The sequence below is a fragment of the Micromonospora humida genome, from assembly GCF_016901255.1.
GTDB classification, from domain to species: Bacteria; Actinomycetota; Actinomycetes; order Mycobacteriales; family Micromonosporaceae; genus Micromonospora; species Micromonospora wenchangensis.
Genome location: NZ_JAFEUC010000013.1, coordinates 1 through 113,392, shown reverse-complemented (window position 1 = coordinate 113,392; position 113,392 = coordinate 1). Strand labels below are relative to the sequence as shown.

Below are 113,392 nucleotides of genomic sequence, written 5' to 3'. Positions count from 1 at the left end.
CTGTTCTCGGTGACCGCCGGGGTGGCGTTGCTGGTCGTGGTCTTCACCGTGCTGGTCCACCGGCCGCTGCCGATCGGCGCGGCGCTCGTCGGCTTCCACCTGGCGGTCATCCCGCTCTACACCGTCGTGCGCCCCGACCCGTCGCTGCCCTACTGGGCGACGGTGGCCTGGACGGTGATGTTCGTCGGGATCGTGGTGGCGTGGGCGCTGTTCGTCCGGGCCCGCCGGCAGTTGGTGCTGTCGCTGCGGGACCGGGCCCACCGGGCCGAGTCCGAGCAGCAGCTCCGCGTCGAACAGGCCCGCCAGTTGGAGCGCACCCGGATCGCCCGGGAGATGCACGACGTGCTGGCGCACCGGATCTCGCTGCTCAGCCTGCACGCCGGGGCGTTGGAGTTCCGCCCGGACGCCCCGCCGCAGGAGGTGGCGCGGGCGGCCGGGGTGATCCGGGGCAGCGCCCACGCCGCCCTGCAGGATCTGCGCGAGGTGATCGGGGTGCTGCGGGCCGACACCGCCGACGGCGACGCCGCACCGGAACGCCCCCAGCCCACCCTCGCCGACGTGCCGGCGCTGATCGCCGAGTCCCGGGCCGCCGGGGTCCGGGTCACCCTGGTCGACGAGGTCGCCGACCCGACGCGGGTGCCGACGGCGGTGGGCCGCAGCGCGTACCGGATCGTGCAGGAGGGGCTGACCAACGCGCGCAAGCACGCCCCCGACACGACGGTCGGCGTCCGGCTGGCCGGCGGCCCGGGGCGGGAGCTGGCGGTGGAGATCCGCAACCCCTGGCCGGTGGGCACCTCCGCGCCGGCCCTGCCGGGCGCCGGCACCGGGCTGGTCGGCATCGCCGAGCGGGTCACCCTGGCCGGCGGTCGGCTGACCCACGGCCGGGACGGGGCGACCGGCGACTTCCGGTTGGCGGCCCGGCTGCCGTGGCCGGCATGAGCCGCCCGGCCGTCCGGTGGCGAGGGGGTGCCCGGTGACGACCGACGGCGACGCCGCCCCGGTGCGGGTGTTGATCGTCGACGACGACGCGCTGGTCCGCGCCGGGCTGTCGATGATCCTCGGGGGTGTGCCGCAGGTGCGGGTGGTGGGCGAGGCCGCCGACGGCGACGAGGTGCCCGCCGCCGTCGCCCGGTGCGCGCCCGACGTGGTGCTGATGGACATCCGGATGCCCCGGGTCGACGGGCTGGCCGCCACCGAGGCGTTACGGGCGCTGCCGGACCCGCCGGAGGTGTTGGTGCTGACCACCTTCGACGCCGACGAGCAGGTGCTGCGGGCGTTGCGGGCCGGGGCGGGCGGTTTCCTGCTCAAGGACACCCCGCCCGCCGAGATCGTCCGGGCGGTGCTGCGGGTGGCCGCCGGTGAGGCCACCCTGTCGCCGACGGTGACCAGGCAGTTGATCAGCCATCTGACCGTGGGGCCCACGCCGGGTCCGGACCAGCGTCGGGACCGGGCGCTGCGACTGCTGGCCGGGCTCACCGAGCGGGAGCACGAGGTCGCGGTGGCGCTCGGTCACGGCCGGACCAATGCGGAGATCTCGGCGGAGCTGTTCATGAGCGTGGCGACGGTGAAGGCGTACGTGTCCCGGCTGCTGACCAAGCTGGCGCTGAACAACCGGGTCCAGGTGGCGCTGCTGGTCCACGACGCGGGCCTGGTCTGACGATCTAAAGCACCCAGACTTGATACCCTCATTTTTGGTGGTATCAGATCTGAGTGCATCGGAGTGGGGTATGCACGGCTTCGTGGGGCGGGACCGGGAACTCGCCCTGCTCGACGGCATGCTGGCCAAGGTCAGCCGGGGAGGGCGGGCTGGTCGCCCCGGGCGGGCACTGCTGATGCGGGGGCGGCGTCGGGTCGGCAAGTCCCGCCTGGTCGAGGAGTTTGTCGACCGGGCCGGGGTGCCGCACCTGTTCTTCACCGCGTCCGCCCAGCCCACCGTGGCTGCCGATCTTGCGCTTTTCGTCGAGGCGGTGGTCGGGTCCAGCCTGCCCGGCGCGCACCTGTTCGCCGCTCAGCGTCCGGGCACCTGGGACGCCGCGCTCACCCTGCTGGTCGCCGCGTTGCCGACGGACCGGCCGGCCGTGGTGGTGCTCGACGAGTTGCCCTATCTGATCGCCACGGACCCCGGGCTGGAGGGCACCCTGCAGAAGGTGTTCGACCGGGAGCTGTCCCGGCTACCGGTGTTGGTGATCGGCATCGGCTCCGACCTGGCCATGATGGAGGCGTTGAACGACTACGGACGGCCGTTCCACCAGCGGGCGACGGAGTTGGTGGTGCCGCCGCTGAGTCCCGCCGACGTCCGGGAGATGCTCGGGGCGGCACCGGCCGACGCCTTCGACGCCTATCTCGTCTCCGGTGGCCTGCCGCTGATCCTCGACGAGTGGCCCAGCGGGGCCAGCCTCGCCGACTACCTCGCCGACGCGGTGACCGACCCGACCTCCGCCCTGCTGGTCAGTGCGGAACGGGCGCTGGCGGCCGAGTTCCCCACCCAGTCGCAGGCCGGACTGGTGCTGCGGGCCATCGGCTCCGGGGAGCGGACATTCTCGCTGATCGCACGGGCCGCCGGTGACCTGCCCCAGGCCTCGCTCAGCCGTGCGCTGCGACTGCTTGTCGACAAGCGCATGGTCGAGGTGACCACCCCGCTGTCCACCCGCCCCTCGCGGGAGACCCGTTACACCGTCGCCGACCCGTACCTGCGCTTCTGGCTTACCTTTCTCGGCCCGTACCTGCCCGAGATCGAGCGTGGGCGGGGCGATCTCACCCTGGCCCGGCTGCGTACTTCCTGGACGTCCTGGCGGGGGCGGGCGATCGAGCCGGTGGTACGGGAGTCGCTGCGCCGGCTGCCCGCCGGCCACCTGCCGGAGGACACCGGCGTGGTGGGCGGCTACTGGACCCGGACCAACGACCCGGAGATCGACCTGGTCGGGGCGGACCGTGGACCGGTCGCCCGGCGGATCACCGTCGTCGGCTCGGTGAAGTGGCTGGAGAACCGGCCCTTCGACGGGCACGACCTGGGACGGCTCACCCTGCACCGGTCCCGGCTGCCCGGTGCCGACGAACAGGTGCCGCTGCTGGCGGTAACCCGGGCCGGCGCGGTGGTGGACGGGGCGCGGGTGTTGACGCCGGAGGATCTGCTCACCGCGTGGGGGGATTGAACCGCCGCCGGTCACCGCCCGTACCACTGCGCGAGGATGCGTTGTGGCGATTCAGCCGCAGTCGCTGCCGAGTTGCGGGAGGCCTGCCGTGCGAGTTGGTGAGCAGTCGACGGACCCCATCGATCAGGTTCTGGGCGAGGTGCCGGTGCCCGCCTCGTTGACACCCGAGGACGTCCGGCTCGCGGTGCGAGCGGTCGTGGTGCACGCCGCCGAGGAGTGGCCCAACGGCCCGCTGTGCCGCAACGACGGGGCGTCGTACCCGTGCCGGCTGCACCGTTGGGGGCGGCGGGTGCTGGAGAACCACGGGTTGAACGAGCGTCAGATCGACGCGCTGATCCGGCACGGCAACCCGTTCGTGCACGTGCCCTTCCCGTTCACCTACACCACACCCCGGCCCGGCGCGGCCCCGGCGCGGACCGCCCCGGCGGCCGGCTACCCGGCCCGTGGCCAGGTCGGTCGGCCCGGTGTGCCCGCGGCGCGGCCCGCTGCGGCGGGGATGCGGCCGGGCGTGCGCTCCGGCGTCCCCGGCCGGCCGGTGACGCCCCCGGCTGCCGCGCCGCGCTGGCCCCGGGCGAGCTGAGCGCCCGGCCCCGGTGCCCCGACGCCGGCCCGGCCCTGGTGATCCCGTGGGGCCGGGCCGGCGTCGGCCGTCGCGTCGGTCAGCGGCTGACGCCGCAGTCCGGGGCCGCCCAGCTGGTGCGGTTCGTCAGGTTGTCCCGGTTGTTCTCCCGTCGGGAGTCCACGTGGACGTGGTCGTCGTGCCCCGGGTAGCCGGGGCCGTAGATGCCGCTGAACCCGTGGTCGCGGGAGGCGCGGGAGATCTCGCAGAGCGACCTGCTCTGCGAGGTCACGTCGGCGGCGTTGCCGTAGAGGTGCTGGCTGTTCGACGCCCCACCGACCTGCTTGTTGCAGCTTTCGTCGCGGAAGCCGCTGGTGACGTAGAGCGGCTTGTCACCCAGGCCACGCCGCAGCGCCTCCAGTTTCCACATGGTGTGTACCGCGTTGGCCTTGGTCTCGGTGGCGGAGAGCGGACCGCCGCTCCAGCCGCCCTTGCCGCAGCCGCCGTCCAGCTCCCGGTAGCTGAAGTGCGCCGGCGTGCAGTCGTTGTCCTGCAACTGGTAGAGCTTGCTGAAGGTCTGCTTGCCGGCGATGCCGTCGCTGCGCAGCCCGTACGCGGTCTGGAAGCGCTTGACCGCGGCGGCGGTCTCGGGACCGAAGTCGCCGTCGATCCGGACGATTGCCCCTCGGGCCGCCCAGCCGGCGACCCGGATCTGCAACTGGCGGACGTCGTCTCCGGAGCGCCCCTGGTAGAGGTCGCGTTTCCAGGTGTAGCAGCCGTCGGCGTGGGCCGCTGGCGCGGCGGCCACCGTGGCGATCGCGGCTCCCGGCAGAGCCAGGGCGAACGCGACGAGTGCCCGCTTCAGAGTTTTCTGGCGCACAGAAGTCCTCCCGATTGGAAGTGAATGGGGTGGTGAACAGGGCATCGCGCGGGACGTCCTGCAACTTCCACCCTGACAGCTACCTGGCCGATTCGCGGCAATAAAGGGGAATCGTCCTCGTAGTCGGTGATAGCTGGGTATCGCCTGTGAATGGGGGTGAATGGCAATTCGGGCACAAGGCGTCAGCAGGTGACGGGAGGGACGGGAATTCCGACACCGGTGAAGTGCCCCGAAACGGATCAGTGGGGCACCGAGGGTGACGTCGGTCCGCCACCCGGACCCGGTAACGTCGACCCGGCGGGGATGGGGAGGTGACGCGGTGGCGCGGGGCGGAGTCTTCTGTGTCGAGGGGCAGTGGCACCGCGACCTCAACGAGCGCGGGTCCGTGCTGCCCACCCTCGACCTGCTCGAACGGCTCGGCCGCATCCGCTACATCCACAAGGACGCCGCCACCCGCGACGAGCTGTTCTACTTCCTCGACCGGTGGCTGCTCAAGCAGTACGCCGACCACCGGGTCGGCTTCTTCGCCATGCACGGTGAGCCCAGCCGGCTCTGCCTCACCGACTGGGACTCCGTCGAGCTGTCCGACGTCGCCGAGCGGATGGCGGGCCGGGGCGAGGGCCGGCGGCTCTACTTCGGCAGCTGCTCCGTGCTGCGCGCCTCCGACGCCACCCTGCGGGACTTCCTCGACGTCACCGGCGCGGCCCTGATCTGCGGCTTCACCCGTGAGGTCGACTGGGTCGAGTCGGCCGCCTTCGAGACGGTGCTGCTCGACGTGCTCGCCAACGGCCAGCGGCACAACGCCGCCGAGCTGCGGATGGGTTCGGCGCACTGGGCGCCGCTCGCGGCGTACCTCGGCTTCCGGGTGATCTACGCCAACGGCCGCGCCTGGCGGCCCGCCGCCCGGCCCCGGGTCCCCGCCCAGTCGGGCCGGGTCGGCGGCCGGTCCGGCTGACGCCCGCCGGGCCTGGTAGAACCGGGGGATGGCACGCAGCGTCGCAACCAACACCCGGGTCGACCGGGACGCCCTGCTCGACTTCGTCCGGCCCCGGCACCGGGTCCTGCTGATGACCACCCGCGCCGACGGCCGGCCGCAGTCCTCCCCGGTCGCCTGCGGCGTGGACTCCGCCGGTCGCCTGGTGATCTCCACCTACCCGGAACGGGCCAAGGCCGCCAACATCCGCCGTGACCCCCGGGTCTCCGCCTGCGTGCTCTCCGACGACTGGGACGGCCCGTGGGTGCAGGTCGACGGCGTGGCCGAGGTGCTCGACCTGCCCGAGGCGCTGGACCCGCTGGTGGAGTACTTCCGCAGCATCGCCGGCGAGCACCCGGACTGGGACGAGTACCGGGCGGCCATGGTGGCGCAGGGCAAGTCGCTGATCCGGATCACCGTCGAGGGCTGGGGCCCGATCGCCACCGGCGGCTTCCCGCCCCGCCTCGCCGACTGATTTTCCGGTACGGCCGGTCGCCGCCGTACCGGCCGCCACCGGCCGGCTCAGTACGCCGCCGTGAAGCGCATGTTCTCGAAGCGGGGCCCCTCGATCTCGTCCACGATCGCCACCGCCAGGTCCTCGTAGCTGAGCACCGAGCGGCCCTGCCCGTCGGTGACCGGGTGTTCGGTACCGGTGCGGTAGCGGCCGGTCCGCTCGCCGGGGTGGAACTCCACCGGCGGCGGCGAGACGTAGGTCCAGGTCATCCCGTCGGCCGAGGAGCGGTAGAGGGCCAGGGCGTCGGCCTGCCCGAGCGCCGCCTCCCGGTATTCGTCGGGGAAGTCCGGCTCGTCGAGGAACGGGGTGTCCCGCGCGGTCAGCAGGGTCGCCCCGCCGCCGACGTGGATCACCCGGGGCGGATCGGGCAGGTCCCGCAGGACGGTGACCAGGTTCTCCGCCGCCGTACGCCACAGCGCCCGTTCACCGCCGCCGACCGCCACCACGACCACGTCGGCCTCCGGGGCCAACTCGGCGACGCTACGCGCCGAGGTCACGTCTCCGGTCACCACGCGTACCCCGGCCGGCAGCCAGGTGACCGCCTCCGGACGGCGGACCGCCGCGGTGACCCGGTGTCCCCGGCCGGCCGCCTCGGCGACGATCCGTGAGCCTGCGGTGCCCCCGGCGCCGTACACCACCACGTTGCCCATGCCGTCCAGGCTAGGCAGCGGGTCGCCGTCGCGGTGGTGTAACGGACGATCCGGCCGGTACGGGGGCGCGTGGCGGACATCCACTACGGTCGGTCTGATTCTGATCCATCGACCACGGGGGAAACATCATGGCCGTCCTTTCCGTACCACGCCGGTTGCTCGCCTGGAGCGCTCCGGCGGCCCTCGCCCTCGCCGCGACCGTGCCGGCCGCGCCCGCCCTGGCCGCCCCGGCCGACCGGCACCCGACGCCGGCGGTCGTCGGCTCGGTCGACCGGGACCTCGACGGCGACGGCGTGCCGGACCTGGTCACCGTCGGCGGCACCGCCGGCCTCGGCTCCGGCGTCTGGTCCGCGACCGGCCTGACGTCGCGCCGCACCGGCGTCGGCACCGGCCGGGTGCACACGCCGGCCGACAACATCGGGTTGCTCGGCAACGGCGTCGGCGGCACCAACGCGCCCGCCGAGTTCGACGGGGCGCAGGTGGTCACGGGGCGTTTCTTCGGCGGCGACCGGCAGGACTTCCTCGCCTACTACCCCGGCGGCCCCGCTGCCGGGAACGCCAGCATCATCCGGGGCGCCGGTGACGGCACCATGCTCGACCCGAACCTCAGCGGCAACCAGATGTCCGTCTTCAGCGATCAGCTCGTCGACGACAACGGCAACCCGCCGCTCCAGGTGGCCAACGCCTACGGGGCCGACGGCGTCAACCCGGAGTACCCGGATCTGATCTCGGTCACCGGCGACGCCACCAACGGCCACCGGCTGGTCTACCACCCCAACCTCGGCATGCCCGGCGGCTATCTCTTCCGGGTGGCGCTCGCCGACGCCACGCCGACCGGGGGAACGGACTGGCAGAACTGGACCGTCGCCAGCACCGAGACCGCCACCGGGGTGGCGATGTACCTGCGCAACGCGGCCACCGGCGACCTCTTCCTCTGGACCGGGGTCACCCTGGTCGACAACGGTGACGGCACCGGCTCGCTGACCCACACCCAGTACCACGTCGCCAGCAACTGGAACACCGCCACGACGATCACCACGATCTCGGTCGCCGACCTCGACGCCGACGGCGTCCCCGACCTGTGGACCGTGCGTCCGGACGGCACCGTCCGGGCGTACCTCGTCTCCGGCCTGTCGGCCGGTGGCCCGGCGACCGTGCGGGCCACCCGAGTCCAGCACCTGCTCTGAGCCGCGACCGGGCCGTCACCCCGGTGGTGGCGGCCCGCCGGCTCAGCCGACCAGGGCGGCGTAGACGAGCTGGCGGAGCTGGGAGCGCAGCGGGTAGGTGCTCGACGGCATCAACTGGGTGAACAGCAGGGCGGTGATCTCCTCGGCCGGGTCGACCCAGAACGCGGTGCTGGCCAGCCCGCCCCAGTAGTACTCGCCGACGCTGCTCGGCACCTTGGCCGGCACCGGGTCCTGCACCACGGCGAAGCCCAGGCCGAAACCGATGCCGTCCAGCACCGTCTCGGCGAACCCCTGCGGCTGCAGCGACGCCAGGTCGCCACCGCCGGGCAGGTGGTTGCGGGTCATGTAGCGCACCGTTCGGGGCCCGAGCAGGCGTACGCCGTCCAGCTCGCCGCCGCGCAGCAGCAGTTGGGTGAACCGGTGGTAGTCGGCGGCGGTGGAGACCAGTCCGCCCCCGCCGGAGAAGCACCGCGGGCGGGTCAGCGCGGCGGCACCGAGCTGGTCGGCGCGGACCGTCCGGCCGGTGCCCGGGTGCGGCATGTACAGGGCGGCGAGCCGCTTGGCGTCGGCCGGGTCGACCCAGAACCGGGTGTCGGTCATGCCCAGCGGGGTGAGGATCCGATCGGTGAGGAAGTCGGCCAGGCTCTGCCCGGAGACCACCTCGATCAGCCGACCCAGCACGTCGGTGGAGACCCCGTAGTTCCAGCCGGTGCCCGGCTGGAACAGCAGCGGCAGCTTCGCCATCCCGACGCTCGCCCCGGCCAGGTCGAGCCCCGGCGGGACGTCGAGGTCGTAGCCGGCGGCCCGGTAGAGCGCGTCGACCACCGAGGTCTGCGCGAACCCGTAGGTCAGCCCGGCGGTGTGGGTGAGCAGGTGCCACACCCGGATCGGCTCGACCGCCGGCACCGTGTACGGCTTGAGCGCCGACCCCTTGTCGAAGACCCGGACGTCGGCGAACTCGGGCAGCCAGCGGCTGATCGGGTCGGTCAGCTCGAACCGGCCCTCCTCCCACAGCATCATCGCCGCGACCGAGGTGATCGGCTTGGTCATCGAGTAGATCCGCCAGATGGTGTCCGGCTCGACCGGGGTGCCGGCCTCCACGTCGCGCATCCCGTAGACCGAGGAGTGCGCGACCTCGCCGCGACGGGTGACGACGATCTGCCAACCGGCCAGCCGCCCGTCGTCGACGTACCTGCCGAAGTGTTCGTCGATGCGGGCGAGCCGGGCCGGGTCGAAGCCGGTACGGGCCGGGTCGGTGCTGGGTGCCACGCTCACCCGCCGAAACTACTAGCCGGTATGCGCCGGACGAAAGGTGCGGTGGTGGTGTCGGTGCTCGCACCTAGGGTGGGGCCGTGCCGCAGACCATCGAGGACGAGACGTTCCGCCACACCGACTGGTACGCCGAGGAGCTGACCGACAGGCACTTCGTGCGCTGCGTCTTCACCGACGTCGACCTGACCGAGGCGGTCAGCCGGGGCGCCTCGTTCACCGGGTGCGACTTCGGCGGGGTGTCGTTCAACGCCTCCCGGCACACCGACTCGGCCTTCGTCCGCTGCGGGTTCCGCCGGTGCAACCTGTTCGAGGCCGAGTTCACCGGCTGCAAGCTGGTCGGCAGCACGTTCGAGGGGTGCGCGCTGCGCCCGCTGCGGGTCTCGGGCGGGGACTGGTCGTTCGTCGGGTTGCCCGGTGCCGACCTGCGCGGCGCGCGGTTCAGCGACGTACGGATGCGGGAGGCCGACCTGTCCGGGGCGGACCTCACCGGCGCGACCCTCGCCCGGGTGGACCTTTCGGCCGCCCAGCTACGCGGGGCGCGGCTCACCCGGGCCGACCTGCGGGGCAGTGACCTGACCGCGCTCGACCCGACGGCGGTCGAGCGGGTCGGCGCGGTGATCGACCCGCAGCAGGCGATGGTGCTGGCGCAGGCGTTGGGTTTCGAGATCCGCTGACCGGAACGCCCTCTGTCGATCTCCCCACCATTTCGGCCCTGAGCTGCGGTTTTCCAACAAGTAGGAAACTTTCCATCGGGATCACTTGGTAACAAACTGGAAACGCCCTCCCGCTGGCATATGGCGCATCACGGCCTTGAAATGAAAACGTGAGAACGCTCACGCCGCGACCGAACCCCCTCCCCGACCGGTCGCGGGCGTCGGGCTGGGGAGTGGGACACGCGTGAACGACCAAGAGACCTGGCGGATCGGGCCGGGCCCGACGACGCGCAGCGCGCAGCGGCGGGAGGCCCGTCGTCGGCAACGCCGCCGCTGGGCGATCGGTTCGGTGGCCACCCTGGCCTGCCTCGCGGTGCTGGTGACCTATCTGGGCCCGGACCCGGACCCGTCGGAGCCCGACCTGGTGCTGCCGGCCGGCGCCCCGACCCCGGCCGGTTATCCGACCGGGGCGGCGGGGGTGGGTGTGTCGGCCGAGGCCGGGGTCGTCGAACCCGGCCTGCAGCCCCGGGAACGCACCCCGCCGCCGAGCGTGCCGCCGACACCGCCGGCCACCCCGGTGGCGTCCTCGTCGCCGGCCGCACCGACGCTGAGCGTCTCCCGGGCCGACGTGCCGGCCGAGGTGGACCTGACCGCGCTGGGCACCCGGGACTGGGTGCACTGGGGGCTCAACCGGCCGGAGACCGTGATCCGCAAGGGCGGCGGCACCGGCGAGATCCGGGACGAGGGCGGCCGGGGCGCCCGCGACCGCTACGACACCAACCCCGAGCTGTTCGGATGGCGTGACGGGGCACCGGTGCCGGTCGTCCCCGCCACCGCCACCGGGGTGTTCGTCTGCGGTGCGGGCAACGGGTTCGCGCTGTCCGTGGCCGGCGACGGCGAACCGCGTACGGTGCACCTCTTCGCCGGCATCTGGATGGCCCAGGGGCGGCTGGACGTGCGGCTGTCCACCGGCGGGTCGACCCGCACGCTGCGGCTGGAGGACCCGCACACCACGCACACCGCCCAGTTCGTGATCAAGTTCCGGGTGCCGAGGGGCGAGAAGCTGCTGATCCGCTGGACCGTCGAGGGCACCTTCCGCAACAGCTGCGGCAACGTGAACCTCCAGGCGGCGGCGGTGCGCTGAGTCGTTCACCCGGTTCCGGGCCTCGGGTCGGGTTAGCGTGTCCGGGTCGATGCCCACGAGTCACCGGAGATGCCGATGCCGACCGACGAACAGGTGCTGGACAGCCCCGAGGGCTGGGTCGCCGACCACATCCGCCGGTACGTCGCCACCGGCGGCGCGGAGGGCCACGAGTGGCAGCCGGGCGTGTTCACCCTGCTGCTGACCACCCGGGGCCGGCGCAGCGGCAAACTGCGCCGCACCGCCCTGATCTACGGCCGGGACGGCGACGACTACCTGGTCGTCGCCTCCCAGGGCGGTGCGCCCCAGCACCCCTCCTGGTACCTCAACCTGCTCGCCGACCCCGGGGCCCGGGTGCAGGTGGGCCCGGAGACGTTCGAGGTGCGGGCGCGCACCGCCGAGCCGGCCGAGCGGGCCCGGATGTGGCCGACGATGACCGCCATCTGGCCCGCCTACGAGGAGTACCAGAGCAAGACCGAGCGGGAGATCCCGGTGGTGGTGCTGCAGCGGCGCTGAGCCGGGCCGGGCCGGCTCAGCAGACGATCGGCTTGACCCAGGAACACTCCCGACCCTCGGGCACCCGGGGGGCCTCCGGGGCCACCGGCGGGGTGGCCCGAGCCGACCCGCCGTCACTGTCGCGGTAGCTGGCCAGCGCGATGGCGATCTGGTCCTCCAGCCCCTTGACCGACGAGGTCAGGTGGTTGTTGAACACCACCGAGAAGGCGAGCAGCCGGCCGTCGGCGTCGGTGGCGTAGCCGGAGAGGCCGGACACCCCGGTCAGGCTGCCGGTCTTGGCGTGCACGTTGTCCGCCGCCGGGGTGTCGCGCATCCGGCTGCGCAGGGTGCCACCGACGAGGCGGTCCGGGTTGCCGGCGATCGGCAGGGCCGCGTACCAGGTGTCGAACCAGGGTTCCCGGCGGACGGCGGTGAGCAGCGCGACGAACTCGCCGGCCGGGATCAGGTTGCGCCGGGACAGCCCCGAGCCGTCGAGCTGGCGCAGGACGCCGGTGTCCACCCCGGTGTCGGCGACGTACTCGCTGATCGCGGCCAGCCCGACCGGCCAGCTTCCCGACCCGGAGACGACCCGGCCGATCTCCTTGGTCAGCACCTCGGCGTGCCCGTTGTTGGACAGCTTGAGGAAGGGCACCAGCAGCTCGGCCAGGGTCATCGAGTCGTGCCGGGCCACCGGGGTGGCGTCGGCCGGGGTGGCCCGGCCGGGCACCGTGCGCCCGAGCACCCGTACCCCGTGGCGGCGCAGCGCGTCCCGGAAGACGTCGGCGGCGTAGCCGGTGGGCTCCCCGACGGTCATCCAGTCGCTGACCGCCGCCGCGCCGGCCGCGATCCGGCCGGTGACCACGATGGTGTTGCCGCCGTGCGTCCGCTCGAACGACAGCGTCGTCTCGCCGTCGGCCACCGTCTCGGCCCGGTTGTCGATCCGCAGGTAGCCGTTGGGCGGGGTCATGGTGACCACCGGCGGTGCCCCGGCCTTCCCCGCCGGGGCGGCCCGCACGATCACCGTGCCCGCGTCGTAGTCGGTGTCCGGGGCGAGGGTCAGCGCGGAGACCTGCGCCGCGTAGTAGTACGACTCGTCGTCCCAGGCCCACTCCGGGCCGAGCCGGGTGGCGTCGTAGCGGGTGTCGTCGGCGACCAGGTTGCCGGTCACCATCCGTACCCCGCTTCCGGCGACCTGGGCGGCCAGCGCGTCGTAGTCGGCGGCCAGCATCGTCGGGTCGCCGCCGCCGCGCAGGTAGAGGTTGCCGGAGACCAGGCCGGCCCGGCGGCGGCCGTCGGTGAGCACGTCGGTGCCGAACCGGTGCCCGGGGCCGAGCAGCGCCAGGGCCGCCGTCGAGGTCAACAGCTTGGTGTTGGAGGCGGGCACCAGGCGACGGTCGCCGTTGCGGTCGTACAGGGTCCGGCCGGTGGCGGTGTCCACCACGACCACCCCGGCCTGCGCCCCGGCGAGCCGGGGGTCGGCGAGGACGGCGTCGATGGTGGCGTGCAGCCGGGTGGCCGCCGGGGTGGGTGACTCGGCGGTCGCCGGCAGCGCGTCGGCGGCGGCCACGGTGGCGACCAGCGCCACCAGCGCGAGCGTCCGGGGGAAGAGACGACGATGCATGCGCCGACGCTGCCACGAAGGTTTCCGTCGGGCAAGCCTCGGTGCCGTAGATTTTCTTCCACGGCCGGTGGCCCCGGTCGGGGGCGGCCCGGCGCCGGTCGGGTCAGGTCGGGTCCGGCGCGGCCGGGTCGGGCGCGTCGGGTTCGGCGCGGAAGTGCCGGCTCGGCTTCACCAGCAGCGGTGCGGCCAGCGCGGCCAGCGCCCCGCCGAGCAGCGGGAAGACGATGAACACCCACAGTTGGCGCAGCGCCGCGCCCCCCTCGAACACGGCCGGGCCGAACGACCGGGCCGGGTTGATCGAGGTGCCGTCCAGGGTGATCCCCACCAGGAGCACCGCCACCAACGCCAGGCCGATCGCCAGGCCGGCAAAGCCGGCGTGCTCGACCCGGCTCGTCACCACCAGCACCACCAGCACGAACAGGAACGTCAGGACGACCTCCAGCACCGCCGTACCGCCCTGGTTGATGTGCACCCCGTAACCGTTGGTGCCCAACACCCCGGTCTGGTCCGCCACGCCACCCCAGCGGACCAGCCCCCAGATGGCGAAGCCGGCCACGGTGGCCCCCACGAACTGCGCCAGCCAGTACGCCACCGCGCCGACCACGGAGATCTTGCCGGAGAGCAGCACCCCCAACGTCACCGCCGGATTGAGGTGCGCGCCGGAGAGCGGGCCGATCGCGTACACCAGCCCCACCAGGACGAACCCGAAGGCCAGCGCCACGACCACCACGCCGCCCTGGAGTTGGGCGAACACGGCGGTGCCCACCCCGACGAAGACCAGCAGCAGGGTACCGATCAGTTCGGCGGCGTACCGTCGGGCAGCGTCCATGGGCTCAGGGTAGAAAGCCGCGGGGCCGTGAGGAGCGGAAACGGGGATCTCCGACAGACCCCGCTCTATTTGACGAACCCCTGGTCAGGGGGCACGGTGGGGGAGAGGGCCGCGCGGCGGCACCCCGGAACCGCCAGGCGGGCACCGGCCCGCCGCAGGGGGCGCGCATCTGACGTCGCGCCACGTTCCGCCCGACAACTCCCGAGGAGTCCCATCATGCTCACCATGACCGACAACGCCGTGCTCGTGATCCGTGACCTCGCGGCCCAGCAGGACGTCGCCCAGGACGGTGGGCTGCGGATCGCCGCCGACACCGAGGCCGGCGCGCTCACCATCGAGCTGGTCCCGGTGCCGGCGCAGGGCGACCAGGTGGTCGACACGGAGGGGGCGCGCATCTTCCTCGACGCCGATGCCGCCGAACTGCTCAACGACAGCTCGGTGGACGCCTCCGTCGACGACGAGGGCGTGGTGCAGTTCGGGTTCACCGAGCAGGAGTGACCCGGTCAGCGACCCCGCCGGTGCTCACCGCCCCGGTGCGGGCGGGTGAACCCGGTGCGGTCCTCGACGGGCGTCGGCGGGCCGCGACGCCCGTCGGCCGGGCCGGTCAGCGCCGCCAGCACGTGCGCCAGGTGGTGCGACGTGCTCCACGCCGTCCAGTTCGCCGGTGAGCCCGCGCCGGTGACCCGGCGGGCCCGACGTAGCAGCTCGTGGTCGCCCCAGGAGAGGCCCGCCCCGCCAACCGGCCAGTGCGGGGCGGTGACCAGGGTGCGGCACAGGTCGGCGAACCGTTCGTCGCCCCGGCCGCCCCGCCGCGACCAGCGGTAGATCCACCAGCCGTCCTCGGTGGTGTACCGCACCGTGGGCAGCCGGTCGCCCGGCTCCACGCCGCCCGACTCCACCCCGCCCGGCGGCGCGGGCGACACCCCGTAGTCGCCGTACCCGACGCCCAGGTCGGCCAGCCGACGCCAGAACAGCCAGTCCCAGCGGTCCACCCGGACCGGTTCGTCGGTGGGCAGCCGGGACAGCGACGGCGGCATCCCGCCGGCCGCCACGGTCACCGTGCGCCAGGCGTGCCGTCGGGCCCAGTCCACCACCCGGCGTACCCGGGGCTCGGCGACGCGCAGGTCCGCCGGGCAGCAGACGTCGGCGGCGTCGACCAGCAGGTCGCACTGCTCCGGGACCAGTCCGGTGCGCCGCCACACCCGCTCCACCGCCGCCGTCGTGGCGTGCGGGCCGGTGCGGTCCCGGCCGGACCGCAGCCGGACCACCGCCCCCCGGGCGTACGCCCGGCACGCCGCGCCGTGTGCGGCCAGCCGCCCGTCGCCACACGTCAACCCGATCACCGGCTGCACGGGTACGCCCCAGCGGGCCAGCTCGCCGCCCGGCCCGTCGGGCAGCGCGCACACGTCGACGGCGGGCACCAGCCCGGCGGGCAGCCGGCGCAGCACCTGGGGCAGGCCGGTGTCGGCCGGGGACACGTCGAGGACCGGGACGACCAGGGGAGCGTGGGCGCTGTCCAGATGACCCAGCGCCTCCAGCTCACCGCGTCTGCTGGTGAGGATGGGGCGGTAGACCGGCTCCGCCACCCGACCCCCGGGGGCGGGCACCATACCTCAATCTACCGGGCCGGACGCCCCCGCCACAGGGGTTACGGCGGTCGCGTCACCGACCACCCGGTCCCGTCGACGGTCACGGCCCCGGTCACGTCCACCTTGGACATTGACAGTGGTCGGTGCCGGTGGTGGCATGGGTGGGCGGTACGCCGGGCGTGGAAGGGCATCCGAAGACCCATGTCCCCGCTTTATGCTGCCCGGAAGGCGTACCCCCTCATGACAACCTCGCGTCACCGTGCCGGCCTGCTCGCGGCGCTGACCGCCGCCGCCGTACTGCTGCTGGTCGTCCCGCTGCCCGCCGGGGCGCTCGCGGTACCCGAGCCGACCACCCCGGTCACCGGCAACGCCACCCACTTCGACGCCCTCGGCGCACCGTACGGCGGCTGCGGCCTGCCCCAGGCGGAGCTGGACGCGCCGGACTTCGTCGCGCTCAACGCCTACGACCTGCCCGGCGACTACTCGTCGTACCCGATGCGGCCGATCCCGGCCAGCCAGGCGGCGAAGATCGGGCTGTGGAACAACGGCCTCAACTGTGGCCGGTTCGTCCGGGTCACCGTCGGCGACTACTGCACCGGCGTCAACGACGGCGCGCCCGGCCAGCCGTTCTGCCGCAACGGCTCGTGGACCGCCGACGCGTACAGCGGGGCGACCCTGACCATGGTGGTGGCGGACAGTTGCGGCGACGGTAACGCCTGGTGCCGGGACGACCCCTACCACCTGGACCTCTCCACCGCCTCGCTCAACCGCTTCGTGCGCAACGGCACGCCGGTGGGGGACATGAACCCCACCCACTGGAACAACCGGCACGTCTCCTGGTCGTTCGTGCCCGCCCCGGACTACACGGGCGACATCCGGATCGGCTTCATGAAGGGCGCCCAGCGGTACTGGCCGGCGATCGCCGTCTCGCACCTGGCCAACGGCATCCATGGGGTGGAGTACCTGGCCGGTGGGGTGTGGACGGCCGCCACGATGAACAGTGACATGGGACAGTCGTACGTGATCGGGGCGACCGCCGCCGGGGGCACCGACTTCCAGATCCGGGTCCGCGACGCGGCCGGCGCGTTGATCAACAACGGTCGCGTCTACCGGTTCGCCCTGCCCGCCTCCTGCGGCGGGACGTGCTCGGCGGCGTACACCCGGGTCGACTACACCACCTCCGACGGGCCGACCCCGACCCCGACCGGCACCCCCACGGCCACCCCCACCGTGACGCCGCCGGTCACCCCCACCGCGACCCCCACCGGCACCCCGGCCCCGGTGACCGGTTGCTCGGCCGCCTACCGGGTGACCGGCTCGTGGTCGGGCGGCTTCCAGGCGGAGGTCACCGTGCGCAACCTCGGTGTCAGCGCCATCACCGGCTGGAGCACCGCGTTGACCTTCGCCGGAACCCAGCAGGTCGCCTCGTCGTGGAGCGCCACGGTCAGCCAGTCCGGCCGGCAGGTCACCGCGACCAACGCTGCCTACAACGGCAGCCTGATCCCCGGCGCGACCACCAGTTGGGGCATGGTCGTCACCGGCGACAACCAGCCCCCGACGGTGGCCACCTGCGCCGTGCGGTGAACCACCGGTTGGCCGGTCCGCCCGTGGCGGCGGGCCGGTCAACCGGCCCCGGGGCACCGCAACCCGGGCGCTGCGTCCGGGCGCGGCCACCCGCGCGCTACGTCCCGGGCGCGGTGAGCCGCACCCCGACCCCGCGTACGGTGTGCAGGTAGCGGGGTTGCTGGGCGCTCTCCCCGAGCTTGCGGCGCAGCCAGGACAGGTGCACGTCGACGGTCTTGTCCGCGCCGCCGTAGGGGATCTGCCAGACCTCGGTGAGCAGTTCCCGTTTGGTCACCACCGTGCCGGGGCGGGCGGCGAGGTGGTGCAGCAGGTCGAACTCGCGCGGGGTCAGCTCCACCGGCGTGTCGTCCAGGGTGACCTGGCGGGCGCGCGGATCGATGCGTAGCCCGCCGACCACCAGCACCGGCTCGCCGTCGGGCCGCTCGGCCCCGCCCCGGCGCAGCACCGCCCGGACCCGGGCGTCGAGCTGGGCGGCGGTGAACGGCTTGACCAGGTAGTCGTCCGCCCCGGCGTCGAGCAGCCGGACGATCTCCCGTTCGTCGTCCCGGGCGGTGGCCACGATCACCGGCACGGCGCTGACCGCACGCAGCATCCGCAGCAGCTCGCCGCCGTCGAGGTCGGGCAGGCCGAGGTCGAGCACGACGAGGTCGGGGCGGTCGTCGAGGGTGTGCCGCAGCCCTTCCATCGCGGTCGACGCGGCGGCCACCGCGTGCCCCCGGTCGCGCAGCGCCCGGACCAGCGGGGCGCGGATGGTCAGGTCGTCCTCGACGAGCAGCAGGCGGGCCACCCCAGCAGGCTAGCCCCGGGGCGTCGGCCCCGGCCGTCGTCCGGGCGGGAGCGGTGGGTCCGGGAGCGGCCGGTCGGGCCGGTGCCGCCATCTCTGTCAGTGGGCGACGACCCGTGTCGGGCACGTTTCCGCAGCTCACGGTGGTTGGGTGTCAGGTAACGGACAGTCGGGCGTGTGGTCGCAAAAGGTGTAACCGACATATTTTCGAAGTACGGATCCGCTCGGTCGGCGCGGATCACCATCCCTCATCGCTCCCGGCCCGAGCAGGTGGCCGGCAGGCAGGAGCACCACGATGTCCAGCACCGGTTCCCGGCGTCGTCCGGTCAGCCAGCCCGTCCCCTGCCGCACCGACCTGGCCCTGGCCGATGCCCAACTGGCCGGCGACCGGCGGGTGGGGTTGCCCGCCTCGGCCCGGATGCTCTACGCCGTGGTGCACGCCAACGGCACCCTGGCCCGGGGGCTCGGCGCGGCGTCGGCCACCCGGCTCGCCCCCGGCATGTACCAGGTCGTCTTCGACCAGGACGTGAGCACCGCCGGCTACGTGGGCACGATCGGGTTGGCGGGCAGCGCCGGGCTCGCGCCGCCCGGTGGGATCAGCGTGGTCGGTCGGACGGGAATCCCGAACGGGGTGTTCGTCAGGACGTTCGCCACCGACGGCAGTGTCACGGACCGTCCGTTCCACCTGGCGGTCCTGGCCTGAGGTCGGCGGATACGGGCGCACGGCGCCGTACGGCACACCGGCCGTCCGTCGCCGCGCTCCGACCGTCTCCCACCACCGCAGCCATTCCGGCGGTACGCCAGCGGGGACCTGGTGCGACCGGTGCGGTCCCCCGCTCCGGTCCGGGGTGCTCGTTGCCCGATCTGACGGCAGGCAAACCTGCCCGGGGCCGGGAATTGCTTCATCTGCACGACCCGGCGTGATCCGTTGCCGTTGCGGGTATGAGCGGAACATGGAGCATTTCACGATCGCGACGGTCGCCGAGAAGAGCCCGGACTTCCGCCGGGTGCTGTGGACCGGCGAGAAGACCCAGTTGGTGATCATGACCATTCCGCCGGGCGGGGAGATCGGTGCGGAGGTCCACGACGGGATCGACCAGATCCTGACCTTCGTCAGCGGCACCGGGGAGGCCCGGGTCGGCGGGGAGACCCGGGAGGTCGCCCAGGGCGACCTGGTGGTGGTACCGGCCGGGACGAAGCACAACTTCGTCAACACCGGGCCCAACCCACTGGTGCTCTACACGGTCTACGGCCCGCCGGAGCACGCCGACCAGGTGGTGCACCACACCAAGGAGGAAGCCGACGCGGCGGAGGCCGCCGGCGAGGACGAACCGCCGACGTCCTGACCCCCGGCTGTTGACCCGCAGCCGCCGCCGGCCGGCGTCCAGCGCACCGGGACGCCGGCCGGCGGCGGTCAGCCCACGGGTACGGCGGAGACGTCCACCGTCTCCGGGTACTTCAGCCCCGACCCCGTGTTCAGCACCACCACCCGCTCGTCGGGGCGGATCCAGCCCCCGGCCCGCAGGTGCCGGGCGGCGGTCAGGCAGGCCGCCCCCTCCGGGCAGAGCAGCAGCCCCTCCCGGGCGGCGAACTCCCGCAGGTCGGTGAGGATCTCCGCGTCGTCGACGGCGACCGCCGTCCCGCCGCTCTCCCGCAGCGCGGTCAGGATCAGCTCGTCGCCGAGCGGGGCCGGCACGGTGATCCCGAACGCCACGGTGTGCGCGTCGGCCCAGGGGCGGGCCCGCTCCTCACCGGCGGCGAACGCCCGGACGATCGGCGCGCAGCCGGTCGACTGCACCGCCACCAGCCGGGGCAGCCGGTCGCTCACCCAGCCGAGTTCCCGCAGCTCGTGCAGGGCCTTGTGGATGCCGATCAGGCCCACCCCGCCACCGGTGGGATAGATGATCACGTCGGGCACCTGCCAGCCGAGCTGCTCGACGATCTCGTACCCCATCGTCTTCTTGCCCTCCAGCCGGTAGGGCTCGCGCAGCGTCCCGGCGTCGAAGACCGCCCCGTCCGCCTCGGCCACCAGCTCGGCCACCCGTCGTCCGGCGTCGCTGATCAACCCGTCCACCAGGAGCAGGTCGGCACCGGCGGCCACGCACTCGCGGCGGCAGATGGTCGGGGCGTCCAGCGGCATCACGATGGTCGCCGCCATCCCGGCCCGCGCCGCGTACGTCGCCCAGGCCGCTCCGGCGTTGCCGTTGGTGGGCATGGCGAACCGTCGTACGTCCAGTTCGCGGGCCCGGCTCACGCCGACGGCGGCACCCCGGGCCTTGAACGACCCGGTCGGGGTGAGCCCCTCGTCCTTGACGATCAGGTCGGCCACGCCGATCTCGTGGCCGTACGCCGGCGCGCGCCACAGCGGCGTCCAGCCCTCACCCAACGTGGTGACGTGCCGCTCGTCGGCCACCGGCAGCAGTTCCCGGTAGCGCCACAGGTCGGCCGGGCGCAGCCCGAACCGCTCGGGCGTCACGGCGGCGGCCACCGCCGCCAGGTCGTAGCGGGCCAGCAGCGGTGACCCGCAGTCACACAGGTTGGTGAGCCGGTGGGCGTCGTGCTCCCGGCCGCAGCGGGGACACTCCAGGTGGGTCAGGTACACGATGCTCCTCGCCGTCGGCCCGGTCGGTGCTCGGCACATCGGCATTCTCCGGCAATCGGCCCGGGTTCGCCGCTCGCCCGGCATGCTCGCGCCGATCATGGGTAGAACCGTCGACATGGATCTCGACCAACCCACCGTCCTGCTCCCCGGTGACGTCCGGATGCCGCTGCTCGGGTTCGGCACCTGGCAGGCGACCGGCCGGGCCGGCTACGACGCCGTGCTGGCCGCGTTGGACGCCGGCTACCGGCACATCGACACCGCCACCATGTACGGCAATGAGGAGGAGGTGGGCCGGGCGGTGCGGGAGAGCGGGCTGCGCCGCGAGGACGTCTTCATCACCACCAAGCTGCCGCCGGACCGGGTCGGCCGGGAACGGGAGACGATCGAGGCGAGCCTGCGGGCGCTGGGCACCGACCACGTCGACCTCTGGTTGATCCACTGGCCGCCGTCGTCGCCCGCGGACAGCATCCCGGTCTGGCGCGAGCTGCTGGCCGCCCGGGACGCGGACCTCACCCGGGCGGTGGGGGTGAGCAACTACGCCACCGCACAGCTCGACGAGTTGATCCAGGCGACCGAGGAGAACCCGGCGGTCAACCAGATCCGGTGGAGCCCGTCGCTGTACGACCGGCAGCGGCACGCCGAGCACCGGGACCGGGGGATCGTGCTGGAGGGCTACAGCCCGTTCAAGGCCAGCGACCTGGCCGATCCGGTGCTGACCCGGATCGCCGCCGCGCACGACGTCTCCCCGGCGCAGGTGGTGCTGCGCTGGCACGTCGACCACGAGATCGTGGTGATCCCCAAGTCGGTGACCCCGGAACGCATCCGCGCCAACGTCGACATCTGGAACTTCTCGCTGACCGCCGAGGAGATGCGCGACATCGACGCCCTGGGTGGCTGAGCCCGAAAAGGTGCGGGGGGCGTGACCCTGTGGGTCACGCCCCCCGCGTGGTGGTGGGTGGTGTGGGGTTCAGGCGCGGGCGCAGGCGGTGCCGTTGAGCGAGAAGCTGGTCGGCGCCGAGTACGTCCCGTTCAGCGAGCCCTGGTAGCCGAAGGTGGCGGTGCCACCGGGGGAGATGCTGCCGTTGTGCGCGGCGTTGCGTGCGGTCACCGTCGACCCGCTCTGGCTGACGGTGGCGTTCCAGGAGCTGGTGACCTGCTGCCCGCTGGGCAGGTTGTAGGTCAGCGTCCAGCCGTTGATGGCGCTTGCGCCCCGGTTGGTGATGGTCACGTCGGCGGTGAAGCCGTTGTTCCACGAGTTGGAGGTGTACTTCACCGCGCAGCCGCCGCCGGTGGGCGGGGGCGTGGTCGGCGGGGCGGTGGTCGGCGGCGGGTTGCCGCCGGTGTTGACGGTCTGGGAGAAGTTGGTGACGGCCAGCCCGGCACCGCCCTGCCAGGGCTCGAAACCAGCCTGGATGCTGGTCAGGTACCAGTCGTTGGTGATCGCTCCCCGGTTGCGGGTGTCGGCGATGAAGTCCAGCACGTTGAAGCTCATGCTCTGGATCGCCGACGGGGCGACGTACGAGATGACGTTGTTGCCGCCGTTGTTGCCGCGCCACACCTCCCAGCTGCGGCCCGCGATGTTCGTGTTACCCACCGGCGAGCCGATCGGCTGGATGCTGCCCTGCCGGTTGAACCAGATCATGATCTCCATGGCGTTGACGCCGTCCCGCTTGGGCGACGGGTCGAGCCAGATGTCGTAGGCGGCGTCGTAGATCGCCCCGCCGACGTAGTTGAAGGAGATGCTGCCCGGCGCGCTGCTGATCGACTTCACCTGGGCCGGCAGGTTGGTGCCCGGCGAGCAGTTGGTGTAGTGGCAGCCGACGAAGATCGACGGGTACGACACCGGGGCCCCGTTGGTCGGCGCGGAACCCTGCTGGCTGGTGATGCTGAAGCCGCTGCCGGTGACGTTGATGCACTGCTGGGCGGTGGTGCCCCAGCGGTTGTTCTGGACCACGTACCGGCCGCCGATGACGGTGGAGCCGTACTGCTCACAGATCTGGGTGTCGGCGGAGGCGGTGCCGCCGACGGCGACGGCCACGATCGTGCCGACGGCCAGGAGGCCGGCGGCGGCGAGGGCCCGCAATGGACGCTTCATGATGCTCCTTGGCTGCGGCGCGGGGGCGCCGGAGGTGTGTCGGACATGACCGGGAGCGCTCCCACGGTCCCGAACACATTTACATACTTGAAACTGCTATGCAACTGAACCGGTTAAGTGAGCGGCCGATCTCGTCCCCGTACGTGAACCGCGTTCTACAGGTTGGGCGAGAGCAGTGTGCGCGCCGTCCGAACCTGCGCCGCCGCCTCCCGCAACACCGCCGCCAACCGCGTCCGTACCTCCGGACCCAGCCGGTCCACCGGCGCGGCCACCGAGATCGCGTCCACCGCCGGCTCCCGCAGCGGTACGGCCACCGCCACCGCCGCCAGCCCCGGACCGCACTCCTCCCACTCCTCGGCCCAGCCCCGCCGCCGCACCGCGGCCAACTCGGCGCGCAGCGCCTCCGGCGTGGTGACCGTCCGCCCGGTCACCGCCGGCAGCGGCCACTGCAACAGCCGGTCCACCTCCTCGTCGGACCGCGCGGCGAGCAGCGCCTTGCCGGCCGCGGTGGCGTGCGCGGGCAGCCGCCGACCCACCGCACAGACCGGCCGGACGACGTGCGCCGAGTCCCGCCGGGCCAGCAGCACCACCGCGCCCCGGTCGAGCCGGTAGAGCTGCACCGTCTCGCCGGAGAACTCGGCCAGCCGGTCCAGGGTCACCTCGTGCAGGGCGGCGACGTCCGCGCCGGCCAGGAACGTCGCGCCGACCTCCAGCGCCCGCAACCCCACCGAGAACCGGGTGCCGGTCGGATCGGCGGCCACCCACTCGCGGTCCAGCAGGGTCCGCAGGATGGCGTGCAGGCTGCTCTTGGGAATGCCCAGCGCCCGGCTCAGCTCCACCGGTGAGCGGGGGCCGTCCGGGGTGGCGAGCGCCTCCAGCACGTCCAGTGCCCGACCCGCCGACTTGACCGAGCGGTATGACTCTTCCGTTGTCACGCCGTCACTGTAGTGAGACGAACGACATCCGGCCGATGGGTATTCTTCGATCGAACCCCGTTCAGTGGGCTGGACAACTTTCTGTCCGGTTCGGAGCGTGCCGGACGGGGGGATCATCGGCTCTGGTGTGCGCCGATCGCGCGGAGTAGTGTCTTGCCTTCACCGCGTACCGATCCCCTCCGGAGGCGTACACCACCATGCGTGGCTCCCCCCTGCGCATCCTCGTCGTCGGCGCGGGCATCGCCGGTCTGGCCGTCGCCCGGGCCCTGCGGTTGGCCGGCTTCCGGCCGGACGTCACCGAGAAACTCCCCCCGAACGAACTGGCCGACACCGGCCTCTACCTGCCCGGCAACGCCGCCCGCGCGCTGCGCCGGCTCGACCTCGACGGCCCGGTCCGCCCGCTCGGGCAGGTGATCCACCGCCAACGGTTCCTCGACGCCGCCGGCGACCCGCTCTGCGAGGTGGACCTCGACACGCTCTGGGCCGAGGTGGGGGAGTGCCGGGCGCTGCCCCGCCGCGACCTCTACCAGGTGCTGCTCAGCGGTGCCGGGGGCGCCGTGCGGCACGGCGCCGAGGTGAGCACCGTCGAGCTGCTGCCCGCCGGGGTCGCGGTCACCTTCACCGACGGCACCGGCGGCGAGTACGACCTGGTGATCGGCGCCGACGGCCCCCGCTCGGCGGTCCGCTCCCTGGCCGCGCTCGGCGGCCCGCCCCGCCCCGCCGGTCAGGTGGTCTACCGGGGCGTGGTGCGCGACGGCCCGGACGTGCCCGACTGGACGGCGCTGCTCGGCCGGCGGGCCGGCTTCCTCGTGGTGCCGCTCGGCGCCGGCCGGCTCTACTGCTACGCCGACGAGGCCGGCACCGTCGCCCCGGCCGACCCGGTCGCCCGGCTGCACGAACTCTTCGGCGGCTACGGCGGGCCGGTCCCGGCGGTGCTGGCCGCCTGGCGCGACGTGCAGGTCGGGCTCACCGACGAGGTCGAGCTGGGCCGCTGGCACCGGGGCCGGGTGCTGCTGGTCGGCGATGCCGCGCACGCCACCGCGCCCACCCTGTCCCAGGGGATCGCGATGGCGCTGGAGGACGCGGTGGTCCTCGCCGAGTCGCTGCGCGCCGCCGGCAGCGTCGAGGCGGCCCTGGTCGCGTACGAGAGCCGCCGTCGTCCGCGTACCCGATGGGTGCGGGACCGGACCCGCGACCGCAACCGCACCCGGGACGTGCCGCCGGCGCTGCGCGACCCGTTGCTGCGCGGGCGGGGCGGGCGGATCTTCGGCGAGCACTACCGGCTCCTGGTCGACCCGCTGTAGGTGCGTCGGGTGACCGGACATGGTGCCAGAGCACCCCGAGCGGTGCTGCCACCTGCCGGGGACTAACATCCTTTCGGATGACGGCCCGCAGTTGACGAGGCGTGCCGAGCGGGACAACCGAGAACCGGAGGCCATTCGTGACCACCGTCGCACCCAAGCCGGTCGTGACCCGGCCATGGCCGGTCCGAGAGCCGGTCAAGGGGTCGGCCATCGCGCGGCTGCTGCGCACCACGGACGCGAAGCAGATCGGGATCATGTACATGGTCACCGCGTTCGTGTTCTTCATGATCGGTGGCCTGATGGCCCTGATCATGCGAGCCGAGCTGGCGCGGCCGGGCATGCAGTTCCTGTCGCCGGAGCAGTACAACCAGCTGTTCACCATGCACGGCACGATCATGCTGCTGTTCTTCGCGACGCCGATCGTGTTCGCGTTCGCGAACTACGTCGTGCCGCTGCAGATCGGCGCCCCCGACGTCTCGTTCCCCCGGCTGAACGCCTTCGCCTACTGGCTGTACCTGTTCGGCGGCACGATGGCGACCGCCGGCTTCCTCAGCCCGGGTGGCGCGGCCGACTTCGGCTGGACCGCCTACACCCCGCTGAGCAGCATCGAGCACTCGCCCGGCGTCGGCGCGAACATGTGGGTCGTCGGCCTGGCCATCTCCGGTCTGGGCACCATCCTCGGCGCGGTCAACCTGATCACCACGATCCTGACCCTGCGCGCCCCCGGCATGACCATGTTCCGGATGCCGATCTTCACGTGGAACATGCTGGTCACCAGCCTGCTGGCGATCCTGGTCTTCCCGCTGCTGGCCGCCGCGCTCTTCGCGCTGGCCGCGGACCGGCTGCTCGGCGCGCACGTCTACGACCCGGCCACCGGCGGCCCGATGCTGTGGCAGCACCTCTTCTGGTTCTTCGGCCACCCCGAGGTGTACATCATCGCGCTGCCGTTCTTCGGCATCATCACCGAGATCATCCCGGTCTTCTCCCGCAAGCCGATCTTCGGCTACAAGGGCCTCGTCGCCGCCACCATCGCCATCGCCGCCCTGTCGATGAGCGTCTGGGCGCACCACATGTTCGCCACCGGCCAGGTGCTGCTGCCGTTCTTCAGCTTCCTCAGCTACCTGATCGCCGTGCCGACCGGCATGAAGTTCTTCAACTGGATCGGCACCATGTGGCGGGGCCAGATCACCTTCGAGACGCCGATGCTGTTCGCCATCGGCTTCCTGGTGACCTTCCTCTTCGGTGGTCTGACCGGGGTGCTGCTGGCCAGCCCGCCGCTCGACTTCCACCTGCACGACAACTACTTCGTCGTGGCGCACTTCCACTACGTGCTCTTCGGCACCATCGTGTTCGCCGTCTTCGGCGGCATCTACTTCTGGTTCCCGAAGATGTTCGGCCGGATGCTCGACGAGCGCCTGGGCAAGATTCACTTCTGGCTCACGATGATCGGCTTCCACACCACCTTCCTGGTGCAGCACTGGCTCGGCGCCGAGGGCATGCCCCGCCGGTACGCCGACTACCTGCCCGGCGACGGCTTCACCACGCTCAACATGATCTCCACGATCGGCGCGTTCATCACCGGTATCTCGACCCTGCCGTTCATCTGGAACTGCTGGAAGTCGTACAAGACCGGGCCGGTCGTCGAGGTGGACGACCCGTGGGGCCACGGCAACTCGCTGGAGTGGGCGACCAGCTCCCCGCCGCCGCTGCGGAACTTCGACCGGATGCCCCGGATCCGCTCCGAGCGCCCGGCGTTCGACGCGAAGTTCCCCGAGCTGGCCGCCGGGCAGAGCCTCGCCGGCCCGCCGGAGGGTGGTGCCAAGCCGCTGACCAGCGAGGTCAACGGCGGCGCCAGCTACCAGGAGGACACCGCAGGGAACCTCGACCGGCGCTGACGCCCGGCACGAACCACCGAAGGGCACCGCACCCCACCGGGGCGCGGTGCCCTTCGCCGTTCCTCGCGATGACGGGGGCAGGGGAGCCCGGTGGAGCGCACGTTCCGGTCCCGCCTCCCACTGGTGCGGACCCGCCGGGGTGGCCCACCCCCGGTCGAGCGGTATGCCTCAGAGTCATAGATATGACTCTGAGGCATACCGCTCAACGGTGAAGGTATGTGCCCGGGTGGCGGCGGACCTCCGGGTGTGCCCGCTACGCATGCACCCCCATGACGGGCCGGGGCGCGTGACGCCCGCAACGCACCCATGGCCACTCGCACCACCGGCCACCGCGCACCCACGGCAGCCGGGTGCCGCCGGTACCGCACGTCACCGGCCACCCGGGCGGTGCCGGTCGTGACGCGGCTACGGGCCGGTCGGCGGGCGGTGGCTCAGGCGGCCGGTGCCGGCGCGGACAGGGTGGATGCCGGGGCGACGGGCGGGCGGCGGTGACGCAGCTCGGTCGGCAGGACCACCAGGGTCACCAGCAGCCCCACCGCCCCGGTGACCACGAAGCCCCAGAGCGGCACCGAGGCGTCGATCACCGCGCCGGCCAGCGGAGCGCCGAGCGCGATGCCGACCGTGGTGGCGGAGCCGTGCAGGCCCATCGCCTCACCGCGGACCCCGGCGGGGGCGAGCCGGCTGACCGCGTCGGCGGTGGCGGCGATGGTGGGGGCACAGAGCGCGCCGGCCGGCAGCAGGGTCAGGCAGAGCAGCCACCAGTGGCCGCCACCCAACCCGACCGGGATGGTGCAGAGGCTGAGCAGGGCGGCCAGGGCCAGCGGGGAGAAGGAGCGGCGGACCGCACCGTACGCGAAGCCGCCGACCAGCGAGGCGATCGCCCAGGCGGTGAGCACCGCGCCCGTCCAGCCGACCTCGCCGCCGGCCCGCAGCACCGCCACCACCGCCACGTCGGTGCCGCCGAGCACCAGGGTCGCGGCGGTGCTCACCGCGAACACCGCGAGCAGGCGGCTGGTCAGCCACTGCCGCCGGGGCACCCGGGGCTGCGGACCGACCGGCTCGTCCACGCTACGGATGGGCGGATCGAGCAGCCAGAGCACGATGCCCGCGCCGACGATGCCCGCGCCCACCGCCCAGAGCGTGACCCGGGGCGAGACGGCGGTGGCCAGCGCCACGGCCAGCGCCGGCCCGATCATGAAGGACAGCTCCATCGACATCGAGTCCAGCGCGTACGCGGGGCGGCGGCGCTGGGCCGGCACCAGCGCGGCGATCGACTGCCGGACCACCGAGAAGACCGGCAGCGCGAACAGCCCGGCCACGAACGCGGCGGGCAGCAGCAGCGGCAGGCTCAACGTCGGGGCGCTCGCCCAGAAGGCCGCCTCGACGACGGTGGTCACCGCGACCACCGGACGCAGACCACGCCTGTCGACCAACCGGCCCAGCAGGGGCGAACCGATGGCCGTGCCGGCGACCGACGCGGCACCGACCAGGCCGGCGGCACCGTAACCCCGGCCCAGCTCCAGCACCACGTAGAAGGTGAGCGTCACCCCCGTCGCGGTGAGCGGGATGCGGGCCAGCACCGCCACCAGCAGCAGGGCCCGCAGGCCGGGCTGGGCCAGGGCCTGCCGGTAAGGCGTCAACGTCATGATGCTCCGTACCTCCGGCGGTCATCCTGGACCGGGGGTACGACATCGGCAAGCGATTACCGGCTCATGCGGCGCTGATCACCGGCTCCCCGCGCAGGGTCACCCCGGCGCCGTCCATCGCCCGCAGTGCCACGTCCAGCGTCGCCGGCGCGACCGCCGCCGTCAGGTCGAGCAGCACGGTGGTGGCGAAGCCCTCCCGGGCGGCGTCCAGGGCGGTGGCCCGCACGCAGTGGTCGGTGGCGATGCCGACCACGTCGACCCGGTCCACGTCGTGCCGGCGCAGCCAGTCGGCCAGGCACTCGCCGTCGTCGGCGTGCCCCTCGAACCCGGAGTACGCGGCGGCGTGCTCGCCCTTGTGGAAGACCGCCTCGACCCGGTCGGTCACCAGGTCGGGGTGGAACTCGCTGCCCGGGGTGCCGACCACGCAGTGCCGGGGCCACGACTCGACGTAGTCCGGCGGGTCGCCGAAGTGCGCCCCCGGGTCGACGTGGTAGTCCTTGGTGGCGACCACGTGGTCCCACCGCCGCGGTTCCCCGGCCAGCAGGCCCGAGATGCCGGCGGCGACGCCCGCGCCCCCGGTGACGGCCAGGGAACCGCCCTCACAGAAGTCGTTCTGCACGTCCACGATGATCAGCGCGTTGGCCATCGGTGCCCTTCCTCTCCGCTCGCCACCGGTGATCCACCCGCGGCACGACCCAGTCTGCCCCGGCGGCTCAACCGGCCGGCACGACCGTGACCGGGATCGCCGGATCACCTGCGGAGAGCTTCAACCCCTCCCACGGGATCGAGATCAGGCACTGGCGCAGGTGCTCGCGGGACTGCTCGATGCCCGGCAGGTCGACCGGTTCGCCGTCGACCACGTACGAGTGCTGCAGCAGCCGGTCGTTGGCCTGCCGGTCCGGTACCCCCTGCGAGACGACGACCTCCTCGGTGGCGGTGCCGGTGGGCTTGTGCCGGCGTACCGCGACCTTCCGGCCCCCGATGGTGCCCTTGTTCTCGGAACGCTTGACCACCGGCCGCCCGTCCACCTCGACCAGCTTGTAGACCAGGCTGGCGGTGGGGGCGCCGGAGCCGGTGACCACGGCGGTGCCCGCGCCGTACATGTCGACCGGTTCGGCGGCGAGCGCGGCGATGGCGTACTCGTCGAGATCCCCCGAGACGATGATCTTCGTCTCGGTGGCGTCGAGTGAGTCGAGCAGCTCCCGGGACTGCTGGGCGATGACCGCGAGGTCACCGGAGTCGATCCGGACGGCCCGTAGCTGTGGCCCGGCCACCTCGATGGCGGTCCGGATGCCCTGGCTGATGTCGTACGTGTCGACCAGCAGCGTGGTGTCCCGACCCAGCGTGGCGACCTGCGAGGCGAACGCCGTCCGCTCGTCGTCGTGCAGCAGGGTGAACGCGTGCGCGGCGGTCCCGGCGGTGGGGATGCCGTAGCGCTGGCCGGCGGCGAGGTTGGAGGTGAACCGGAACCCGGCCAGGTACGCCGCCCGCGCGGCGGCCACCGCCGCCTCCTCGTGGGCCCGCCGGGAACCCATCTCGATCAGGGCCCGGCCCCGGGCCGCGGTCACCATCCGGGCCGCCGCCGCGGCCACCGCGCAGTCGTGGTTGAGCACCGACAGCACCAGCGTCTCCAGCACCACGCACTCGGCGAAGCCGCCGGAGACGGTGAGGATCGGTGAGCCGGGGAAGAACAGCTCGCCCTCGGCGTACCCGTCGATGTCGCCGGTGAACCGGTAGTCTGCCAGCCAGCGGGCGGCCGGCTCGTCGACCACCCCGGTGCGGAGCAGGAACTCGACCTCCTCCGGGGCGAACCGGAACTCCCTGACCATGTCGATCAGGCGGCCGGTCCCCGCGACCACCCCGTACCGGCGTCCGGTGGGCAGGCGTCGGCTGAACACCTCGAAGGTGCACCGGCGGTCGGCGGTGCCGTCGCGCAGGGCGGCACTGACCATGGTCAGCTCGTAGTGGTCGGTCAGCAGCGCGGGGCGAAGGTGGCTCACCGGCCCAGCCTAGAGTTCAGCCGGCCGGAGCGTCGCCGTGGCCCGGGATCGCCCGCAGTGCCGCCCCCAACTCGGCCCGGCCGGTGATGCCGAGCTTGCTGTAGACCCGCTGGAGGTGGTTCTCCACCGTCCGGGGCGACAGGAACAGCCGGCCCGCGATGGCCCGGCTGGTCACCCCGGCGGCGGCGAGCGCGGCGACCTCCAGCTCCCGGTCGCTGAGTGTGGGCCGCAACGCGGTAAGCGCCGGGGTACGGATCTGGTCGCAGCGGGTGAGCAGGGCGGCGAGCCGTTCGTGTGCGGCGGCGGCCGACGTCGAGCGTTCCCGTCGCCATCCGTGCAGCGCCGTCGCCGTGGCGTCGACCGCCCAGACCGTCAGGTCCAGCTTCGTGAGGCCGTCCGCCACCTCCAGCAGGGCCTCCCCGTCCCGGGCGGCGGCGGCCCGCGCGTACCGGGCGAGCAACGGGGTCAGCGCCCCGTCGACGGTCTCGGAGAGTTCGGTCAACCGCTGCGCCACCGTACGCCGGCTGCCGTCGGTGCAGGTCGGCCCGACCGGGGCGGTGGCCCGGCCGAGCCGTACCAGGTCGTACAGCGCCAGCACCTCGTGGCCGGCGAACCCGTCGGCGCGCAACCGGTCGACCAGCGTGCCGAGGTGCCGCACCGCCCCGGCCAGGTCACCCCCGGCGGCCAGCACCGCGGCCCGCGCCTGCTCCAGCCACGGTTGGAGCACCGCCATGCCGGGGGCCTGGGTCCGGTCGGCCTCCGCCATCGCCTCCACGGCGGTGGCCGGGTCGCCGCGCAGCACCGCCGCCTGCGCCCGCTCGGCGTGCGCCAGCCCCGCGAAGACCCGGCTGGTGGCGAGCACCGCGCACGCGCCGAGGCTGGCCTTGAGCGCGTCGTCGCCACGACCGCGCAGCCGCGCCGCGTACGCCTGGAGGATGGACAGGTAGCCGGTGCCGAGCCGGAAGTCCCCGGCACCGGCCTGGTCGGCGAACTCGTCGGCCACGATGGCGTCGATGCCGGCCAGGTCCCCGGAGAGCGCCAGCCGGGTGCCCCGGGCCAGTTCCATGGCCAGTTGCAGGTACGGCATGTCGGCCCGCCAGTTCGCCGCCTCCGCCTGCACCCGGTCGATCGCCGCGGCGCTGGCCCGGAACCGGCCGCGCACCGCGTCGGCGTGGGCGATGGTGCACCGGGCCAGCTCGCGGGCGGCGACGCTGGCCGCCGGCCGGTCCAGCACCGACCGGCCGAGCCGCAGAGCGGTGTCGACCTCCAGGCCGTGTAGCCGCATGATCGCCTCGAAGGCGCGCACCCGGGCCTGGTGCCCGGGGTCGGTCAGGGCGTGCCCGGCCGCCGCGAGGGTGTCCACGGTGGACCGGTCGCTGAGCCCCCAGTAGCTGACCATCCCCCGTACAGTGAGCCAGCGACTGCGTCGGTGTTCGCAGACGATGTCGTCGGCCACCGCGTCGAGCACCCCGATCGCCTCGGCCGGCCGGTCGCCGAACATCAGGATGGTGGCGAGCAGTTCGGCGGCGTCGTAGCCGCCTTCGGCGACGAGCGCGCCCCGGGCCAGCCGGGTGGCCAACGGCACGTCGTACCGGGTGAACGCCTGGACGGCCGCGTGCAGCAGCAGGGCCGGGTCCTGGGCGGTGCCGGAGTCGAGCCGCCACACCGCCACCCGGAGCAGGTCGCTGCGGCGGCGGGCACCGGCCGACTCCACCCGCTCGGCGAGCTGGGCCTTCAGGCGGCGGGTCCGGCTGACCGGGCAGCGACGGCGGATCACCTCGCCGTACAGCGGGTGGGCGAGCCGGACGTCGATCCGCCGGTCGTCGGGTACGACGGTGATCAGCCCGCGTTCCTCGGCGACCTCCACGGCGGCCGGATCGGCGGCCCGGTCGAGCAGGCGCAGGCCGAGCGGCTCGCCGAAGGCGACCAGCTCCACCACCGCCCGGACCTCCGGGTCCAACCGGCCGATCCGGGTGTCGATCAGGTCGGTGAGGCTGGGGGCCAGCTCCAGCCGGCCGGTCCACCGCCACACCCCGTAGGGGCGGACCAGCTCACCTCCGGTGGTGGCGGCCAGCACCAGCTCCCTCAGCAGCAGCGGGTTGCCGGCGGAGAGCCGGGACAGCCGCTCGGCGGAGCTGGCGTCGACCGGGCCGTCCAGCAGGGCGGCGAGCAGGCCGGTGGTCTCACCCGGGCCGAGCGGGGCCAGCTCGGCGTGCGCGACCAGGTCGTCGGTCCACAGTGCACGGATCGGCAGCGGGATCTGCTCGCCGCTGCGCAGGGTGCCCAGCACGGTGGTGTTCTCGGCGCGGGCGAGCAGGTGGACCAGCGCCGCCGAGGGCGGGTCGAGCAGATGGGCGTCGTCGATGGCGAGCACGATGCGTCGCCCCGCCGCCTGCTCCTGGAGCACGTCGACGCCCCAGCGCAGCACCCCGGCGGGGGAGAGCCCGGGTGGCTGCTCGGCCGGCAGCACCGGGGCGAGCCCGCCGAACGGCAGCGCCGCGGTGGCCGTGCTGGCCGCGACGAACGACAGTGCGTACCGCTCGGGAGGCAGTGCGGCCACGGCCTCGCGGAGCAACCGGCTCTTGCCGACGCCCGCGCTGCCGCTGAAGAAGAGCCCGTGCCCCCGACCCTCGTGCACCGCTGCCAACAGACGGTTGAGTTCATCCGTTCGGCCGACGAAACTCCACCGACTCATCCGAGCAGCATATCGATGTAAATCGGTCCGGAGACACCCGGTGACGCTGCGAAGTTGAGTAATGTCGCAGTTACTGCTGAGTACCCGAGATGTTCCGGTGAAGCCGGCTGCTGCCCGTAACCTTCCCGCAGCCCATCGTCACCTATCGGACGTCCTACCGCGGGTACAGCCAGTTGCCCGTGTCGAGCGGAGGCCGAATGAAGCCCGGTCCACTCCCCGGGGTCGACATGACCGACGACCCGTCCGACCATCCCGACGCCGTCGGGCTGCCGGCCCGGGGCCCGTTCCCGGCCGACCCGCCGGCCGTCGAGGTGGATCCCGACGAGCCGCTCGCCGTGGTGGCCGCCGGACCCGCCGGGGCGGCCCGCCGCGAGGTGCTCGCCGCGCTGCTCGGGGTCCCCGCCGGGATGCTCGTCACCCCGGCGGGCAGCCACCTGCTGGTCCGGCACGCCCGGGTGGCGACCCGGGCGGCGTACGTGCCCGGCTACCGGCAGCCGCACTCCTACGGCGCGGACCAGGCCGCCGCCGGCCCGGCGCTGGCCCGCGCGCCACGCCGGGTCGAGCTGAGCCTGCCGGAACAGCTGCTGCGGCACTTCGCCGTGCTCGACACCCCGGACACCGACACCCTCGGCGTGGCCGGCGGCCGGGTTCTGCTCGACGCGGTCGTCCGGTCCGGCGCGCTGCTGTTCGTGATCGGTGCCGACCAGACCTTCACCGCCGCCGACCTGCACCTGCTCACCGAGGTCGCGCGTACCCGGGTACGGGTCTTCTTCGTGGTGACCCCCGGCGCGGGCGGTTGGGCGGCGGCGGAGCCGGCCGCGACCGACGACACCGGGGTGGCGCTCCCGTCCCCGCCCGACGGGCCGCCGGCCGGCGACCCGGTCGACCCGGTGGCGGTGACCGTCGCGGCGCACCGCGCCACCCTGCTGGCCGCGGTGCCGGGGCTGGCCGAGGCCGACTGGTATCCCGTGCACCGGGCCGAACATCCGGCCCTGCGCCGGGCGCTGGTCGGCTGGTCGGCCATCGAAGGGCTGCGCCGGGCGAGTTCCCGGCCGCCCGTGCCGCCCGGGGCGCACGGGCGGGTGCCGGTGGCCCCCGATGCGCCGGGCGACGACTGGGCCGACGGGTTGGAGCGGCAGAGCCGGCTCCGCGCCCGCGGCATCCGTCAGCAGCTCGCGCTCGAACTGGCCAACATCCACCTGCGGACCGTCCAGGAGATCGTCTTCGGGGTGGGCTGCGCGGGCCTGCCGCAACTGCTCGACCGGGAGCTGGAGGCGCTCTCCCTGCTCGCGACCGAGCAGCAGGACCGGGCGGTGCGGGAGATCCTCGACGGCGCCACCGTCCGGATCTTCGGCGCGCCGCTGGCCGAGGGGGTACGCCAGCGCATCGGCGCGGCCGTCCGGTGGGGGCTGGCCGACCATCCGTCCGGTCAGGAACTGGACCGGGTGCTCCTGGTCACCGGCACCGCCGGGGTGGCGACGCTGCCCGGGGCCGGTGCCCTGGACGCCCTGCTCGGTCATCCCGGCGCGCCCCGGACCGAGGTGCTGCCCCGGATCGGGGTCGCCCTGTCCGGTGGGTGCTGGCAGCACTGGCGCAGCCCCGGCAACGACGACCCGAACGCGGCCCGCTCCTGGGCGCAACGGGCGTTGCGCGAGGTCGAGCTGGAGTTGTCCCGCGAGGTGTCCCGGCGGTTCGAGGCGTTCCGGCTCGCGCTCGACGCGGTCCTCACCGACGCCCTCGACCACGGCATCCTGCTCGCCTGAACCGAGTCTCCCGGTGCCTGTCCCCGCCGTGTCCGCAGTCCGCCCGGTTTGCGCAGCTCGGGAGGGTGATCGGGGCTGCCCCGGCGTTCCGGTTCATCGGATCGCCACTTCCGGTGGCACGATGGGGGGCATGGCCGCTCCACAGGTTGCCCCGGTCGAGACGCCGGACACCGACGAGGTGCCGGTCGAGGACCGGCAGTGGGTGACGATCGTCTGGGACGACCCGGTCAACCTCATGACGTACGTGACCTGGGTCTTCCAGAAGTTGTTCGGGTACAGCCGGGAGAAGGCCGAGAAGCTGATGCTGGACGTGCACCACAAGGGCCGGGCGGTGGTCTCCAGCGGCGCCCGGGAGCGGATGGAGCACGACGCGTCGCAGTTGCACGCCTACGGTCTCTGGGCGACGGTGGACCGTTCGTGAGCGCGAGGAGTGAGCCGGGTTTGCGAGCCCCGCAGTCGCGAACCACGGCGGGTCTGGTGAGCGCGAGGAGCGAGCCGGGTCCGCGGTTCCGGCGCTGGCGATGGAGGTTGACGGGGTGAGCATGTTCCGCCGCCAGGGCGGCTGTTACGTGGCGACCTTCGCCGTCGACGAGGTCCGGGTGCTGCGCAAGGTCGCCACCGAGGTGGTCGGCCTGCTCACCGACGGGTTCGACCACACCGACCCGGTCGTCGGGCGGCTCTTCCCCGACGCCTACCCGGACGATCCGGCCGGCACGGCGGAGTTCCGCCGGTACACCGAGGGCGACCTGAAGACCGCCAAGATCGACCAGGCGGGCGCGGTGCTGGCCGCGCTGCCCGAGTCGGCCGGTGGCGAGGTGCGGCTGGACGCCGAGGCGGCCGAGGCGTGGCTGCGGGCGCTCAACGACGCCCGGCTGGCGATGGGCGTCCGGCTGGAGATCAAGGACGGTACCGACCTGGGCGAGGAGCTCGACGACGCGGTCGCCGACGATCCCACGTCGTCAAGGGTGTTCCAACTGTCGGTCTACGCCTATCTGGGTTATCTGCAGGAATCTCTGCTCAACGCCATGATCGACTGAACTGTGACGGTCACCGCCTCGCCGGGCGCGGCGGGTGGGCGCTAGGCTGGGCGACGTGCTGAGCATCGACCGGTCGATCGTCGACGCGATCGTCGCCCACGCGCGCCGGGACCACCCCGACGAGGCGTGTGGGGTGGTCGCCGGACCCGTCGGCGGTGACACCCCGACCCGGCACATCCCGATGGACAACGCGGCCCGCTCGATGACCTTCTACGAGTTCGACTCGATGGAGCATCTGCGGGTGTGGCGGGAGATGGACGACCGCGACGAGGAACCCGTCGTCATCTACCACTCGCACACCGCCACCGAGGCGTACCCGTCCCGCACGGACGTCGCCTTCGCGGGTGAGCCGGGCGCGCACTACCTGCTGGTCTCGACCCGCGAACCGGACACCGAGGAGATTCGTTCCTTCCGGATCGTCGACGGCGTGGTGACCGAGGAGCCGGTGCGGATCGTGGACGCCGGGGTGGATCCGCACGCGGTCCAGTCCTACATGTTCGGGCAGAGCCCGGCGACGGTCGACTACGAGTGTTCCGGCAGCTGACTCCCAGCTCCGCTCACCCTGTTCCGTCCGGCACCGAGGCACACCCGACCAAGGAGTACGTCATGGCCATCGAGGTTCGCATCCCCACCATCCTGCGCAGCTACACCGGCGGCGAGAAGGTCGTCGAGGGCGCCGGGGACACCCTGGGCGACCTGCTCACCGACCTGGACACCCGGCACGCCGGCCTGAAGGCCCGGCTGGTCACCGACGCCGGTGCGCTGCACCGCTTCGTCAACGTCTACGTCAACGACGAGGACGTCCGTTTCCTGGGCGCGCTGGACGCCAAGCTCAACGACGGCGACAGCGTCACCGTCCTGCCGGCCGTCGCCGGTGGGGCGTTCGGCTTCGCCGCCGCGGCGGCGATCAGCCAGCACCGTGCGGCCACCGCGGCGGTGGCGGCACGGCGCGCGGCCGTCGCCCCCCGCTGAGGGCGGGCGTCATGGCGCGGTACGACAGCCTGCTCGACGCCTGCGGCGGCACCCCCCTGGTGGGGTTGCCCCGGCTCTCGCCGACGGTGCCCGACGGGGCGCCGCCGGTGCGGCTGTGGGCCAAGCTGGAGGACCGGAACCCGACCGGCAGCATCAAGGACCGCGCGGCCCTGTTCATGGTCCGTGCGGCGGAGCAGTCCGGCCGGCTCCGGCCCGGGGACACCATCCTGGAGCCGACCAGCGGCAACACCGGTATCTCGCTGGCCATGGTGGCCAAGTTGCGCGGCTACCGGCTGGTCTGCGTGATGCCGGAGAACGTCTCCACCGAGCGGGTCCAACTGCTCCGGATGTACGGCGCGGAGATCATCTTCTCGCCGGCGGCGGGCGGCTCCAACCAGGCGGTCGCCACCGCCAAGCAGATCGCGGTCGACCACCCGGACTGGGTGATGCTCTACCAGTACGGCAACGAGGCCAACGCCCGCGCCCACTACGAGACCACCGGCCCGGAACTGCTGCACGACCTGCCCACCATCACGCACTTCGTGGCGGGCCTGGGCACCACCGGCACCCTGATGGGCACCGGGCGGTTCCTGCGGGAGAAGGTCGAGGGCATCCAGGTGGTGGCCGCCGAGCCGCGCTACGGCGAACTCGTCTACGGCCTGCGCAACATCGACGAGGGTTACGTCCCCGAGTTGTACGACGCGTCGGTGCTCACCCGGCGCTTCTCCGTCGGCACCCGGGACGCGGTGCTGCGTACCCGGCAGCTGGTGGAGGTGGAGGGGATCTTCGCCGGTTTCTCCACCGGGGCGATCCTGCACGCCGCCCTGTCGGTGGCGCACGAGGCGGTCCGGGACGGCCGGCGGGCCGACGTCGCCTTCGTGGTCTGCGACGGTGGCTGGAAGTACCTCTCCACCGGGGCGTACGGCGGCACCCTCGCCGACGCCGAGAGCGCCCTGGAGGGGCAGCTCTGGGCCTGACCCGTCGTGGGGCCGGTCGGCGCAGGCGTCGGCCGGCCCCCGCGGGTGTCACGTTGATGACAACTTCCAGAAGATGATTCTTGCCCTGCGGTCGCTGCGCGTAGGCTGCCCACCGTGGCGTACGCGTCGGTAGAGATCATAATCGGTGCTGACTCCGGCGTGTCGACTACGTACCGTAATTGTGGGGCGACCGGATGCGGCTGACCGTGCTGGGCTGTGCGGGAAGCTTCCCCGGCCCCGAATCCCCCTGCTCCGCGTACCTCGTCGAGGCGCAGGGTTTCCGGCTGCTCGTCGACTTCGGGCCGGGCTCGCTGTCCACCCTCCAGCGGTACGCCGGCCTGCACGCCCCGGACGCCATCCTCCTGACCCACCTGCACTGCGACCACATCCTCGACGCCGCGTCGTACGTCGTGGTCCGCCGGTACGCCCCGGACGGCCCCTACCCGCCGCTGCCGGTCTACGCGCCGCCGGGCGCCCCGGACCGGCTCGCCACCGCCTACGGCCAGGACGACAGCACCGTGGAGGACGTCTACCAGTTCTACGGCCTCCAGCCGGGCACCTTCCCGATCGGCCCGTTCACCGTCACCGTCGACCGGGTCAACCATCCCATCGAGACGTACGGGGTGCGGCTGGAGCACGAGGGCCGGGTGCTCTGCTACTCCTCGGACACCGCACCCTGTGACGCGCTGCTGCGGCTCGCCCAGGACGCCGACGTCTTCCTCTGCGAGGCCAGCTACCTCGACGGGGTGGACAACCCGCCGGATCTGCACCTCACCGGCCGGGAGGCGGGCGAGACGGCCACCAAGGCGGGGGTGGGTCGGCTGCTGCTGACCCATCTGGTGGTGGCCTGGGGCAGCGAGTCGCACACCATCGCCTCGGCGGCCGGGGCGTTCACCGGGCCGCTGGAAGTGGTGCGGGCCGGCGCCAGCTACGACGTCTGAGCCCACCCGGGCATGCGCCGATCATGCGACCGCATAGGGTGCAGGGATGGCGCGACCTGACGGGCGGCGGCCCGACCAACTCCGACCGGTGACGTTGACCCGGGGCTGGAGCACCCACCCGGAGGGCTCGGTGCTCGTCGAGTTCGGCGGCACCCGGGTGCTCTGCACGGCGAGCGTCACCGAGGGCGTGCCCCGCTGGCGCAAGGGCTCCGGGCTCGGCTGGGTGACCGCCGAGTACGCGATGCTGCCCCGGGCCACCAACACCCGCTCCGACCGGGAGAGCGTGCGCGGCAAGATCGGTGGGCGGACCCACGAGATCTCCCGGCTGATCGGCCGCAGCCTGCGCGCCTGCGTCGACCTCAAGGCGCTCGGCGAGAACTCGATCGTGCTCGACTGCGACGTGCTCCAGGCCGACGGCGGCACCCGTACCGCCTCCATCACCGGCGCGTACGTGGCCCTCTACGACGCGGTGAGCTGGCTTGCCGGCCGCAAGTCGTTGGCCGGTAAGCCGGAGAAGGTGATGCACCGGTCGGTGGCCGCGGTCAGCGTCGGGATCGTCGCGGGCGAGCCGCTGCTCGACCTCTGCTACGTCGAGGACGTGGCGGCCGAGGTCGACATGAACGTCGTCTGCACCGGCGAGGGCGACTTCGTCGAGGTGCAGGGCACGGGCGAGGACGGCGTCTTCTCCCGGGCGCAGCTCGACGCGTTGCTGGACGTCGCGTCGTTGGGTTGTCTGGAACTGGCCGAGGCGCAGCGGAAGGCTCTCGCATCATGAACAAGGTCCTGCTCGCCACCCGCAACCGCAAGAAGCTGGTGGAGTTGCAGCGCATCCTCGACGGCGCGCTCGGCGCGCACCGGATCGCCCTGCTCGGCCTCGACGACGTCGAGGAGTACCCGGAGCTGCCCGAGACCGGCCTCACCTTCGGCGAGAACGCCCTGATCAAGGCGCGGGAGGGTTGCCGGCGTACCGGCCTGCCCACCATCGCCGACGACTCCGGCATCGCCGTCGACGCGCTCAACGGCATGCCCGGGGTGTTCAGCGCCCGCTGGGCCGGCCGGCACGGCGACGACCGGGCCAACCTGCAACTGGTGCTGGACCAGATCGCCGACCTGCCCGACGAGCACCGGGGGGCGTCGTTCGTCTGCACCGTGGCGCTGGTGCTGCCCGGCGGCAAGGAGCACCTGGTCGACGGCCGCCAGCCCGGCCGGCTGCTGCGTGCCCCGCGCGGCGAGGGCGGCTTCGGGTACGACCCGATCTTCGTGGGTGACGGCCAGGAGCGGACCAACGCGGAGTTGACCCCGCAGGAGAAGGACGCGATCAGCCACCGGGGCAAGGCGTTGCGCGAGCTGGCGAAGCTCGCCGCCAAGGTGCTCCCGGCCAGCTGAGCCAGCCGTCGACCGATCCGTCGCCCTGCAGGCGGGTGCGACGACGCCCGGCCGTCGACCGGCTCGTCGTCGCCGCTCCTTGTTCGCCGACTTCCGGCCGTCGAGTAAGGAGCGGCGCCGTGGCTTGTCACCGAAAGTAGTCTCGGTTAGGCCCCCACCCTTCCATCCGACATCCTTTGCTCTGCTGCTTTCCAGGCGACAGACACACCGAGTGTTCGCCAGGATTGCTGCGCTTGGAACTTACATATAGGTTTTCGCTGTTCAAGCGACTGTCGCGTCCGTGGCAGCAGAGCAAAGGATCTGCACCGGGGTGGTGGCTCTCGGGGGTTTGCTTACGCTCGGTAACCTGTCGCGACGGGTCGGCCTTGACTACTGAACGCTACGGCGACGCTGGCGTCACCGTCACCGTCAGCTCAGCGGCCCGATCTGCCGTTCGATGGCGGCCCGCAGGTCCGGGCCGGCCAGCACCGACCGGGCCGCCGCCAGCACCGGGGCGAGGAAGACGTCCGGGCCGGGCGCACCGGCCGCCGGGCCGAGGGCGTCCAGCGCGGCCCGCCCGGCCGGTGACGGCTCCAGCGGCGCGCGCAGTTGCAGCCCCCGTACGGCCGCCAGCAGCTCCACCGCGAGCAGGCTGGTCAGATTGTCCAGCACGGTACGCAGCTTCTTGGCCCCCGCCCAGCCCATCGAGACGTGGTCCTCCTGCATGCCGCTGGTGGGCAGCGAGTCGACCGAGGCGGGCGCGGCCAGCCGGCGGTTCTCCGCGACGATCCCGGCGGCCGTGTACTGGGCGATCATCAGCCCGGAGTTCACCCCGGCGTCCGGGGACAGGAACGCCGGCAGGTCCCGGTTGCGGGTCACGTCGAGCAGCCGGTCCACCCGCCGTTCGGCGATTGCCCCCACCTCGGCGGCGGCGATGGCCAGGTAGTCGGCGGCGAAGCCGAGCGGAGCGCCGTGGAAGTTGCCCGTCGACTCGACCCGCCCGTCCGGCAGCACCACCGGGTTGTCCACCACCGAGACCAGCTCCCGGCCGGCCACCGTCGCGACGAAGTCGAGGGTGTCCCGGGCCGCCCCGGCCACCTGCGGGGCGCACCGCATCGAGTACGCGTCCTGCACGGCGTGCGCCAGGTCGTCGCGGTGCGAGTCCATCACCCGGGAGTCCTGCAGCAGCCGGTGGATGTTCGCCGCCGACGCGGCCTGCCCCGGGTGCGGCCGGATGGCGTGCAGCTCCGGCAGGAACGGCCGTTCCGAGCCGAGCATCGCCTCGATGGCCAGCGCGGCGGTCACGTCGGCCATGGCGAACAGGTGCCGGGCGTCCGCGATGGCCAGCAGCAGCATGCCGAGCATGCCGTCGGTGCCGTTGATCAGCGCCAGCCCCTCCTTGGCGGCCAACGCGATCGGAGTCAACCCGACCGCCCGCAGCGCCTCGGCGGCGTCGACCTGTTCGCCGGCCGGACCGGCCACCCACCCCTCGCCGAGCAGCACCAGCGCGCAGTGCGCCAGCGGCGCCAGGTCACCGGACGCGCCGAGCGACCCGTGCTCCGGCACCCACGGGGTGACGTCGGCGTTGAGCAGGTCGACGAGCGCCTGCGCGACCAGCGGCCGGACCCCGGAGCGGCCCAGCGCCAGCGAACGGACCCGCAGCAGCATCATCGCCCGGACCACCTCGCGGGGCATCGGCGCACCGATCCCGGCGGCGTGCGAGCGGATCAGCGCATGCTGCAACTCGGCCCGGCGCTGCGGGGCGACGAATGTGTTCGCCAGCGCCCCGAAGCCGGTGGACACGCCGTACACCGGGCGGCCGGCGGCCTCGATGCCGTCCACGATGCGGCGGCTGGCGGCCATCGCGTCGACGGCCGCCGGGGCGAGGACGACCCGGGCGTCGCCGCGCGCCACGGCGAGCACGTCGGCGGGGGTGATTCCGGTGGGCTGGACGGTCACAGTCGACATTGCGGCACTCCGTTGTGCAGAACCTGGCGGATCAGGGGAACACCCGGCCGGTAGGCCAGGTGCAGGTGGGACGGGGCGTCGAGGATCATCAGGTCGGCCCGCGTCCCGGGGCGCAGCACCCCGACGTCGGTGCGGCGCAACGCCCGTGCGCCGCCCGCCGTCGCGGCCCACACCGCCTCCGCCGGGGTCATCCGCATCTCGCGGACGGCCAGCGCGACGCAGAACGGCATCGACGAGGTGTACGACGACCCGGGGTTGCAGTCCGTGGCCAGCGCCACGGTCACCCCCGCGTCGAGCAGCCGCCGGGCGTCCGGGTACGGCGACCGGGTGGAGAACTCCGCCCCCGGCAGCAGGGTCGCCACGGTGGGATCGTCGGTGGTGGCCGAACCGGCCAGCGCGTCGACGTCGGCGTCGGACAGGTGGGTGCAGTGGTCGACGCTGGCCGCGCCCAGCTCCACCCCCAGCCGCACCCCCGGCCCCGGGCCGAGCTGGTTGGCGTGCAACCGCAGCCCCAGTCCGGCGGCCTGCCCGACGGTGAGGATGGCCCGCGCGTGGTCGGCGTCGAACGCGCCCCGCTCGCAGAACACGTCCACCCAGCGGGCGTACGGCGTGGCGGCGGTGAGCATCGGCCCGCAGACCAGGCCCACGTAGTCGTCGGGCCGTCCCGCGTACTCGGCGGGGACGACGTGCGCGCCGAGGAAGGTGGTCTCGGCGGTCACCTCGGCGGCGATCCGCAACGAGCGGGCCTCGTCGGCGACGGTCAGGCCGTACCCGCTCTTGATCTCCATGGTGGTGGTGCCCTGCCGCATCGCCTCGTCGCGCAGCCGGCGCACGGTGTCCCGCAGGTCGTCGTCGGAGGCCGCGCGGGTCGCGCCGACAGTGGTCCGGATGCCACCCCCGGTGTACGGCTCACCGGCCATCCGGGCCGCGAACTCGGCCGCCCGGTCCCCGGCGAACACCAGGTGCGCGTGGCTGTCCACGAACCCGGGCAGCACCGCACCGCCCCCGGCGTCGATCCGCCGGTCGGCGGCCGGCGCGTAGCGGGCCGGCCCGATCCAGACGACCCGACCCGCCTCCACCAGCAGGGCGACATCGCGCCGCAGGCCCAACGGCCCGCCGCCGGGGGTGGGCACGTTGGTGACCAGCTCGCCGATGTCGTCGACCAGCAGACTGCTCACGACACACCCCCCGCCGCCGACCGCCGCGTGGCGACCGCCGCCGGCCCGGTACGGCTAGTCACCGGTCACCGCCGCGACCGCCGCCCGCAGCTCCGCCGGTACGTCCACGGTGAGGTGCCGGCCGTCGCGCACCACCTGCCGCCCGTCGACCACCACCTGGTCGACGTCGGCGGCGGTGGCCGCGAAGAACACCCCCACCGGCGGCACCCCGGCGGTACGCGGGCTGTCCAGCCGTACGGTCACCAGGTCGGCGCGTTCCCCGACGGCGATCCGGCCGGCGTCGGCCCAGCCCAGCGCGGCGTGCCCGGAGACGGTGGCCGCGTCGCGCAGCGCGGCGGCGGTGAAGTGCCCGCGCCGCCGGGTACGCAGCCGCTCGTCCAGCTCCACCGCGCGGGCCTCCTCGAACAGGTCGACCACGGCGTTACTGTCGCTGCCCAGGCTCAGTGGGATGCCGGCGTCGGCCATCAGCCGGGCCGGCCCGATCCCGTCGGCCAGGTCCCGTTCCGTGGTGGGGCACAGGCACACCCCGGTCCGGTGCTCGGCCAGCAGGGCCAGGTCGGCGCTGGTCGGGTGGGTGGCGTGTACGGCGGTGACGTCCGGGCCGAGCACGCCACGGTCGGCGAGCAGCCCGGCCGGGGTACGCCCGTGCGCCGCCCGGCAGGCGTCGTTCTCGGCCGGCTGCTCCGACAGGTGCACGTGCAGCGGGGCACCCTGCCGGTACGCCCAGCCGGCGACGGTGGCGAGCTGCTCCGCGGGCACCGCGCGTACCGAGTGGATCGCCGCCCCGCGCAGCGCGTGCGGCCCGGCCGGCCGGAACCCGTCGACCCGTTGCGCCCAGCGCAGCGAGTCCCCGTCGCCGAAGCGCCGCTGCGCCCCGGCCAACGGCTCGCCGGCCACCGAGGCGGTCAGGTAGCAGGCGTCCAGCAGGGTGATCCGGATGCCGGCCTGCGCCGCCGCCTCGACCAGCGCCGCGCCCATCGCGTTCGGGTCGTCGTACGGTCGGCCGTCGGGGCCGTGGTGCAGGTAGTGGAACTCGCCGACGCAGGTGACCCCGGCCAGCGCCATCTCGGCGTACGCGGCCCGGGCCAGGGCCAGGTAGGAGTCGGGATCGAGCCGGCCGGCGACGTCGTACATCACGTCCCGCCAGCTCCAGAAGTCACCCCGACCCCCGTGGGTACGCCCGCGCAGCGCCCGGTGGAAGGCGTGCGAGTGGGCGTTGGCCAGGCCGGGCAGGGTGAGCCCGGGCAGCCGTCCCGCCTCGGCGAGCACTTCGACCCCGGTCTGCGGCGACGTGCCCCGGGCGAGCGGGGTGACGGCGGTGAACCGGCCGTCCTCGGCCTCGATCAGCACGTCCGGGGTCGGCGCGGCATGGTCGGGCAGCCACGCCTGCTCGGCCAGCCAACGGGTCAGTGGCATGCCAGCTCCTCCAGCACCCGGGCCAGCGCGACCACCCCGGCCGCACAGTCGTCGTCGGTGGCCGACTCGGCGGGGGAGTGCGACACCCCGGTCGGGTTACGCACGAACAGCATCGCGGTGGGCAGGTGCGCGGCGAGCACCCCGGCGTCGTGACCGGCCCCGGTGGGCAGCAGCGGCGCGGCCAGCAGCCCCGCCAACCGGTCGGCCAGCCCGCCGTCGAAGGTGACCAGGGGCGTGGCCGACTCCCGGGTCACGGTCAGCTCGGTGCCGTCGCGGCGGGCCCGCTCGGCGGCCTTGGCTTGGACCGCCTCGACCAGGCCGTCCAGGGTCTCCGGCGCGGCGGCGCGGGCGTCCAGCCAGCCGGTCACCCGCGACGGGATCGCGTTGGTGGCGTTGGGTTCCACCGACACCCGGCCGACGGTGGCGTGTGCGTCGCGCAGCCGGGCCTCCTTGTTCGCGGCGAGCACGGTGAACGCGAAGGTGAGCATCGGGTCGCGGCGGTCGGCCATCCGGGTCGTACCGGCGTGGTTGCCCTCGCCGCGTAGCTCGAAGCGCCACCGGCCGTGCGGCCAGATGGCGCTGCCCACCGCGACCGGCGCATCGGCGTCGACCAGCGCCCTTCCCTGCTCGACGTGCAGCTCCACGAAGGTGGCGAACCGGCCGAGCAGCGCCGGGTCGGCCCCCGCCGGGCGGTGGCCCAGCGCCTCGGCGAAGCTCACCCCGGCCGCGTCGCGCAGCCCGGCCGCGCGGTCGGCGTCGATCTCGCCGGTGAGCAGCCTCGACCCCAGGCACGGTACGCCGAACCGTGCGCCCTCCTCCTCGACGAACGCGGCCACCACCACCGGCCGGACCGGGGTGACGCCGGCGGCCCGCAGCTCGTCCACGGCGAGGAACGCGCTGACGATGCCGAGCGGCCCGTCGTACGCCCCGCCGTGCGGCACCGAGTCGAAGTGGCTGCCGGTGAGCACCGCCCCGGTGCCCGCCCGATCGCCGGTGGCCGGCCCTGCGGTGGCCGGCCCGCCGCTGTCCGGGTCGCCCCACCAGGCGAACAGGTTGCCGTTGCCGTCCCCGCTGACCGGCATGCCCCGCAGCTCGGCCTGCGCCCGGAACCACTCCCGCAGCCGCAGCTCCGCAGGGGTCAGCGCGTACCGCAGGTAGCCGCCGCTGTCGGCGTCCCGGCCGACCGGCGCGATCTCGTCCCACAACTCCCGGAACCGCCCGGTCACGCCCCACTCTCCGCCATGGGGATGCGGACGTCGGTGCGGACGGCGACGTCGCGGGCGGTGTCGTAGCCGGCGTCGACGTGCCTGATGACACCCATCGCCGGGTCGTTGCTGAGTACCCGTTCGATCTTCTGCCCGGCCAGCGCGGTGCCGTCGGCGACGCAGACCTGGCCGGCGTGGATGGACCGGCCGATGCCCACCCCGCCGCCGTGGTGGATGGACACCCAGGACGCCCCGCTGGCGGTGTTCACGAGCGCGTTGAGCAGCGGCCAGTCGGCGATCGCGTCGGAGCCGTCGGCCATCGCCTCGCTCTCCCGGTACGGGCTGGCGACGCTGCCGCAGTCCAGGTGGTCCCGGCCGATCACCACCGGCGCGGACAGCTCCCCTGCGGCGACCATGTCGTTGAACCGCACCCCGGCGACGTCCCGCTCGCCGTAGCCCAGCCAGCAGATCCGGGCCGGCAGCCCCTGGAAGGCGACCCGTTCGCCGGCCAGCCGCATCCACCGGGCCAGCGACTCGTTCTCGGGGAACAGGTCGAGGATGGCCCGGTCGGTGGCGGCGATGTCGGCCGGGTCACCGGAGAGCGCCGCCCAGCGGAACGGCCCCCTGCCCTCGCAGAACAGCGGCCTGATGTACGCCGGCACGAAACCGGGGAAGTCGAACGCCCGCGCGTACCCGCCCAACTGCGCCTCGCCCCGGATCGAGTTGCCGTAGTCGAACACCTCCGCGCCCGCGTCGAGGAAACCGACCATCGCCTCGACGTGCTTCGCCATCGACGCCCGCGCCCGGTCGGTGAACTCGGCCGGCTTGGCCGCCGCGTAGTCCCGGGCGTCGGCCAGCTTCACCCCCTCCGGCAGGTACGACAGCGGGTCGTGCGCGCTGGTCTGGTCGGTGACCACGTCGACGGCCACGCCTCGGCGCAGCAACTCGGGGAAGACGGTGGCGGCGTTGCCGACCACACCGACGCTCAACGCCCGCCGGTCCCGTTTGGCGGCCAGCACCCGGGCGACGGCGTCGTCGAGCGAGTCGGCCACCTCGTCGAGGTAGCGGTCGTGCACCCGCCGGTCGAGCCGGGTCCGGTCGACGTCCACGATCAGGCAGACGCCGTCGTTCATGGTGACCGCGAGGGGTTGCGCCCCGCCCATCCCACCGCAGCCGGCGGTGAGGGTCAGCGTCCCGGCGAGGCTGCCGCCGAAACACTTCGCGGCGACGGCGGCGAACGTCTCGTAGGTGCCCTGGAGGATGCCCTGGGTGCCGATGTAGATCCACGAGCCGGCGGTCATCTGCCCGTACATGGTCAGGCCGAGGGATTCCAGGCGGCGGAACTCGGGCCAGGTGGCCCAGTCGCCGACCAGGTTGGAGTTGGCCAGCAGCACCCGGGGGGCCCACTCGTGGGTGCGCATGACCCCGACCGGGCGACCCGACTGCACCAGCATCGTCTCGTCGTCGCGCAGCCCGGTGAGGGTACGCACCAGCGCGTGGTACGACGGCCAGTCCCGGGCCGCCTTCCCGGTGCCGCCGTAGACCACCAGGTCGTCGGGGCGTTCGGCCACCTCCGGGTCGAGGTTGTTCATCAGCATCCGCAGGGCGGCCTCCTGCGGCCACCCCTGCGCGGTACGGGTGGTGCCACGGGCGGCACGGACGGGCTGGTGCATGGCGTACTCCTCTCAGCCGAGGAACAACTGACGACGGGCGGCGGACGACTCGAACGCCTCCAGGCGGCGCTGGGTCTGGATCGGGGCGGCGTCACAGATCGCCTGGAGCACCACCATGGCCAGGGTCATCGGGGCGGTGTGCAGGTCGAAGACGAGGTCGGTGCCGACGGCGGCGGGGAGCACCAGCTCGGCGTACTCGGTGGCGGGGCTGACCGGGGAGTCGGTGATCGCGACGACGGTGAGGCCGGCGTCGCGGGCCGCGCGCAGCGCGTCGAGGGTCTCCCGGGGGTAGCGGGGCAGCACGAAGGCGAGCAGCGCGTCAGCCCCGGCCGAGGCGGCCTGTTCGAGCCGGTCGGTGAGCAGGCTGCCTCCGTCGTCGAGGACCCGGACGTCGGGCAGCACCTTGGCGGCGAAGTACGCGAAGTAGGCGGCCAGCGGCGCGGCGGCCCGCAGGCCGAGCACCGGCAGGGGGCGGCTCGCCGCGAGCAGCCGACCGGCGGTGGCGATCCTGTCCCGGTCGGCCAGCTCGCCGGCCAGCCGGTCCAGGTTGGCCATCTCGGCGCGTACCGCGAGTTGCAGTTCGTTGCCGTCGTTGGCGCGGCCGTCGGGGCCGGTGGTCAGCTCGCGAAGGCGGCGACGCAGCGCCGGGTAGCCGTCGTGACCGAGCGCCACGGCGAACCGGGTCACCGACGGCTGGCTGACCCCGGCAAGCTCCGCCACCTCGGCCGCCGACAGGTAGGCCACGGTGGCGGCGTGCTGCACGAGGCAGTGCGCGATGCGCCGTTGGGTGGGGGTGAGCCGGACCCCGTGGAACAGGTCGAGCAGCCGGTCCGGCGGCGCGGCGACGGCTCCGTCATTCATGCCGCGACTCTATGCATGAAAAATTTCAGAGGCAAGCACCGGCTTCCCGCCACGAGGCAGGCACGGCTTCCCGTCCGGCGGCGACGTCAGGCTCAGCGGGCGGCGCGGACGATCTCGGCGGTGGCGTCCCGGCGGACCGCGTCGTAGAACGCCTCGGACTTCTGCTCGTCGGCGAAGACCACGCTCTCGGAGCCCACCCGCCCGGTGCCCCGCGACGGGCTGGTGACGAAGGTGAGGTTGCCGCCGCGCAGGCCGCGCAGTTCGGTCGCCAGGTCCAGCAGCGACATCTCCCGGTCGACGGAGACCGACGACGAGGCGGCCCGGACGAAGTCGTTGAGCTTCCCCGGGCTGGTGAGGATGCCGCCGGTGGCGGCCTTGTCGAGGATCGCCCGGATCACCTGCTGCTGGTGCCGGATGCGGGCGAAGTCGCCGTCCGGGAACTGCTTGCGTTGGCGGGAGTAGTCCAGCGCCGTCGCCCCGTCCATCGTCTGCCGGCCGGCGGGGAAGGTGCGCAGCGGCGGGTGGATCGAGGTGAACCGGTGGTCGACGGTGATGTCGACCCCGCCCAGCGCGTCGATGATCTCCTGGAAGCCGGCGAAGTCGACCACCGCCACGTGGTCGACGTGCACCCGGGTGAACTCCTCGACGGTCTGCACCATCAGCGGAATCCCACCCCAGGCGTACGCCGCGTTGATCTTCGCGGTCCGGCCGCCGTGCCGGCCGTCCGCCGACCGGGGTACGCGGACCCAGGTGTCCCGGGGGATCGAGACGAGCTGGGCGCTCTTCCGGTCCTTCGGCAGGTGGGCCAGGATGATCGTGTCGGTGCGGGACCCCTCGGTCCGCTCCGGGTCCCGGGAGTCGCTGCCCAGGATCATGATGTTCATGGCGTCCCGGGCCACCACCGGCGGCCGGTCCTGCGTCGGCACGCCGGTGAAGGCGTCCACCCGCTCGACGTCGTTGTCGACCGAGCGCAGATAGAGCGCGGCCGCGCCGACGCCACCCGCCCCCAGCAGGGCCAGCGCCAGCAGCGCCACCAGCGCGATCCGCCAGACCCGCCGACGCTTCGGTGCCGGCCCCGGGGTGTCGACCGACGGGGTGGGAGCGGGCTCCGAAACGTTCTCAGCTGCTGGCACGGCCGCATGTTACTGATCCGTCACCCAGTACGGCAGCCCGCGTTCGCCCGACGGCCCGAGGCCCGAAAAGCCGCCGTACGCTGGACGTTCAGCCGCCCGTCACCTGCGGCTGGTAGAAACCGCGCCGTGGATGCGACGAGACTGCGCCGGGCCATCGCCCGTACCCCGCTGGCACCGGTGGCCGCCTTCCCCGGGCGGCTCGCCCGGGTCGCCCGGTACGACGCGAAGGTGCTGCGCACCTCGGCCCGCTGGCTGGCCACCTCCCGGGAGCACCACAACTACACCTACGAACTGACCCGGCTCAGCCGGGAGCACCTGACCTGGTTCGTCAGCGTGGTCTGCGACGTCCCGGTGGCCCGGGTCCGGGGCCACCTCGCCGAGATCACCGGCGACGCGGCGCTGCGCCGGCACATCGAACAGGCCACCGCCCGGTCCGCCCGACGCGGCCTGGCCGACCGCCGGGTCCGCTACGCGCGCCGGGTCGGCTGGTACGCGATCGTCCGGGCCACCCGGCCCGCCCACGTCGTCGAGACCGGCACCGACAAGGGGCTGGGTAGCTGCGTCCTCGCCGCCGCCCTGCTGCGCAACGCCGCCGAGGGCCACCCCGGCCGGCTCACCTCGCTGGACGTCAACCCGGAGGCCGGCTACCTGGCCCGCAGCGCGCCCTGGGCCGACGTGACCGACCTGGTGGTCGGCGACTCGGTCACCGCGATCGCCGCCCTGGACCGGCCGGTCGACCTGTTCCTGCACGACAGCGACCACAGCCACGACCACGAACGCCGCGAGTTCGACGCCGTCGAGCCGAAGCTGGCCCCCGGCGCGATCCTGCTCACCGACAACGTCACCACCACCGGGGTGCTCGCCGAACACGCCGAACGCACCGGCCGCCGGTTCCTCGCCTACCGCGAGACCCCGCTCGACCACTGGTACCCCGGCGACGGCATCGGTGTCGCCTGGTGAGCTGCCCGCCTCGCGCAGCCGGGGCGACCGGAGGGGGCGCGGGGCGGGCCGCCGTGCCCGACCGGTGCCGGACGGCCGAGCCGTAGTCCGCCGCCCGGGTGTTGCCCCCGGGACCGTGTCGGATCGATGATGGCCGAATCGCCACCATCGACGGAGGAGTCGGCATGCAGGTTCTCCACCACCCCCGCGTGGCCTGGGACATGGCCCGCCTGATCGTCGCGAGCGTCCCCGACGACGAACTCTTCGACTGGCTGGGCACCGAGCTCGGTGCGCTGCTCGGCCCCGACCACGCCGGCTCCCTCCAGGACACCCGGCAGCGGCTCCAGCCCTGGGCCCGGACCACACCCGACGCCGCCGCCGTCGAAGCCGGCCGCTGGCGGGTCCGCCTGGAGGACCTGCTGCGTACCCGACCGGAGATCGCCGAGCCGCTACGGTCGCTCTCCGTGATCGCGTCGGGGCTCCACCGCAACCGGATCGGCTGACCGGCTTAGCTTTCGCTTAGCCCGCTTGTCCCCGGGTCGTCGGCTGCGGCAGCATCGGTCGGCGTGACCGACGGCAGCCTGTCCCAGGAACCCGACCACGGGCCGGACGGCCGCGCCCCCGCCGGGCGTCCCGGGCCGGGGCGTCGCCGCGCCCGGGGTGGCGGACGTCGCCGCTGGCTGGCCGCCGGTGGCGTCGCCGCGCTCGCCACCGTGCTCGGGCTGAGCCTCGCGCTGCGCTCCGGCGCCGCCCCCGCCTGCGCCGCCCCGCCGGTCGGCCTGGCCGGTGCCGGGCCGGTGGCCGCCGGGCGGCTGCCGCTGGCGGCCCCACCCACCGGGAGCACGGTCCACAAGGGAAAAGCCACCTTCTACGACTCGAAGGGGGCCGGCGGGAACTGCTCCTACCCGTCCGCGCCGGCCGACCGGATGTACGTGGCGCTCGGCCCCACCGAGTACAGCGCCGGCGCGGCCTGCGGCGGGCACCTCGACGTCACCGGCCCCCGGGGCACCGTCCGGGTCCTGATCATGGACCAGTGCCCGGAGTGCGCCCCCGGGCACGTCGACCTCTCCCGCGAGGCGTTCGCCCGGATCGCCGACCCCGTACAGGGCATCGTCGACGTCAGCTACCGCGCGGCGGTCGACCCGCCGCTGTCCGGCCCACTCACCTTCCGGATCAAGGAGGGCGCGTCGCAGTACTGGTTCGCCGTGCTGGTCGCCGAGCACGGCAACCCGCTGCGCGCCGTCGACGTGCGGCAGGGCTCCGGCGCCTGGCGCACCGCCGCCCGGCAGGACTACAACTACTGGCAGATCGACTCCGGAGCCGGGCCCGGCCCGTACGCCGTCCGGGTCACCGACGTGTACGGCCACCGCGTCACCGCCAGCGGCGTCACCATGTCCCCCGGCCGGGTCCAGCGCAGCACCGTGACGATGTACGGCGGCAGCGCCCCCGCCGCGCGGAAGAACCCGACCAGCCGGCCGTCCTCCCCGAGCCCCACCGCCAGCCCGACCCGGGCCACCGCCAGCCCGTCGGCGGTCGCCTCCGCCAGTTCGCCAGGCGCACCGCAGGTCAGCGACCCACCCGCGCTCGCCGCGTCGGAGGCGGAGCCGGGCGCGGGCCGGCCGGTCGACTGCACGTCCCGGGGCTGACTCCCGCCGGCCCTCCACCGCCGCTGCCCGCCTCGGCTCGGCGGGGCCAGCCGCGCGTCGCCTGGTCGTCGGAGCGGCCCGTCCGTCGGGCGCGGACCCGGCCGGACGCCGCCGGGTCGACCCGGCGGCGGTCGAGTGCGGTCCGTCGGATGGTCAGTCCGGGGTGTCCAGGTCCCGCCACATGAGGATCTCGTCGCGGTCGTCGTCGGCTGCCACCCGCAGCGCGCCCGGCAGTCGACCCACCTCGCGGTAACCGAGCCGGTCGTAGAACCTCTCCAGGCCCAGCCCGCCGCGCACCGTCACGTGCAGCGCCCGCCAGCCCAGCTCGGGCGCGCGCCGGGCGGCCTCCCGCATCAGGGCCTGCCCGTGGCCGCGCCCCTGGGTGGCCGGGTGCACCATCACCCGCTTGAGGATGCCCCAGTGCGCCTTCAAGCCGAACCGGTTGTCGGCGAGGAACAGCACCGCGACCGGTCGGTCAGCCTCGTAGCCGACCAGCATCCGGTCCGGACCGTCGGTGACGGCGGCGAAGGTGGCCTCGGCGACGGGACGTACGTCGGCGGTGGTGACCGGGGCGACGAAGCCGACCGCACCGCCGGCGTTGGTGACCTCGACCCAGAGGTCGACGATCTGCTCGCGCAGTGCGGGGGTGAGGTCGGGGTCGAGAACGAAACGCAGGCTCACCCTGCCGATCCTGCTGCGCCGACGCGTCGTGCGCCCGCGATCGTGACCCTCCCGACAGGGCCGTGTGGTGCGGGAGGGGGGACTTGAACCCCCACGTCCTTTCGGACAATAGGACCTAAACCTACCGCGTCTGCCATTCCGCCACTCCCGCTCGGGTCAGAGTTTAGAGCGTCGCGCGGAAACGGTGGAGAGCCCGGCCCGGCGCAGGATGTTCGATACCGTCCCGTGACTGACGACACAGGCGTCGCCGGTCGCCTCGCGGATGAACGCGGCGAGTTTCCGGGGCCCCAGATTGGGACGGGCCAGTGCGTACCGGAGGACGGTTTCCTGGTGCGGCGAGCCGCTGCGCGGTCGGAGCGGGACGGCGGCGGTGCCGGTGGTGGCGAGCCGTCGGCGGAGCCGGGCGACGTGGTTGCGATGGCAGCCGATCCGCCGGGCCGCCTCGCTCGGCCCGATGAGACCCGCCTCGACCTGTCGGATCACCTTTGCGGCCCGCTCCGCGTCGACAGGTGCCGGGGTTGGTGGACGGTACGCGGCCGGCGGCGGGACGGCGACGTCGGGCACCGCACCGGGCTGGCGGGCTCCGCCGCCGGACCGGTGACGCCCGGCGTAGGTCGGGGTCTGGCTGTGACAGTTCGGGCAGAGCAGCCGTAGGTTCGGCGGCCGGTTGTCGAGGAAGTCGCCGCTGAGGTGGTCGACGTGCAGGGTCAGCGGCCGCCCCTGCCAGACGGGGTTGGTGCCGCACCCCTCGCACTCGTCGGGAACGCCGATGTCACGCAGCGCAGCCTTCAGGCGGGCGCCCGGCACCCGTCGGGAACCCGCTGGCAGTGGACGCAACACCTGGACCGACGGGGTACGCCGCCCGGACGGTCGGCCACCCCCGCCCGGACGGCGGGTGAAGTGTGACGTGTCGATGCCCAACCGCTTGAGCTGACGACTGATGTGCGCGTGTGAACCACCGCTGAACCGGACCCCGAGGACGCGCAGGACGTCGGCGATGCTCCGGGACTGCGCCGCCGCCTGGGCGAGCACTTCGGCGTGTACTTGTACCGGGTCACCCACGCACAGTAGCGGCGAGGTCCGACATCGTCGGTCGTCGGCCGGACGCGCTCAGTCGAGGCCGAGGTCGCGGCGCAGCTTGGCGACGTGGCCGGTGGCCTTGACGTTGTAGAACGCGTGCTCGATCTTCCCGTCCGGGTCGATGACGAAGGTGGACCGGATCACCCCGGTCACCGTACGGCCGTAGGACTGCTTCTCGCCGAAGGCACCGTACGCGGTGAGCACCGCCTTGTCGACGTCGGCGACCAGCGGGAAGGTGATGGCGTCGCGCTCGCGGAACTTCGCCAGCTTGGCGGGCTGGTCGGGGGAGATGCCGACCACCTCGTAACCGGCGGCCTGGAGCGAGGCGAGCGAGTCACGGAAGTCGCAGGCCTGCTTGGTGCAGCCGGGGGTCATCGCGGCCGGGTAGGCGTACAGGATGACCCGGCGACCGCGCAGCGCGGCGAGGGAGAGCGTCTCCCCGGTGTCGGTGGGGAGGGTGAAGTCGGGTGCGGGGTCGCCGGGGGTGAGCCGGTCGGGCGCGGTCATGGCGACGACCCTACCGTCGGGCTGCGCCGCCCCGGCCGATCCCCGCCGGGACACCCGGGACGTTGCCCCGCCGCGCGGTCCTGCCCGGTGGGGCGCGCGCCCGTCCCGGCGTTCCCGCAGCGTGCGGTACGGCGGCCCGTTGGGGGGACCGGCGGTGTCCCGACGGTGAACAACGCCATGCCTTGTTGCCGTGTCTTGGCAACAACCCGTACCGGGAAATAGTCTGGTCCCGCCAGCCGACTGGAGGTCCCGTGGAAACCCTGGCGATGCACATTTCGAACGGCATCATCAACGGTCCGGTCGCGGGGATCTTCGCCGCCGTCGCGCTGGCCGCCCTGACCTTCTGCGTGCTGCGCGGCCGACGTGACCTGGACGACCGGCTCGCGCCGATGGCCGGCCTGGTCGCCGCGTTCATCTTCGCCGTGCAGATGCTCAACTTCCCGATCTTCACGGCCGGGGTCTCCGGGCACCTGCTCGGTGGCGCGCTCGCCGCCCTGCTGGTCGGCCCGTGGGTCGGCGCGCTCTGCGTGTCGGTGGTGCTGATCGTGCAGGCCCTGGTCTTCGGCGACGGCGGCGTCGCGATGCTCGGCCTGAACATCACCAACATGGCGCTGCTCGGCACCGCGGCGGCGTACCTGCTGATCGCCGGCCTGCTGCGGGTGCTGCCCCGTACCCCCACCGGCCTGGCGGTGACCGCCTTCGTCTCGGCGCTGGTCAGCGTGGTCGTCGCCTCCCAGGGGTTCGTCGTGCAGTACTGGCTCGGCGGCACCACCGACCTGGGTGGCAACCTGACCGGCCTGGCCGGCACGATGGCCGGCGTCCACCTGCTGATCGGCATCGGCGAGGGGCTGATCACCGCGACCACGGTCGCGACCGTCGCCAAGGTCCGACCCGACCTGGTGTACGCGTTGCGCGCGCTGAAGCCGGCGACCGCGCCGGCCCCCGTCCCGGCTGTCGGAGGTGCCCGGTGAGGAAGCGGTCCTGGGGTTTCGTGGCGGTCGGCCTGCTGGTCGCCCTGGTGCTGGCCGGGGTGGTCAGCAACTACGCCTCGTCGCACCCCGACGGTCTGGACTCGTCGCTGCTCAGGGGCTGCACGGTGAACGCCGACGACGAGATCACCGGCGGTTCCTGCCCGGCCCAGCAGGCCAGGGACCACGAGCTGGCCGACAGCCCGCTGGCCGACTACGGAATCCGTGGCGTGGACAACGGCTTCCTCTCCACCGGCCTGTCCGGGGTGGTCGGCGTGCTGCTCACCTTCGCCGTCGGCGGCGGCGTGTTCTGGCTGCTGCGCCGTCGTGGCCCGGCTGACGCCCCCGGCACCGGGCCGTCCCCGGCCGACGGGCGGCACGCCGGCGACCGGCAGTCCGCCGGCACCGCCGGCTGACCCGGCGGTACGACGTGGGTGCCGGACACGCGCACGTGCTCTACCGGGACACCCCCTCCCGGGTGCACCGGCTGGCACCCGAGGTGAAGATCGCCGCGATGGTGCTGTTCACCGTGGCGGTGGTGGCCACCCCGCGCGAGGCGTTCTGGGCCTTCGGCGGGTACGCCCTGCTGGTCGCCGCCGTCGCCGTGCTGGCCCGGGTCGGCCCGCGTTGGCTGCTGCTGCGCGCCACGATCGAGGTGCCGTTCGTGCTGTTCGCGGTCGCCCTGCCGTTCCTCGGGGCGGGTCCGCGCACCGACATCGTCGGGTTGAGCCTGTCGGTGGACGGCCTGCACGGGGCATGGAACATCGTCGCCAAGGGCACCCTGGGGGTGCTCGCGTCGCTGCTGCTGGCCGCCACGACCACCACCCGGGACCTGATCGTCGGCCTGGACCGGCTGCGCTGCCCGCAGATCGTCACCCAAATCGCCACGTTCATGCTGCGCTACCTCGACGTGCTGGTCGGTGAGGCCCGCCGGATGCGGGTGGCCCGGATCTCCCGGGGTGACGACCCGCGTTTCCTGTGGCAGTTGCGGGGCTTCGCCGCCGGGGTGGGCGCGCTGTTCCTGCGGGCCTTCGAACGCGGTGAGCGGGTCTACCTCGCGATGCTCTCCCGGGGGTACACCGGGCGGATGCCGGCGGTCTGGCAGGGGGCCGGCGCGGCGACCGCCGGGCAGTGGGTGGCGGCGGCGACCGTGCCGCTGGCGGCGGTGGCGATCGCCGCCACCGCCGTCGTCCTGACATGATCGGTGACGTGCCCAACGCTGTCTCCCTGGACGTCCGCGGCCTCCGCTACGCGTACCCGGACGGTCACGTCGCCCTGGCCGGGGTGGACCTGGCCGTGCCGCGCGGCGGGCGGGTGGCCCTGCTCGGCCCGAACGGCGCGGGCAAGACCACGCTGGTGCTGCACCTCAACGGCATCCTCACCCCGACCGGAGGATCGGTGAGCGTGGGCGGGCTGACGGTGTCCCGGGACCGGGACACCCTGGCCGAGATCCGCCGTCGGGTGGGTGTCGTCTTCCAGGACCCGGACGACCAGCTCTTCCTGCCCACGGTCGCCGAGGACGTGGCGTTCGGCCCGGCCAACCTGGGGTTGCGGGGTGCCGAGCTGGCCGCCCGGGTGGACGAGGCGTTGACCGCGGTGGGGATGGCCGAGCACCGGGACCGCGCCCCGCACCACCTGTCGTTCGGGCAGCGGCGTCGGGTGGCGGTGGCCACCGTGCTGGCGATGCGCCCGGAGATCCTGGTCCTCGACGAGCCGTCGTCCAACCTGGACCCGGCGGCCCGCCGGGAGCTGGCCGGGATCCTGCGCGCCCTGCCGGTGACCCTGCTGATGGTCACCCACGACCTGCCCTACGCGGCGGAGCTGTGCGAGCGGGCGGTCATCCTGGACGCCGGCCGGATCGTCGCCGACGCCCCCACCGTCGACCTGCTCGCCGACGCCGACCTGCTCTCCCGCCACCGCCTCGAACTGCCCTACGGCTTCCACCCCCGACCGATCGGCTGACGACCGGGCACCCTGCGCCGGGCCGTGACCGCAGACGGGTCAGGTCCGGGCCGGCGCGGCGGCGGGCCGGGGCGCGGCGGCGCGGGCGGCGGCGTGCAGCCGGAGCAGGCCGGCGGCGACCGCCCCCACCCCGGCGACCAGCACCCCGGTCAGCAGCACCCGTGCGACGCCGCCCGACCAGGGCACCGGGGCGACGGCGCGGGACAGCACGGTCAGGTTGGCGACGCCGACGAAGAGGGCCAGGCACGCCCCGGCCAGCGCGAGCACGAAGTCGGCGGCGGGCCGGCGGGCCACCGCCCACCCCCCGGCGGCCACCGCACCCAGCCCGGTCAGCAGCGGCCAGAGCTGCCCGGCGGCCAGCCCGAGCAGCACCCCGCCGACGCCCTGCGCCCCGGCGTCCAGTTCGCGGCCGAGCACGAGGGCGACGGCGGCGGCCCCACCGAGGGCGAGCACCCCGCCGACGCCGCGCAGCGCCCGGCTGCCCGCGTCGGTGCCGGCCGGCAGCAGTCCCGCCGCGCCGACCAGCAGCGCGCCGAGGGTGACGGCCACCCACCAGGGGTACGGGTCCGGCGGCGGCACCCAGTCGAGGGTGCCGCGCAGCTCCGCCGGCTCGTCGCCGATGCGCAGCGCGACGGTCCACTCCCGGACCCGGTGTTCCCGGCCCGGGTCGGCGGCCACCGGGGCGGGCACCCCGGATTCCCGCCACAGGGCCCGCTGGTCGTGCCAGCGGACCCGCCTGTCGTCGCCGATCCGACGCCACTGCGGGGCGGCGGCCGGGTCGGCGGTGGCGGGCAGCGCGGTGTCCCCGGCGAGGGTGCGGTTGAGGTACGTGGCGGGGGAGCGGACGTTCTCGTACACCCCGCCCGGCCCGACCCGCAGGTACGGCTCCCCGGAGTAGCCGATCACCTCGACGTCCCGGCCGGTGTGGTTGACCAGTTCCAGCCGGGCGCCCGCCTCGACGGCCCGGACGATCACCCCCGCCCGGGCGGGGGTGATCCCGGTCACCGTGGTGCGGTAGTCGGTGCCGTCGGGGGCGTCCGCCCCGTGCGCGTACGCCGGTGCGGCGCAGCCGAGCAGGCCGAGCAGTACGGCGGTGACCAGCAGGACGGCCCGTCGCAGGGGTGCCGGGGTCACTTGCCGGCCGCCTCCACGGCCGCGGTGATGCCGGCCGGGCTGCGGTCGGACACGGCGGCGCCGTTCACCATGATGGTCGGGGTGCCGGTGACCCCGGCCTTGCTGGCATCGTCGGTGACGTGTTCGGTCCACGCCGTGTACGTCCCGTCCTTGACGCAGGAGCCGAAGTCGTCCTTGTTCAGCCCGACGCCCGCGCCGATGTCGATCAACTGGTCGTTGCTCAGCCCGGCGCTGCCCTCCGGCGGCTGCTGGGCGAACAGCGCGTCGGTGAACTCCTTGAACTTGCCGCCCTTCGCGGCGCAGCCGGACGCGGCCGAGGACCGGGTGGAGTATTCGGTGGTGGAGAACCGGTTGAGGTAGGCGACCGGATGGAAGACCACCCTGGCCTTGCCGGAGCTGACCAGCTGGTTGATGGTCTCCCCGCTGGTCTGCTGGAACTGCTTGCAGGCCGGGCAGAGGTAGTCCTCGTAGAGGTCGATGGTGACCGGCCCGGTGCCGAGCACGACACCGGTGCCGGCGTCGTTCGCCCCGGGCGGTGCGGTGAAGGTGTCCGACTTCTGGCTGGAGTAGACACTCCACCCGATCAGGCCGGCGATCACCAGCACCACCACCGCCCCGACGGAGGTCCAGAGGGTCCGCTTGCGGCGCTTCTCCCGGGCGAGCTGTTCGCGGACGACCCGCGCGGCCTCGTTGCGTCCCTTACGACTACTCATCGTCGTCCTCCACGGATGGGTCGCCCGCGAGCCAGCCGTCCACCGAGAACGGGGTGCGGGGCCAGATCAGCAGGAATCCGGCCAGGGCCAGGAATCCCAGGTCCCGGAGGATCTCCGGGAGGTAGCTCGGGGACTGGCCGGCGGCGAGCTGCCCGCCGCTGCCGAAGCACCCGCAGTCGATGGCCAGGCCACGGGCCCAGGCCGAGGCGATGCCGGCGACGAAGACCACCAGCAGCGCGGCGGAGATCCCGGCGCTCAGCCGGGTCGCCAGCCCGGCGAGCAGGAGCAGGCCCAACGCCAGTTCCACGAACGGCAGCGCGGCCCCGATCGCCGTCGCCACCTCGTAGGGCATCACCTGGTACGCGTTGACGGCCCGGCCGGAGGCGGCGAGGTCACCCACCTTCGTCCCGCCGGCGTACAGCCAGACGGCGGCCAGGCCGAGCCGGGCGGCGACGCCGAGCCAGGGACGGACGAGCGGCCAGCGGCCGGCCGGGCTGCGTGTGGTGGTCACCCTCATTGGTCGTCCCGCCCGGCCCGTGGGTTCCCCGGGGTGACCGGTCGCCGGGTCGCCGGCCGGGGCACCGGGGGCCGGTCGGGGCCGGGCGGCGGGCCGCTACGGCCGGTGGCGGAGGGGTCGCGGTGAGCGGGGATCACGACAAGCCAGGCTACGCGGCGTGGCGCGGGCGGGCAGGGTCGTTCGGCCCTTTCCATGGTCCCGCTCACTCCGGGAACTTTTCCCCGCTGCCGTACGACTATCTGCTCATGACGCCCCACCACCTGCGGCAGGCGCCCCGGCCGCCGTGGCCGCCCCCTGCCGTCACGGGGTGGCCGGGTGGGCGTACCGGCCTGCGGTCAGCGAGCATGGCGGGATGAACGCAGTCGATCGTCGCCGGCTGGCCCGGCTGGGGGCCGCCGCCGGCCTGCTGGTCACCCTCGTCGCCCTGCTGCTCGCCCCGGCCGGGCCGGCGAGCGCCCACGCCGTGCTCTCCAGCAGCAGCCCGGTGGCCTCGTCCGTGGTGCCGAGCGCCCCGTCAGAGGTGGTGCTGACGTTCAGCGAGTCGGTCCGCAAGGTGCCCGACAAGGTACGCGTCATCGCCCCGGACGGCTCCCGCGCCGACCGGGGTGAGCCCCGCTTCGAGGGGTCGGTGGTGACGATCGGGGTGGACCCGGCCGGGCCGCAGGGCACCTACCTGGTCAGCTACCGGGTGATCTCCGCCGACAGCCACCCGGTGTCCGGGGCGTTCACCTACTCGGTGGGGGCGCCGTCGACGCCGCCGACCGACTCCGGCTCGGACAGCCGGGCCGACCCGGTGGTCGGCGCGGGCGTGAAGGTGACCAAGTACCTGGGGTACGCGGGCCTGCTGCTGGTGGTGGGTCCGGCGCTGGTGCTGGCCGCGCTCTGGCCGCTGCGGCTGTCCCGGCGGGGCCCGGCCCGGCTGCTCTGGTCCGGCGTGGGGCTGCTGGCCGTCGCGACGGTGGCCGAGGTGTGGTTGCAGGTGCCGTACACCGCCGGCGGGGGGTTGTTCGACGTCACCGGGGAGGGCCTGTCCGAGGTGTTGGGCAGCGGGTACGGCACCGCCCACCTGATCCGGCTGGGCCTGCTCGTGGCGGCGGTGTTCCTGCTCCGGCCGCTGACCCGGGGGCCGGTGGGGCGTACCGACGGGATCATCCTGACCGGGCTCGGGGTGGCCGGGCTGTTCACCTGGCCGCTGGCCGGGCACCCGGCGGCGTCCCCGGCCCCGGCGGTGTCGGTGCTCGTCGACGCGGTGCACCTGGGCAGCATGGCGGTCTGGCTGGGCGGCCTGGTGATGCTGGCCGGGTTCCTGCTGCGCCGGGCCGACGAGCGGGAGCTGGGGGCGATCCTGCCGATCTGGTCCCGCTGGGCGGCGCTGGCGGTGGCGGCGCTGCTGCTGGCCGGTGTGGTGCAGGGGCTGATCGAGGTGGCCAGCGTCGAGGCGCTCACCGGCACCACGTACGGCCGGCTGCTGCTCGCCAAGATCGGGCTGTTCGCGCTGGTGGTGGCCGTGGCCGCGTACTCCCGGCAGTTGGTGCGGCGGCGGACCGCGGCGGCCCGGCCGGTGCCGGTGCGACGCGCGGTCTGGGTGGAGCTGGCGATCACCGCGGTGATCCTGGGGGTGACGGCGACCCTGGTGCAGACCCCGCCGGCCCGGACCGCCGTCGACGGCGGTTCCGGTGCCGACGCCGGCTACTACTCGACCACGCTGACCAGCCCGATCTACTCGCTGCAGGTGGAGCTGGACCCGGCCGAACGGGGCAACAACTCGATGCACCTGTACGCCTACACGCCGGACAACCGGCCGCAGCCGGTGGTGGAGTGGAAGGCCACCGCCGCGCTGCCCTCGGCCGGGATCGAGGCGATCGACATCCCGCTGCTCAAGCTCACCGACAACCACGCGACCGGGGAGTTCAGCTTCCCGTCGGCGGGTGAGTGGCAACTGCGTTTCACAGTCCGTACGTCCGACATCGACCAGGCCACGGTGACCGCCACCGTGCCGATCAAGTAAAGAAGGGCCCGTCCCCGATGATCCGTCTCCGGCGCTCCGCATCCGCCGCCGCGCTCACCCTCGCCGCCGTCACCGCCACGGTGCTCGGCCTCGCCGGGCCGGCCGCGGCGCACGTCACGGTCAACCCGAAGGAGGCGACCCAGGGCAGCTACGGCCGGTTCGCCGTCCGGGTGCCCAACGAGAGCGACACCGCCTCCACCGTCAAGATCGAGGTGAACCTGCCGGAGAACGCCCCGGTCGGCTCGGTCTCCACGATGCCGGTGCCGGGGTGGACGGTCGCGGTGGAGAAGCGCAAGGTGGACCCGCCGATCGAGGTGCACGGCAGCCAGCTCACCGAGGCGGTGTCGAAGCTCACCTGGACGGCCGCCGCCGGTGGGGGCGTCAAGCCGGGCGAGTTCCAGGAGTTCCCGATCTCGCTCGGTCCGCTGCCGCAGGTGGACAAGATGGTCTTTAAGACGCTCCAGACCTACTCCGACGGCAACGTGTCGCGCTGGATCGAGGAGCCCACGCCGGGTGCGGAGGAGCCGGAGAACCCGGCGCCGGTGCTGACCCTGACGGCGGCTGCCGCGTCCCCCTCGGCGGCCCCGGCGGCGGGCGCGCCGGCCGCGAAGGACGACGACGATGACGACGACGCCGGTTCGACGGCGGTCGTGCTGGGCGTCGCCGGCCTGCTGGCCGGGCTCGGTGGGCTGGCCCTCGGCGGGCTGGCCTTCGCCCGGACCCGGCGGGAGCCGACGCCGAAGTCGTGACCCGTACCACCCGCACCGGCCCGTCGGACCTGTCCGGCGGGCCGGTCGCGTCGCCGCCCCCGACCCGGTGCCGGACGGGCCCGGACGCGGTGACGGCCCTCCGCGCTGCCGACGCGGAGGGCCGTCTCACCGGGGGATCGGTGGGCTGTGGGTCGTGACCGACTGACCCCAGATTAGCGCCAAAGGTCGAATAAGGGAATATCTGTCCTATTGGTGCTGCCGGCCGGCGGTCGGCACGGGCTCCCGCTCCCGCCTGCGCTCCCGGCGGACCGGCAGCAGCACGAGCAGCAGCAGCGCCAGCAGTACGTACTCGTTGCGCAGCAGGAACTCCCACGGGTTGTCCGTACGGGCCGGGGCCACCCCCCAGTCGTAGAACGAGACCACCCCGTAGACGATCACCAGGCCGGTGCCGGTGGCGAGGGTGAGCAGCCGCCGCCGACGGCGCGCCCCCGCCGGGGTCTGCGGGTCGGCGTCGAGCGCGGCGTCCACCAGCACCACCACCGCCGGAATGAACCAGTAGATGTGGTGGGTCCAGGTGATCGGGCTGACCAGACCGCCCACCAGCCCGGTGAGGGTGAGGCCGGTCAGCCAGTCACCGGCCCCGGCGGCGCGGGCCGCCCGCCACAACCCGTACCCGAGGATCGCCACGACCAGCACCAGCCAGAGCAGCCGGTTCGGCTCCTGCGGTGCGTCGATCCGGCTGAGCAGGCCGAACAGCGACTGGTTGCCGGTGTAGTCGGTGCGCCCCACCCGGTCGGTGGCCCACAACTCGTGGGTCCAGAACCGCCACGAGTCACGGGGGGCCACAGCGGCGGCCAGCAGCGTCGCCGCCGCCGCCGTGACACTCGCCACCACCGCCGCCCGCCACCGCCGGGTCACCAGCAGGTAGACGATGAAGATGCCCGGGAAGAGCTTGAGCGCCGTGGCCAGCCCGACGCCCACCCCGGCCCAGCGCCGTGCCTGCGGTACGGCGAAGAGCAGGTCGGCCAGGATCAGCACCACCAGCAGCATGTTGATCTGACCGAAGGTGATCGTCTCCCGGGTGCTCTCCACCGCGAAGACCAGCAGCACCGCCACGGTGAGCGCGTACGTCCGGTGCAGGCCGTGCCGCTCGATCACCGGCAGCACCAGCCAGCGGGTGGTGACCACGACGGCGACGCAGGTCAGCGCCGTGAAGATGACGATGGTCAGGCCCAGCGGCAGCACCCCGAACGGCCGCAGCAACAGGGCGCTGAACGGCGGGTACGTGAAATACAACTCACCCTGCACCCGGTCGGGCTGCACGTAGTCGTAGAGCGGGTGCCCGGACGCCCACCAGTCCATCGCCCGCATGTAGATCTTCAGGTCGAAGAAGTCGTGCACCAGGCCCGGCAGGTAGAGCGCCGGCAGCACGGCCGCCAGCGCCAGCACCGTGACGACCCGGCGGGCCGTACGACTTCGCTGGTCCTCCGGGGTGGTGACGGGGGACGCGACGGATTCGGCGGGCACGGGGAAACCCTAGCGGTCCCACCCCGCGACAGTGCCGAGGCGCGGGTACCTGGGCTGCGCGTAGTCTGTTGCGGTGGCTGACCTTCTCGTCTGGATCGACTGTGAGATGACCGGGCTCGACCTCGGCAGCGACAAGCTGATCGAGGTGGCCGCACTGGTCACCGACCCCGACCTCAACGTGCTGGGGGAGGGCGTGGACGTGGTCATCCACGCCGACGAGGCGGCCCTGGAGGCGATGCCGGAGATCGTCCGCACCATGCACGCCAAGTCCGGGCTCACCGAGGAGGTGCGCCGTTCCACGGTCACCCTCGCCGAGGCCGAGGACATGGTCCTGGAGTACGTCACCAGCCACGTGAAGGACCCGCGTACCGCGCCGCTGTGCGGCAACTCGATCGCCACCGACCGGGGCTTCATCGCCCGGGACATGACCCGGCTCGACGCCCACCTGCACTACCGCATGATCGACGTGTCGTCGATCAAGGAGCTGTGCCGGCGCTGGTACCCCCGGGTGTACTTCGGCCAGCCGCGCAAGGGGCTGGCGCACCGGGCCCTGGCCGACATCCGGGAGAGCATCCGCGAGCTGGAGTACTACCGGCGCACCCTGTTCGTGCCGCTGCCCGGCCCGGACGTCGAGACGGCGAAGTCGATCGCGGCGCAGCTCTAGGCCGGTGCCCGCCGAAGGGCGCAACCCGCTGGACGGGCCCCGCCCGGGTGTGGCTATTATTAGTCCGCACCCGCCCGGGAAACCGGTGCGGACGGCATGGTGGCTGTAGCTCAGTTGGCAGAGCACCGGGTTGTGGTCCCGGTTGTCGTGGGTTCAATTCCCATCAGTCACCCGGTTAGTGGATGTTCTCCACCTCAGGCCCCCTCATCCGAGGGGGCCTGAGTCGTTTCCGGGTCCGAATCGTTTCCGGGCCTGAGCCGCCCGGGGGTCGGGGTGCCGTCGAAGACGGGCCGGCCCCCACCTTCAGGCGGGGGCCGGCCCGTACGGTGTGCCGCAGGGGTCAGGGCGTCGGCTCGGTGCTCGGCGTCGGCGTGTTCCCGGCGTCCGGCTGCCCGGCGTCCGGCTCGTACGGCAGGGCGCTGCCCTTGACGTACTGGTCCCAGCTCATGTTCCAGTCGGTCCAGCCGTTGCCGTTCTGGAGCTTGCGCTCGGTGCCCTTGACGGTGATCGGGTCACCGATCTTGGTGTTGGCGAACAGCCAGGCACCGTCCTTCATCGACACGTTGACGCAGCCGTGCGACACGTTCGTGGTGCCCTGCTGCCCCTCCGACCAGGGGGCGGCGTGGATGAACTCGCCACCCCAGGTGAGCCGCTGGGCATAGTCGATCTTGGTGCGGTAGCCCTCCTCGGGGCCCAGCTCCTCCATGGTGTCGAAGACCGTCTTGCGCAGCTTCTCGATCACCACCATCGTGCCGCTGGACGAGGGGGTGCTCTTCTTGCCCAGGCTGACCGGGATGGTCTTGACGACCTTGCCGTCCCTGGTCACGGTCATCCGCTTGGTCTTGTTGTCGACCTGCATCACCACCGAGGGGCCGACCTTGACGTCCACGGTCAGGTCGGAGCGGCCGTACCAGCCGCCGCCCATCGGCAGCCCACCCGCCCGCACCCGGTACGAGATCGTGGTGCCCGACTGCCAGAACTCCTTGGGCCGGTAGCGGACCTCGGTGGGGCTGACCCAGTGCCAGACGCCCGCCTGGGCCGGAGTGCTGGTGACCGTCATCCGGCGCTGCACGTCGTCGCGGTAGTCCTCCGGGACGGCCCGACCGAACTTCACGATCAGCGGCATGCCCACGCCGACCACCTGGTTGTCGCCGAGGAAGCTGGTCACCCGTACCTGCTTGTCCGGCTTGGCCATCACCGTGAAGGCACTGGTGGCCGTGGCCGGCTTGCCGTCCTCACCGGTCGCCGTGACGGTGGCGGTGTACTTCTCCCCGTACTCCAGCGTGCCGTCGGGCAGCCAGCTCGCGCCGTCCGCGGCGAGCTTGCCCTCGACGGCCTTGCCGGCGGCGTCGGTGAGCGCGACGGTGGTGTCCTTCGCGTCCTTCGCGGTGAAGACGATGCCGGTGGAGGCCGGGACGTCGGTGGCGTCGGCCTTCGGCTCGGTGATCGTCGCGCTGGCCTTCGGCGCGGCCTCCTCGCCGCCGCCCTGCCAGCTCGACGGCTTGTCGCCGCCCGAACCGGTGCAGGCAGAGGTGAGGGCCAGCGCCGCGGCGAGGACCCCCGCCGCGAGCACCCGGCGACGACCGGTGCGCCCGGTCAGGTGGTCCTGGACAACTCGCATGATTCCCTCACAGTCGTGGTCCCCGATGTCCCATCGTCCCTCACAGACGCGGCGGCGCGCCCGTCGGTTGCGAAGGGTGAACTGAAACACGCCGCCGGGCGGGGTGCGATGACCATCGGTCACCGGCCCGTACCGCTCCGGGTCGGCGACCTGCGCCGACCCGGAACGGCGGTCAGACCAGCGGACCCGAACCGCCCTGCGGCACCGGCACCGCGCTGCCCTTGACGAATTCCGCCCAGGTCAGGCTCCAGGCCGTCCACCCGTTGCCCTGTACGAGCTTGCGCGGGGTGCCCTTGACCGTGATCGGGTCACCCACCTTCGTCTGGGAGAAGAGCCACTTGCCCATCGCCATCGACACGTTGACGCAGCCGTGCGAGACGTTCCGCCGACCCTGCACCCCCTCGGACCACGGTGCCGCATGGATGTACTCGCCGCCCCAGGTCAGCCGCTGAGCGAAGTCGATCTCGGTGCGGTACTGGTTGGCCGGGTCCGGTTCGTCCATGGTGTCGAAGACGGTCTTCTCCTTCTTCTCCATCACCACCATGGTGCCGCTGGACGACGGGGTGCTCTTCTTGCCCAGGCTGACCGGCAGCGTCTTGATCAGCTGGCCGCCCTGGAAGACCTCCATCTGCTTGGTGGCGTTGTCCACCTTCATCTCGAAGGCCCGCCCGATCTTGGCGGTGGCCGACCGGTCCACGTTGCCGTACCGGCCGTTGCTCAACGGAATCCCGGCCAGCGCGATCCGGACGCTCAACGTCGTCCCCGGCTGCCAGTACTCCGGTGCCCGGTAGTACGCCTGCGTGCCGTTGGAGACCCAGTGCCAGGCCCCCGGCTGCGGTGGATCGGTCTTGACGAACATCCGCTTCTGGACGGCCGCCCGGTCCTTCTGCGGGATACCCGGGCTGAACTCGGCCACCACCGGCATGGCCACGCCGTACGTCCGGTCGTCGAAGAGGTACAGGCCGGAGCCGATCATCGAGTTCGGCTTGGCCATCGTGGTGAACGTGCTCACCCCCTGCCGGGGCTGGCCGTCAGCGCCGGTGCCGGTCACCGTGGCCTTGTACCTGGTGTTGTACTTCAGGGCCGACGACGGCACCCAGGAGCTGCCGTCCAGACGCATCTTCCCGCCGACCTGCTTGCCGTCACCCGTGGTGAGGGTGACCGAGGAGATCTTTCCGCCGTCCGGGAGGTCAGCGCTGATCTCGGTGCTGACCGGCCTGCCCTTCGCCCCGTTCGCCGGACTGACCGTCAGGTCGGCCGCCGTCGGCGCGGACGGCGACGCGCCACCGGACTGCGTCGGAGTCGCCTCCCCGGCGCTCGGCGTGGCCACGGTGCCGCCGACGAACTCGGCTTCCTTCTTCTGGTCGCCGCCGCAACCGGCCAGAGCCAGCGACGCCGCCAGGACAAGAGCGCCCGCCATCGCCCCGCCCCGCGTGAACCTGCCCATCCCCACCTCTGTTCTCGCGTGCCTGGCGGACATCGTGCCCCATGTCGGCCACCAGCTCGATGCCGGACGTGTGTTGTCGGGGGGATGTGTTCACTTTTGCCCGATAAGCTCGCCCGAAGGGTGGAGCCGGGTATCGGATTGGAACCCCGCTCATGGCCCGTGCTAGTGTTCTCTCCGTTGCCAACGAGCGCCGCTAGCTCAACTGGCAGAGCAGCGGACTCTTAATCCGCGGGTTCGGGGTTCGAGTCCCTGGCGGCGCACCACAAAAAGGCCCTGACCAGCGTTTAGCTGGGCAGGGCCTTGATGTTTGTCTATGTAGTTTTGAACCGCCCCCCGTAAACCCCCCAGTAACGCCGTGGGGCGATCACATTCGACGGGGCGGGTGGTGCTGCCGGCCGCTGCCCGGCTATGCGGTCGGTTGCGGGCCAGGGCGGGGTTTCTCCGGATCGCCTGACGTTCGCCTTCCGCCGAGCTGTTCGAGGATGGCGGAGCTGTCCGGGGCGAGGGCGGCCTTGACGATGTAGTGCTTCTTGGTGATCTCGTTGCTCCCGTGCCCGAGCTGGGCGGCGGCGCTATCGGTGTTGGCCTCCCTGTCGATAAGGGTGGCGACGGTCTTGCGGAAGGTGTGCGGGGTGACCCATTCGAGGCCGGTGTCGGCGCGGGCTGCACGCCACTGCCGGCGGACGTTCGGCGGGGAGAGCCAGGTGCCGCGTCGGGAGGCGAAGATCGCGTCGTGGGGGTTGTCGGCGGCGTCGAGCTTGCGTGCCATCAGCATTCCGACCGCGAAGCGGGGCAGGACCACTGACCGGAAGCCCGCGTCGGTCTTCGTCCACTCCTGGCGGAAGAAGCCCTGGCCTTTGACGTAGATGATGGTGCCGCAGATCGTCAGGACGGGGTGTTCGGCGGCGAGATCCAGGTCTTCCCACCGCAGCGCCAGGATCTCGCCGATGCGGGCGCCGGTGGCGAGCATGAGGTCAACGATGTCGGCCAGGTCGCTGGTCGGGCGAGGGCCTGACTTGCCGGGGGTCGGCTGTTGCCATCTCCGGATCGCCGCGCGGACGTCGTCGAGCTGTTCCCGTTCGAGGGCGACGACGGTCTTGCGTGGCTTGCGTAGGCGGCTGGTGTCGCGGATGGGGTTGGTGGTGAGCGCGCCGCGCCGTACGGCCAGGGCCAACATCTGGCCGAGGACCACCTTCGCGCTCTTGGCGGCCGAGGGGCGATCCTCGGCGATCTTGCGCAGGAACTTGTCGATGCGGCCCGCGCTTGCCTCCCGGATCCGTAGGTCACCCAGGGCGGGCACGATGGAGACCCGCACGCTGATCTCGTACCTGCTGATGCTTTGCGGCGAGACGCGTTCCTCTGCGGTGATCTCTTCCAGCCACCGAGCAGCGAGCGTGCTGACGTGCGTTTCCCGGGTGATCTCGTCGTCGTTGGGGGCCACTCGGTCGCGTAGCTTGATCTTCAGCGCTCGGATGGCGGCCGGGCCGGTGGTGTCGGTGGCCTCGACGTCGCGGGTCTTGCCGTCGTGGTCGCGGTAGCGGGTTCGGGCGCAGTACCGGTTGGGGCCGAGCTTCTCGGTGCGGATGTTGCCCCAGGTTCCGATGGGTAGCGGAGGTCGGGCCATGGGTCAGCGCTCCGGGTCGGTGTGGGCGTCGAGCCAGCGTTCGACCTCGCTGCGTCGGTAGCGCAGGGTGTTGCCGACGCGGATAGCGCGTGGTCCCTTGCCTCGGCTGTGCCAGGCGTAGAGGGTGTTTTTCGGCTTGCCCAGCCAGGCCGCGACGTCGTCGATGGTCAGGAGGGGGTCGGGTCGCCACTCGGCGGCCGGGGTGTTCACTGCGGGCCCGTCGCGGTGGGTGAGCCGGGCTGCGGTTGTGGCCTGGGGGGATCGTCGGACCACCGGCGGTCGGTGGGGGCGCGTCGTACGTCCCCTGGCGTGGGGTGCAGATGGGGCGGGCACGGATCGGGTGTCCTTTCATCGTCCCGGTCCGGGCGGGACCGGGGGTCGATGGCGCTGCCGCCAGGATTGGCGTTTCCGGGGGGCATCGCCTGTGCACGTCGATCCACGCGGTGTGGGGTGGAGGCATCAAGCTGGTCAGCGTGCGCCGTGGTGCCGACTGGCCGGCTCTCGGTGTCGTGTGCGCTGGAGTTCGTCGGGCGGCGGAAGACGGCGACGTCCTCATGTTGCAGGAGCCATTGCGGGTCGCCGGTGGCGATGGCGTCGCGGATGTTCTTCTGCTGGAAGAACGAGGCGCGGGGGATGATCCGGCCGTCGCGGACGCCGCAGATGAGGGCGATGCACTCCTCGACGAGTTCGAGGCCGGCGTTGGTGCCGGCGGCGGCGACCATGCCGGGGATGTCGATGAGTTCGCCGTGGCGGCGGTAGGGGCGGGCGGTGACGATGACGTGTCCGCCGGGCCGCAGGAGTTGGCGGCAACCGGCGAGGATCGCGGTGAACCCGTCGGCGAGTTGGCCGGGGGTGCGGTAGGCGAGGTTGTCGCTGTCGCCGTACCGATGGTTGATCTTGCGAACCTGGCCGCGTCTCGGGCCTGGCGTGCGGACGTGGCCGTGGGTGGACGGCCCGTAGGGCGGTGAGGTGATCACCAGGGACACCTGTCCGTGCAGGCTGGCCGGCAGCAGGGCCGGTAGGGCGGTGGAGTCTCCGTGGTAGATCTCGCCCCGACCTGGCGCGCCGGCTCGGAGGGCGTGGTGGATGTTGTCGGCTGCTTTGGCGACCCATTCGGCTTCGTACTCCATGCCGACGCCGTGGCGGCCGAGGTGCATGGCTTCGATGACGGTGGTGCCGATGCCGGCCATGGGGTCGAGGACCACGTTGCCGGGGTTGGTGTAGGTGCGGATGGCGTACCGGGCGATGGTGGGCAGCATCTTGCCGGGGTGGGCCAACGACTCGGGGGTGTATCGGCCGCGTCGTAGGTCGCGGGACGGGTGCTGACCGGTGAGCCAGACCGTGCCGAGGTAGCCCTCGGCGAGTAGGGCCGCCAGATCGGGCCCGTCAGGGTACGGCGGTGTGGAGTCGTGCAGACCGGGGGTACGCGCCGACGGACGAGGCTCAGGCATGGGCGTTCTCCTCACCGGTGGCTGTGGTGCCGAACACGAGCAGGTCCCGGAACGTCGGAAGGTGCCGGCCAGCGAGCAGGTGCCGTCCGTCGTTGCCTTCGGTGCCTTCCGGGGCGGTGCGCGGTTCGTGCTCGGGGAGCGGGACGAGGACGGCGGGGATGTGCTGGTGGTAGAAGAGTCCGGCGGTGCGGGCAGCGGCGATGACCGTCGCGCGGTAGCTGAACCCGCCGGGTGGGGGTGGTGTGGTGGTGAGTCCTGCGATCAGGAACCCGCCGGGGCGCAGCAGTGCCCGCCAGGTGCTCATTGCGGTGTTCACGTCGTCGGGGGGAAGCCGCTCGATCGCTTGTGGTAACGCGGCCAGGATCAGGTCGACACCCCGGTCGGGCTGGTGAGGCACGCCGGAGCTCGGGCGTGCGGAAGGTGGGAGCCGCAGGCGCAGACCGTGGGGGTCGGTGAGCAGCTGAGCTGGTACCCGGTGCAGGTAGGTGGTCGCGGCGAGGACGGCGGGGTGCATGCCGAGGTCGAGAACCACATCCCCGGCGTCGGTGTAGCGGCGGATGAGGTAAGCGAGGTGGTTCGGGGATAGTCCGTGCCAGTCCGGCACTTCCGGGCGGTGCGTGCGCGGTGTGCGGGTGCGGGGGAGGAGCAACCCGACCGGTAACGGCTGAGGCCGGTCGTCGGGAGCGGTGGAGCTGGGCTTCGGCATGGCGTGTGGGCCACGTCCGCCGACGAGCGCTGACACCAAGGGATTACAAATCCGGACCTCGGATTGGAAGTCAGACCCCACGCTGACGAGGAGGCGTTAGCCGACGTTGGCCTGAACCTCGTCCGATGCACGACCAACGCTCGTTCACGGGGCGGATATGGCACGCGCCTCCCGCACGCTGTGGCCGGTGGCAGGTTGTGATCGATGGACAGGCGACAGAGACTCAGGTCGTATACCGGACGGCGAGCAGGCGAGGCAGCTTGCATGTCCCGTATCCCCGGAGACGACCCAGGCCAGCGAGCTATCAAGCCCTGCCGGAGACTTCCTGACGCTTCGCCAAGCGGTACGGTTGCTCCTTTCCTCGTCCTGGGAGGTGGCTACAACGCCGTGTCGGCGAGGTGCCCGAGGCGTGTGGCAAGCAGGGTAACGCTTACCTGTACGTGTACCGCGATCTTGTTGTTTGTGCTGGAGGACGACACCAGATGCCGAAAATATCCGGCACCGTGTCGTGCATTAAGTGCCCCTCCAACGGTAGTCTGCACCCAACGGTAGATATCCAACGGCACTGGACGAACGTCCATGGCCTTGGATGAGGAAGACTCCGCCCCAGGATTCGCAGCCTTAGAGGCGGAGCCCTTCCCGCTAGTGTGGGCCCAGCGACTGGTCAGGTCAGTTGGGTCCACACCCGTTTCCGGCCAGCGTTACCGCTAGACCGGTGGCGTAGGCGAGCACCTTAAGTACCAGTGCTAGCCATTCGCCGGCGTCCCGCCATCGGTTGGCGTTGGTCCGCCGGTTTCTCCTCGGGCCCGAGGGCCCCTTGCGGCGCAGTGTCACTCACCGCTCCTCCCCGGTTCAGTGGTTCGGGGACTGTCCCCCCGCTAGGCGGTCCCGTCCGCCTTGAGCCGGTGCTGAGGTTGGTTCGTGCTGTGCGCTGGGAACACCATAGCGAGCGTTCGGGGTTGAATACGGCTCATGTAGAAAGTTCGTGCGAGGTGCCAGACAGCTCGACGAGGGCTGCGCCTCCGTGACCAGCCACTATGGTCATTCCAGCCACTTTTGAAGACTAGCTGCCGTTGCCGGTCTTCGCGCTCTTGCATCGCTGCGCTCCGGTCACGTCCATGAACCGCCGCTTCTGACGCGCACCCACCTAATGACCGAGCGCACCAAGCGTCCGCAGGCTGGCTAGGGATCTGAGCGGGTGTACGGGATCGCCGCAGGCTGCCGGCGTGCGTTCAGCCGTGGTGCCTCCATGTGATGGAGGCGGGCACTACGGCCCATAAACGGCCTGGCCACGCATTGCACACCGTGGAGCGCGACGCCCTCCGGTTCATGCCGCAGTGCGTTGACGAGTGACGGCGAGGTTCGGCTTGAACACGCGTCGAGACGCCTAGAACAAGATCAGCAGTGTTCATGATCTGTGCAAAGGCCCTGGTGGCGTGGTGGCACAGCGCCGATCGGCACTTCCGCCGACCGGCACATGGTCACCACGAGGGAGCACCATCATGGACCGTCGTATCCCCGCCACCGGCCCGGCTGCCGGGCGACGTGGCGAGACGCTGCTCAACGACATCGAGTACCGGTTCCGGCTGATGGGGCAGGGGCCGAGTCCGCTGTCGGTCGATGGACGTAGCCTCGGCCTGGACCTGCCCGGCCGGACCATCGCCCTGCCGGAGCTGTCGGCGATCCTGATGCACCCGTCCTGCGGCTACGCTGCCCGGGACGCCGTGTGGCGGCTGCTGGTGCAGCACGCCCGTACCGGAGACCCGTCGTGGCGTGCCGGTGCGGTGGGCGTCGCGCTGCCGGGCCTGCGGTTCAAGGCGTACCTGCTGGCCAAACTGTTCACCGGTGATGTTCAGGCCGCCATCGTCGAGCACTTCCTTCGCGCGCTCGGCACGGTCGACCTGGACAGGCCGGGCGTGGTCGGCAACCTGTTGTCGGCGGCGTTCTCCAAGGCCCGCACCGAGCTACGTGGTCTGGAGCCGGCCTTGTCCGGGACTCCTAGCCATGCCCCGGGGGCGGTGTCGTCGCCGGCCGCGTACGGGCATCCGGATGTCGTTCTGGCTCGCGCGGTTGCCGCCGAGGTGATCAGCACCGAAGATGCCGAACTGATCGGTGCGACGTACCTGGAGGACGTCAGCCTCACCGCCTACGCCGAGCGCACCGGTGAGTCCCGCTGGAACCTTTACAAGCGCCGGTCTGCTGCCGTCGCCCGGCTCAGGGCCGCGATCGAATCCGGGACGTTGTCTGATGCGTACGCCGAGGTGATCACCGAGGCCACCTCGTCGGTGGCTCTCGACGCGCCGACGGCCCGTAAGCGCCCGTAAGTACCCACCTTGAGCTGCGGGTTTCCAATCCGGGGCTCGGATGTGTAATCCCCTAGTGCGGGACACTTCCGCGTAGGTGACCTTGTTTCCGACCGGACCGCTGACGGCGCTGACACCCGTACGGTCCCCGGCCCACCCGTCGCTTCTGGTGAGGAGGACGGCCGCGCCGGTCGGCACCACAGGTCACCGATGAGCGCACCACCCGGTCCCGCGTCTTCGCCAAGCCCACTCGCGCCTACGCCCCGATGAGGGCTGCCCAGGCGTGCGCTCCGGAGGTGCCTAACCATGGAAAGTGCCCGTTTCCCGTGCCCCGAGGCGGCGACCCGTCGCCTCGGGGCCGGCACGCACGGCCGATCGATCGTCTGCCGCCCCCGTCCCCGTCCTCTGACGGTGGGTGCGCTGATGCTGTGCGTGGCCGCCGCAGTGACGGTGGCTCTGACCTTCACTCCTCACGCGGCGTATGCGGCGCAGCCCGGTCCGGTGCTGGCCGTCGAGTCGATTCAGCAGGTCGCCAACAACATCCGTGTCTGGCTCGTCGGGATCCTGGTCTCCGTCGCCACCCTGTTCCTCACCGTCGGCGGTCTGCGCTACCTGGCCGCGAACGGTGATCCCGGCGAGATCGAGAAGGCGAAGCTGGCGATGCGGTCCGCCGCGATCGGTTACGGCCTCGCGCTGTTGGCACCGCTGTTCGTGACCATCGTTGGTAGGTGGGTGGCCTGATGGCTACCGTCACCGATCCCTTGCGCCGCACGAGGCATCCGGCGGTGGTGGTGCTGCTCGGCGTGGTGATCCTCGCCGGCTTGGCCGTCGCCGGGGCCGGGCCGGCACACGCCGAGCCGACCCCACCTCCGGCCGTGCCTGCCGCACCAGCGACGACAGAGGTGCCTGATCCCGGCGTCCGTCCGCCGGGAGCGGCACCCGTCCCGTCCGCGACGCCGGCACCCACGCCCAGCCCGGCCCTCGGGCGGCCGTCGTACGACGACGATCCGGCGTGGTACGACATCGGAGGCCAGGTCCGCACCGCAGTGGTGGACCTGGTGGTGTGGGCCGCGGAGCAGGCCCTCCAGCCGGTGCTGGATGCGCTGGGCAACTCATGGCTGTCCACCCCGGACCTCACCGGCAACGAGCACGTCAAGGCGTTCTGGAGGACCAGCCTCATCGCCGCCAACGGTGTCTTCGTCCTGTTCATCGTGGCCAACGGGTTCCTGGTCACGACCCGGGAAACCCTGCAGACGCGGCATGGCCTCAAGCAGGTTTTACCCCGCATCGCCGTCGGCGCGGTGCTGGCCAACAGCAGTCTGATCATCGGCCAGAAGGCCATCGAGGCGATCAACGCGCTGACCGTGGCCCTCGCGGGCAACAGCGTCGACGGCCCGGCTGCCGCGACCGCGATCCGGCAGATCACCGACGACGCGCTACGGGGCCAGGGGTTCCTGATGGTGTTGCTGGTCATCGCGGTGGTCGTGATGTGCCTCCTGCTGGAGTTCACCTTCGTGCTCAGGCTGGCCGCGCTGGTCATCCTGCTCGGTATCGCCCCGGCCGCGCTGATCTGCCACGCCAGCCCGCTGACCGAGGGCCTGGCCCAGCTGTGGTGGCGCGCGTTCCTGGCCTGCCTCGGCCTGCAGCTCGCCCAGGCCGTCGTCGTGATGGCCACCGTCGAGGTGTTTCTCACCCCCGCCGGCCCGACCGTGCTGGGCGTCCCTTCCACCGGCAACGGGCTCCTCGGTGTCGTGGTCTGCCTGACTATGTTGTGGCTGCTGATCAAGCTGCCGGGCTGGATGCGGCAGTTCGTTCTCGGTCCGCTCGGACAGAGCAACGGCCGGGGGCTGCTCGGGCAGATCGTCCGCGCCTTCGTGATGACCAAGACGTTGGGTGCGGCGGCCGGCATCCTGGGACGGACGGCACCATCGTCCCCGACCGCCGGACGGACGCTTCCCCGTCCGCCCGGGAGCCGTCCACCACCCGGGGGCTCTCGCCCATCCCGTCCGCCGCGCCCATCCCGTCCGGGGCTGACTCCGCGCCCGCCGTCCCCGGCAGGGCCGGTCGCCTTCAGCCATGCCCCGGTCACGCACACGCCGCTGCCCGCACCGGCCGGGACGGCTGCCCTCACCTTCAGCCACCCGGCGGACCCGTCCACCCCAACAGCCGCGCCGTCCGGCGTTGTCCCGCCGGTGCGGTTCTCCCACCCGGCATCGCCCCAGTCGAGTCCGCCGTCCCCGGCCCTCCCACCGGCCCGAGTCGCGTTCAGCGACGCCACGACCACCACCGCGCGGACAGCAGCCAACAGCCCGGCACCGGTGGTGACGTTCTCGTCAGCACCCACGCCGCAGACCGCGCCGCGCCGGCCACCCGGCCCCGTCACACCGGTGTTCTCCGCCCCAGCGGCCGACGGCCCACGAGCCTCGACCCCTCGGACACGGCCCACGGCGGCACGGCGTGTCACCCCGAGCGGCTCGGCCGCCGCCAGTCCGGCCGCCCCGTCCACCGCCCGGCGAGCCTCGTCCGCCTCGCCGAACCGACCCCGGCGACCAGCCTCGTCCGCACCACCGTCCCCGGACGGGGGCGGCGCGGCGGTCCCTGCCCCGTCACGACCGTCCCCGGCGGGCGGTGCGACAGCGGCGGGTGCGGGTGCCCGTCCGTAGCGAGTCGTCCCCGCCGCCGGCCCGTCCGTCCGTCCCGGCGCGACGCCGGTCCTCTTCCCCGAGGAGTGATCAGTGATGAGTCGCCGCGACGACGAGGCGCCGTTGCGGGCTCGGGTGCCCGCAGACATCGACCGGCCGGACCGGATCGCGTTCGGCCTGTCCGGACGGCAGTTGGTGATCCTGGCGGTCACGGGCCTGCTGCTCTACGCGGTGTGGACGGCGGTGGCCACGGTGGTCCATCCGCTGGTGTTCCTCGTCGGGGCGGTGCCTGTCGCCGCTGCGGCGTTCCTCCTCGCGGTCGGCCGCCGGGACGGTGTCAGTCTCGACGCCTGGGTCCTCGCCGCGCTGCGGCACCGTCACGGCCCACGTCGCCTCGTGCCGGCCGACAGGCCGATCATTCCCGCCCCGGCGTGGGTGAGCACGACCGGTGGCCCGGGTGACCGGATTCCGCTGCCCGCGCCGCTGCGCCTGCCCGCGAGGGGCATCACCGGTGACGGGTTGATCGATCTCGGGGCGGACGGCACCACTGGCTTGGTGGCCGCGTCGACGGTGGCGTTCGGGCTGCGTACCCCCGCCGAGCAGAACGGCCTGGTGGCCGGGTTCGCCCGGTGGCTGCACAGCCTCGACAGCCCGGTGCAGATCGGTGTCCGGGCGCAGCGGGTCGACCTGACCTACCTCGCCGACCGGTTCCTCACCGCTGCCCCGGGGCTGCCGCATCCCGCGTTGGAGGAGGCCGCCCGCGCGCACGTGGCGTTCCTCGCCGACCTGGCCGGGCAGCGGGAGTTGCTGCACCGGCAGATCACCGTGGCGGTGCGCAGCCGGCGAGGCGCGCACTACGCCGCGCACAAGGCGGCCGAGACGGTCCGCGCGTTGGGCGGCTGTGAGGTTCCCGCCCTGGTGCTCGACGGGCGGGACGCCGTGGCGCGGCTCGCGACCAGCCTCGACCCCACCGCCCCGACCCGCATCCCCTACGCCCCATCTGACGGAGGTGACGACCGGTGAGCCTGTTCTCCGCGCTGCTGCCGGCGCGGCGGCGTGCCACGCCCGCGTCGGCTACGGTCCTGCCCGGCTCGCCGGACGCTGTCGATGTCGACGGACGCCACGTCCGGGTGGGGGACGGTTACCTGGCGACCCTCGCCGTGGTCGGCTACCCGGCCGAGGTCGGTCCCGGCTGGGCTGAACCGCTGCTGTCCTATCCGGGCCTGGTCGACGTCACCTTCCATATCGAGCCCGTCCCGCCGGTGGTGGCCTCCGAACGGCTGCGTAAGCAGCGGGGCCGGTTCGAGTCCTCCCGCCGCCAGGATGCCGCCAAGGGGCGACTCGACGATCCCGAACTCGATGCCGCCGCGGCTGACGCCGCCGAGTTGGCTACCCGGGTCGCCCGAGGGGAGGCCCGCCTGTTCCGTCTCGGCCTGTACCTGACCGTCCACGGCACCAGCCCGGACGATCTCGCCGACCGGGTGGCGGAGGTGCGGTCCCTGGCCTCATCGCTGCTGCTGCACACCGCGCCGGTCACGTGGCGTCAGTTGCAGGGCTGGATCAGCGGCCTACCCCTCGCCTACGACGCGCTCGGGTTGAAGCGGGTCTTCGACACCGATGCCCTCGCCGCCGCGTTTCCGTTCACCAGCCCCGACCTCCCCGACACCGCAGGGGACACCGGCATGGGGGTGCTGTTCGGGTTGAACCTGCACTCGGCCGGGGTGGTCGTGTGGGACCGGTGGGCGCAGTCCAACTACAACGCCGTCATCCTGGCCCGCTCCGGGGAAGGCAAGTCCTACCTGGCCAAGCTCGACCTGCTGCGCAATCTGTGCCTCGGGGTGGAGGCGTTCGTCATCGACCCCGAGGACGAGTACCTACGGCTGGCCGATGCGGTCGGCGGGACGGTCGTCCGCCTCGGCGCGGCCGGCATGAGGATCAACCCTCTGGACCTGCCGGCCGGTGACGACGACGCCCTGCACGATCGGGCACGGTTCCTGCAGACCCTTGTCGCGGTCATGGCCAGCGGCGACACCGCCGTTGACGCGCCGTTGCCCGGCGACGAGGCCCGTGCCCTCGACGTGGCGGTGCTGGCGGCCTATCGGGCCAAGGGCATCACCACCGATCCGCAGACCTGGAGACGTCCCGCACCGCTGCTGCGGGAGGTGATGGCAGCCCTGGACGACACCGATGAGGCGGGCCGGCGGGTCGCCGCCCGCCTGCACCCGTACGTGATGGGCAGCATGAAGGGACTGTTCGACGGACCGACCACCACCACCCCCGAGGGGCACCTGGTGGTGTTCGCCCTTAAGGACCTGCCCGAGCAGCTCCATCCGGTCGGCACGCTGCTGACCCTGGACACGATCTGGCGCACCGTACGGGGGGCCACCTCTCGTGGCGGTCGCCCGGACGTGCTGCGGATGGTGCTGGTCGACGAGGCGTGGAAGCTGTTGTCCGGCGGCCGTGGCGGCCGTTTCCTGCAGACCCTGGCCAAGTCCGCCCGTAAGTACGGCACCGGCTTGACCGTCGTCACCCAGGACGCCGCCGACGTGCTCGCCACCACCACCGGCCGGGCTGTCGTCTCCAACGCCGCCACGCAGATCCTGCTGCGGCAGGCGCCGCAGGCCATCGACGCGGTGACCGAGGCGTTCGGGCTTACCGACGGCGAGCGGGCGTTCCTGCTGTCCTGCCAGCGGGGGGATGCGCTCCTGTCGGCCGGGTCGGCGCGGGTGGCGTTCCACAGCCACGCCTCGGCCACCGAACACGAGCTGATCGTCACAGGCTTCGAGTTGAAGGAATCTGATCGGTGATCCTGACCGAGCTCTGGGGGCCTCTGCTGGGGTTCCGGAGGGGATTCGAGAGTTTAGAGAACATCGGATTGTGTGGTCCTGCGTGTCGACATATTCGAGGTGCCTTGACCCTCCTCGGCGCCTGGAGGGCTTTTGTCGAGGTCAGGGGTTCTGGTCTGCCGGCGGTTGGTCAGGTGGTCTGGTTCGCGGGGGTGCAGCACCGGTCGGTGCAGGCCGAGGCTTCGTCGGTGGGTGCCGGGGCGCAGCAGGTTTCTCCGCGCCAGGCGTCTCGGCCTTCTTTGAGGGCGACGGCGGCGATGACCAGGGCGGCGATCGGGTCGGCCCAGTTCCAGCCCAGGACGCTGTTGAGTCCGAGGCCGACGAGTAGGACGGCGGATAGGTAGGTGCACAGCAGTGTCTGTTTGGAGTCGGCGACGGCGGTGCGGGAGCCGAGCTCGCGGCCGGCCCGTCTTTGTGCATAGGACAGGCCGGGCATGAACGCGAGGGAGAGTGCGGCGAGCATGAGGCCGATGGTGGAGTGCGCTGCCTCGCTGCCGCCGAGTAGCGCGCGGGCGGATTCGACGGAGATGTAGGCGGCGAGCGCGAAGAAGGAGATCGCGATGATCCGCAGGGCGGTTTTCTCCCGGGCTTCGGGGTCGTGGCCGGCGAACTGCCAGGCGACCGCCGCAGCGGAGGAGACCTCGATGATCGAGTCCAAGCCGAACCCGATCAGCGCGGTGGAGTCCGCGGCGGCACCGGCGCTGATGGCGACGACGGCCTCGATCAGGTTGTAGCCGATGGTGGCGGCGACCAACAGCCGAATTCGGCGGGCCAGGACGGTGCGACGCGCCGGGTTTGGCCTTGCGGGCGTGACGGGCAGCAGCGGAAGGCTCATCAGCAGCAGTCCTTGTCAGCGGCATCGGGGCAGACTGCGGGGTCGACGGCGAGGACGAGGCCGAGTAGGTCGTCGAGGGCGTGGCGGATGCGGGTATCGGCGAGTTCGTAGCGGGAGCGGCGACCTTCGGGGACGGCAACCACCAGACCGCAGCCGCGCAGGCAGGCCAGATGGTTGGACAGGTTCTGCCGGGTCACCCCAAGCAGATCGGCCAGGTCAGCCGGGTAGCCAGGCGCGTCGCGCAGGGCGAGTAGCAGTCGGGCCCGGGTCGCGTCCGACAACGCGTGGCCGAAGCGTGCGAGGGCTCGGCCGGGGGTTACGGTCTCCACACCCTCAACAGTACATCAGGCAGTGTATTCAGCGGGTAGTGAACTGATTCTCGCGTGATCTCTGCCCCGTGCACGGATCCCGCTCGTCGTCGACCGGCAGGTGAGTTGTTCTCGAACGGAGGTGTCCATGGTTTCCGCCGTCATCTTGCGTGCGTCTGTGCCGGCTCCTTCCGGTGTGTGCGTGCCCGGCCGTGAGGGGGTGCCCGGGTCGTTCGTCGGTGAGCTGTGGTGTGGCTCCTGGGGCACCGATGCCGCCGACGCCGGATGGCACCTGGTGCGGGATCGGTGGCCGCTGCTGCTCACCGCCCTGACTGTGCTCGCCGCCGTGCGGGTGGGGTGGGCGGTGTGCCGGCGGCGGGTCTGGCGTCGGCATGCTGCGCGGGCACGGTGGTTGGAGATCACCCCGCCGGTGACCGCGACTCCGGCCGCGACGGTCGGCCTGTGGCGGCTGCTCGCCACCGTGTTACCCGCCCCGCGCCGGTGGGCGTGGCGGCCAGCCCGGATCGTCTGGGAGGTCGCCGCCGACCCGGACGGGCTGCGCTGCGGGCTGTGGCTCCCGCCGGGGGTCAACCCGACTGCGGTGGTGCGGCTGCTGCACCGAGGCTGGCCCGGCGTCCGCGCCGCCCAGTGCGCGCCTCCGGCGGTGCCGACGGTGGGGGCGGTGGTCGCGCTCGCGGTGCGGCCCACCCGACCGGAGTGGCTGCCGCTGGTTGACGACATCACCCCGGCGTCGCGGCGGGGGATGGAGGTCGCTGCCCCGGAGGACGATCGGCTGCGGGCCGTCTACGGCGGGTTGGTTTCCGCCGGGCGCACCGGCGGCGCGCTGCTGCAGGTCCACCTCGGTCGGGCACCGGCCCACCGGCTGCGGCAGCTCCGCCGGGCGATGACCCACCCGCACCGCGCCCGCCACCCCCGAGGGATCGCCCGCGCCGTCCTTCAGACGACGCTCGACCTGATCACCCCTGGTCCCGGCATCCGTCGGCACCCCACCGGTCGGCTGGACCCGTACGCGTTGGAGTTGGCGCGGCAGGTGCGGGTGAAGTTCACCGACGCGCCGCATCTGCTGGTGGCGGTGCAGACGGTCGCGGTCGGCCCGACCCGGGCTGCCGCGTCGGCTGCCGCCGCCGATGTCAGTTCCGGCTTCGGGCTGCTGTCGCCCCACTTCACCCGCCGGCGGCTCCGGCGCGGCACCCGTGCTCTGGCCGACCGGTGGGTGCCGGCGTCCCGGATGAGCCTGGCCGGCATCGGTGACGCCGCCGCGCTCGCCGGACTGCCCGCCGAACCCACCGCCTACAGCCTGCCCGGCGCGGCATCCCGCCGCCGGGCCGCCACCCGCGAGGTCTTCCGCACCACCGGCCAAGCCACGAATGGCACCCCACCGGCGGAGGCGGCCACCGCTGACGCACCCACCGTCTGGAGCAGCCCATGATTACAGACCCGGGGGTGACCCCGTCCGATCCCGGCCCGGCAGGCCGCCGGCTGCACCTGGTGCCGCGCGAGCAGCGGCACGGCCTGGGCGGCAAGGTCATCGGTGTCGCCAACGCCGGGCCCGCGATGCGGGTCGGGATCTCCCTGACCGACTGCCGCTACCACGTACACGCCCTCGGCCCGACCGGCACCGGCAAGACGACCCTGCTGATGCGGATGATCCTCGACGATGTCGACGCCGGGCGCGGCGTGGCCGCGTTCGACCCGGCCAAGGGCGACCTGATCCGTGACCTGCTCGCCCGGCTACCCGCGTCGTGTGGTGACCGCCTGGTGCTCATCGACCCCGCCGAGCGGGCTGCCCCGCCGGCGATCAACCTGCTGGACCCGAGCGTGCACGGCGGCAGCGCGCACGATGTGGCCGCGAACCTGACGGCGGTGATGGCGAAGGTGTGGTCGCGGTGGTGGGGGCACCGCACCGCCGACATCTGCTACCACGGCCTGCTCACCCTCGCCCACTTCGACGACGCCACCCTCGCCCACCTCCCCAGGCTGCTGTCGGACGCCTCGTGGCGGACCGACCGGGTGAACGCGGTGGTCAGCAGGTTGAACGCGTGGGAGGGCAACACCCTCGGCGAGTTCTGGGAGGGGTTCAACGATCTGCCCGCCGCGCAACGCTCGGGTCTCGTCGCTCCGCTGTTGTCCCGGCTGCGGCTGGTGATGGCGCACCCGATGGCGAACAGCCTGTTCGGCGTGCCGGCCACCACGTTCTCCTTCGCCGACATCCTCGACGGTGGTGTCCTACTGGCCCGGCTACCCAAGGGCATCCTCGGTGAGGACGGCACCCGCCTGGTCGGCTCCCTGCTCCTGGCCGGGCTGTGGCAGGCCACCACCGCCCGCGCCCGCATCCCCGAAGACGACCGCCCGGACGCGATGATCGTTCTCGACGAGTGCCACAACTTCCTGCACCTGCCCATCGGCATCGATGACGCCCTCGCCGAGGCCCGCGGCCTGCACACCTCGTTCGTCCTGGCCCACCAGTACCTCGGGCAGTTGTCGGCGGACATGGTGGCCGCGATCGACGCCAACGCCCGCAACAAGGTGTACTTCGCCCTGGCTCCCCGTGACGCCATCGACCAGGCCCGCCACCTGCGCCCGTACCTCGACGACGGGGACCTGATCCGCCTCGGTGGCTACGAGGTCGTCCTGCGGCCGGTCGCCGGCGGCCGGGTCCTTCCACCGGTCACCGCCGACACCGAGCCGCCACCACCGGCGCAACCCGGCCGCGCGCACGCGTTACGCCGTGCCGCCCGCGACCACACCGGCCTCACCGTCGCCGAGCGGCGGCGACTGCTCGGGGAAGCCGCCACCTCCTCCGCCCGCGTCGAGCCACCCGTGCCCGCCGACCCTGCCGTCACCGAGCTGGTCGGCCACAACACGTTCGTCGACCCCGAGTGGTCTAACGAGAGCTCCAACGAGCGACCAAACGAGTACTCCAACGACCGTGACCAGCCGGGTGAACACGCCCCCATGAACACGTCGTACGGGCACGTCGATGGCGGTGAGGAGGACTGGTGGACCGGAACCGACTGATAAGAGATATCCCTCCCACCCGTACGTCAGCCACCGGCAGCTTCCGCCTCACGGCGTCCGTCGTGGCCGCCGAACTCGGCCGGCTCACCCCCCGAGACCGGCTCCTGCTCGACCTGCTCGACCAGCACCGGACCTTCACCACCGACCAACTCGTCGACCTCGCGTTCGGCTCGGTCGGCCGAGCCCGCAACCGCCTCAACACCCTCCACGATCGAGACATCCTCGACCGGTTCCGCCACTACCAGCGGCCCGGCTCGCAAGCGTGGAGGTGGACCCTCGGCCCGGTCGGCGCGGCCCTGCTCGCCGCCGGACGAGACGCGCCGTTGCCCCGTCCCGCCGCCGTACGCGACGCCACCGCCCGACTCGCCATGTCCCCGACCCTGGCGCACCTGCTCACGGTGAACGGGTTCTTCGTCGCGCTCACCGCCCACGCCCGCGCACACCCCGGCACCCGGTTGGTGCGGTGGTGGAACGAAGCGCGCTGCCGTGAGGCGTGCGGCAACCTGGTCCGCCCGGACGGACACGGCGTGTGGACCGACCACGGCGCGGTGGTGCCGTTCTGGGCCGAGGTCGACCTCGGCACCGAAACCCTGAGCCGGGTCGTGGGCAAGCTGGGCGGCTACGCCGCACTGCCGCCCCGCCGCGCGTATCCGGTGCTGTTCTGGCTGCCCACCGCCGCCCGTGAGGCCAACCTGCACGCCCACCTGCGCCGGGTCGGCCTGCCCGACGGGGTGACCGTCGCCACCGCCACCGCCGACCCCCGGGGTCCGGCGGGGCCGGTCTGGCGGGTGGTGGGCCGCCGTGACCGGGTGAGCCTGGCCGAGCTGCCCGCCCCGATCACCGACGGCGTGCCGTGGGACGGGTAGCCGTGGGGGTCGCGGTGGGACTTGCCGGGGCGTTGCTGCTGGTCGCCGCCGCTACCGCCCGAGTCGTCTCGTCGGTGTTCGGCGGCGGGGGTGGGGGTGGTTGCGTCGGGGCGGTGTACCCGGACGCGTACGCCACACACGAGACGCGGGCGACAACAGCCGGTGCGACGTCGCCTGTCTGCGCGGAGGTGCCGGTTGGCGGGTGGATCCGTCCGGTGGTGGGGGAGGCAGGCTCCGGCTTCCGCACGGGCGACCGGCCCGGCCACGACGGGGTCGACATCATGGCGGCGAGAGGGACGGTTGTCCGGGCGGCGTCGGGCGGGATCGTCGTGCGGGTGCGCTGCAACGTCGGCGGTGACTCGTGGGAACCCGCCGGCGGGCCGATGCCGTGCGACAGCGACGGATACCCCGGCCTCGGTGGGTGCGGCTGGTATGCGGAAATCCGCCATCCGGGCGACGTGGTGACGCGTTACTGCCACCTGATCCGACAGCCGGCCGTGACGGTAGGCGAGCTGGTGACGGCGGGACAGCCGATCGGCTACGTCGGCAGCTCCGGAAACTCCTCCGGCCCGCACCTGCATTACGAGGCCCACGAAGGTTATCCCGCCACCGAGGACAATGCCGTTGACCCCATTCCGTTTATGCGACGCAAAGGGGTGTCCCTGTAAAGCGGTGAAGCGATTTTCCGCACCATGCGAAAGTGGCCACGACGGCCGCCGTTCGCCGCGCATTCCGGCCACGGGTACGGGGAGTGTCGGCGACAGTGGGGAGGCTGCCGACCCGCCCTGCCGACGTGTCGCCGCCGCCCCTGTGCAGCGGTAGGGGGCGGCGCGGCAGGGGGCGTGGCGGCGATGTGAGGACCGTCAAATGGCATTGCGGGACGTGGCGACGGATTCCCGCATGGAGCGCGACGCGAACCATTTAAAGAGTCTTGGTGGGTGGGGTTGACAACTATCGGGCGTCGAGCGTCCATGGACGTGGGCAACAAAAACCGCCCCAGCGAAACCGCAAAAGGATGCGCGCCGCGCATGCGGAATCGCTATTGTCGACCCCCTTTTTGTAGAGGTGTTCTGCCATGACCGCAAACATCAATCTCGCCCCCGGCACCCACGAGGCCCGGTCCGCCGTCGCCGAGGAGCTGCGTCGCCTTCCGGGCGTCACCGCCCGCAAGTTGGCCGGACAGGGGAACCTGCCGCTGTCGGTGGTGACCGAGGCGCTCGCGGCCATGGAGGCCGATGGCACCGCCGCCCGCACCTCTGACCCGGCCAAGGGCAACCGTAAGAGCGCTGACGTCTGGCACCTCACCCCCAACGCCCCGGCGGCCGACGACGCGTCGCCGGACACCGCACCCGAGCAGGACGCCCCGGACACGACGCCGGATGCCACCATCGAGCCCGCCGCCCTCACCGGCGACGCTGCGGCGGCCGATGACGCGACGTCCGACCCGGCCGACGCGCCGTCGCCCACCGGTGACGTCCCGGCGGCTGACGCGGTGACCACGCCCGACGCGGCTGTCACCGACGATGCCCCGACCGACGGCGATGCGCCGACGCCCACGAGCGACGCCCCGACGGCTGAGACGACGATGCCGGAGGCTCCGGTGTCCGGGGTGCCCGCCCCGGTGTCCGGCGTACCCGTGTCCGGGGCACCGGTCGGGGCGCAGCCCGACCTCAAAGTGCTGATCATGGCGGGGGTGCTCGGTGGGCACCCGGACGGCATCACGGCCGACGCGGCGATCAACGAGAGCGGCCTGTCGGTGGCGATGGGTGACACGATCCTCGCCGCGATGGAGGTTGCCGGGGCCGCCCGTCGCCTGCCGGTCACCGAGGACGGTGACGAACTGTGGGTGATCGGCGACGGTGACCTCGCCACGGTGGACCCGGCCAACGCCCCGACGCACTCCACCTGCCCGACGTGCGGGCACACCCGCAAGATTCGCCGCCCGTCCGCGCGGCGGGTAGCCGGCACCGGTCGTGGAACGGGTGAGGTCAACAGCGACGGGTCGGCCAAGCTGGGCAAGAACGAGTTGCGTAACCGGGTCGAGGCGTTCATGCGTGACCTCGGCCCCGGCCACGATGTCACCCCCGGCACCGTCGCCCGGGAGATCGGCGGACGTAGCCCCGGGGCGGTCCGCAACGGCATGGACAAGCTGACCGGGTTCGGGGTGCTGATCCTGACGCGGGAGGCCCCGGAAACCTACGCCCTCGCGGACAACCCGCCCGCCCCAACCGCCGAGGTTCGCGCATTCATGGCCGCGCCCCAGACCGACACCATCCCGCCCACCGGTGACGAAACCAGCGCCGACGAAGCCGGCACCGACGAGGCCGCCGCCGCGCCGGTGGCGGCCTGACCTACCGCCCCGCCGGGGCCGGGCACCACGCCCGGCCCCGGCACCCGTACGCCCACCCACCAGCGCCACGGAAGGAACAGACCATGACCACCCCCGACGACCACCCCCACGGCCCGGTGCACGCGCCGGGGTCGCTGCGCTGCCTCGAATGCGGGGAACCGGCCCGGACCGTGCCGCCGCGTGACTGGCCCCTCGACGGGTTCGCCTCACGCCCGGTCGCGTCGCACCACGACGGCACCCCGCTATGCCCGGTGCCCGGCCCGAACGGTTCGCGACCGGCGGACCCGATCGGCGTCCCGGCACGGCTGACCATGTGGCAGGCCGTCCGGCAATCGTGGCTCATCCATCCTGGTTGGACCGTCGCCGATCACCTCGGGTGGCTCGATGACGAGGGCTACGACACCGGCACCCTGGCCGGCGACCCGGCGGAGGTGGTCGGGCGGTGGCTGGCCGAGCACCGCCGTGCCGCCCCGGTGGCCTCACTCGCCGATGACCCTCGCGTCTATGTGGTTGCCGGGGGCGACATGGTGGCCGTGTTCGACTCGGCGGACGAGGCCGACATGATGGCCGTGACGATGACTGCCGCGCACCTCGAACCGGTGAGCCGGTGTCTGACCGAGGCGCAATGGGAACAGGCGCACGCCGTACTGCGGGCGCAGCTACCGCACGTCACCGTGACCGATGCCCGGCCCACCCGCGCGGCCGGTGCCCCGTGACCGACCCGGCCGCCGACCGGCCCGACATTCCGCCCTCGCTGGCCGCGCGTCCCCATGACGCGCGGCGCGGCCTGCCCATCCCGCCGGTCAACATCCACCCCGACTCGACGGGCGGCGGGTCACATGTGGACTTCGCCACGATCAACACCACCGTCTCGACCCGCCTCGCCGTCGAACGGAGGTGCTCACTGTGCGGTGAGCCCATGGGCTACTGGGTGGCGTTCCTCGGCGGCCCCCGGGCCGCTGAGCTGATGCGCTACGCGGACCCGCCGGGGCACCCCGAGTGCATGACCGCCGCCCTGTCACTCTGCCCGCACATCGCGCTCGGTCGGCACCGCCGCGCCCGAGCCGACCGGCCCGGAGCGGGCATCATCCCGCCGGGGTCGCACGGCGACAAACCCGACCGGTACCTGTTGGGCATCACCCGCACCTACCGAACCCGGTTCATCCCCGAACACGGGTTCGCCGTCTACCTACCGGCCCCGTTCAAAACCGTCCGCGCGTACCTGTACGGGCCGGACGGGCGGCTATGCCCGGCCACCGACACCCGGTAGGCCATGCCCGGCGGCGGGCGTCAGATTCGCCGCAGAAACCTCCATCGACTCGAACCGATCGCCTTGATCGACACGTGGAGGTAGGAAACATTGCTATTGACGGCGCGGCAGGGATCGCCACCCCGGCCCGCCGCCCACCGAACACCACACGACCGGGAAGGGGTGCCACCGTGGCACACGAACTGGAAACCCTCACCAACGGCCAGACGGCCTTCGTCTCCGCACGGCTGACCGCCTGGCACCAGCTCGGCACCGTCACCGACGCCTGCATGACCGCACAGGAGGTCATGAGCAAGGCGTGGCTCGGCGGCTGGGAGGTCCGCAAGATCGCCCTTCAGGGCATCGAGGTCACCGAGCGCGGGGTGACGAAGGTCGACTGCCCCGACAAGTACATGACCGTTCGCACCAACCCGGCCACCGGGCAGACCGAGTACCTCGGGGTGGTCGGCGAGGACTACTCGGTGGTGCAGAACGAGCAGGTCGCCGAGACGCTCAACCTCTTGGTCGACGCCTCCGGCGCGCACTTCGAGACTGCCGGCTCGATGCGGAAGGGCCGGTCGGTGTTCGTGACCATGAAGCTGCCGACGGCGATGCGTATTGCCGGGGTGGACGACATGGACCTGTACCTCGCGGCCACCACCTCCCACGACGGCACCGCCTCGTTGCGCCTCGACGCGACCCCGGTGCGGATCGTGTGCGCGAACACGCAGGCCCTCGCCTACCAGCGGTCGCGCAGCTCGTACACGTTCCGGCACACCTCGAACGTGACCAGCAAGATCGCCGAGGCGCGGCAGGCCCTCGGGCTGATGTGGACGGCGTTCGACGCGTTCGAGGCCGAAGCCGAGAAGATGATCAACGAGTCGTTGACCATGGGCGAGTTCGAGAAGATCGTCGCGCAGGTGTGGCCCCTCGCCGACGACGCCTCCGACACGGCGCGCAACAACGCGAAGCAGCGCACCGCGACGCTGCGCTACCTGATCCGCGACGCGGACACGCAGAAGGCGATCAAGGGCACCCGGTGGGCCGGCTACCAGGCCATCACCGAGTACGTGGACCACTTCGCCCCCGCCAAGTCAAACCTCGTCCGCGCGACGCGGGCGCTGACCGGTGCCGGAGCGGACCTCAAGGCCCGCGCGTTCGAGCTGTTGGCGGTCTGAGGTGGGCCGGCATTGGGGCCGGCGCGGGAACACCCCGCCCGGCTCCGGTACCGGCGCGCACCCCGCCGCCGACACCACCCCCACCCCGCCCGCCTCGACGCCCCCGCCACCGGAGCCTGCCGTGACGACGCTGCCGGCGTCGGAACACACCGCCGGGACCATGATCGCGCTGGCCAACCGGGTGTGCGCGAACTTCGCGGCGGCCGAGGTCGCCCGCGCGCTCGCCGAACACTCCACCAGCCAGGCCGAACACGCCACCCTCACCGCCCGCGCGGAGCACTGGGAAAGCCTCGTCAACGAGCAGTGGAACGCGCTGTGCGGGGCGATCTGGGCGACGGCACCCGGCGGCGCGCAGGTCGAGCGGTTCCTCCCGGTCCGGCCGTTGACCACCGGTCACGTCGAGCTGCGGGTCCACGACACCCACGCCCGCCGCCTCGTCGTCCTGCTCACCGGTGCGCAGGCCCTCGCCGTGGGCGCGCACCTGACCGCGTACGGAGCGGTCAGCCTCGACCGCAGCGGCCAGAAACTCGACCCCGGCCTGCCCCACGTGAAGGCCGCCCCGCCGTTCCCCACCGAGGGGGCCACCTGGCCACCGACCACCCCCGGCGGTGCCGACGGCCCACCGGCCGCCCAACCCTGACCGCCGCGACGGGTGCCGCGCGGCCCGGTCCCACCCCGGGCCGCGCGGCACCCCGAGAACGGCCATCCCACGAGCACGCACCCCTGAACGGAGTCCTGATGTACCGGTCCCTGGAGTACGGCGACACCGCCCGGGTGGTCAACCCGGCCGACCCGGTCGAGTACCGCCTCGGCACCGTCACCGATGTCCGCTATTCCACCCCGCACACCACCTACGCCCGCAGCTACACCCTTCGCTTTCCTACCGGTGACGAGCGCACCTACCCGGCGGAGAACGTCAGGCGGGCCACCCGCGAGGACGACCGCGCCGCGCTGGAGGCCGCCCTCACCTCCGCGTGCGTGGCAGTGCGCGAGGCCTGCCGTATCGCCCACGACTACGACGCCGACCTCAGCACCGGCACGGCGAGCCTGCTGCGACGCCTGGTCGACCTCGCAACCCTGCGCCTCGGCCTGACCCTCGGCCCGGCCCACCCCATCCCGCCGCAGCCCACCCGCAACCAGGACGGAGGCGACCAGTAATGCCACCCCACTCTCCGCAACCGGCGGGACCCGCCCGTCCTGCCGAGAGCGCAGGACTCGACGCGAGCCTGGCACCGGTCCCGGAGCCGTTCTACTGCCGCCGCTGCCGTCGCGCGCTCAACGTCCGCCTTAACAACCGGGGCGTGGTCGTCGAGTACCTGCACGCGGCCGAGCAGCGCGGGCAGCCCAGCGACCACCGCCCCGAGCCCGCACCCATCACCGAGATCCCCGATCCGATCATCGACTGCGACTTCTGCTCCGCACCGGAGGCCGCCTGGATCTACCGGTGCGCCAACCAGATCACCGACGCCCGTCGAGTCACCGCACAGGTCATCGCCGTAGGCGACTACCAGACTCGACACCACGCGGCACGGGTACGCCGCACCGACACCGAGCACGCCTTTACCCAGGCATGGGGCGAAGGCTGGTCGGCATGCGACGGATGCGCCGACCTCATCGAGGCCCGGGACCTGTACGGGCTGATCGGGCGGGTTGTCGAGGCCCTGCCCGCGAAGCTCACCCGAGGCAAACACCTCATGCGCACCCGGGGCCAACTCCACGAACGGTATGCCGACGTGTTCGACACCCTCGTCCCCGGCCGAGGACGGATCGCGCCTGGCTACCCGCTCGGCATCTGGACCCATCCAAAGGGGGAGGCACCATGACCACCGACACGGGGACGCCCGGGTGGCCCATCCTCACCCACGCGAAGGCCCGCCGCCAGGTCGGGCCGGTGTGCGGCGCAGAGCGCGTGCCGGTGGGCCGAATCACCGAGGACCCGCACCTGGTCACCTGCCCCGACTGCGAAGGGCTGGCCGACATCGACGCGCTCCCCGACGACGCCACCGCAGGCGACCCCCGTGTCATCGAGTTGCTGCGTGAGGCGAAGGGCGGCGCGTGCCGCAAGATCGACGGGGTTCTGGTGGACGCGACCACCGCCGCCGCGATCCTGACCGTGTACGACGCGCTCAAGCCCGCCACCCGCGCGAAACTGGCCGCGCTGCGCATCGACCGCATGGCGCAGGTGGCCTGGAAGGTGCTACGCCCACCCACGTGACCGGGTGGGAACGGTGACCGGCGGGCGGACCCGGAAGTGCGGGCACCGCCCGGCCGGCCACCTTGCCCGCTGCGGGGCAGGCGAACGCGGCTGCCCCACCGAGCCAGGACGTAACCGACCCTCCGGCCCGAGCCACCGCCACCTCGACCATGCGAGCGGCAGCCGCTGGCCGGAGAGGAAGATGAACGGCGTGGCACGACAGGTCATCGACGGACGGACCGCCCTCGACCGGGCCGGAGTCGCCGCGCACACCGGCGCGGCCTACTCCACCGTCATCCACTGGAACAGCCACCGCGCCCGCTTCGGCTTCCCCGAAGGCTTCCCGCACGACGGGCGGGAGTGGTTCTGGCTCGACGACATCGAGGCGTTCCACACCGCCCACCTGAGAGCGAAACGCGCCGAGCTGACGAAGGTCGACCGCCGCGGTGACCCGGAGGATCTCCTCGGCTCAGGAGCAGCGGCGAAGGTCCTCGGCTACGGCTCCTACCGCAACCTGCCCGACACCCTGCTCCACCAACCCGACCGGATCGAGACGCTGCCCGACGGACGGGCCCGCCGCCTGTGGTTCCGCCGCACCATATGGGCTATCGCCGACGCCCGCACCGGCCGGCAGTCCACCGGCCGACCCATCGGCGCGACCGGTGCCCGCCAGCCGCACCCGTACGCCGACGACCCGCGCCTCCAAGCCGCCGTCACGCTCCTCGCCGAGGCCGACGCCGCCGGGCAGGACCAGCGTGGGCTCGGCGTGATCCTTGCTCAACAACTCGGCATCACCCCGCGCACCGCGCAACGACTCCTCGCCGCTGCCGCCGACACGACCGGCGCTGCACCCGCGTAGGGGCCACGAGGACCCGCAGAACACGTCGCCCGTCCGCCATCGCGGACCGGGCGACCTGTTCCGTATGCCGACTCAGTCCTCGTCGTCGTCCGCGACGGTCCGAGGCGTCGGCGCCTCGATCAGGTAGCGCAGCGCGCCGTTGACGTCGGTGTCTCGACGTGCGGCAGTACGCGCCAACACGTCGTACACGTCAGCGTCGACCTCAACGGTGCGGCGCATGGGTAGATGGTCGGTCATCTCTGGTGCCTCCTGACGGTGTTCGGCATGGTGCCCAACCGGGCACCCGTGCCCATCCACGTCGACCTCCACGCTCCGATCAAGACCGCCGGTCAGCGCGAACCGGGGCCGGGGACACGGGCCTCTGCGCGAGCGAAGCGACGAGGTGAGGCTCACCGGCTGCAGACAGCGGACGGGAACCGACGGCCGGAGAGGTCTTCGGCCGGATAGCGGCAAGGAGTTCCGAGACACCGCTGTTGCGGAGAGAATGGCCGTTGCGGCGTAACCGGCGCGCAAGGGCATCGCGGCTGACCGTGTGGCCTTCGCGAATCAGCTCGTCGCGGGCAGTACGAGCGGCGGGCAACAGCGGCACGAGATCCGCAGACAGGCCCACGTCATCGTCCGCATCGATCTCCCCGACGGAGACTCCATTCGCAGGCCGCCCACTGTCCCGATCATTCCGGAGCCGGGGGCCCGCCGAGCTGTGCGTGGCCGGACGCTGCTCGGGGACGGGTATGACCTCCGGGCGCGACCGGTCGACGTCGTCGTCATGGCGTTCGAGTGCGGGATTCGGGTGGGTTGGTGCGGCGTCATCGGGAACCGGCGGCTGCGCTGTCGCTGCGGGGACGGCGGTGGGCGGGGGCGTCGCTGTGGCGGGTGCCGGTCGGGGGTTCTCGGATTCGCGCCGGCGGGCGGAGAGTTCCACCAGGGAGACCGACGCGACGATGATGAGCCCGTCGACGGAGAGCGGCAGGAGGTACGGCACGGTGCCCGTTTCGCCATAGCGGGCGACGACTCCAACCATGTGGTGGTAGCTGATCCAGGCAGCGATGGCGGCGATGGTCGAGGCGGCGATGACCCGGATCGCACCGAGCGCCCGCTGGTGCACGGGGATACGGGTGACCAGCTCGACGGTGATCAACAGGGCCAGAGGTGGCCATGCCGCGATGGCCTGGGCAATCGGGTTCGCCTGCGCGTGCAGGATGTTCGCGGTGACCGAGGCTGCCACCCCGAGGGCCAGGGTGGCGCGTACCGCCCACTGCATCCGACGGAGCCGGGTCTCGGTCATGACGTCCTCCCCGCCCTGGAGGCGGCGGGTGCGAACTGGCGTTCGGCGACGCGGCGGGTGGCCTGCGACGGTTCGGCGTCGAGGAGATCGGCGAGGCGTTCCTCCAGACGGCGCAGGGTGCGCCGGACGGCGTCGGGGCGTTGCCGCCGGCCGTGGATCCGCATGATCCGCTGGTACAACTCCTCATTGACCGGGTCCAGGTCGGTGGCACGTTCGAGGGCGGCCACCGCGCGATCGGGATGGTCGGGTTCGAGGAACTCGGCGATGCGGGCGTAGGCGGTGAGGACCTGGTGGCGGTAGCTGGTGGCGTAGTCGACGGCCCACGGGTGGTCGTGGCCTTCAGCGAAGTCACCCATATACAGGTCGGTCGCGCGGCGTAGAGCTGCGAGCGCCTCGTCATCGTTGTCGCTGGTGGCGGCTTGGTTGATGGCGGTGAGCATGTGCCAGAGGTCCACGGTGACGGTCTGCGGGTCGAGGTGATACCGGCCGGTGGCGGGGTCGAAGACGATGAACATGTGCTCGTCATGGCCGGTCGCGGTACGCAGGACACGGCGGGCGGTGGTGATGTCGGTCCGGACGCGCTTGACGGCGGAGGCATGGTTCACGTCGGGGTGCAGGTCGGCGGCGAGCTGGTAGAGAGTGCGGCCGGCGGGGTGAGCGGCGAGGACGGCGAGGACCGTGTAGGAGCCGCTGCGCATCCCGGTGGTCACCGGGCCGGCGGCGGTGGTGACAGTGACCCGGCCGAGGACCCGAAGGTGCACGAGGGCTGTCGGGTTCTCCGCCGGGACCGGACAGGGCTCGACGGTCGGCGCGGTCGGTGTGGCGGAGGCGGCCGGATCGTCGATGTCAATGCCGGGCTCCGGGCGGGCCTGGGCGTCGGTGAGCATGGCCAGGACGGCGGCGAGGTTCTCCGCGCTCAGGGTGGACACCCGAGTCAGGGGGTGCGGGCGGTCGCTGCAGGTGGTGCCGTCGCGGGTGATCTCCACGCTGGGGAGGCCGTCGTGGGGGCCGAGGACGATCGGGTGGAGGTCCAGGGCACTGCGGTGGGTGGCGATGGCCTGCACGCGGCCCGCGTACCGAGTGGTCGATTCGATGAGCAGGACGTACGGCGGCGGGGTCTCGGCGTGGTCACTACGGGCGTGCAGATCGGCGATGGTGGTGGTGTCGAAGGTGTCCAGCAGCCGTCGTCGGCTGGTCATCTCCTCCTCGGCATGGGTGACGGCGGCATCAGTGTCGGCGAGGACGATCAGACGTTCGCCGTCGTATGCGGTGCCGTCGGGGTCCAACCCCACCATCGGGCGGGCTTCGGGCAGGAGCTGCGCCAGGAGGCTGGCGGTCGTGACGACGATCGGGCGGACGGAGGCGGTATCGGCCGCGCCGGTGGTGAGCACTGCGGCGAGGATGGCGCGGGCGGCCGGTACTGCCCCTTTGCCGTGCAGGGCGAGGCCGGAACCGGGGAGGCGGAACAGGCTCACCTCGGTGCCGTTGCCGTCGACTCCGATGGGAGCCGGCACGATGGGGTGAGCGGGCTGTTGGTCGTTGCTGGTGAGGCCGAGGTGGCGGCGGCCGATCGCATCGGCGTGCGCGAGAGACGGCGGCACCGGGGCAGGGTGTGGCGTGGCGCTCGCGGCCGTGGTGAAGGTTAGCCGGGCGTGGCGGCGTCGTTGAAGGCGTAGCAGCATGGCCACGGCGGCTATGGCGGCGGCCAGACCGAGACTGATCCAGCCCCGCACTGGCAGCACGATCCCTGTCTCGTCGTACGGCTCGGTGTGGGGCCGCTCGGGGTGCGCGGCCGATGTCGTGTCGTCGGTCGTCACGGCTGATGTGCTCGGCGCGGTGGTGGGCGGCGTCGAGCGCTGCGGGGCAGTCGACGTTTGAGGGGTAGATGGTGCAGAGGGACTCGTTTCTGCTTCGGGCGTGGCGGGCCCGGAGTTGCCGGCGACAGGAGGCTCGGGACGGGGTGGAGCGGGTGCTGATGTGGCCTGGTGGGAGGGGATGGTGAGTTTCCATCCGACGTGGATCGTGTCGGGATTGGTAAGCGCGTAGCCGTTGGCTTGGCGGTGTCCGCGATTGAGGGCGTAGATCTCCCGCCAACGGGTCGCGTCACCGAGATGCTCGGCAGCCAGGTCCCACAGGCTGTCTCCGGCAACGACCCGGACCTTCTCGCCCGAGGCGTGAGGTGGGGGATGGGCGCTCGTGCGGTTGAGGACCGGCAGGGAAGCGTGACGTGCGGATTCCGTCGGCAGTGGTGGGGCGGCGGACGCTGTTGTCGAGGTGGTAGTGGCTTCCTGGCGGGGAGGTAAAGGGTCGGCTGGCGGCGGTTGGGTCGGGGCATCGCGGATCGGGGTGGCTGTGTCGGCCGGTGGTGGATCGGTATCGGCTGCGGTGTGGTCGTGCGCGGCGGCGGGAAGGGCGGCAGCGGTCGTGACGGCGGTAGTACCCAGCAGCGCCGCCGCGAGCGCCTGAAGAGGGCCAGGCAGGTGCAGGGTGAGACGCCACCGCAGGCGGGCGGCGAGGCACCGGAGCGCGTGGTCGGTGACGGCGGCCACGAGCAGTGCCCACAGCGCCCAGGCTCCGGCGTACCCCAACATGGCGATGAAGCCGGCGGTCAGCGGTTGGTGCACCCACGCCCGGAGCCGGTCCGTGGACAGCACGGGGACGGTGAGCCAACCGACCTCGTAGAGCAGCGCTGGCGGTACCAACGCGAGGACTGCGGTGACGGTGCGTATAGCTGCTGCCGAAACCCATTTCGCCATGGCCTGTCTCCCTCCGACGTTGCCGCGGTTGGTGAGACAGACCGTAAGAGCGCGATGGGCGACGACAGCAGGTGGAGGGCCTTACAGCACCTCACACTTCCTTACACGACCTTACAACCGCAGGTCACAGCGGTGCCGAGGGGTGGTGGTATATGGAAGGTACGACGCCGAGGTGTTCGAGATCGAGCCAAAAATCGGCCATGTAAGGACTCGCGGACTACGGCCCTGCTGAGAACTGTCCAGGTACGCGCGCTTGGCCTCGCGCACTTGGCGGCATGTTGGTGATCGTGGGAAGCGGGCGACGGTTGACAATGGTAGAGGGTGGTAGCGACACGGTGGCAAGGGCACCGTATGTCGGGGATTCGCTGAGTTGGACGGTAATGCCGTGACGCGCGGCGAGTTGGGAGACTATCAAAAGACCCAATCGCCAACTCCCTGACCTAGTGAAATCCGGCGGCGCGGAGAGCTGTCGGTTGATCTCAGTCAGATGCTCGCTCCTGATGCCAAGGCCGGAATCGATGATCTGGAGGGTGGCTCCGAGGTCGAGTCGGCGCGCCGTTACGGTGACCACATGGTTCGGCGGTGAGAAAGCGGTTGCGTTGTCGTACAGTTCAGCGAGTAGGTGCACCACGTCGTTGACGGCATGCGCAGCAACCTCGATGTTGTTGTCAACATCAACAAATTCGATTCGCATGTACATCTCGATCTCGGCTTGGGCGGCACGCATCACATCGATTAATTTCGCCGGCTCCCGCTGCCGGGAAGGTCCGGTTGCGCCCGCTAGAGCAAGTGCGGCCTCATTAGTGCGGCGCATCAGACTCGCCATGTGGTCAATCTTGAATAGATTGCTGAGCCGTGCAGGGTCCTCCTCGTCGCGTTCTAGCCGATCTAGATCGCTCAGCAGCCGGTTCACAAGATTTTGCGACCGGCGGGCGAGATTGACCAGGATGGCGGCGGGTACTGGTGTATCGAGGTCCGCCCCTGGTAGTGAGTTCTCGGGGTTTCCTGGCTGCTGAATCCCATCTATGAGTGCGTTGTGCAGTGGGTTTGGTGCGAGTGCTAGGTTGCCGGAGTTGTCGGTCTTGAGCCGATGGGGCTGTGGAAGGTTGCGAGCCTTCATCTGCGCCTGAAGTTCGCCGTACAGGATGTCCAAGGTCAACAGCTGGCCGACGCTCGGCACTCCGCGCCGTAGCACCTGAACCAACTCGCCGGTGAATTCTGTGATTGCCTTGCCCGCGGATGCTGCTTCGTTGGCGGCAGTCGCCGTGAGGACGTAGGCGCCCTCGATGTCGATCTGTCCCAGTATCGTACCGGTATCGCCAGACATTAGCGGAGTTGCCGCGCGGCCCGAAAAACACGAGTCGAGGATGACTACGCGGTTTCGTGCTCGGCTATTTAGCACCTCTTCGCGTAGAACTTCGTAGGCCAGCGAGTGGAAGGCTGGGCGCTCGGGATCGGTGTCTTTCAAGGTGAGGTAAAGTTGGTTACGACGTAGCCCTACGAGCCCATGGCCGGCGTAATAGACGAGCAGCATGTCGGTCGCCTCCGCGGCGGCGGTGCCTACCGCGCGGCCGACCGCGTTACCGTCCGAAGGATCGTGAACCACCGTGCAAGAACGGGCGGGTAGCCCGCACACTCGTGGGTCTGTCAGCACGGCAGCCAGTGCCTTCACGCTTCGCCGCACTGAGGGCAAACTGGGCAGGGTGGAGTAGCGGCTTGCCCCGATCAGCACCGCACGAGATGCCGCAGGGTCGAAGAGGCGGGCGAACACTTCAGCGAGATTCAGTCCACGGCTTCACCGCAGCGGCAACAACCGCTTCAACATCGTCGACGCCCTTGGCATCGACGTAGAGCTTCGTGCCGTCTGGGAACTCCAACCGTAGTCCAAGTTTGCCTGGCCGCCCCGGCGCTCGTCGGCGCAACCAGAGAGCGACCCCGCCGGCGATGATCGTCGCTGCGCCTCCCGGCACGAGAGCGATGGAGAGAGCCTCGATAGCAGCACCCATCTCACCAGGCCCGGGTGCCGCCCGTACTGGTCGCGTCTGACCACGCAACTCGTCATACCCATTGAAGAGGTCGATCAGGGTGGACAGATCATCGTCACTACCGTCGACGACGCGCAGCAGCATGGAAGGCAACGACCAGCTCCTCATGGCGGGGAGAGAATAAGGCTAGTGACTGTAATCGAAGATGTGTAGTCCAGTATGCACGGTCGCTCAAAGAGGTGAGGGCCGAGGACGGGACGTGTCCATGCCCAGACTGCCGCTGTGCTGAAAAGTGACCCTGTCCGGGTGTGGGCACCGGCATCCGCATGGCCCGCTGCCGCTCGTCTCTCAGCGCGGCCAGCCGGTCAGGGCTTGCGACAGCATCACCTACCGGCGTCTGGTGCGGTGAACGAGACGCGGGGAGAGAACTCGCTGTCGAGCCCAACTCGTAAGAGGGACTGCTGATGCTGTTGCTGCAGCTCGACGGCGGCTTCCAGCTCACCCAAGTCGATGAGGGCACGGCCGGCGAGCCCATGTAGGTCGGCGTTGTACGGGTCGATGTGGATGCCGTCCTGCAGCAACTGTAGAAAGCGGTGTGGATCGGGTTCCTTGGCGGCGAGGGTGGCGCACAGGTCGATGACTCGGCGGCGGGTTGCTTCGCGGTGAGGGTCGAGCCATGGCCAGGTGCGGGTGGTGGCGAGGTCCGCGGGATAGGCGTCGAGGACGGTCTGCCAGGCAGTGGCGGTGTGGGCGAGGGTGGCGGCAGCCTGGTGGATGGTGGCGTGAAGTTGCCACAGGTCGACCTCGATGTGCGCGGGGTTGAGGCGGTAGCGGTCATCGGAGTGGTCGATGACGGGTAGGTCGCTTGCTGTTCGGATGGTGCTTCGGAGGTCGCTGAGGGCGGTGTAGAGGCGGCCGGTGAGAGAGTGGCGGGGTAGTCCTGGCCAGATGGCGTCGGTGAGTTGTGCGGTGTCGGCCCCGCTGGGGTGGATGGCCAGGTAGACGAGGACTTGGAGCCCGGCGCTGCGGCGGATGGTCAGGGGCTCGCCGTCGATGAGCAGTTGCGGGTCACCCAGGACGCGCAGGTGAAGCCGTTGCCGGGATGCGGTGGACAGGCGCGTAGGTTCGTGCCGGGCAACCTGTCGTGGCAGTGGCAGCTCTGGTGATCCGGCGTAGGGGAGTGGTGGGCGTCCACTGTCGGGATGGGCTGGTGCCGGGCCGGGACTGGCGATGACGGTGAGCAGGTCGGTGGTCGCCGTCCAGTCCAGGATGCACAGCCGTGGGCCCGGCATGTCGGGGTGGTGTGGGTCGCGCAGATAGCCGGTGGAGCCGGCGTGCCAGTTTGGCCCGTCCGGTTGTTCTCCCAGTACGACGACGAGAGCAGCGGCGGCGGTGCCTGTCTCGGCGAGGTGCTTCAACTGCTGCTCGTTGCCGTCGTGGTCGTTCAGCAGCACGATCTTCCGATGGCCGTGCCTACTCGACGTCCCACCCTGACGCTGACCAGGAATGGCTTCACCAGTGACGGGGCCGGCAGGTTGGAGTAGCTGTGCTGCTTCGTCAACGGTGTCGACGATCGTCAGCGGCAGGCGTCGCCCGAGTGTCTCTGCGGCCGGTCCGAGAAGGAGGGCCAGGGTTGCCTGGGTGACGATTAACGACGTAGAGCTGTGGCGTTGTCCGGCCAGGATGGCGGTGACCAGCAGTCCGCGCCCGACGGGCAGCGTGCCCGGTCCGGTGAGGCCCACCCCGCCGGCCGGCAGGGCTTCGAAGGGGGCCGCGTTTTCGTCCGGCGGCGGCGGGGTGGGGCTGTCGGCGAGGGCGGCTTGGACGGCGGTGACGGTGGGTGGTAGTGGGGTGAGGTCGGTGTCGTCGGGTTGGGTGGGGTGGGGTTGGTAGTCGCGGCGGCGGCGTAGCCAGATCAGTGCTGCTGCGGCGGTGACCTGTTCGGCGACGTCCCGGGGCAGCCAGCCACCGGTAACCGTGACCCCGTCCTCGCGTACGGCCTGGTCGCGGTAGTCGTCCGGGGCGGTGTCGTCGTGGAATGTGGCGGTGCCTGTTGCTGCGGGCTGTGGCGGTTCCGGCGGGGTGGTGGTGACGGTGTTGGTGGTGACGCCGAAGACGGCTGCACCGGCCATTCCACTGGCCGTCGCTTGCAACGGTGTGGGGAGGGGCATCCGCCGTAGCCATGCCGTGGTGGCGCGGAGGCGGATGATGATCCGGATGGCGACGGTGTAGGCGACGAGCAGCCAGATCAGCCACGCGCCGATGGCGAGTCCGGCGGTGAGCGTTTCTTCGGTCAACGGCTGCTGCAACCAGGCCCGCAACTGCTCCGAGGTCGGCCATCCGCGAAGGGGCGGGCCGATCACGGTCAGGAGCACCGCTGGTGGACCGACCAGGAACGCCAGGACGAAGATCAGCGACATCAACTGTCGTGGCCAGCGCATGTCACCCGCCTCGACCTGGTGGGCTGAGGGTGGTGGGGCCGGTGGTGGGGTGGATGAGGCGGGTCCAGACGCGTGCTGCCCACCAGACGGTGATGGCTATGGCGTAGCTGACGCCGAGGATGCCGGTGGATTGTCCGGTGACGATCGCGGCGCTGATCACCGCTATCGGGGCGGCGAGCACGATGCGGAAGATCAGTGGTGTCACGAGGGCCATGACGGTGCCGATGCCGAGGAGGAGTCCGCCGATGCGGGCGGTGAGGTCGAGCCACACGACCAGGTGGGGCCATCGGTCGGCGGTGCGTGCGTACTGGATGAGTCCCATGCCCACGGCGGCGGTGACGACCGAGCCGGTGGGTGTGGCCAGGAGCGTGGACCAGCCGCCGGAGGGTGTGCGCCATTGTCGGGCGGCGATTATCGCCATGACCACGGCGAGGACGGCGGTGGGGGCGATTGGCCAGAGTGCCCAGGTGAGGAACCCGCGTAGGGGGAGGCCGAAGTATTGGCTGATGACGACGGCGTAGAGGGCGGCGATGGCGACGCCGAGGGAGACTCCGGCGAGGATGCCGATGCTGACTTTTCCGCCTTCGGTGCGTAGTTCGGGGGTGGGGCTGCGGGCGGCGATCAACGAGCCGAGGATGGTGCCTGCTGCGATGCAGGCCACCAGGGCGAACACCGCTGCCATCGTCAATTCGCCCAGGTTGAACAGGACGTAGTAGTACGCGCTGAGGGTGTTGTTGCGTTCGGCGGTCAGCAGGGCCTGCCACAGCAGTGCCAGGGAGGCGAGGCCGGGCACCGCGATGGCGACGGCCCGCCGGATCGGCGGCACCGTCACCTCCACCGCACCCACCCCGACCGCAGGAGCGCCCACCTCGGCGGCGCCCCGCGCCGCGATGAGTTGAGGCTCCGCCACCAGCATCGGCGTGACCCCCGTGTGCTCGGCGATGGCGGCGTCCAGGCGTGGGAGGTGGGCGCTGCCCCCGACGCAGTAGATTCCCGCGAGGTCGCCGGAGGTCAGGTCGGCGGCAGCGATGCACTGCTGGGTCAACTCCGCGACCCGCCGTACGACCGGTTGGGCGGCGGCGTCGAGCATGGCGCGGTCCGCGATGACCGGGTGGTGGCCGGCGACCGGCACGGTGACCGCCGGATGCGAACCCAGGGTTTCCTTCGCGACCCGGACGCTTTCCGCCATCGCCCACTGGCCCATACCGCCGGCAGGCACCTCCCGGCCGTGGAGCACAGCCGCAGTCAACGCTAGGTCGACGGCAGCACCGCCGGCTGCAGGGTCGGCGAGCGTGGCGAGGACCTCGAACCCTGCCGGGCCTCGGCGCAGCACCGTTACCTCGGCACCCGCGCCGACATCACACACGACAACGAAGGATCCGACCGTCAGCCGTACACCGGTGGCGACCAAATGCTCCGTGACGGCCACCGGAGCCTCCACCAGGCGCGGCTGCCCGAGTCCAGCCCGGTGTGCGACCTGCCGCATCCAGGTGCGCCGACGCGGCCCCCACCCGGCCGGCACCACCAACCGCACATCCCGCACCGGCTCACCAACAACACCCTCGGCCTCCGCAGCAGCCCGCCGCAACGGTGCCGCCGCGAACTCCACCGCCTCCGCTTCCGAGCCGTTGATGACCAGCTCGCCATCGTTGGTACGGCGGGGGTTCGGTACGAACCGGTGCGGCTGCGTCTCGGCGGCCTGCCACGCCCGTCGACCCGTCCACACCTGTCCGTCCTCGGCCAGGAACAAGCCGCTGGGCAGGTACGGCAGACCATCGAACGGCAACACCGACGCCCGACCATCAGGCCAGGCCAACACGGCTACGGTGCTCGCGCTACCGCAGTCGATCGACAGCCGTGTTTCCCCCGCCTCCACGCAGGTAGTCAAACATGAATACTCATTCAAGTCACCTCCTGATCACTCAGGAGAATCAAGGCTGGTCCGGTTCGTGAACTCCTCCGGTCGAGTCCGAAGGGGAGGGTGGGCGGCACCGGCAGGCGTGCGTGGAGGTGATGACGGTGGCCCACTTCGCCCAGCGGGTGGACTGGGCCCCGAAGGGCGAAACGGCTGGCATTGCCGTCGCTGACATGTTCTGAGCCGGCGAAGACCGAACCCACAGACGACTGCCTACTCGCAGGCGAACCCGTCGCCGTCGCGGTCCAGTTTCCGTGAGTACCCGGGGTCGCCGCGCCGGATCGGGGCCGCGCCCGCCGCCCTCACCGCTGTGCAGTTGGTGTAGCACATGTCGCCGTTGGTGTCGTCGTAGACGCAATATCCGTCGTTGTCTCAGTGGCCGCACTAATAATGGAGGCACTAAACGCGGTCGGTGATACCGATCGGGTAGGCACTGTTTCTGGCTTCGGTGGAATTGTGGTGCGCGCTGTCGGGTTGGTGGTCGCATGGCGAACATGGAGATGGCAGCAGACCGTTGCCACCGACATGGCGGATCGGCTGGCCACAGCGATCGGGCAGGTGAGCAGAAAGCCCGTCGGCGGTTTTGGTTGTCGGCGGCGAGGGCGGAGGCGGTTACGTCGGCGGCGTGGGCGTAGGGGCTGCCGCTTTGGGCGGTCAATGCGGAGGCGGCGACGGCGCGATCGATGGAGGCGACCTTCAGCGTAGACGGCGAACCTCGCTCCACCCCGTACGCAGCAGTCAGGACAGTCTTGACTGTCTGGTAGTCGACAATGGGCATTCTCGAAACAGACATAAAGGGCAAGTCGGGCTGGGTAAGCCTACCGATACCATCGAAGGCCGCTATCCTCGACCGCCCCTGCCGAACGATCGATTGGCATCCGCATGGATAGCGAAATGACGAACATTGTCCCGCGAGGGGCGGGGTTCGTGGTTGCCGAAATTTATGTCAAGCAGTTATTTGGGCGGTACACCTATCGAATCAGGTCGCAGAATCGTGAGACGCAACATCTCGCAGCCCCTCCATTGATGCTTCTTTATGGTATGAATGGTTCCGGGAAGACGACGATCCTCCGGCTTTTATGGCATCTTCTTTCTATTGCCCCAAATAAGGGCCACCGAACGGCAATCGCAACCACGCCATTCAGGCAGTTTGCGGTAAACCTGGGAAATGGAACCAGAATAATTGTTGATAAGCACGACGGACTGACGGGCGCATATTCGATCAGTGTAGAACGCGACGGAAAGATGCTCGCCCGACAGTTCTACCAATCGCCGACCGAGGGGCACAGCGGGGTCATTCCTGTTGATACGTACCGCATACCCCCCAAGGAAGTTTCAGATCACTACATCGCGGCAGCGCGAATTCGAGCAATCGACCCAGATGTAATTTCTGATGAAGATGACGTATTCACGTTTGAAACGGATGACTCTTATCTGAGTTATCTCGAATACTTAGGCATTAAGCCAGTCCTGCTGGGAGACGATCGCAGGCTTCATGCCGATGAAGAAGAACCTGCACGAGCAGCACGCTACGAAAAAGCGAACCGGCTAAACGACGAACTTCCAGTTAACCTGCAACTCGCATCATCTCTGAGCCAAACGACGGAATGGCTTAGGCAGCAACTTCTTAGTGGCGCTGCGATGGGCTCCAGAGGTGCAGACGAGGTTTACAGAGAGGTGCTAACTCAGCTGGGCCGAATAACTGAACTAGATGAGTTGCCCGCGATTGATGAGTTGCGTCGTCGACTGATTAGTCTAGATCGGCGAACGAAGCGGTTTAGTGATTTTGGACTCGCAACGCACTTTGAAAGCAAGTCGATGCTCGGGATGCTCGATAGCATTCCCCCGTCTCGCTTGTCACTTGTGGCGAGCATCCTAGATCCGTATCTAACCGGCCAAGATGCGCGGCTGGATTCACTTCAGGCCACCGAGAAAATGGTTCGAACCTTCGTCAACTATCTCAACGATTACTTTGACGACAAGAGCGTTCTCTTTACGCCACGCAATGGAATCAGAATCCGCAGTGAGGACGGTAACCCAATCCCTCCCGCGCGCCTGTCTTCCGGTGAACGTCAATTGCTGTTACTCCTTTGTCGGACAGTTCTTTCACGGCAGTCGACCACCCTATTCATGATCGACGAGCCGGAACTCAGCCTGAATGCCAAGTGGCAGCGCCGCCTCGTTCAGACTCTCTTGGATCTGGCCGAAGGGTCAAACGTTCAGTTCATGATGGCAACGCACTCGATCGAGATAATTACAAGGCATCGTCCGTATCTTGCGGAGCTGAAGGTTGTCGAATGAGCTTCGAAGACGACGGCACTCGACGCACGATCGAAGAACTGGCGACCTTGCATTCGGTGGAGCCTGGCCTGCACGAAATTTACACTGAAGGCAGAACGGATGCGGGCGTCATAAATTGGTTTATGCGCCATCATGAAATCGACTCAGCGACAGTTTATGCTATCTCGGACCGCGTTCTTCTCAATTTTGATGTTCATCAGTATGGAGTGCGATTCGGTGAGCAGGGGAAAGTCGTAGCTGCCGCTTCTCGTCTAGCTGAACTCGGGGCTAGTGGCGGATTCACCTGCATCGCGGACGCAGACTACTGGCACACCTTGGAAGATAAGCCAAGCGCGGCCCGGTTTGCACTTCTAACTGATTATGCGGACCTGAACATGTATTGCTTCAACGAAAAGGTCATCCAGAAGTTCCTATTGGTTTGCCTTCGGGCATCTTCCGATCTATCGGCCCACAGCATACTTTCCTCGATCGCACCGCTAGTGCGAGCCATCTTCATCCTTAGATGGCTCTTGCGACAAGAGGTTGAAAGTCTCACGCTTGTTAAGCGACTTGAACGAAGAGTGACGGTGGCAGGAAAGTCGCTCATCCTTGATCTCGAAAAGTTGGTAAGAGACTCGATTGACTCGTGTCCAGATCCCGCAGCTCGCACTATTGACAAGGATCGCGTTTGTGCACAGCACGTCCATCTCAGTGAGGCGCTAGCTGCCAGTGATCCTCGGAAGTCGATGAATGGGCATGATTTTGTTTACTTTTTATGCTTATTTCTGCAGAAGTTCCACCCTGAGGTCTTTGGTGAAGACCGGAAGAACTTTAAGGACGTAAGCACTGCCGAACTCGCCTTATTGGGCTGCATCGACATCGAGTCATTGGCAAGGGAAGGGTTGTTCCGACAACTCCTGCAACGTCTCGGTCGATCGACCGATGAGCAGGAAGTAATTCCCAATCAACGCGAGAGTGTGGAGTCCTTAAGCGCAGAACACGTTCGCAACTCGCTGCCGAAATGATCTATTCGGTATCACTGCACCACGCGGAGCGCGGTGCAGTGCGGTAAGCCGCTGGCGGCATGCCGCTCCGTACGCCTACAGCATTGGGGCGGTGAGGCGCCGACAGCCGCCGGGACACCCCCCCATGGCCAAAGGGCCAAGTTCAGCGAGGCCGCGATAGACGCTGGTGGGTCGGCTTGGTCGCATTGTTGGGGTTCCCAGCTGCCACGGCGGTCAATCCCGGGACTGGCTTTCCACTGGTTCCTCCCGTCGCGGTACCCAGATCCACGGGCAGGACGTACCCGACCTCCCCCGGCAGCCGGCGACCCCTACCCGGAGCCATGCGCGCAACCCGTAGAGGCCCCGCGACGGGAGTAGTCGACTGATACCAGGCGAGGCCGACTGGGCCGGGGCTCAAGCGCGCTAAACGCCGGCCAATGTTGACCAGGAACGACCGTAGCTGTCCGAACATAGGACCAGCTCAGGCCGTGATCACCGCTCTAATTTGGTGGGCGACGGACGAGTCCGCCTGTACGCCGAGAAAGTGTTCTACCGAACATTCTGCGATAGATGCTGGGGCGAGAGGCTGGTGGTGGTGTCGATGGCCTGAGCGATGGATTTCAGGGCTTGTTTCATCTGCACCTAAACGGATATTGGGGTACCCGTGTGGATTGCAAATTCGACTGCCCTCGCGCAGCGTAGTTCCCCGTGGCACGGGGAAGGGTGGGACGTGGGGCGTCCGTAGGGTGGTGGGCGTGAGCGATGTGACGTACGCCCGCCTTGGTGCGGAGGCTGCTGGCGGGTTGATGGACGAGTTGTGTGAGGTCTACGCGGACGCCTATGGGCAGGTTCCTGGCGAGGATGCGACGGTCAAGGTTGACGCGTTCCGGGGGCGGGCCTCGGCGGCGTTGGGTGCGCGGAACTACGAGTTGGTCTTCGCGCGGGCGGGGGATGAGTTGGTGGGGTTCGTCTTCGGGTACAGCCTGCGGCAGGACCGGGACTGGTTCGCCGGGCTTCAGCCGGCTCCGGAGGAGGGGTTCACCGACGAGCGGGGTGGTGAACGCACGGTGGTCCTGGCCGAGATCGAGGTACGCAAGGCATGGCAGGGTCGGGGGATTGGGCGCGGCCTGCACGATTCGTTCCTGAGGGGACGGCGCGAGGAGCGTGCGACCTTGACGGCCAATCCGGTTGCCACGGCAACCCATGCTCTGTACGAGGGGTGGGGCTGGCAGCGGGTAGGCAGCATTCCCGGCCGGCCGGGGGCGTACTACCGGGAGTACGCCATGTTTGTGCGTCCGCTCCCGTTACTTGACGGGCGTTGAGGACCGGTAGGCGGCGATTGCCTGGTCGAGCTGTTTGACAGCGCGGGTGCGCTTCCATGGATCGAGCCCTCGGCGCATCTCCTGCAAACGCTGCTCGATGCGGCGAGTCGAGTTCACGGACGTCAGTTCCACGACTTCGATGGTGGTTTGGCAGGCCAGGCCGATGTTCTGCTGACGCGCGAAGGCTTCCGCGCGGTAGAGAAGGCGGAACGACCGCTCGTGAAGGTTGCCGTTGTCGCTGAGCTTCAATGCCTTCTCTGAGGCGGCCATGATTCGGTCGACTCCGTCGAACTTCAGCGCGTTCTGCGTGTTGGTGCTCCAGTAGAAGGATTCGTCGTAGAAGTACCACCAGGACTGGCTGGGGCTCTGGTCGGTGAGTGCTTCCTGTAGGGCGGTGTATTCGCGGTCGAGGGCTTGTTTGGATTGGTGGTTTTGGTTGTCGGCGGTGAGGGCGCGGACGGCTACGTCGGCGGCGTAGGCGCGGGCGTAGGGGCTGCCGGTTTGGTCGGCCCAGGCGGAGGCTGCGGCGGCGTGGTCGATGCCGATGCGGGGTTTGCCTTGCCAGGTGGCGAGGTGGCTCATGGTGCAGAGGATGTAGGTGACGAGTTCGTCGGCGCGGGCGTCGTGGGCGGCGGTGCGTGCGTCGTCGTAGAGGCGTTGTGCGGTGTGGTAGTCGCCGGTGTTGAAGCAGAGCCAGCCGGCGAGTTGGGTGAGTTCGGCGTAGGTGGCGATGGCGCGGTCGCGGTGTGGACCGTGGGGTGCGGCTTTGGCCTGTTGTTCGGCGATGCGCCGGTAGGCCAGGGCGGTGGGCAGGGTGGCGGCAGCGCCGAGGACGTCGCCCTGCTTACGCAGGTTGGGCATCATGGCTTCGCAGTGCGCGAGGGTGGCCGGCTCGAACCGTGCGGGATCGGTGAGCGTGGGTGCGGCGGTGGCGCTGTCGGTGAAGCCTGCGAGGTCGGTCAGTGGTGCTGTTGCGGCGACGGCGAGTGCGGCGGTCAGCTTGGTCAGCATGTCGCGTCGGGTCTGGGGGTGGGGTACTCGTTGCATCCACATGGTGATGACCTGCGCCAACTCTGCGAAGTTGACCTCCTCGGGTCGGCGGTACAGGCCGGCGGTTTCCGCTTGTGGCGGGGCGTCCGCGTCGGCGCCGGGGCGTCGACCGAGCAGGTCACGAAGCAGGATCTCTGCCTCGCTCGGCACCATGATTTCACCTTGCAGGCCGGGTTTCACCCCCTCGGGCGTGACGGGGGTCGATGCGGTGGCGGAGTCGAGGTGGCGGAAGCTCGGTAGGTCGGCCAGGAGGTCGGCGACGCTGCATTCGTAGAGTTCGGCGAGGCGGGCCAGGTTGTCCTGGGAGGGGGAGTAGCCGCCCTTGCCGGGCCAGATCTCCCAGTACGAGAAGCTCTTGAACGACTTGGGTTCGTTGGGCCAGCGCTGGTTCCATTCCTCGGCGGCCTTCGCCTGGCTCCATCCGCGAACGACGCGGAGTGCGACGCGGGGGTTGAGGCGGAACCTGTCGCGGAAGACCTCGGCGGTTTCGACCCAGGTTCTTCCCGCTGACCGTAGTTCGGCGGCGAGGCGCGTTTGTTGCTGCCGCAGGCTCTCGGGATTCCCGTCGGTCATGTGCGGCCCTTCCCCGTCAGCCGTGCCCCATCGATGGTGCTGCACCACCGTACGCAATTCGGGCCGTCTATGTAACTTCCCCGCGACACGGGGAATTGTGGGGAAGGAAACCTCCCAATGATCACAGGTGGCGGCGTCGGGGCCGCGTCAATGATCGTGGACGCAGTTGCCGGGTGACCGCGTTCCTGCGCCTTCTTCGCATTGCGAAGGATGTGGACCAGTGATGCCCGGAAGGCGTTGTCCGATGGCGGTGTCGAGAGGGGTGGACGTGACGATCCACCGGAGGAAGTGGTTCATGTCCGCGCCTGATCTTGAGCAGTCGCTGCCCCGCACTGTCGCCGATCATGAGCGGGCGGCGGCGTACTTCTGGTCGTTCATGGTGGATCGGAGTGTGCGGTTTCTGCCGGAGCGGTTTGCGCCGGTGTTCTTCTCGACGTTGGTGGAGGCGATCGCGCACGGGGCTGATCCTGCTGTTTATCGGGCGGGGCTGGTGGTGTTGGGCCGGTTGTATCGGCGGTTCGACCTGTATCCGTATCACGGGACGGTGATCGGGGCGGCGGTGGTGGACACGGTGCGGCGGTTCGCGGGGGAGTGGTGGGGGCCGGAGCTGGTCCGGGTGTGGGAGCAGGGTTGTTTGCGGGTGTTGCGTCTGGCCGAGCAGTGCGCCGGCATGCTGGGTGATGGCCCGCAGGTGTCGTTCGGTGTGGTGGAGTCGGTGGTGTCGGCGTCCGGGTGCGTCGCGGTGGTGACGGTGCGTCCGGTGCGGCGGCTGCACTACCTGGCGGGTGACGCTGTGCCGGTGTGTTCGCCTCGGTTGCCGGGTCGGTGGCGGTGGTTGTCTCCGGCGAACGCGCCGCGTCCGGACGGGACGGTGGAGTTCCATGTCAGTGTCGTTCCTGGTGGTGTCGTCTCGCCCGTGTTGGTGAGGCAGGTGACGGCGGGGGATCTGCTGTGGTTGGGGCCGCCGTGTGAGGTGGGCTTGTCGTTGGCGGCGGCCGGTGATGCCGATCTGTTGCTCGTTGCTGGGGGTACGGGGCTTGCGCCGTTACGGGCGTTGGTGGAGCAGGTTGCGGCCTCGCCGGACCGGCGGGTGACGTTGGTGGTGGGTGTTCGCAGGTTGGGGGATCTGTATGACGCGGCGGCGTTGGACGAGTTGCAGCGGGAGCATGGTGAGTGGTTGACGGTGGTGGTGGTGCTCTCGGGCGACGGCAGTGCCGATCCGGTTGCTCGGGGGAGCTTGCTGGGGTCGGTGCTGCACCACTACGAGGCGGGGCAGGCGGTGTTGGTGTGTGGTCCGCCGGAGTTCGTTCGGGAAGCGCGGACGTGGCTGCCGATCGGCGGTGTCGAGCCTGACGACCTGCACGTGGCGGTGACGTTCCAGCGGGGCTTCGACGCGGACCTGTGGGCGTCGCGGCAACGCTCCGTCGACACCACCGTTGTCGCCGAGGCGGCCGGCGGCGAGGGCGGGGACCACCGGATGTGGGACGTGCCGTGACGCGGGTCGTGGTGTGTCGTGCGTCGGTGGCGGATCTTGACGTGCTGTCGCCGCTGGTGGCGGAGTCGTTGTCGGCCGGACCGGTCGGTGGCTGGTTGGTGCCCGACGTCACCGAACGACCCGAGGTGCTGGGCCGGTATGCGCGGCTGTTGGCGTCGTGGGGGTTGGAGCACGGTCAGGTCGACACGACGGGGGACCGGTCGGTGGTGGCGGTGTGGCATCGGCGGTCGGAGGTGCCGGCGGCGGCGTGGATGTATGACCTGCACCGGGTCCTCGGTCGGCACGCGTCGCGGTTCGCGCTGTGGCACGCCTACGTCGACGCCGTGGTCCCGCAGGTCCCCCACGCCTACCTGGCGCACCTCGCCGCCCGCCCCGGCGGCGACGAGACCGCGCGGGCGTTGCTGACCGCCCACCACCGGGTCTTGGACGGCGAAGGTCTTCCCGCGTACACGGAGGTTTCGGGTGGTCGTCCGAGGGAGGGTTTGTTGGCCGGGCTGGGGTATGAGCCGAGGTCACCGATCCTGCTGGAGCCGGACGGCCCCGCGCTGTGGCGGATGTGGCGACCCGGCCCTGACAGCGGCCGGGCGTGTGGCGGGCTTCCCCCTCGGGTCCGGCTGCGCCGTAGGGTGACCCCGGTACGTGGCCGGCTCGTCCCGGTACCGCCGCGTTCTCCCTGACCGTTCTCTCTGACCGCGCCCGGTTGGGCGTCACCCCCTGATCAGTAGCTGGCGGAGGCCGTGTGGCCCGCCAGTCACCCCCGTGCACCCACTTTCCGGAGAAAGGGCTTGTCTCATGTTGACGGTTGTCGAGCGTCCGTTGGTTATGGTTCCGCCGCGCAGGCGTACGGCGGGTTGGTGGTTGCCGCCCTGGCTGACCCCCACCCGCACCCGCCCCACCACCCCCGCCAGTGCGGACGACGCGGGCACCGAACCCCAGGTGCACCTGTGGGGGTACGCGCTCCGCCGGGAGTGGCCCGACGGCACGCACGACCTGTTCGGGTTCACCCCGCGCGCCGACGTGGCGTTGCGACGACTTGACCGCGACCGCAGCTACTGGCGCACCGGCCCGGTACGACCCACCGCCGTGTACCTGGTGCCGGTCCACGCCGCCGACGTCACCACCCACCCGGTACGGGACTGCCGCAAGCCGTCGTGCCCGGACGTCCCGCAGCGGGGGCAGCGATGAGCATCCACACGCAGGTGGCTCTCGCCCGCCGGACGATGACCCCGACCGGCCTGTCGATCTTCGGCGCTGCCGCGTCCGCGCCGATGGTGGTTCTCGCCGGTGGTCTGGTCACCACCTACGCCACGACCCGGGTGACCGCACTACCCCTCACCTTCGTCCTGGTCACCGCAGTGGTGGCGTTGCTGATGGTCGGCTACACGGCGCTGGCCCGGCAGGTCGGGCATCCGGCGGCCTACTACGGCATCCTCGCCCACGGCATCGGCCGTGGTGGGGGTGTCGCCGCTGGCCTGGTCGCCCTGGTCGCGTACACGGCGATCCAGACCAGCCTGTACGGCCTGTTCGGGGCGACCCTCGCCGCCCAACTCGGCGGCACCTGGTGGGTGTGGGCCGGCATCGCCTGGGCCGTCGTCGGCGCACTCGGAGTACGGGCGATCGCCCTGTCCACCTGGGTCCTCGGCGGGGTCCTCACGGTGTCCCTGCTGATCGTCGGCCTGTTCGTCGCCGCCGGCCTCGGCGCGCCCGCCGACGGGACGGTGTCGTGGGAGGGATTCGACGCCTCCGGTCTGGCGGTCGGGGGGATCGGTGGGGCGGTGGCGTTGTGCGTGGCCGCGTTCATGGGCGTCGACGCCCCCGGCTCGTTCGTCGAGGAAGCCGTCGACCGCCGGTCGATCGGCCGCGCCACCATCACCGCCGTCCTCACCCTCGGCGGCGTATATGCCGCCGCCGCGTGGGCGATGGGCGTGGCCGTCGGCCCGGACACGGTCGCTTCCCGCGCGGCCGATCCGTCCTCCGGCCTACCGTTCACGATCCTCGAACCCGCCGGGACGGTGTGGGTGGGTGTTGCCGGGGTGGTGCTGGTGTTCGCGATCGTCACCTCGATGCTGGCGTTCCACAACGTCATCGCCCGCTACGTGTTCGCCATGGCCCGCGAAGGTGTCCTGCCCACCGGTCTCGCCCGCACTGACAGCACGACCCGGGTCAGCGCTCCACGCGGCGGCTCCCTCACCCAAACCGGCACGGCGGCACTCGTCGTCGCCTCGTTCGCGGTCGCCGGGGTCGACCCGGTCGCGGTGATGTTCACCTGGCTGTCCACCCTCGGCGCACTCGGCCTGCTCTGCCTCCTCCTCGCCGCCTCCATCGCCGCGCTGGCCGCCCCACCCGCCGTGCGAGGTCAACGGGCCGGAATCTGGCAGTGGAAGGTCGCGCCGGTGTTGGGGGTGCTCGGCGGGTCGGTGGTCCTGGTGGCGATGGTCGGCAACGTCGGCTCCCTCCTCGGAGCCGCACCAGGGTCGCCGTATCCGCTGCTGCTCCCGGCGATCCTCACCGCCACCGCCACCACAGGCGGCATCTGGGCCGCACGCCTGCGCCGCACCCGACCTGACGTGTACGCCGGCATCGGTCATGGCACCCCGAAGACGCATGCCGTGCCCGACGCCCTGCACATCTCCATCTGAACCCCGAGGAACACCCCGACCATGACGACCTACACCGCCCAGACGCCAGCGGCACCGGGCTACCACAGCAACGATCCGCTGGACCCGGCCTGGCGACCCGAACCCCGGCCGACGCCACCACCGCCCGGCCCCCGCCGACCGGCGGACCACCAACCCCCACCGGGTCCCCGCCTGATCCAGCCGGCCCCGCCGGACTACCGGATGCCCGACGAGCGACCGTACCGCCGGGACGTCCCCGTCCACGTGGCCCCGCCCGAGCACACCCCTTCACCCCCGCAGCCGGGGGAGCCCGACGGTGGGGTGTCGGTCGAGGCCCGGTGGTGGGCCGACCTGCGGCAGCAGATCGTCTACCGGGCGAAACGCCTGAACACCGGACACATGATCGAAGCCGACCAACGCTACGGATACCGCGACGCGCTCAGCCCACACGGGGTGATGCTGTTCTTCGTCTCCGACGCCCCCGCCCAACCCCACGGCTACCAGCTGCACACCGCCTACCGGCTGTGGCTGGCCTCCCCGGAATCCCAGC

Annotated in this window: 106 protein-coding genes, 3 tRNA genes and 1 pseudogene (1 of these 110 cut by a window edge); 64 read left to right on the top strand and 46 right to left on the bottom strand. The window is 71.6% G+C overall.

Features of this window, described 5'->3' with window-relative positions:
- The 4 genes from JQX11_RS24135 to JQX11_RS24120 all read left to right on the top strand — a co-directional run.
- A protein-coding gene (locus JQX11_RS24135; RefSeq protein WP_204927243.1) for a sensor histidine kinase crosses the window boundary here: on the top strand, window positions 1-939 show its 3' portion. 303 nt of this gene lie to the left of the window's left edge; the window shows 939 of its 1,242 coding nt (coding positions 304-1,242); its start codon lies beyond the left edge, outside the window; its stop codon occupies window positions 937-939.
- Between the two features lie 34 nt (window positions 940-973).
- Window positions 974-1,657, top strand: coding sequence for a response regulator (locus JQX11_RS24130; protein ID WP_307826331.1), 684 nt, complete (start codon window positions 974-976; stop codon window positions 1,655-1,657).
- 70 nt (window positions 1,658-1,727) lie between these two features.
- Window positions 1,728-3,152 carry an ATP-binding protein gene (locus JQX11_RS24125; protein ID WP_232378467.1) on the top strand — a complete coding sequence of 475 codons (1,425 nt, stop codon included), beginning with the start codon at window positions 1,728-1,730 and terminating at the stop codon, window positions 3,150-3,152.
- An 88-nt stretch (window positions 3,153-3,240) separates the two neighbouring features.
- Window positions 3,241-3,732: a hypothetical protein gene (locus JQX11_RS24120; protein ID WP_204927242.1), complete on the top strand. Its 492-nt coding sequence runs from the start codon at window positions 3,241-3,243 to the stop codon at window positions 3,730-3,732.
- 79 nt (window positions 3,733-3,811) lie between these two features.
- On the opposite strand, the gene JQX11_RS24115 is transcribed toward JQX11_RS24120, so the two are convergent.
- Complete coding sequence (locus JQX11_RS24115; RefSeq protein WP_204927241.1) at window positions 3,812-4,591, bottom strand: D-Ala-D-Ala carboxypeptidase family metallohydrolase; 780 nt, start codon at window positions 4,589-4,591, stop codon at window positions 3,812-3,814.
- A 319-nt stretch (window positions 4,592-4,910) separates the two neighbouring features.
- Between JQX11_RS24115 and JQX11_RS24110 the strand changes: the two genes are divergently transcribed.
- Both JQX11_RS24110 and JQX11_RS24105 read left to right on the top strand, forming a co-directional pair.
- Entirely contained in the window at window positions 4,911-5,546 is a 636-nt protein-coding gene (locus tag JQX11_RS24110) for a DUF6642 family protein (RefSeq protein ID WP_204927240.1), read from the top strand.
- Window positions 5,547-5,574: 28 nt separating this feature from the next.
- Window positions 5,575-6,039 (top strand): PPOX class F420-dependent oxidoreductase, encoded by a 465-nt coding sequence (locus JQX11_RS24105; RefSeq protein WP_204927239.1) that lies wholly within the window; start codon window positions 5,575-5,577, stop codon window positions 6,037-6,039.
- Between the two features lie 47 nt (window positions 6,040-6,086).
- Here JQX11_RS24105 and JQX11_RS24100 read toward each other — a convergent pair whose 3' ends face one another.
- Window positions 6,087-6,728, bottom strand: coding sequence for an NAD(P)-dependent oxidoreductase (locus JQX11_RS24100; protein ID WP_204927238.1), 642 nt, complete (start codon window positions 6,726-6,728; stop codon window positions 6,087-6,089).
- Window positions 6,729-6,856: 128 nt separating this feature from the next.
- Between JQX11_RS24100 and JQX11_RS24095 the strand changes: the two genes are divergently transcribed.
- The gene (locus tag JQX11_RS24095; RefSeq protein ID WP_204927237.1) at window positions 6,857-7,915 is read left to right on the top strand and encodes a hypothetical protein; all 1,059 of its coding nucleotides are present in this window, start codon (window positions 6,857-6,859) and stop codon (window positions 7,913-7,915) included.
- A gap of 42 nt (window positions 7,916-7,957) precedes the next feature.
- Here JQX11_RS24095 and JQX11_RS24090 read toward each other — a convergent pair whose 3' ends face one another.
- Window positions 7,958-9,190, bottom strand: coding sequence for a serine hydrolase domain-containing protein (locus JQX11_RS24090; protein WP_204927236.1), 1,233 nt, complete (start codon window positions 9,188-9,190; stop codon window positions 7,958-7,960).
- A 77-nt stretch (window positions 9,191-9,267) separates the two neighbouring features.
- Here JQX11_RS24090 and JQX11_RS24085 point away from each other — a divergent pair, with 77 nt between their 5' ends.
- From JQX11_RS24085 to JQX11_RS24075, 3 genes are all read left to right on the top strand, one after another.
- On the top strand, window positions 9,268-9,861 hold the full coding sequence (locus JQX11_RS24085; protein WP_204927235.1) for a pentapeptide repeat-containing protein: 594 nt from the start codon (window positions 9,268-9,270) through the stop codon (window positions 9,859-9,861).
- A 223-nt stretch (window positions 9,862-10,084) separates the two neighbouring features.
- On the top strand, window positions 10,085-10,984 hold the full coding sequence (locus tag JQX11_RS24080; protein WP_307826330.1) for a hypothetical protein: 900 nt from the start codon (window positions 10,085-10,087) through the stop codon (window positions 10,982-10,984).
- A 75-nt stretch (window positions 10,985-11,059) separates the two neighbouring features.
- Window positions 11,060-11,497, top strand: coding sequence for a nitroreductase family deazaflavin-dependent oxidoreductase (locus tag JQX11_RS24075; protein WP_204927234.1), 438 nt, complete (start codon window positions 11,060-11,062; stop codon window positions 11,495-11,497).
- Between the two features lie 16 nt (window positions 11,498-11,513).
- On the opposite strand, the gene dacB is transcribed toward JQX11_RS24075, so the two are convergent.
- Both dacB and JQX11_RS24065 read right to left on the bottom strand, forming a co-directional pair.
- Window positions 11,514-13,097: a D-alanyl-D-alanine carboxypeptidase/D-alanyl-D-alanine endopeptidase gene (gene dacB, locus JQX11_RS24070; RefSeq protein ID WP_204927233.1), complete on the bottom strand. Its 1,584-nt coding sequence runs from the start codon at window positions 13,095-13,097 to the stop codon at window positions 11,514-11,516.
- 103 nt (window positions 13,098-13,200) lie between these two features.
- Window positions 13,201-13,926 carry an MIP/aquaporin family protein gene (locus tag JQX11_RS24065; RefSeq protein ID WP_204927232.1) on the bottom strand — a complete coding sequence of 242 codons (726 nt, stop codon included), beginning with the start codon at window positions 13,924-13,926 and terminating at the stop codon, window positions 13,201-13,203.
- A gap of 216 nt (window positions 13,927-14,142) precedes the next feature.
- Here JQX11_RS24065 and JQX11_RS24060 point away from each other — a divergent pair, with 216 nt between their 5' ends.
- Window positions 14,143-14,424 (top strand): adhesin, encoded by a 282-nt coding sequence (locus JQX11_RS24060; protein WP_204927231.1) that lies wholly within the window; start codon window positions 14,143-14,145, stop codon window positions 14,422-14,424.
- A gap of 5 nt (window positions 14,425-14,429) precedes the next feature.
- On the opposite strand, the gene JQX11_RS24055 is transcribed toward JQX11_RS24060, so the two are convergent.
- Window positions 14,430-15,536: a beta family protein gene (locus tag JQX11_RS24055; protein WP_204927230.1), complete on the bottom strand. Its 1,107-nt coding sequence runs from the start codon at window positions 15,534-15,536 to the stop codon at window positions 14,430-14,432.
- A 219-nt stretch (window positions 15,537-15,755) separates the two neighbouring features.
- Between JQX11_RS24055 and JQX11_RS24050 the strand changes: the two genes are divergently transcribed.
- Window positions 15,756-17,099 carry a cellulose binding domain-containing protein gene (locus tag JQX11_RS24050; protein WP_204927229.1) on the top strand — a complete coding sequence of 448 codons (1,344 nt, stop codon included), beginning with the start codon at window positions 15,756-15,758 and terminating at the stop codon, window positions 17,097-17,099.
- Window positions 17,100-17,196: 97 nt separating this feature from the next.
- Here the strand turns inward: JQX11_RS24050 and JQX11_RS24045 are convergent, their stop codons facing one another.
- Window positions 17,197-17,886, bottom strand: coding sequence for a response regulator transcription factor (locus JQX11_RS24045; RefSeq protein WP_204927228.1), 690 nt, complete (start codon window positions 17,884-17,886; stop codon window positions 17,197-17,199).
- Between the two features lie 292 nt (window positions 17,887-18,178).
- Here JQX11_RS24045 and JQX11_RS24040 point away from each other — a divergent pair, with 292 nt between their 5' ends.
- Window positions 18,179-18,586: a hypothetical protein gene (locus JQX11_RS24040; RefSeq protein WP_204927227.1), complete on the top strand. Its 408-nt coding sequence runs from the start codon at window positions 18,179-18,181 to the stop codon at window positions 18,584-18,586.
- A 250-nt stretch (window positions 18,587-18,836) separates the two neighbouring features.
- A complete protein-coding gene (locus JQX11_RS24035; protein ID WP_204927226.1) occupies window positions 18,837-19,229 on the top strand; it encodes a cupin domain-containing protein in 393 nt (130 codons plus the stop codon).
- 68 nt (window positions 19,230-19,297) lie between these two features.
- Here the strand turns inward: JQX11_RS24035 and JQX11_RS24030 are convergent, their stop codons facing one another.
- Window positions 19,298-20,485 (bottom strand): threonine synthase, encoded by a 1,188-nt coding sequence (locus JQX11_RS24030; protein WP_204927225.1) that lies wholly within the window; start codon window positions 20,483-20,485, stop codon window positions 19,298-19,300.
- A 115-nt stretch (window positions 20,486-20,600) separates the two neighbouring features.
- On the opposite strand from JQX11_RS24030, the gene JQX11_RS24025 reads away from it, so the two are divergent.
- Window positions 20,601-21,383: an aldo/keto reductase gene (locus JQX11_RS24025; protein WP_204927224.1), complete on the top strand. Its 783-nt coding sequence runs from the start codon at window positions 20,601-20,603 to the stop codon at window positions 21,381-21,383.
- Window positions 21,384-21,452: 69 nt separating this feature from the next.
- Here the strand turns inward: JQX11_RS24025 and JQX11_RS24020 are convergent, their stop codons facing one another.
- Together JQX11_RS24020 and JQX11_RS24015 are read right to left on the bottom strand one after the other, a co-directional pair.
- Window positions 21,453-22,580 (bottom strand): glycoside hydrolase family 12 protein, encoded by a 1,128-nt coding sequence (locus JQX11_RS24020; RefSeq protein WP_204927223.1) that lies wholly within the window; start codon window positions 22,578-22,580, stop codon window positions 21,453-21,455.
- Window positions 22,581-22,735: 155 nt separating this feature from the next.
- On the bottom strand, window positions 22,736-23,515 hold the full coding sequence (locus tag JQX11_RS24015; RefSeq protein WP_307826329.1) for an IclR family transcriptional regulator: 780 nt from the start codon (window positions 23,513-23,515) through the stop codon (window positions 22,736-22,738).
- 197 nt (window positions 23,516-23,712) lie between these two features.
- Between JQX11_RS24015 and JQX11_RS24010 the strand changes: the two genes are divergently transcribed.
- Window positions 23,713-24,819 carry an FAD-dependent monooxygenase gene (locus tag JQX11_RS24010; protein ID WP_204927221.1) on the top strand — a complete coding sequence of 369 codons (1,107 nt, stop codon included), beginning with the start codon at window positions 23,713-23,715 and terminating at the stop codon, window positions 24,817-24,819.
- A gap of 137 nt (window positions 24,820-24,956) precedes the next feature.
- Window positions 24,957-26,714, top strand: a complete 1,758-nt coding sequence (gene ctaD / locus JQX11_RS24005) for an aa3-type cytochrome oxidase subunit I (protein ID WP_204927220.1) — start codon at window positions 24,957-24,959, stop codon at window positions 26,712-26,714.
- A gap of 431 nt (window positions 26,715-27,145) precedes the next feature.
- Here the strand turns inward: ctaD and JQX11_RS24000 are convergent, their stop codons facing one another.
- The 4 genes from JQX11_RS24000 to JQX11_RS23985 all read right to left on the bottom strand — a co-directional run bounded on the left by JQX11_RS24000 (window position 27,146) and on the right by JQX11_RS23985 (window position 33,055).
- On the bottom strand, window positions 27,146-28,360 hold the full coding sequence (locus JQX11_RS24000; RefSeq protein ID WP_204927219.1) for an MFS transporter: 1,215 nt from the start codon (window positions 28,358-28,360) through the stop codon (window positions 27,146-27,148).
- 64 nt (window positions 28,361-28,424) lie between these two features.
- Window positions 28,425-29,006: an isochorismatase family protein gene (locus tag JQX11_RS23995; RefSeq protein ID WP_204927218.1), complete on the bottom strand. Its 582-nt coding sequence runs from the start codon at window positions 29,004-29,006 to the stop codon at window positions 28,425-28,427.
- A gap of 67 nt (window positions 29,007-29,073) precedes the next feature.
- Window positions 29,074-30,360, bottom strand: coding sequence for a nicotinate phosphoribosyltransferase (locus tag JQX11_RS23990; protein ID WP_204927217.1), 1,287 nt, complete (start codon window positions 30,358-30,360; stop codon window positions 29,074-29,076).
- Window positions 30,361-30,376: 16 nt separating this feature from the next.
- Window positions 30,377-33,055 (bottom strand): LuxR family transcriptional regulator, encoded by a 2,679-nt coding sequence (locus tag JQX11_RS23985; protein WP_204927216.1) that lies wholly within the window; start codon window positions 33,053-33,055, stop codon window positions 30,377-30,379.
- A gap of 197 nt (window positions 33,056-33,252) precedes the next feature.
- Between JQX11_RS23985 and JQX11_RS23980 the strand changes: the two genes are divergently transcribed.
- The 9 genes from JQX11_RS23980 (at window position 33,253) to rdgB (ending at window position 40,131) form a co-directional block, all read left to right on the top strand.
- On the top strand, window positions 33,253-34,818 hold the full coding sequence (locus tag JQX11_RS23980) for a P-loop NTPase family protein (RefSeq protein WP_204927215.1): 1,566 nt from the start codon (window positions 33,253-33,255) through the stop codon (window positions 34,816-34,818).
- Between the two features lie 130 nt (window positions 34,819-34,948).
- The gene (gene clpS / locus JQX11_RS23975; protein WP_088641781.1) at window positions 34,949-35,239 is read left to right on the top strand and encodes an ATP-dependent Clp protease adapter ClpS; all 291 of its coding nucleotides are present in this window, start codon (window positions 34,949-34,951) and stop codon (window positions 35,237-35,239) included.
- 115 nt (window positions 35,240-35,354) lie between these two features.
- Window positions 35,355-35,855, top strand: coding sequence for a DUF2017 domain-containing protein (locus JQX11_RS23970; protein ID WP_372444630.1), 501 nt, complete (start codon window positions 35,355-35,357; stop codon window positions 35,853-35,855).
- A gap of 55 nt (window positions 35,856-35,910) precedes the next feature.
- Window positions 35,911-36,399 carry a M67 family metallopeptidase gene (locus JQX11_RS23965; RefSeq protein ID WP_204927214.1) on the top strand — a complete coding sequence of 163 codons (489 nt, stop codon included), beginning with the start codon at window positions 35,911-35,913 and terminating at the stop codon, window positions 36,397-36,399.
- A gap of 62 nt (window positions 36,400-36,461) precedes the next feature.
- Window positions 36,462-36,827: a MoaD/ThiS family protein gene (locus JQX11_RS23960; RefSeq protein ID WP_204927213.1), complete on the top strand. Its 366-nt coding sequence runs from the start codon at window positions 36,462-36,464 to the stop codon at window positions 36,825-36,827.
- Window positions 36,828-36,838: 11 nt separating this feature from the next.
- Complete coding sequence (locus JQX11_RS23955; RefSeq protein WP_204927212.1) at window positions 36,839-37,804, top strand: PLP-dependent cysteine synthase family protein; 966 nt, start codon at window positions 36,839-36,841, stop codon at window positions 37,802-37,804.
- A 194-nt stretch (window positions 37,805-37,998) separates the two neighbouring features.
- The gene (locus tag JQX11_RS23950; RefSeq protein WP_204927211.1) at window positions 37,999-38,745 is read left to right on the top strand and encodes an MBL fold metallo-hydrolase; all 747 of its coding nucleotides are present in this window, start codon (window positions 37,999-38,001) and stop codon (window positions 38,743-38,745) included.
- 46 nt (window positions 38,746-38,791) lie between these two features.
- Complete coding sequence (gene rph, locus JQX11_RS23945) at window positions 38,792-39,520, top strand: ribonuclease PH (RefSeq protein WP_204927210.1); 729 nt, start codon at window positions 38,792-38,794, stop codon at window positions 39,518-39,520.
- A complete protein-coding gene (gene rdgB, locus JQX11_RS23940; protein ID WP_204927209.1) occupies window positions 39,517-40,131 on the top strand; it encodes an RdgB/HAM1 family non-canonical purine NTP pyrophosphatase in 615 nt (204 codons plus the stop codon). The genes rph and rdgB overlap by 4 nt, the downstream gene beginning before the upstream one ends.
- Before the next feature lie 408 nt (window positions 40,132-40,539).
- Here the strand turns inward: rdgB and hutH are convergent, their stop codons facing one another.
- The 7 genes from hutH to JQX11_RS23905 all read right to left on the bottom strand — a co-directional run bounded on the left by hutH (window position 40,540) and on the right by JQX11_RS23905 (window position 49,544).
- On the bottom strand, window positions 40,540-42,078 hold the full coding sequence (hutH, locus tag JQX11_RS23935; protein WP_204927208.1) for a histidine ammonia-lyase: 1,539 nt from the start codon (window positions 42,076-42,078) through the stop codon (window positions 40,540-40,542).
- The gene (hutI, locus tag JQX11_RS23930; RefSeq protein ID WP_204927207.1) at window positions 42,066-43,256 is read right to left on the bottom strand and encodes an imidazolonepropionase; all 1,191 of its coding nucleotides are present in this window, start codon (window positions 43,254-43,256) and stop codon (window positions 42,066-42,068) included. The genes hutH and hutI overlap by 13 nt, the downstream gene beginning before the upstream one ends.
- 54 nt (window positions 43,257-43,310) lie before the next feature.
- Entirely contained in the window at window positions 43,311-44,666 is a 1,356-nt protein-coding gene (locus JQX11_RS23925; protein ID WP_204927331.1) for a formimidoylglutamate deiminase, read from the bottom strand.
- Window positions 44,663-45,898, bottom strand: coding sequence for an allantoate amidohydrolase (locus JQX11_RS23920; RefSeq protein ID WP_204927206.1), 1,236 nt, complete (start codon window positions 45,896-45,898; stop codon window positions 44,663-44,665). Before JQX11_RS23920 ends, JQX11_RS23925 begins: the two co-directional genes overlap by 4 nt.
- The gene (hutU, locus tag JQX11_RS23915; RefSeq protein WP_204927205.1) at window positions 45,895-47,550 is read right to left on the bottom strand and encodes a urocanate hydratase; all 1,656 of its coding nucleotides are present in this window, start codon (window positions 47,548-47,550) and stop codon (window positions 45,895-45,897) included. Before hutU ends, JQX11_RS23920 begins: the two co-directional genes overlap by 4 nt.
- A 12-nt stretch (window positions 47,551-47,562) precedes the next feature.
- Window positions 47,563-48,411 (bottom strand): MurR/RpiR family transcriptional regulator, encoded by an 849-nt coding sequence (locus JQX11_RS23910; protein WP_204927204.1) that lies wholly within the window; start codon window positions 48,409-48,411, stop codon window positions 47,563-47,565.
- Window positions 48,412-48,503: 92 nt separating this feature from the next.
- A complete protein-coding gene (locus tag JQX11_RS23905; protein WP_307826328.1) occupies window positions 48,504-49,544 on the bottom strand; it encodes an LCP family protein in 1,041 nt (346 codons plus the stop codon).
- A 126-nt stretch (window positions 49,545-49,670) separates the two neighbouring features.
- On the opposite strand from JQX11_RS23905, the gene JQX11_RS23900 reads away from it, so the two are divergent.
- The 3 genes from JQX11_RS23900 to JQX11_RS23890 all read left to right on the top strand — a co-directional run bounded on the left by JQX11_RS23900 (window position 49,671) and on the right by JQX11_RS23890 (window position 52,129).
- On the top strand, window positions 49,671-50,504 hold the full coding sequence (locus JQX11_RS23900; protein ID WP_204927203.1) for an O-methyltransferase: 834 nt from the start codon (window positions 49,671-49,673) through the stop codon (window positions 50,502-50,504).
- 164 nt (window positions 50,505-50,668) lie between these two features.
- Complete coding sequence (locus JQX11_RS23895; protein WP_204927202.1) at window positions 50,669-50,986, top strand: hypothetical protein; 318 nt, start codon at window positions 50,669-50,671, stop codon at window positions 50,984-50,986.
- Between the two features lie 63 nt (window positions 50,987-51,049).
- Window positions 51,050-52,129 carry an expansin EXLX1 family cellulose-binding protein gene (locus JQX11_RS23890; protein WP_307826327.1) on the top strand — a complete coding sequence of 360 codons (1,080 nt, stop codon included), beginning with the start codon at window positions 51,050-51,052 and terminating at the stop codon, window positions 52,127-52,129.
- Window positions 52,130-52,282: 153 nt separating this feature from the next.
- On the opposite strand, the gene JQX11_RS23885 is transcribed toward JQX11_RS23890, so the two are convergent.
- The 4 genes from JQX11_RS23885 to bcp form a co-directional block, all read right to left on the bottom strand.
- Window positions 52,283-52,810 carry a GNAT family N-acetyltransferase gene (locus JQX11_RS23885; protein WP_204927201.1) on the bottom strand — a complete coding sequence of 176 codons (528 nt, stop codon included), beginning with the start codon at window positions 52,808-52,810 and terminating at the stop codon, window positions 52,283-52,285.
- A 65-nt stretch (window positions 52,811-52,875) separates the two neighbouring features.
- Window positions 52,876-52,961: transfer RNA gene (locus JQX11_RS23880), tRNA-Leu, on the bottom strand.
- Window positions 52,962-52,966: 5 nt separating this feature from the next.
- A complete protein-coding gene (locus JQX11_RS23875) occupies window positions 52,967-53,872 on the bottom strand; it encodes a hypothetical protein (protein WP_204927200.1) in 906 nt (301 codons plus the stop codon).
- A 48-nt stretch (window positions 53,873-53,920) separates the two neighbouring features.
- On the bottom strand, window positions 53,921-54,397 hold the full coding sequence (gene bcp / locus JQX11_RS23870) for a thioredoxin-dependent thiol peroxidase (RefSeq protein WP_204927199.1): 477 nt from the start codon (window positions 54,395-54,397) through the stop codon (window positions 53,921-53,923).
- A 251-nt stretch (window positions 54,398-54,648) separates the two neighbouring features.
- On the opposite strand from bcp, the gene JQX11_RS23865 reads away from it, so the two are divergent.
- Genes JQX11_RS23865 through JQX11_RS23850 form a run of 4 tightly spaced genes read left to right on the top strand, consistent with a single transcriptional unit; the run spans window position 54,649 to window position 57,327 of the window.
- Window positions 54,649-55,368, top strand: coding sequence for an energy-coupling factor ABC transporter permease (locus tag JQX11_RS23865; RefSeq protein ID WP_145918134.1), 720 nt, complete (start codon window positions 54,649-54,651; stop codon window positions 55,366-55,368).
- Window positions 55,365-55,781, top strand: coding sequence for a PDGLE domain-containing protein (locus JQX11_RS23860; RefSeq protein WP_204927198.1), 417 nt, complete (start codon window positions 55,365-55,367; stop codon window positions 55,779-55,781). Before JQX11_RS23865 ends, JQX11_RS23860 begins: the two co-directional genes overlap by 4 nt.
- 14 nt (window positions 55,782-55,795) lie before the next feature.
- Entirely contained in the window at window positions 55,796-56,566 is a 771-nt protein-coding gene (gene cbiQ, locus JQX11_RS23855) for a cobalt ECF transporter T component CbiQ (protein WP_204927197.1), read from the top strand.
- Window positions 56,563-57,327, top strand: a complete 765-nt coding sequence (locus JQX11_RS23850) for an energy-coupling factor ABC transporter ATP-binding protein (RefSeq protein WP_204927196.1) — start codon at window positions 56,563-56,565, stop codon at window positions 57,325-57,327. Before cbiQ ends, JQX11_RS23850 begins: the two co-directional genes overlap by 4 nt.
- A gap of 39 nt (window positions 57,328-57,366) precedes the next feature.
- On the opposite strand, the gene JQX11_RS23845 is transcribed toward JQX11_RS23850, so the two are convergent.
- The 3 genes from JQX11_RS23845 to JQX11_RS23835 are packed head-to-tail and all read right to left on the bottom strand — an operon-like array spanning window position 57,367 to window position 59,691.
- Window positions 57,367-58,461: a hypothetical protein gene (locus JQX11_RS23845; RefSeq protein ID WP_204927195.1), complete on the bottom strand. Its 1,095-nt coding sequence runs from the start codon at window positions 58,459-58,461 to the stop codon at window positions 57,367-57,369.
- On the bottom strand, window positions 58,458-59,174 hold the full coding sequence (locus JQX11_RS23840; protein ID WP_204927194.1) for a thioredoxin domain-containing protein: 717 nt from the start codon (window positions 59,172-59,174) through the stop codon (window positions 58,458-58,460). The genes JQX11_RS23845 and JQX11_RS23840 overlap by 4 nt, the downstream gene beginning before the upstream one ends.
- The gene (locus JQX11_RS23835; RefSeq protein ID WP_204927193.1) at window positions 59,167-59,691 is read right to left on the bottom strand and encodes a MauE/DoxX family redox-associated membrane protein; all 525 of its coding nucleotides are present in this window, start codon (window positions 59,689-59,691) and stop codon (window positions 59,167-59,169) included. Before JQX11_RS23835 ends, JQX11_RS23840 begins: the two co-directional genes overlap by 8 nt.
- Before the next feature lie 352 nt (window positions 59,692-60,043).
- Here JQX11_RS23835 and JQX11_RS23830 point away from each other — a divergent pair, with 352 nt between their 5' ends.
- Together JQX11_RS23830 and JQX11_RS23825 are read left to right on the top strand one after the other, a co-directional pair.
- Window positions 60,044-61,699, top strand: coding sequence for a copper resistance CopC/CopD family protein (locus tag JQX11_RS23830; RefSeq protein ID WP_204927192.1), 1,656 nt, complete (start codon window positions 60,044-60,046; stop codon window positions 61,697-61,699).
- Window positions 61,700-61,716: 17 nt separating this feature from the next.
- Window positions 61,717-62,448 (top strand): YcnI family copper-binding membrane protein, encoded by a 732-nt coding sequence (locus tag JQX11_RS23825; protein WP_204927191.1) that lies wholly within the window; start codon window positions 61,717-61,719, stop codon window positions 62,446-62,448.
- A 207-nt stretch (window positions 62,449-62,655) separates the two neighbouring features.
- Here JQX11_RS23825 and JQX11_RS23820 read toward each other — a convergent pair whose 3' ends face one another.
- Window positions 62,656-63,936: a glycosyltransferase family 87 protein gene (locus JQX11_RS23820; protein WP_204927190.1), complete on the bottom strand. Its 1,281-nt coding sequence runs from the start codon at window positions 63,934-63,936 to the stop codon at window positions 62,656-62,658.
- 73 nt (window positions 63,937-64,009) lie between these two features.
- Between JQX11_RS23820 and orn the strand changes: the two genes are divergently transcribed.
- On the top strand, window positions 64,010-64,600 hold the full coding sequence (orn, locus tag JQX11_RS23815) for an oligoribonuclease (protein ID WP_204927189.1): 591 nt from the start codon (window positions 64,010-64,012) through the stop codon (window positions 64,598-64,600).
- Window positions 64,601-64,699: 99 nt separating this feature from the next.
- Window positions 64,700-64,772: transfer RNA gene (locus JQX11_RS23810), tRNA-His, on the top strand.
- A 168-nt stretch (window positions 64,773-64,940) separates the two neighbouring features.
- On the opposite strand, the gene JQX11_RS23805 is transcribed toward JQX11_RS23810, so the two are convergent.
- Both JQX11_RS23805 and JQX11_RS23800 read right to left on the bottom strand, forming a co-directional pair.
- On the bottom strand, window positions 64,941-66,221 hold the full coding sequence (locus JQX11_RS23805) for a L,D-transpeptidase (RefSeq protein WP_204927188.1): 1,281 nt from the start codon (window positions 66,219-66,221) through the stop codon (window positions 64,941-64,943).
- A gap of 172 nt (window positions 66,222-66,393) precedes the next feature.
- Window positions 66,394-67,668 carry a L,D-transpeptidase gene (locus JQX11_RS23800; RefSeq protein ID WP_204927187.1) on the bottom strand — a complete coding sequence of 425 codons (1,275 nt, stop codon included), beginning with the start codon at window positions 67,666-67,668 and terminating at the stop codon, window positions 66,394-66,396.
- Window positions 67,669-67,855: 187 nt separating this feature from the next.
- Here JQX11_RS23800 and JQX11_RS23795 point away from each other — a divergent pair.
- Window positions 67,856-67,931, top strand: a tRNA-Lys gene (locus JQX11_RS23795).
- A 143-nt stretch (window positions 67,932-68,074) separates the two neighbouring features.
- On the opposite strand, the gene JQX11_RS23790 is transcribed toward JQX11_RS23795, so the two are convergent.
- From JQX11_RS23790 to JQX11_RS23775, 4 genes are read right to left on the bottom strand one after another with little or no spacing between them, the layout of a single operon-like run.
- Window positions 68,075-69,292: a tyrosine-type recombinase/integrase gene (locus JQX11_RS23790; protein ID WP_204927186.1), complete on the bottom strand. Its 1,218-nt coding sequence runs from the start codon at window positions 69,290-69,292 to the stop codon at window positions 68,075-68,077.
- Window positions 69,293-69,295: 3 nt separating this feature from the next.
- Entirely contained in the window at window positions 69,296-69,502 is a 207-nt protein-coding gene (locus JQX11_RS23785) for a helix-turn-helix transcriptional regulator (protein ID WP_204927185.1), read from the bottom strand.
- Complete coding sequence (locus tag JQX11_RS23780; protein ID WP_204927184.1) at window positions 69,499-70,743, bottom strand: TRM11 family SAM-dependent methyltransferase; 1,245 nt, start codon at window positions 70,741-70,743, stop codon at window positions 69,499-69,501. Before JQX11_RS23780 ends, JQX11_RS23785 begins: the two co-directional genes overlap by 4 nt.
- Entirely contained in the window at window positions 70,736-71,449 is a 714-nt protein-coding gene (locus JQX11_RS23775; protein WP_204927183.1) for a hypothetical protein, read from the bottom strand. The genes JQX11_RS23780 and JQX11_RS23775 overlap by 8 nt, the downstream gene beginning before the upstream one ends.
- A 1,502-nt stretch (window positions 71,450-72,951) precedes the next feature.
- On the opposite strand from JQX11_RS23775, the gene JQX11_RS23770 reads away from it, so the two are divergent.
- The 5 genes from JQX11_RS23770 (at window position 72,952) to JQX11_RS23750 (ending at window position 79,201) form a co-directional block, all read left to right on the top strand.
- The gene (locus tag JQX11_RS23770; protein ID WP_204927182.1) at window positions 72,952-73,773 is read left to right on the top strand and encodes a hypothetical protein; all 822 of its coding nucleotides are present in this window, start codon (window positions 72,952-72,954) and stop codon (window positions 73,771-73,773) included.
- A gap of 285 nt (window positions 73,774-74,058) precedes the next feature.
- Window positions 74,059-74,493: a pilin gene (locus JQX11_RS23765; protein WP_204927181.1), complete on the top strand. Its 435-nt coding sequence runs from the start codon at window positions 74,059-74,061 to the stop codon at window positions 74,491-74,493.
- A gap of 20 nt (window positions 74,494-74,513) precedes the next feature.
- Complete coding sequence (locus JQX11_RS23760; RefSeq protein ID WP_232378464.1) at window positions 74,514-76,415, top strand: TrbL/VirB6 family protein; 1,902 nt, start codon at window positions 74,514-74,516, stop codon at window positions 76,413-76,415.
- A gap of 75 nt (window positions 76,416-76,490) precedes the next feature.
- Window positions 76,491-77,417, top strand: a complete 927-nt coding sequence (locus JQX11_RS23755) for a PrgI family protein (RefSeq protein WP_204927180.1) — start codon at window positions 76,491-76,493, stop codon at window positions 77,415-77,417.
- A complete protein-coding gene (locus JQX11_RS23750) occupies window positions 77,414-79,201 on the top strand; it encodes a VirB4 family type IV secretion system protein (RefSeq protein ID WP_204927179.1) in 1,788 nt (595 codons plus the stop codon). Before JQX11_RS23755 ends, JQX11_RS23750 begins: the two co-directional genes overlap by 4 nt.
- Window positions 79,202-79,370: 169 nt before the next feature.
- On the opposite strand, the gene JQX11_RS23745 is transcribed toward JQX11_RS23750, so the two are convergent.
- On the bottom strand, window positions 79,371-80,075 hold the full coding sequence (locus JQX11_RS23745) for a cation efflux transmembrane domain-containing protein (RefSeq protein WP_204927178.1): 705 nt from the start codon (window positions 80,073-80,075) through the stop codon (window positions 79,371-79,373).
- Complete coding sequence (locus JQX11_RS23740; protein WP_204927177.1) at window positions 80,075-80,404, bottom strand: ArsR/SmtB family transcription factor; 330 nt, start codon at window positions 80,402-80,404, stop codon at window positions 80,075-80,077. The genes JQX11_RS23745 and JQX11_RS23740 overlap by 1 nt, the downstream gene beginning before the upstream one ends.
- Window positions 80,405-80,585: 181 nt before the next feature.
- Between JQX11_RS23740 and JQX11_RS23735 the strand changes: the two genes are divergently transcribed.
- From JQX11_RS23735 to JQX11_RS23675, 13 genes are all read left to right on the top strand, one after another.
- Window positions 80,586-81,833, top strand: coding sequence for a hypothetical protein (locus tag JQX11_RS23735; protein WP_204927176.1), 1,248 nt, complete (start codon window positions 80,586-80,588; stop codon window positions 81,831-81,833).
- On the top strand, window positions 81,830-83,422 hold the full coding sequence (locus JQX11_RS23730) for a type IV secretory system conjugative DNA transfer family protein (RefSeq protein WP_204927175.1): 1,593 nt from the start codon (window positions 81,830-81,832) through the stop codon (window positions 83,420-83,422). Before JQX11_RS23735 ends, JQX11_RS23730 begins: the two co-directional genes overlap by 4 nt.
- Window positions 83,423-83,484: 62 nt before the next feature.
- Window positions 83,485-84,288 (top strand): replication-relaxation family protein, encoded by an 804-nt coding sequence (locus JQX11_RS23725; protein ID WP_204927174.1) that lies wholly within the window; start codon window positions 83,485-83,487, stop codon window positions 84,286-84,288.
- 2 nt (window positions 84,289-84,290) lie between these two features.
- Window positions 84,291-84,956 (top strand): M23 family metallopeptidase, encoded by a 666-nt coding sequence (locus tag JQX11_RS23720; RefSeq protein WP_307826326.1) that lies wholly within the window; start codon window positions 84,291-84,293, stop codon window positions 84,954-84,956.
- 407 nt (window positions 84,957-85,363) lie between these two features.
- Window positions 85,364-86,638, top strand: coding sequence for a hypothetical protein (locus JQX11_RS23715; RefSeq protein WP_204927172.1), 1,275 nt, complete (start codon window positions 85,364-85,366; stop codon window positions 86,636-86,638).
- Window positions 86,639-86,721: 83 nt separating this feature from the next.
- Window positions 86,722-87,354, top strand: a complete 633-nt coding sequence (locus tag JQX11_RS23710; protein WP_232378463.1) for a hypothetical protein — start codon at window positions 86,722-86,724, stop codon at window positions 87,352-87,354.
- Complete coding sequence (locus JQX11_RS32700; protein WP_307826325.1) at window positions 87,351-87,908, top strand: hypothetical protein; 558 nt, start codon at window positions 87,351-87,353, stop codon at window positions 87,906-87,908. Before JQX11_RS23710 ends, JQX11_RS32700 begins: the two co-directional genes overlap by 4 nt.
- Before the next feature lie 170 nt (window positions 87,909-88,078).
- Complete coding sequence (locus tag JQX11_RS23700) at window positions 88,079-89,065, top strand: DUF932 domain-containing protein (RefSeq protein WP_204927171.1); 987 nt, start codon at window positions 88,079-88,081, stop codon at window positions 89,063-89,065.
- Window positions 89,066-89,186: 121 nt separating this feature from the next.
- Complete coding sequence (locus tag JQX11_RS23695) at window positions 89,187-89,705, top strand: hypothetical protein (RefSeq protein ID WP_307826324.1); 519 nt, start codon at window positions 89,187-89,189, stop codon at window positions 89,703-89,705.
- Between the two features lie 98 nt (window positions 89,706-89,803).
- Window positions 89,804-90,223, top strand: a complete 420-nt coding sequence (locus JQX11_RS23690; RefSeq protein ID WP_204927170.1) for a hypothetical protein — start codon at window positions 89,804-89,806, stop codon at window positions 90,221-90,223.
- A 143-nt stretch (window positions 90,224-90,366) separates the two neighbouring features.
- Window positions 90,367-90,888, top strand: coding sequence for a hypothetical protein (locus tag JQX11_RS23685; protein ID WP_232378462.1), 522 nt, complete (start codon window positions 90,367-90,369; stop codon window positions 90,886-90,888).
- Window positions 90,885-91,280, top strand: coding sequence for a hypothetical protein (locus JQX11_RS23680; protein WP_204927168.1), 396 nt, complete (start codon window positions 90,885-90,887; stop codon window positions 91,278-91,280). Before JQX11_RS23685 ends, JQX11_RS23680 begins: the two co-directional genes overlap by 4 nt.
- Before the next feature lie 181 nt (window positions 91,281-91,461).
- Window positions 91,462-92,118 carry a hypothetical protein gene (locus tag JQX11_RS23675; protein ID WP_204927167.1) on the top strand — a complete coding sequence of 219 codons (657 nt, stop codon included), beginning with the start codon at window positions 91,462-91,464 and terminating at the stop codon, window positions 92,116-92,118.
- Between the two features lie 72 nt (window positions 92,119-92,190).
- Here JQX11_RS23675 and JQX11_RS23670 read toward each other — a convergent pair whose 3' ends face one another.
- The 8 genes from JQX11_RS23670 to JQX11_RS23635 all read right to left on the bottom strand — a co-directional run bounded on the left by JQX11_RS23670 (window position 92,191) and on the right by JQX11_RS23635 (window position 102,830).
- Complete coding sequence (locus tag JQX11_RS23670; protein ID WP_204927344.1) at window positions 92,191-92,337, bottom strand: hypothetical protein; 147 nt, start codon at window positions 92,335-92,337, stop codon at window positions 92,191-92,193.
- 97 nt (window positions 92,338-92,434) lie between these two features.
- Entirely contained in the window at window positions 92,435-93,403 is a 969-nt protein-coding gene (locus JQX11_RS23665; protein ID WP_204927166.1) for a DUF2637 domain-containing protein, read from the bottom strand.
- Window positions 93,400-96,159 (bottom strand): BTAD domain-containing putative transcriptional regulator, encoded by a 2,760-nt coding sequence (locus tag JQX11_RS23660; protein ID WP_204927165.1) that lies wholly within the window; start codon window positions 96,157-96,159, stop codon window positions 93,400-93,402. Before JQX11_RS23660 ends, JQX11_RS23665 begins: the two co-directional genes overlap by 4 nt.
- A gap of 217 nt (window positions 96,160-96,376) precedes the next feature.
- Window positions 96,377-97,930, bottom strand: coding sequence for a caspase, EACC1-associated type (locus tag JQX11_RS23655; RefSeq protein ID WP_204927164.1), 1,554 nt, complete (start codon window positions 97,928-97,930; stop codon window positions 96,377-96,379).
- Between the two features lies 1 nt (window position 97,931).
- Window positions 97,932-98,288 carry an effector-associated constant component EACC1 gene (locus JQX11_RS23650; protein WP_232378473.1) on the bottom strand — a complete coding sequence of 119 codons (357 nt, stop codon included), beginning with the start codon at window positions 98,286-98,288 and terminating at the stop codon, window positions 97,932-97,934.
- Between the two features lie 239 nt (window positions 98,289-98,527).
- On the bottom strand, window positions 98,528-100,564 hold the full coding sequence (locus tag JQX11_RS23645; protein WP_232378522.1) for an AfsR/SARP family transcriptional regulator: 2,037 nt from the start codon (window positions 100,562-100,564) through the stop codon (window positions 98,528-98,530).
- A gap of 22 nt (window positions 100,565-100,586) precedes the next feature.
- Window positions 100,587-102,404 carry an Hsp70 family protein gene (locus JQX11_RS23640; protein ID WP_307826322.1) on the bottom strand — a complete coding sequence of 606 codons (1,818 nt, stop codon included), beginning with the start codon at window positions 102,402-102,404 and terminating at the stop codon, window positions 100,587-100,589.
- A 309-nt stretch (window positions 102,405-102,713) separates the two neighbouring features.
- On the bottom strand, window positions 102,714-102,830 hold the full coding sequence (locus JQX11_RS23635) for an excalibur calcium-binding domain-containing protein (RefSeq protein WP_232378460.1): 117 nt from the start codon (window positions 102,828-102,830) through the stop codon (window positions 102,714-102,716).
- A 564-nt stretch (window positions 102,831-103,394) separates the two neighbouring features.
- Here JQX11_RS23635 and JQX11_RS23630 point away from each other — a divergent pair.
- The 3 genes from JQX11_RS23630 to JQX11_RS23620 all read left to right on the top strand — a co-directional run bounded on the left by JQX11_RS23630 (window position 103,395) and on the right by JQX11_RS23620 (window position 107,106).
- The gene (locus JQX11_RS23630) at window positions 103,395-104,801 is read left to right on the top strand and encodes an AAA family ATPase (RefSeq protein ID WP_204927161.1); all 1,407 of its coding nucleotides are present in this window, start codon (window positions 103,395-103,397) and stop codon (window positions 104,799-104,801) included.
- Window positions 104,798-105,805: a hypothetical protein gene (locus JQX11_RS23625; protein ID WP_204927160.1), complete on the top strand. Its 1,008-nt coding sequence runs from the start codon at window positions 104,798-104,800 to the stop codon at window positions 105,803-105,805. The genes JQX11_RS23630 and JQX11_RS23625 overlap by 4 nt, the downstream gene beginning before the upstream one ends.
- Before the next feature lie 734 nt (window positions 105,806-106,539).
- Complete coding sequence (locus JQX11_RS23620) at window positions 106,540-107,106, top strand: GNAT family N-acetyltransferase (RefSeq protein ID WP_307826321.1); 567 nt, start codon at window positions 106,540-106,542, stop codon at window positions 107,104-107,106.
- Here JQX11_RS23620 and JQX11_RS23615 read toward each other — a convergent pair.
- A complete protein-coding gene (locus tag JQX11_RS23615) occupies window positions 107,089-108,729 on the bottom strand; it encodes a helix-turn-helix domain-containing protein (protein ID WP_204927159.1) in 1,641 nt (546 codons plus the stop codon). The two genes, JQX11_RS23620 and JQX11_RS23615, sit on opposite strands and share 18 nt — an antisense overlap.
- Window positions 108,730-108,973: 244 nt before the next feature.
- Between JQX11_RS23615 and JQX11_RS23610 the strand changes: the two genes are divergently transcribed.
- From JQX11_RS23610 to JQX11_RS32695, 5 genes and pseudogenes are all read left to right on the top strand, one after another.
- Complete coding sequence (locus JQX11_RS23610; protein WP_232378459.1) at window positions 108,974-110,224, top strand: FAD-binding oxidoreductase; 1,251 nt, start codon at window positions 108,974-108,976, stop codon at window positions 110,222-110,224.
- Window positions 110,225-110,250: 26 nt separating this feature from the next.
- Window positions 110,251-110,901, top strand: a complete 651-nt coding sequence (locus JQX11_RS23605) for an N-acetyltransferase (protein WP_307826320.1) — start codon at window positions 110,251-110,253, stop codon at window positions 110,899-110,901.
- Between the two features lie 181 nt (window positions 110,902-111,082).
- Window positions 111,083-111,409, top strand: a complete 327-nt coding sequence (locus JQX11_RS23600; RefSeq protein ID WP_204927157.1) for a hypothetical protein — start codon at window positions 111,083-111,085, stop codon at window positions 111,407-111,409.
- Window positions 111,406-112,863: an APC family permease gene (locus JQX11_RS23595; protein ID WP_204927156.1), complete on the top strand. Its 1,458-nt coding sequence runs from the start codon at window positions 111,406-111,408 to the stop codon at window positions 112,861-112,863. The genes JQX11_RS23600 and JQX11_RS23595 overlap by 4 nt, the downstream gene beginning before the upstream one ends.
- Before the next feature lie 21 nt (window positions 112,864-112,884).
- Window positions 112,885-113,392: pseudogene (locus JQX11_RS32695) on the top strand (hypothetical protein); the annotation flags it as partial.

What these genes read in the sequence shown, in the direction of transcription:
- JQX11_RS23840 (WP_204927194.1), bottom strand. Translation starts at nt 59,174, where the DNA reads ATGAGTAGTCGTAAGGGACGCAACGAGGCCGCGCGGGTCGTCCGCGAA.
- JQX11_RS23670 (WP_204927344.1), bottom strand. Translation starts at nt 92,337, where the DNA reads ATGCGCCGCACCGTTGAGGTCGACGCTGACGTGTACGACGTGTTGGCG.
- JQX11_RS23960 (WP_204927213.1), top strand. Translation starts at nt 36,462, where the DNA reads ATGGCCATCGAGGTTCGCATCCCCACCATCCTGCGCAGCTACACCGGC.
- JQX11_RS23730 (WP_204927175.1), top strand. Translation starts at nt 81,830, where the DNA reads ATGATTACAGACCCGGGGGTGACCCCGTCCGATCCCGGCCCGGCAGGC.
- JQX11_RS23830 (WP_204927192.1), top strand. Translation starts at nt 60,044, where the DNA reads ATGAACGCAGTCGATCGTCGCCGGCTGGCCCGGCTGGGGGCCGCCGCC.
- JQX11_RS23650 (WP_232378473.1), bottom strand. Translation starts at nt 98,288, where the DNA reads ATGCTGCTGCGCGTCGTCGACGGTAGTGACGATGATCTGTCCACCCTG.
- JQX11_RS23985 (WP_204927216.1), bottom strand. Translation starts at nt 33,055, where the DNA reads ATGAGTCGGTGGAGTTTCGTCGGCCGAACGGATGAACTCAACCGTCTG.
- JQX11_RS24020 (WP_204927223.1), bottom strand. Translation starts at nt 22,580, where the DNA reads ATGAAGCGTCCATTGCGGGCCCTCGCCGCCGCCGGCCTCCTGGCCGTC.
- JQX11_RS23615 (WP_204927159.1), bottom strand. Translation starts at nt 108,729, where the DNA reads ATGACCGACGGGAATCCCGAGAGCCTGCGGCAGCAACAAACGCGCCTC.
- JQX11_RS23710 (WP_232378463.1), top strand. Translation starts at nt 86,722, where the DNA reads ATGACCACCCCCGACGACCACCCCCACGGCCCGGTGCACGCGCCGGGG.
- JQX11_RS24025 (WP_204927224.1), top strand. Translation starts at nt 20,601, where the DNA reads ATGGATCTCGACCAACCCACCGTCCTGCTCCCCGGTGACGTCCGGATG.
- JQX11_RS23635 (WP_232378460.1), bottom strand. Translation starts at nt 102,830, where the DNA reads ATGTGCTACACCAACTGCACAGCGGTGAGGGCGGCGGGCGCGGCCCCG.
- JQX11_RS23790 (WP_204927186.1), bottom strand. Translation starts at nt 69,292, where the DNA reads ATGGCCCGACCTCCGCTACCCATCGGAACCTGGGGCAACATCCGCACC.
- JQX11_RS23895 (WP_204927202.1), top strand. Translation starts at nt 50,669, where the DNA reads ATGCAGGTTCTCCACCACCCCCGCGTGGCCTGGGACATGGCCCGCCTG.
- JQX11_RS23850 (WP_204927196.1), top strand. Translation starts at nt 56,563, where the DNA reads ATGATCGGTGACGTGCCCAACGCTGTCTCCCTGGACGTCCGCGGCCTC.
- JQX11_RS23910 (WP_204927204.1), bottom strand. Translation starts at nt 48,411, where the DNA reads ATGAATGACGGAGCCGTCGCCGCGCCGCCGGACCGGCTGCTCGACCTG.
- JQX11_RS23825 (WP_204927191.1), top strand. Translation starts at nt 61,717, where the DNA reads ATGATCCGTCTCCGGCGCTCCGCATCCGCCGCCGCGCTCACCCTCGCC.
- dacB (WP_204927233.1), bottom strand. Translation starts at nt 13,097, where the DNA reads ATGCATCGTCGTCTCTTCCCCCGGACGCTCGCGCTGGTGGCGCTGGTC.
- JQX11_RS23765 (WP_204927181.1), top strand. Translation starts at nt 74,059, where the DNA reads ATGGAAAGTGCCCGTTTCCCGTGCCCCGAGGCGGCGACCCGTCGCCTC.
- JQX11_RS23625 (WP_204927160.1), top strand. Translation starts at nt 104,798, where the DNA reads ATGAGCTTCGAAGACGACGGCACTCGACGCACGATCGAAGAACTGGCG.
- JQX11_RS23595 (WP_204927156.1), top strand. Translation starts at nt 111,406, where the DNA reads ATGAGCATCCACACGCAGGTGGCTCTCGCCCGCCGGACGATGACCCCG.
- JQX11_RS23780 (WP_204927184.1), bottom strand. Translation starts at nt 70,743, where the DNA reads ATGCCTGAGCCTCGTCCGTCGGCGCGTACCCCCGGTCTGCACGACTCC.
- JQX11_RS24000 (WP_204927219.1), bottom strand. Translation starts at nt 28,360, where the DNA reads ATGACGTTGACGCCTTACCGGCAGGCCCTGGCCCAGCCCGGCCTGCGG.
- JQX11_RS23745 (WP_204927178.1), bottom strand. Translation starts at nt 80,075, where the DNA reads ATGAGCCTTCCGCTGCTGCCCGTCACGCCCGCAAGGCCAAACCCGGCG.
- hutH (WP_204927208.1), bottom strand. Translation starts at nt 42,078, where the DNA reads ATGTCGACTGTGACCGTCCAGCCCACCGGAATCACCCCCGCCGACGTG.
- JQX11_RS23995 (WP_204927218.1), bottom strand. Translation starts at nt 29,006, where the DNA reads ATGGCCAACGCGCTGATCATCGTGGACGTGCAGAACGACTTCTGTGAG.
- JQX11_RS23630 (WP_204927161.1), top strand. Translation starts at nt 103,395, where the DNA reads ATGACGAACATTGTCCCGCGAGGGGCGGGGTTCGTGGTTGCCGAAATT.
- JQX11_RS23800 (WP_204927187.1), bottom strand. Translation starts at nt 67,668, where the DNA reads ATGGGCAGGTTCACGCGGGGCGGGGCGATGGCGGGCGCTCTTGTCCTG.
- JQX11_RS24100 (WP_204927238.1), bottom strand. Translation starts at nt 6,728, where the DNA reads ATGGGCAACGTGGTGGTGTACGGCGCCGGGGGCACCGCAGGCTCACGG.
- JQX11_RS24095 (WP_204927237.1), top strand. Translation starts at nt 6,857, where the DNA reads ATGGCCGTCCTTTCCGTACCACGCCGGTTGCTCGCCTGGAGCGCTCCG.
- JQX11_RS23775 (WP_204927183.1), bottom strand. Translation starts at nt 71,449, where the DNA reads ATGCCGAAGCCCAGCTCCACCGCTCCCGACGACCGGCCTCAGCCGTTA.
- JQX11_RS24105 (WP_204927239.1), top strand. Translation starts at nt 5,575, where the DNA reads ATGGCACGCAGCGTCGCAACCAACACCCGGGTCGACCGGGACGCCCTG.
- hutU (WP_204927205.1), bottom strand. Translation starts at nt 47,550, where the DNA reads ATGCACCAGCCCGTCCGTGCCGCCCGTGGCACCACCCGTACCGCGCAG.
- JQX11_RS24050 (WP_204927229.1), top strand. Translation starts at nt 15,756, where the DNA reads ATGACAACCTCGCGTCACCGTGCCGGCCTGCTCGCGGCGCTGACCGCC.
- JQX11_RS23835 (WP_204927193.1), bottom strand. Translation starts at nt 59,691, where the DNA reads ATGAGGGTGACCACCACACGCAGCCCGGCCGGCCGCTGGCCGCTCGTC.
- JQX11_RS24075 (WP_204927234.1), top strand. Translation starts at nt 11,060, where the DNA reads ATGCCGACCGACGAACAGGTGCTGGACAGCCCCGAGGGCTGGGTCGCC.
- rdgB (WP_204927209.1), top strand. Translation starts at nt 39,517, where the DNA reads ATGAACAAGGTCCTGCTCGCCACCCGCAACCGCAAGAAGCTGGTGGAG.
- JQX11_RS23805 (WP_204927188.1), bottom strand. Translation starts at nt 66,221, where the DNA reads ATGCGAGTTGTCCAGGACCACCTGACCGGGCGCACCGGTCGTCGCCGG.
- JQX11_RS24065 (WP_204927232.1), bottom strand. Translation starts at nt 13,926, where the DNA reads ATGGACGCTGCCCGACGGTACGCCGCCGAACTGATCGGTACCCTGCTG.
- JQX11_RS23715 (WP_204927172.1), top strand. Translation starts at nt 85,364, where the DNA reads ATGACCGCAAACATCAATCTCGCCCCCGGCACCCACGAGGCCCGGTCC.
- JQX11_RS23770 (WP_204927182.1), top strand. Translation starts at nt 72,952, where the DNA reads ATGGACCGTCGTATCCCCGCCACCGGCCCGGCTGCCGGGCGACGTGGC.
- JQX11_RS24035 (WP_204927226.1), top strand. Translation starts at nt 18,837, where the DNA reads ATGGAGCATTTCACGATCGCGACGGTCGCCGAGAAGAGCCCGGACTTC.
- JQX11_RS24010 (WP_204927221.1), top strand. Translation starts at nt 23,713, where the DNA reads ATGCGTGGCTCCCCCCTGCGCATCCTCGTCGTCGGCGCGGGCATCGCC.
- JQX11_RS23610 (WP_232378459.1), top strand. Translation starts at nt 108,974, where the DNA reads ATGGCGGTGTCGAGAGGGGTGGACGTGACGATCCACCGGAGGAAGTGG.
- JQX11_RS23675 (WP_204927167.1), top strand. Translation starts at nt 91,462, where the DNA reads ATGAACGGCGTGGCACGACAGGTCATCGACGGACGGACCGCCCTCGAC.
- JQX11_RS23665 (WP_204927166.1), bottom strand. Translation starts at nt 93,403, where the DNA reads ATGACCGAGACCCGGCTCCGTCGGATGCAGTGGGCGGTACGCGCCACC.
- JQX11_RS23690 (WP_204927170.1), top strand. Translation starts at nt 89,804, where the DNA reads ATGTACCGGTCCCTGGAGTACGGCGACACCGCCCGGGTGGTCAACCCG.
- JQX11_RS23660 (WP_204927165.1), bottom strand. Translation starts at nt 96,159, where the DNA reads ATGGCGAAATGGGTTTCGGCAGCAGCTATACGCACCGTCACCGCAGTC.
- JQX11_RS23950 (WP_204927211.1), top strand. Translation starts at nt 37,999, where the DNA reads ATGCGGCTGACCGTGCTGGGCTGTGCGGGAAGCTTCCCCGGCCCCGAA.
- JQX11_RS23980 (WP_204927215.1), top strand. Translation starts at nt 33,253, where the DNA reads ATGAAGCCCGGTCCACTCCCCGGGGTCGACATGACCGACGACCCGTCC.
- clpS (WP_088641781.1), top strand. Translation starts at nt 34,949, where the DNA reads ATGGCCGCTCCACAGGTTGCCCCGGTCGAGACGCCGGACACCGACGAG.
- JQX11_RS24060 (WP_204927231.1), top strand. Translation starts at nt 14,143, where the DNA reads ATGCTCACCATGACCGACAACGCCGTGCTCGTGATCCGTGACCTCGCG.
- JQX11_RS24040 (WP_204927227.1), top strand. Translation starts at nt 18,179, where the DNA reads ATGTCCAGCACCGGTTCCCGGCGTCGTCCGGTCAGCCAGCCCGTCCCC.
- JQX11_RS24125 (WP_232378467.1), top strand. Translation starts at nt 1,728, where the DNA reads ATGCACGGCTTCGTGGGGCGGGACCGGGAACTCGCCCTGCTCGACGGC.
- JQX11_RS24055 (WP_204927230.1), bottom strand. Translation starts at nt 15,536, where the DNA reads ATGGTGCCCGCCCCCGGGGGTCGGGTGGCGGAGCCGGTCTACCGCCCC.
- rph (WP_204927210.1), top strand. Translation starts at nt 38,792, where the DNA reads ATGGCGCGACCTGACGGGCGGCGGCCCGACCAACTCCGACCGGTGACG.
- JQX11_RS23955 (WP_204927212.1), top strand. Translation starts at nt 36,839, where the DNA reads ATGGCGCGGTACGACAGCCTGCTCGACGCCTGCGGCGGCACCCCCCTG.
- JQX11_RS23680 (WP_204927168.1), top strand. Translation starts at nt 90,885, where the DNA reads ATGACCACCGACACGGGGACGCCCGGGTGGCCCATCCTCACCCACGCG.
- bcp (WP_204927199.1), bottom strand. Translation starts at nt 54,397, where the DNA reads ATGACCGCGCCCGACCGGCTCACCCCCGGCGACCCCGCACCCGACTTC.
- JQX11_RS23645 (WP_232378522.1), bottom strand. Translation starts at nt 100,564, where the DNA reads ATGTCGCTGATCTTCGTCCTGGCGTTCCTGGTCGGTCCACCAGCGGTG.
- JQX11_RS23755 (WP_204927180.1), top strand. Translation starts at nt 76,491, where the DNA reads ATGAGTCGCCGCGACGACGAGGCGCCGTTGCGGGCTCGGGTGCCCGCA.